The sequence below is a fragment of the Mesorhizobium sp. M0045 genome (assembly GCF_040323385.1).
Lineage (GTDB): Bacteria > Pseudomonadota > Alphaproteobacteria > Rhizobiales > Rhizobiaceae > Mesorhizobium.
This window is the reverse complement of sequence record NZ_JAMYUY010000008.1, coordinates 1-111,250: the sequence shown is the minus strand read 5'-3', so window position 1 is coordinate 111,250 and position 111,250 is coordinate 1. Positions and strand designations below refer to the sequence as shown.

General features: G+C 61.9%; 107 protein-coding genes, 1 tRNA gene and 6 pseudogenes (1 of these 114 cut by a window edge). 55 read left to right on the top strand and 59 right to left on the bottom strand.

All coding sequences use genetic code 11. The annotated features are described in order from the left end of the window. Positions 1–310 carry the 3' end of a transcriptional regulator GcvA gene (gene gcvA, locus NKJ72_RS15250; RefSeq protein WP_352477890.1) on the top strand. 584 nt of this gene lie to the left of the window's left edge, so 310 of the gene's 894 nt are visible here — the last part of the coding sequence; the start codon falls outside the window, past its left edge; its stop codon occupies positions 308–310. A gap of 33 nt (positions 311–343) precedes the next feature. Here the strand turns inward: gcvA and NKJ72_RS15245 are convergent, their stop codons facing one another. The 3 genes and pseudogenes from NKJ72_RS15245 to NKJ72_RS15235 all read right to left on the bottom strand — a co-directional run bounded on the left by NKJ72_RS15245 (position 344) and on the right by NKJ72_RS15235 (position 3,934). Continuing rightward, on the bottom strand, positions 344–1,138 hold the full coding sequence (locus NKJ72_RS15245) for a class I SAM-dependent methyltransferase (RefSeq protein WP_352477888.1): 795 nt from the start codon (positions 1,136–1,138) through the stop codon (positions 344–346). Positions 1,139–1,219: 81 nt separating this feature from the next. Then, on the bottom strand, positions 1,220–1,693 hold the full coding sequence (locus NKJ72_RS15240) for a VOC family protein (protein WP_352478097.1): 474 nt from the start codon (positions 1,691–1,693) through the stop codon (positions 1,220–1,222). A gap of 251 nt (positions 1,694–1,944) precedes the next feature. Beyond that, positions 1,945–3,934: pseudogene (locus NKJ72_RS15235) on the bottom strand (ABC transporter ATP-binding protein/permease). A 310-nt stretch (positions 3,935–4,244) separates the two neighbouring features. Here NKJ72_RS15235 and NKJ72_RS15230 point away from each other — a divergent pair. After that, a complete protein-coding gene (locus tag NKJ72_RS15230; RefSeq protein WP_254819239.1) occupies positions 4,245–4,535 on the top strand; it encodes a hypothetical protein in 291 nt (96 codons plus the stop codon). A 50-nt stretch (positions 4,536–4,585) separates the two neighbouring features. Here NKJ72_RS15230 and NKJ72_RS15225 read toward each other — a convergent pair whose 3' ends face one another. Next, positions 4,586–4,879: a hypothetical protein gene (locus NKJ72_RS15225; protein ID WP_352477886.1), complete on the bottom strand. Its 294-nt coding sequence runs from the start codon at positions 4,877–4,879 to the stop codon at positions 4,586–4,588. A gap of 217 nt (positions 4,880–5,096) precedes the next feature. Between NKJ72_RS15225 and arr the strand changes: the two genes are divergently transcribed. Further along, positions 5,097–5,504, top strand: coding sequence for an NAD(+)--rifampin ADP-ribosyltransferase (gene arr, locus NKJ72_RS15220; RefSeq protein ID WP_352477884.1), 408 nt, complete (start codon positions 5,097–5,099; stop codon positions 5,502–5,504). Positions 5,505–5,656: 152 nt separating this feature from the next. Here arr and NKJ72_RS15215 read toward each other — a convergent pair whose 3' ends face one another. The 3 genes from NKJ72_RS15215 to NKJ72_RS15205 all read right to left on the bottom strand — a co-directional run bounded on the left by NKJ72_RS15215 (position 5,657) and on the right by NKJ72_RS15205 (position 8,784). After that, entirely contained in the window at positions 5,657–6,394 is a 738-nt protein-coding gene (locus NKJ72_RS15215) for a class I SAM-dependent DNA methyltransferase (RefSeq protein WP_352477882.1), read from the bottom strand. Between the two features lie 77 nt (positions 6,395–6,471). Next, complete coding sequence (locus tag NKJ72_RS15210) at positions 6,472–7,782, bottom strand: hemolysin family protein (RefSeq protein ID WP_352477880.1); 1,311 nt, start codon at positions 7,780–7,782, stop codon at positions 6,472–6,474. Between the two features lie 75 nt (positions 7,783–7,857). After that, the gene (locus NKJ72_RS15205) at positions 7,858–8,784 is read right to left on the bottom strand and encodes a LysR family transcriptional regulator (RefSeq protein WP_352477878.1); all 927 of its coding nucleotides are present in this window, start codon (positions 8,782–8,784) and stop codon (positions 7,858–7,860) included. Between the two features lie 126 nt (positions 8,785–8,910). Between NKJ72_RS15205 and NKJ72_RS15200 the strand changes: the two genes are divergently transcribed. Continuing rightward, positions 8,911–9,930, top strand: a complete 1,020-nt coding sequence (locus NKJ72_RS15200) for a zinc-dependent alcohol dehydrogenase family protein (RefSeq protein WP_352477876.1) — start codon at positions 8,911–8,913, stop codon at positions 9,928–9,930. Positions 9,931–9,973: 43 nt separating this feature from the next. Here the strand turns inward: NKJ72_RS15200 and NKJ72_RS15195 are convergent, their stop codons facing one another. The 4 genes from NKJ72_RS15195 to NKJ72_RS15180 form a co-directional block, all read right to left on the bottom strand. After that, on the bottom strand, positions 9,974–10,681 hold the full coding sequence (locus tag NKJ72_RS15195; RefSeq protein WP_352477874.1) for an LssY C-terminal domain-containing protein: 708 nt from the start codon (positions 10,679–10,681) through the stop codon (positions 9,974–9,976). Between the two features lie 66 nt (positions 10,682–10,747). Then, positions 10,748–11,602 carry an extensin-like domain-containing protein gene (locus NKJ72_RS15190; protein WP_352805712.1) on the bottom strand — a complete coding sequence of 285 codons (855 nt, stop codon included), beginning with the start codon at positions 11,600–11,602 and terminating at the stop codon, positions 10,748–10,750. Between the two features lie 116 nt (positions 11,603–11,718). After that, positions 11,719–12,684: an extensin family protein gene (locus tag NKJ72_RS15185; protein WP_352477870.1), complete on the bottom strand. Its 966-nt coding sequence runs from the start codon at positions 12,682–12,684 to the stop codon at positions 11,719–11,721. 76 nt (positions 12,685–12,760) lie between these two features. Continuing rightward, the gene (locus tag NKJ72_RS15180) at positions 12,761–13,186 is read right to left on the bottom strand and encodes a DUF3775 domain-containing protein (protein WP_352477868.1); all 426 of its coding nucleotides are present in this window, start codon (positions 13,184–13,186) and stop codon (positions 12,761–12,763) included. Between the two features lie 236 nt (positions 13,187–13,422). On the opposite strand from NKJ72_RS15180, the gene NKJ72_RS15175 reads away from it, so the two are divergent. Next, positions 13,423–13,980 (top strand): tetratricopeptide repeat protein, encoded by a 558-nt coding sequence (locus NKJ72_RS15175; RefSeq protein ID WP_254819249.1) that lies wholly within the window; start codon positions 13,423–13,425, stop codon positions 13,978–13,980. A gap of 316 nt (positions 13,981–14,296) precedes the next feature. Further along, complete coding sequence (gene greA, locus NKJ72_RS15170; protein ID WP_023719113.1) at positions 14,297–14,770, top strand: transcription elongation factor GreA; 474 nt, start codon at positions 14,297–14,299, stop codon at positions 14,768–14,770. 138 nt (positions 14,771–14,908) lie between these two features. Here greA and waaC read toward each other — a convergent pair whose 3' ends face one another. The 3 genes from waaC to rfaD are packed head-to-tail and all read right to left on the bottom strand — an operon-like array spanning position 14,909 to position 17,810. Beyond that, positions 14,909–15,883, bottom strand: a complete 975-nt coding sequence (waaC, locus tag NKJ72_RS15165; protein ID WP_352477866.1) for a lipopolysaccharide heptosyltransferase I — start codon at positions 15,881–15,883, stop codon at positions 14,909–14,911. Next, positions 15,880–16,887 carry a lipopolysaccharide heptosyltransferase II gene (gene waaF, locus NKJ72_RS15160; protein ID WP_352477864.1) on the bottom strand — a complete coding sequence of 336 codons (1,008 nt, stop codon included), beginning with the start codon at positions 16,885–16,887 and terminating at the stop codon, positions 15,880–15,882. The genes waaC and waaF overlap by 4 nt, the downstream gene beginning before the upstream one ends. After that, complete coding sequence (rfaD, locus tag NKJ72_RS15155; protein ID WP_352477863.1) at positions 16,860–17,810, bottom strand: ADP-glyceromanno-heptose 6-epimerase; 951 nt, start codon at positions 17,808–17,810, stop codon at positions 16,860–16,862. Before rfaD ends, waaF begins: the two co-directional genes overlap by 28 nt. 168 nt (positions 17,811–17,978) lie before the next feature. Here rfaD and NKJ72_RS15150 point away from each other — a divergent pair, with 168 nt between their 5' ends. The 3 genes from NKJ72_RS15150 to NKJ72_RS15140 all read left to right on the top strand — a co-directional run bounded on the left by NKJ72_RS15150 (position 17,979) and on the right by NKJ72_RS15140 (position 20,806). After that, positions 17,979–18,605, top strand: coding sequence for a LysE family translocator (locus tag NKJ72_RS15150; RefSeq protein WP_352477861.1), 627 nt, complete (start codon positions 17,979–17,981; stop codon positions 18,603–18,605). A 139-nt stretch (positions 18,606–18,744) separates the two neighbouring features. Continuing rightward, positions 18,745–20,223 carry a D-glycero-beta-D-manno-heptose-7-phosphate kinase gene (gene rfaE1, locus NKJ72_RS15145; protein ID WP_352477860.1) on the top strand — a complete coding sequence of 493 codons (1,479 nt, stop codon included), beginning with the start codon at positions 18,745–18,747 and terminating at the stop codon, positions 20,221–20,223. Positions 20,224–20,230: 7 nt separating this feature from the next. Then, positions 20,231–20,806 (top strand): D-sedoheptulose-7-phosphate isomerase, encoded by a 576-nt coding sequence (locus NKJ72_RS15140; protein WP_352477858.1) that lies wholly within the window; start codon positions 20,231–20,233, stop codon positions 20,804–20,806. A 271-nt stretch (positions 20,807–21,077) separates the two neighbouring features. On the opposite strand, the gene NKJ72_RS15135 is transcribed toward NKJ72_RS15140, so the two are convergent. Continuing rightward, positions 21,078–21,554 carry an Lrp/AsnC family transcriptional regulator gene (locus tag NKJ72_RS15135; RefSeq protein ID WP_023678347.1) on the bottom strand — a complete coding sequence of 159 codons (477 nt, stop codon included), beginning with the start codon at positions 21,552–21,554 and terminating at the stop codon, positions 21,078–21,080. A gap of 254 nt (positions 21,555–21,808) precedes the next feature. Here NKJ72_RS15135 and trxB point away from each other — a divergent pair, with 254 nt between their 5' ends. Both trxB and NKJ72_RS15125 read left to right on the top strand, forming a co-directional pair. Continuing rightward, positions 21,809–22,783, top strand: a complete 975-nt coding sequence (trxB, locus tag NKJ72_RS15130) for a thioredoxin-disulfide reductase (protein ID WP_352477856.1) — start codon at positions 21,809–21,811, stop codon at positions 22,781–22,783. A gap of 97 nt (positions 22,784–22,880) precedes the next feature. Further along, positions 22,881–23,777 carry a LysR family transcriptional regulator gene (locus NKJ72_RS15125; RefSeq protein WP_023719100.1) on the top strand — a complete coding sequence of 299 codons (897 nt, stop codon included), beginning with the start codon at positions 22,881–22,883 and terminating at the stop codon, positions 23,775–23,777. A 254-nt stretch (positions 23,778–24,031) separates the two neighbouring features. On the opposite strand, the gene NKJ72_RS15120 is transcribed toward NKJ72_RS15125, so the two are convergent. From NKJ72_RS15120 to NKJ72_RS15110, 3 genes are all read right to left on the bottom strand, one after another. After that, positions 24,032–24,529 (bottom strand): methyltransferase family protein, encoded by a 498-nt coding sequence (locus NKJ72_RS15120; protein ID WP_352477855.1) that lies wholly within the window; start codon positions 24,527–24,529, stop codon positions 24,032–24,034. A gap of 837 nt (positions 24,530–25,366) precedes the next feature. Further along, positions 25,367–27,418 carry an elongation factor G gene (locus NKJ72_RS15115; protein ID WP_352477853.1) on the bottom strand — a complete coding sequence of 684 codons (2,052 nt, stop codon included), beginning with the start codon at positions 27,416–27,418 and terminating at the stop codon, positions 25,367–25,369. A gap of 163 nt (positions 27,419–27,581) precedes the next feature. Then, complete coding sequence (locus NKJ72_RS15110) at positions 27,582–28,448, bottom strand: alpha/beta fold hydrolase (RefSeq protein WP_352477851.1); 867 nt, start codon at positions 28,446–28,448, stop codon at positions 27,582–27,584. Positions 28,449–28,591: 143 nt separating this feature from the next. On the opposite strand from NKJ72_RS15110, the gene NKJ72_RS15105 reads away from it, so the two are divergent. Beyond that, the gene (locus tag NKJ72_RS15105; protein WP_352477849.1) at positions 28,592–29,191 is read left to right on the top strand and encodes a methyltransferase family protein; all 600 of its coding nucleotides are present in this window, start codon (positions 28,592–28,594) and stop codon (positions 29,189–29,191) included. A 30-nt stretch (positions 29,192–29,221) separates the two neighbouring features. Continuing rightward, positions 29,222–29,617 carry a (R)-mandelonitrile lyase gene (locus NKJ72_RS15100; protein ID WP_352477847.1) on the top strand — a complete coding sequence of 132 codons (396 nt, stop codon included), beginning with the start codon at positions 29,222–29,224 and terminating at the stop codon, positions 29,615–29,617. Between the two features lie 6 nt (positions 29,618–29,623). Here the strand turns inward: NKJ72_RS15100 and NKJ72_RS15095 are convergent, their stop codons facing one another. Next, positions 29,624–30,826, bottom strand: a complete 1,203-nt coding sequence (locus tag NKJ72_RS15095; protein ID WP_352477845.1) for a pyridoxal phosphate-dependent aminotransferase — start codon at positions 30,824–30,826, stop codon at positions 29,624–29,626. A 204-nt stretch (positions 30,827–31,030) separates the two neighbouring features. On the opposite strand from NKJ72_RS15095, the gene NKJ72_RS15090 reads away from it, so the two are divergent. From NKJ72_RS15090 to NKJ72_RS15080, 3 genes are all read left to right on the top strand, one after another. Next, entirely contained in the window at positions 31,031–31,924 is an 894-nt protein-coding gene (locus NKJ72_RS15090; RefSeq protein ID WP_352477843.1) for an EAL domain-containing protein, read from the top strand. Next, a complete protein-coding gene (locus NKJ72_RS15085) occupies positions 31,921–32,775 on the top strand; it encodes an EAL domain-containing protein (protein WP_352477841.1) in 855 nt (284 codons plus the stop codon). Before NKJ72_RS15090 ends, NKJ72_RS15085 begins: the two co-directional genes overlap by 4 nt. 262 nt (positions 32,776–33,037) lie before the next feature. After that, positions 33,038–33,646: a glutathione S-transferase family protein gene (locus NKJ72_RS15080; protein WP_352477839.1), complete on the top strand. Its 609-nt coding sequence runs from the start codon at positions 33,038–33,040 to the stop codon at positions 33,644–33,646. A 174-nt stretch (positions 33,647–33,820) separates the two neighbouring features. Here the strand turns inward: NKJ72_RS15080 and NKJ72_RS15075 are convergent, their stop codons facing one another. Both NKJ72_RS15075 and NKJ72_RS15070 read right to left on the bottom strand, forming a co-directional pair. After that, positions 33,821–34,021: a hypothetical protein gene (locus NKJ72_RS15075; protein WP_352475039.1), complete on the bottom strand. Its 201-nt coding sequence runs from the start codon at positions 34,019–34,021 to the stop codon at positions 33,821–33,823. 276 nt (positions 34,022–34,297) lie between these two features. Next, a complete protein-coding gene (locus tag NKJ72_RS15070) occupies positions 34,298–34,510 on the bottom strand; it encodes a cold-shock protein (protein WP_023678332.1) in 213 nt (70 codons plus the stop codon). Between the two features lie 299 nt (positions 34,511–34,809). Between NKJ72_RS15070 and NKJ72_RS15065 the strand changes: the two genes are divergently transcribed. Next, positions 34,810–35,136 carry a hypothetical protein gene (locus NKJ72_RS15065; protein WP_352477837.1) on the top strand — a complete coding sequence of 109 codons (327 nt, stop codon included), beginning with the start codon at positions 34,810–34,812 and terminating at the stop codon, positions 35,134–35,136. Positions 35,137–35,188: 52 nt separating this feature from the next. On the opposite strand, the gene NKJ72_RS15060 is transcribed toward NKJ72_RS15065, so the two are convergent. Continuing rightward, the gene (locus tag NKJ72_RS15060) at positions 35,189–35,761 is read right to left on the bottom strand and encodes a methylated-DNA--[protein]-cysteine S-methyltransferase (protein ID WP_254820326.1); all 573 of its coding nucleotides are present in this window, start codon (positions 35,759–35,761) and stop codon (positions 35,189–35,191) included. 207 nt (positions 35,762–35,968) lie between these two features. Between NKJ72_RS15060 and NKJ72_RS15055 the strand changes: the two genes are divergently transcribed. The 7 genes and pseudogenes from NKJ72_RS15055 (at position 35,969) to NKJ72_RS15025 (ending at position 41,337) form a co-directional block, all read left to right on the top strand. Beyond that, positions 35,969–36,745 carry a transglycosylase SLT domain-containing protein gene (locus NKJ72_RS15055; protein WP_352477835.1) on the top strand — a complete coding sequence of 259 codons (777 nt, stop codon included), beginning with the start codon at positions 35,969–35,971 and terminating at the stop codon, positions 36,743–36,745. Beyond that, the gene (locus NKJ72_RS15050) at positions 36,738–37,226 is read left to right on the top strand and encodes a GNAT family N-acetyltransferase (RefSeq protein WP_352477833.1); all 489 of its coding nucleotides are present in this window, start codon (positions 36,738–36,740) and stop codon (positions 37,224–37,226) included. The genes NKJ72_RS15055 and NKJ72_RS15050 overlap by 8 nt, the downstream gene beginning before the upstream one ends. A 160-nt stretch (positions 37,227–37,386) precedes the next feature. Beyond that, on the top strand, positions 37,387–38,133 hold the full coding sequence (locus NKJ72_RS15045) for a DUF899 family protein (protein WP_352477831.1): 747 nt from the start codon (positions 37,387–37,389) through the stop codon (positions 38,131–38,133). A gap of 257 nt (positions 38,134–38,390) precedes the next feature. After that, positions 38,391–38,772: pseudogene (locus tag NKJ72_RS15040) on the top strand (DUF6152 family protein). A 130-nt stretch (positions 38,773–38,902) separates the two neighbouring features. Then, positions 38,903–39,241 (top strand): hypothetical protein, encoded by a 339-nt coding sequence (locus NKJ72_RS15035; RefSeq protein WP_352477829.1) that lies wholly within the window; start codon positions 38,903–38,905, stop codon positions 39,239–39,241. Positions 39,242–39,448: 207 nt separating this feature from the next. After that, entirely contained in the window at positions 39,449–40,387 is a 939-nt protein-coding gene (locus NKJ72_RS15030) for an HD domain-containing protein (protein ID WP_352477827.1), read from the top strand. Then, positions 40,384–41,337 (top strand): hypothetical protein, encoded by a 954-nt coding sequence (locus tag NKJ72_RS15025; protein ID WP_352477825.1) that lies wholly within the window; start codon positions 40,384–40,386, stop codon positions 41,335–41,337. Before NKJ72_RS15030 ends, NKJ72_RS15025 begins: the two co-directional genes overlap by 4 nt. Positions 41,338–41,522: 185 nt before the next feature. Here the strand turns inward: NKJ72_RS15025 and carB are convergent, their stop codons facing one another. Continuing rightward, positions 41,523–45,026, bottom strand: coding sequence for a carbamoyl-phosphate synthase large subunit (carB, locus tag NKJ72_RS15020; protein ID WP_352477823.1), 3,504 nt, complete (start codon positions 45,024–45,026; stop codon positions 41,523–41,525). Between the two features lie 225 nt (positions 45,027–45,251). Then, positions 45,252–46,124, bottom strand: coding sequence for an SH3 domain-containing protein (locus NKJ72_RS15015; RefSeq protein WP_352477822.1), 873 nt, complete (start codon positions 46,122–46,124; stop codon positions 45,252–45,254). Between the two features lie 280 nt (positions 46,125–46,404). Here NKJ72_RS15015 and NKJ72_RS15010 point away from each other — a divergent pair, with 280 nt between their 5' ends. Continuing rightward, a complete protein-coding gene (locus tag NKJ72_RS15010; RefSeq protein ID WP_352477820.1) occupies positions 46,405–48,843 on the top strand; it encodes a DNA/RNA non-specific endonuclease in 2,439 nt (812 codons plus the stop codon). A gap of 87 nt (positions 48,844–48,930) precedes the next feature. Here NKJ72_RS15010 and NKJ72_RS15005 read toward each other — a convergent pair whose 3' ends face one another. Together NKJ72_RS15005 and NKJ72_RS15000 are read right to left on the bottom strand one after the other, a co-directional pair. Beyond that, positions 48,931–49,677, bottom strand: coding sequence for a metallophosphoesterase family protein (locus NKJ72_RS15005; RefSeq protein WP_352477818.1), 747 nt, complete (start codon positions 49,675–49,677; stop codon positions 48,931–48,933). 94 nt (positions 49,678–49,771) lie between these two features. Continuing rightward, positions 49,772–50,128, bottom strand: coding sequence for an ArsR/SmtB family transcription factor (locus NKJ72_RS15000; protein WP_254820338.1), 357 nt, complete (start codon positions 50,126–50,128; stop codon positions 49,772–49,774). Positions 50,129–50,339: 211 nt separating this feature from the next. Here NKJ72_RS15000 and NKJ72_RS14995 point away from each other — a divergent pair, with 211 nt between their 5' ends. Beyond that, complete coding sequence (locus tag NKJ72_RS14995; protein WP_254820339.1) at positions 50,340–51,518, top strand: MFS transporter; 1,179 nt, start codon at positions 50,340–50,342, stop codon at positions 51,516–51,518. 37 nt (positions 51,519–51,555) lie between these two features. On the opposite strand, the gene NKJ72_RS14990 is transcribed toward NKJ72_RS14995, so the two are convergent. Beyond that, positions 51,556–52,014 (bottom strand): MarR family winged helix-turn-helix transcriptional regulator, encoded by a 459-nt coding sequence (locus NKJ72_RS14990; protein ID WP_352477816.1) that lies wholly within the window; start codon positions 52,012–52,014, stop codon positions 51,556–51,558. Positions 52,015–52,207: 193 nt separating this feature from the next. On the opposite strand from NKJ72_RS14990, the gene NKJ72_RS14985 reads away from it, so the two are divergent. Next, entirely contained in the window at positions 52,208–52,999 is a 792-nt protein-coding gene (locus tag NKJ72_RS14985) for an SDR family NAD(P)-dependent oxidoreductase (protein WP_352477814.1), read from the top strand. A gap of 18 nt (positions 53,000–53,017) precedes the next feature. On the opposite strand, the gene NKJ72_RS14980 is transcribed toward NKJ72_RS14985, so the two are convergent. After that, positions 53,018–53,617: a LysE family translocator gene (locus tag NKJ72_RS14980; protein ID WP_352477812.1), complete on the bottom strand. Its 600-nt coding sequence runs from the start codon at positions 53,615–53,617 to the stop codon at positions 53,018–53,020. A 92-nt stretch (positions 53,618–53,709) separates the two neighbouring features. Here NKJ72_RS14980 and NKJ72_RS14975 point away from each other — a divergent pair, with 92 nt between their 5' ends. Then, positions 53,710–54,579 (top strand): LysR family transcriptional regulator, encoded by an 870-nt coding sequence (locus tag NKJ72_RS14975; RefSeq protein WP_352478095.1) that lies wholly within the window; start codon positions 53,710–53,712, stop codon positions 54,577–54,579. Positions 54,580–54,631: 52 nt separating this feature from the next. Here NKJ72_RS14975 and NKJ72_RS14970 read toward each other — a convergent pair whose 3' ends face one another. Continuing rightward, entirely contained in the window at positions 54,632–55,285 is a 654-nt protein-coding gene (locus tag NKJ72_RS14970) for a dihydrofolate reductase family protein (protein ID WP_352477810.1), read from the bottom strand. Positions 55,286–55,435: 150 nt separating this feature from the next. Then, positions 55,436–56,803: an Nramp family divalent metal transporter gene (locus NKJ72_RS14965; protein ID WP_352477808.1), complete on the bottom strand. Its 1,368-nt coding sequence runs from the start codon at positions 56,801–56,803 to the stop codon at positions 55,436–55,438. A 235-nt stretch (positions 56,804–57,038) separates the two neighbouring features. Here NKJ72_RS14965 and mntR point away from each other — a divergent pair, with 235 nt between their 5' ends. The 3 genes from mntR (at position 57,039) to NKJ72_RS14950 (ending at position 60,045) form a co-directional block, all read left to right on the top strand. Further along, positions 57,039–57,494: a manganese-binding transcriptional regulator MntR gene (gene mntR / locus NKJ72_RS14960; RefSeq protein ID WP_254820344.1), complete on the top strand. Its 456-nt coding sequence runs from the start codon at positions 57,039–57,041 to the stop codon at positions 57,492–57,494. A 211-nt stretch (positions 57,495–57,705) separates the two neighbouring features. Continuing rightward, a complete protein-coding gene (gene ypfJ, locus NKJ72_RS14955) occupies positions 57,706–58,626 on the top strand; it encodes a KPN_02809 family neutral zinc metallopeptidase (RefSeq protein ID WP_352478094.1) in 921 nt (306 codons plus the stop codon). Between the two features lie 150 nt (positions 58,627–58,776). Then, positions 58,777–60,045 carry a TCR/Tet family MFS transporter gene (locus tag NKJ72_RS14950; protein ID WP_352477806.1) on the top strand — a complete coding sequence of 423 codons (1,269 nt, stop codon included), beginning with the start codon at positions 58,777–58,779 and terminating at the stop codon, positions 60,043–60,045. A gap of 55 nt (positions 60,046–60,100) precedes the next feature. Here NKJ72_RS14950 and carA read toward each other — a convergent pair whose 3' ends face one another. Further along, on the bottom strand, positions 60,101–61,309 hold the full coding sequence (gene carA, locus NKJ72_RS14945) for a glutamine-hydrolyzing carbamoyl-phosphate synthase small subunit (RefSeq protein ID WP_352478092.1): 1,209 nt from the start codon (positions 61,307–61,309) through the stop codon (positions 60,101–60,103). 327 nt (positions 61,310–61,636) lie between these two features. Here carA and NKJ72_RS14940 point away from each other — a divergent pair, with 327 nt between their 5' ends. Together NKJ72_RS14940 and NKJ72_RS14935 are read left to right on the top strand one after the other, a co-directional pair. Further along, a complete protein-coding gene (locus NKJ72_RS14940) occupies positions 61,637–62,086 on the top strand; it encodes a GatB/YqeY domain-containing protein (RefSeq protein WP_352477804.1) in 450 nt (149 codons plus the stop codon). A 56-nt stretch (positions 62,087–62,142) separates the two neighbouring features. Further along, a complete protein-coding gene (locus NKJ72_RS14935; protein ID WP_352477802.1) occupies positions 62,143–62,700 on the top strand; it encodes a GNAT family N-acetyltransferase in 558 nt (185 codons plus the stop codon). A 2-nt stretch (positions 62,701–62,702) separates the two neighbouring features. Here the strand turns inward: NKJ72_RS14935 and NKJ72_RS14930 are convergent, their stop codons facing one another. The 3 genes from NKJ72_RS14930 to NKJ72_RS14920 all read right to left on the bottom strand — a co-directional run bounded on the left by NKJ72_RS14930 (position 62,703) and on the right by NKJ72_RS14920 (position 66,022). After that, positions 62,703–63,884: an MFS transporter gene (locus NKJ72_RS14930; protein WP_352478090.1), complete on the bottom strand. Its 1,182-nt coding sequence runs from the start codon at positions 63,882–63,884 to the stop codon at positions 62,703–62,705. Positions 63,885–64,012: 128 nt separating this feature from the next. Beyond that, complete coding sequence (locus tag NKJ72_RS14925) at positions 64,013–64,222, bottom strand: DUF2061 domain-containing protein (RefSeq protein WP_023678301.1); 210 nt, start codon at positions 64,220–64,222, stop codon at positions 64,013–64,015. Between the two features lie 135 nt (positions 64,223–64,357). Beyond that, entirely contained in the window at positions 64,358–66,022 is a 1,665-nt protein-coding gene (locus NKJ72_RS14920; RefSeq protein WP_352477800.1) for a Na/Pi cotransporter family protein, read from the bottom strand. 378 nt (positions 66,023–66,400) lie between these two features. Between NKJ72_RS14920 and NKJ72_RS14915 the strand changes: the two genes are divergently transcribed. The 5 genes from NKJ72_RS14915 (at position 66,401) to NKJ72_RS14895 (ending at position 72,288) form a co-directional block, all read left to right on the top strand. After that, positions 66,401–66,784 (top strand): RcnB family protein, encoded by a 384-nt coding sequence (locus tag NKJ72_RS14915; protein ID WP_352477798.1) that lies wholly within the window; start codon positions 66,401–66,403, stop codon positions 66,782–66,784. A 156-nt stretch (positions 66,785–66,940) separates the two neighbouring features. Continuing rightward, entirely contained in the window at positions 66,941–68,902 is a 1,962-nt protein-coding gene (gene dnaG / locus NKJ72_RS14910) for a DNA primase (protein ID WP_352477796.1), read from the top strand. Positions 68,903–69,277: 375 nt separating this feature from the next. Beyond that, positions 69,278–71,299 carry an RNA polymerase sigma factor RpoD gene (rpoD, locus tag NKJ72_RS14905; protein WP_352477794.1) on the top strand — a complete coding sequence of 674 codons (2,022 nt, stop codon included), beginning with the start codon at positions 69,278–69,280 and terminating at the stop codon, positions 71,297–71,299. Between the two features lie 207 nt (positions 71,300–71,506). Continuing rightward, a complete protein-coding gene (locus tag NKJ72_RS14900) occupies positions 71,507–71,800 on the top strand; it encodes a GYD domain-containing protein (protein ID WP_352450720.1) in 294 nt (97 codons plus the stop codon). Between the two features lie 107 nt (positions 71,801–71,907). Beyond that, on the top strand, positions 71,908–72,288 hold the full coding sequence (locus NKJ72_RS14895) for a thiol-disulfide oxidoreductase DCC family protein (protein ID WP_352477792.1): 381 nt from the start codon (positions 71,908–71,910) through the stop codon (positions 72,286–72,288). Positions 72,289–72,333: 45 nt separating this feature from the next. On the opposite strand, the gene NKJ72_RS14890 is transcribed toward NKJ72_RS14895, so the two are convergent. Further along, positions 72,334–72,531: a hypothetical protein gene (locus NKJ72_RS14890; RefSeq protein ID WP_352477790.1), complete on the bottom strand. Its 198-nt coding sequence runs from the start codon at positions 72,529–72,531 to the stop codon at positions 72,334–72,336. 174 nt (positions 72,532–72,705) lie between these two features. On the opposite strand from NKJ72_RS14890, the gene NKJ72_RS14885 reads away from it, so the two are divergent. Next, positions 72,706–73,386 (top strand): PadR family transcriptional regulator, encoded by a 681-nt coding sequence (locus tag NKJ72_RS14885; RefSeq protein WP_352477788.1) that lies wholly within the window; start codon positions 72,706–72,708, stop codon positions 73,384–73,386. A gap of 114 nt (positions 73,387–73,500) precedes the next feature. Then, positions 73,501–73,791, top strand: a complete 291-nt coding sequence (locus tag NKJ72_RS14880; protein ID WP_023678291.1) for an HlyU family transcriptional regulator — start codon at positions 73,501–73,503, stop codon at positions 73,789–73,791. A gap of 5 nt (positions 73,792–73,796) precedes the next feature. Here the strand turns inward: NKJ72_RS14880 and NKJ72_RS14875 are convergent, their stop codons facing one another. The 3 genes and pseudogenes from NKJ72_RS14875 to NKJ72_RS14865 all read right to left on the bottom strand — a co-directional run bounded on the left by NKJ72_RS14875 (position 73,797) and on the right by NKJ72_RS14865 (position 74,828). Further along, complete coding sequence (locus tag NKJ72_RS14875) at positions 73,797–73,991, bottom strand: hypothetical protein (RefSeq protein ID WP_352477786.1); 195 nt, start codon at positions 73,989–73,991, stop codon at positions 73,797–73,799. Positions 73,992–73,995: 4 nt separating this feature from the next. Continuing rightward, positions 73,996–74,124: pseudogene (locus NKJ72_RS14870) on the bottom strand (hypothetical protein); the annotation flags it as partial. A 59-nt stretch (positions 74,125–74,183) separates the two neighbouring features. Then, positions 74,184–74,828, bottom strand: coding sequence for an FMN-dependent NADH-azoreductase (locus NKJ72_RS14865; RefSeq protein ID WP_254820355.1), 645 nt, complete (start codon positions 74,826–74,828; stop codon positions 74,184–74,186). A 110-nt stretch (positions 74,829–74,938) separates the two neighbouring features. On the opposite strand from NKJ72_RS14865, the gene NKJ72_RS14860 reads away from it, so the two are divergent. Next, entirely contained in the window at positions 74,939–75,895 is a 957-nt protein-coding gene (locus NKJ72_RS14860; RefSeq protein WP_352477784.1) for a LysR family transcriptional regulator, read from the top strand. Here the strand turns inward: NKJ72_RS14860 and NKJ72_RS14855 are convergent. Then, positions 75,828–76,454, bottom strand: coding sequence for a TetR/AcrR family transcriptional regulator (locus NKJ72_RS14855; RefSeq protein ID WP_352477782.1), 627 nt, complete (start codon positions 76,452–76,454; stop codon positions 75,828–75,830). The genes NKJ72_RS14860 and NKJ72_RS14855 overlap by 68 nt on opposite strands. A 66-nt stretch (positions 76,455–76,520) precedes the next feature. Between NKJ72_RS14855 and NKJ72_RS14850 the strand changes: the two genes are divergently transcribed. Together NKJ72_RS14850 and NKJ72_RS14845 are read left to right on the top strand one after the other, a co-directional pair. Next, positions 76,521–76,943 carry a VOC family protein gene (locus NKJ72_RS14850; RefSeq protein WP_352477780.1) on the top strand — a complete coding sequence of 141 codons (423 nt, stop codon included), beginning with the start codon at positions 76,521–76,523 and terminating at the stop codon, positions 76,941–76,943. Between the two features lie 118 nt (positions 76,944–77,061). After that, positions 77,062–77,973, top strand: coding sequence for an arginase family protein (locus NKJ72_RS14845; protein WP_352477778.1), 912 nt, complete (start codon positions 77,062–77,064; stop codon positions 77,971–77,973). A 118-nt stretch (positions 77,974–78,091) separates the two neighbouring features. Here the strand turns inward: NKJ72_RS14845 and NKJ72_RS14840 are convergent, their stop codons facing one another. After that, entirely contained in the window at positions 78,092–79,039 is a 948-nt protein-coding gene (locus NKJ72_RS14840) for a S1C family serine protease (protein ID WP_352477777.1), read from the bottom strand. Positions 79,040–79,208: 169 nt separating this feature from the next. On the opposite strand from NKJ72_RS14840, the gene NKJ72_RS14835 reads away from it, so the two are divergent. The 3 genes from NKJ72_RS14835 to NKJ72_RS14825 all read left to right on the top strand — a co-directional run bounded on the left by NKJ72_RS14835 (position 79,209) and on the right by NKJ72_RS14825 (position 81,699). Further along, a complete protein-coding gene (locus tag NKJ72_RS14835; protein ID WP_352477775.1) occupies positions 79,209–80,078 on the top strand; it encodes a S1C family serine protease in 870 nt (289 codons plus the stop codon). A 7-nt stretch (positions 80,079–80,085) separates the two neighbouring features. Beyond that, positions 80,086–80,718 carry a helix-turn-helix transcriptional regulator gene (locus tag NKJ72_RS14830; RefSeq protein ID WP_254820363.1) on the top strand — a complete coding sequence of 211 codons (633 nt, stop codon included), beginning with the start codon at positions 80,086–80,088 and terminating at the stop codon, positions 80,716–80,718. 114 nt (positions 80,719–80,832) lie between these two features. Beyond that, positions 80,833–81,699: an SDR family oxidoreductase gene (locus NKJ72_RS14825; protein WP_352477773.1), complete on the top strand. Its 867-nt coding sequence runs from the start codon at positions 80,833–80,835 to the stop codon at positions 81,697–81,699. A 53-nt stretch (positions 81,700–81,752) separates the two neighbouring features. On the opposite strand, the gene NKJ72_RS14820 is transcribed toward NKJ72_RS14825, so the two are convergent. Both NKJ72_RS14820 and NKJ72_RS30975 read right to left on the bottom strand, forming a co-directional pair. Beyond that, positions 81,753–82,268 (bottom strand): TIGR00645 family protein, encoded by a 516-nt coding sequence (locus NKJ72_RS14820; RefSeq protein WP_254820365.1) that lies wholly within the window; start codon positions 82,266–82,268, stop codon positions 81,753–81,755. Between the two features lie 237 nt (positions 82,269–82,505). Continuing rightward, complete coding sequence (locus NKJ72_RS30975) at positions 82,506–84,731, bottom strand: OmpA family protein (RefSeq protein WP_502895578.1); 2,226 nt, start codon at positions 84,729–84,731, stop codon at positions 82,506–82,508. A gap of 210 nt (positions 84,732–84,941) precedes the next feature. Between NKJ72_RS30975 and NKJ72_RS14805 the strand changes: the two genes are divergently transcribed. Beyond that, entirely contained in the window at positions 84,942–85,388 is a 447-nt protein-coding gene (locus tag NKJ72_RS14805) for a YcgN family cysteine cluster protein (RefSeq protein ID WP_352478088.1), read from the top strand. Between the two features lie 245 nt (positions 85,389–85,633). Continuing rightward, positions 85,634–85,996: a hypothetical protein gene (locus tag NKJ72_RS14800; RefSeq protein WP_352477768.1), complete on the top strand. Its 363-nt coding sequence runs from the start codon at positions 85,634–85,636 to the stop codon at positions 85,994–85,996. A 129-nt stretch (positions 85,997–86,125) separates the two neighbouring features. Here NKJ72_RS14800 and NKJ72_RS14795 read toward each other — a convergent pair whose 3' ends face one another. Beyond that, the gene (locus NKJ72_RS14795) at positions 86,126–86,836 is read right to left on the bottom strand and encodes an SIMPL domain-containing protein (RefSeq protein ID WP_352477767.1); all 711 of its coding nucleotides are present in this window, start codon (positions 86,834–86,836) and stop codon (positions 86,126–86,128) included. 180 nt (positions 86,837–87,016) lie between these two features. On the opposite strand from NKJ72_RS14795, the gene NKJ72_RS14790 reads away from it, so the two are divergent. Further along, positions 87,017–87,092: transfer RNA gene (locus NKJ72_RS14790), tRNA-Ile, on the top strand. A gap of 21 nt (positions 87,093–87,113) precedes the next feature. Here the strand turns inward: NKJ72_RS14790 and NKJ72_RS14785 are convergent. The 3 genes from NKJ72_RS14785 to NKJ72_RS14775 all read right to left on the bottom strand — a co-directional run bounded on the left by NKJ72_RS14785 (position 87,114) and on the right by NKJ72_RS14775 (position 92,066). Then, positions 87,114–88,331 (bottom strand): tyrosine-type recombinase/integrase, encoded by a 1,218-nt coding sequence (locus NKJ72_RS14785; protein ID WP_352457555.1) that lies wholly within the window; start codon positions 88,329–88,331, stop codon positions 87,114–87,116. Between the two features lie 671 nt (positions 88,332–89,002). Next, positions 89,003–90,316, bottom strand: a complete 1,314-nt coding sequence (locus NKJ72_RS14780) for an HlyD family type I secretion periplasmic adaptor subunit (RefSeq protein ID WP_352477765.1) — start codon at positions 90,314–90,316, stop codon at positions 89,003–89,005. Then, positions 90,294–92,066, bottom strand: coding sequence for a type I secretion system permease/ATPase (locus NKJ72_RS14775; RefSeq protein ID WP_352478086.1), 1,773 nt, complete (start codon positions 92,064–92,066; stop codon positions 90,294–90,296). The genes NKJ72_RS14780 and NKJ72_RS14775 overlap by 23 nt, the downstream gene beginning before the upstream one ends. Positions 92,067–92,200: 134 nt before the next feature. Here NKJ72_RS14775 and NKJ72_RS14770 point away from each other — a divergent pair, with 134 nt between their 5' ends. Beyond that, positions 92,201–92,395, top strand: a complete 195-nt coding sequence (locus NKJ72_RS14770) for a hypothetical protein (protein ID WP_352477763.1) — start codon at positions 92,201–92,203, stop codon at positions 92,393–92,395. Between the two features lie 60 nt (positions 92,396–92,455). Here NKJ72_RS14770 and NKJ72_RS14765 read toward each other — a convergent pair whose 3' ends face one another. After that, on the bottom strand, positions 92,456–93,256 hold the full coding sequence (locus NKJ72_RS14765) for a calcium-binding protein (RefSeq protein ID WP_352477761.1): 801 nt from the start codon (positions 93,254–93,256) through the stop codon (positions 92,456–92,458). Between the two features lie 377 nt (positions 93,257–93,633). Here NKJ72_RS14765 and NKJ72_RS14760 point away from each other — a divergent pair. Next, a pseudogene (locus NKJ72_RS14760) lies at positions 93,634–94,125 on the top strand (transposase domain-containing protein); the annotation flags it as partial. Positions 94,126–94,154: 29 nt separating this feature from the next. Here the strand turns inward: NKJ72_RS14760 and NKJ72_RS14755 are convergent. The 9 genes and pseudogenes from NKJ72_RS14755 to NKJ72_RS14715 all read right to left on the bottom strand — a co-directional run. After that, positions 94,155–94,417, bottom strand: a pseudogene (locus NKJ72_RS14755) (hypothetical protein); the annotation flags it as partial. Positions 94,418–94,425: 8 nt separating this feature from the next. Next, on the bottom strand, positions 94,426–95,388 hold the full coding sequence (locus NKJ72_RS14750) for a LysR family transcriptional regulator (protein ID WP_352477759.1): 963 nt from the start codon (positions 95,386–95,388) through the stop codon (positions 94,426–94,428). A gap of 67 nt (positions 95,389–95,455) precedes the next feature. Continuing rightward, positions 95,456–96,244, bottom strand: coding sequence for an ABC transporter permease (locus NKJ72_RS14745; protein ID WP_352450738.1), 789 nt, complete (start codon positions 96,242–96,244; stop codon positions 95,456–95,458). A 3-nt stretch (positions 96,245–96,247) separates the two neighbouring features. Continuing rightward, a complete protein-coding gene (nodI, locus tag NKJ72_RS14740; protein ID WP_352450739.1) occupies positions 96,248–97,159 on the bottom strand; it encodes a nodulation factor ABC transporter ATP-binding protein NodI in 912 nt (303 codons plus the stop codon). A 43-nt stretch (positions 97,160–97,202) separates the two neighbouring features. After that, positions 97,203–97,448, bottom strand: a pseudogene (locus NKJ72_RS14735) (carbamoyltransferase N-terminal domain-containing protein); the annotation flags it as partial. A gap of 35 nt (positions 97,449–97,483) precedes the next feature. Further along, a complete protein-coding gene (gene nodS, locus NKJ72_RS14730) occupies positions 97,484–98,080 on the bottom strand; it encodes a nodulation methyltransferase NodS (protein ID WP_352478084.1) in 597 nt (198 codons plus the stop codon). 80 nt (positions 98,081–98,160) lie between these two features. Then, a complete protein-coding gene (gene nodC, locus NKJ72_RS14725) occupies positions 98,161–99,486 on the bottom strand; it encodes a chitooligosaccharide synthase NodC (protein WP_352477758.1) in 1,326 nt (441 codons plus the stop codon). A 14-nt stretch (positions 99,487–99,500) separates the two neighbouring features. Beyond that, entirely contained in the window at positions 99,501–100,160 is a 660-nt protein-coding gene (gene nodB / locus NKJ72_RS14720; protein WP_352477757.1) for a chitooligosaccharide deacetylase NodB, read from the bottom strand. Continuing rightward, entirely contained in the window at positions 100,157–100,750 is a 594-nt protein-coding gene (locus NKJ72_RS14715; protein ID WP_352477756.1) for a NodA family N-acyltransferase, read from the bottom strand. The genes nodB and NKJ72_RS14715 overlap by 4 nt, the downstream gene beginning before the upstream one ends. Positions 100,751–101,020: 270 nt before the next feature. Between NKJ72_RS14715 and NKJ72_RS14710 the strand changes: the two genes are divergently transcribed. After that, the gene (locus NKJ72_RS14710; RefSeq protein ID WP_023678261.1) at positions 101,021–102,043 is read left to right on the top strand and encodes a LysR family transcriptional regulator; all 1,023 of its coding nucleotides are present in this window, start codon (positions 101,021–101,023) and stop codon (positions 102,041–102,043) included. 752 nt (positions 102,044–102,795) lie between these two features. Here the strand turns inward: NKJ72_RS14710 and NKJ72_RS14705 are convergent. From NKJ72_RS14705 to NKJ72_RS14695, 3 genes are all read right to left on the bottom strand, one after another. After that, the gene (locus tag NKJ72_RS14705) at positions 102,796–103,827 is read right to left on the bottom strand and encodes a LacI family DNA-binding transcriptional regulator (RefSeq protein ID WP_023678260.1); all 1,032 of its coding nucleotides are present in this window, start codon (positions 103,825–103,827) and stop codon (positions 102,796–102,798) included. Between the two features lie 302 nt (positions 103,828–104,129). Continuing rightward, a complete protein-coding gene (locus NKJ72_RS14700; protein WP_023678259.1) occupies positions 104,130–105,458 on the bottom strand; it encodes a dicarboxylate/amino acid:cation symporter in 1,329 nt (442 codons plus the stop codon). Positions 105,459–105,512: 54 nt separating this feature from the next. Continuing rightward, positions 105,513–105,722, bottom strand: a complete 210-nt coding sequence (locus tag NKJ72_RS14695) for a hypothetical protein (protein ID WP_156937379.1) — start codon at positions 105,720–105,722, stop codon at positions 105,513–105,515. A 735-nt stretch (positions 105,723–106,457) separates the two neighbouring features. On the opposite strand from NKJ72_RS14695, the gene nifA reads away from it, so the two are divergent. The 3 genes from nifA (at position 106,458) to NKJ72_RS14680 (ending at position 110,739) form a co-directional block, all read left to right on the top strand. Continuing rightward, positions 106,458–108,230 (top strand): nif-specific transcriptional activator NifA, encoded by a 1,773-nt coding sequence (gene nifA / locus NKJ72_RS14690; protein WP_352478082.1) that lies wholly within the window; start codon positions 106,458–106,460, stop codon positions 108,228–108,230. 237 nt (positions 108,231–108,467) lie between these two features. Next, the gene (gene hisC / locus NKJ72_RS14685; protein WP_352477754.1) at positions 108,468–109,607 is read left to right on the top strand and encodes a histidinol-phosphate transaminase; all 1,140 of its coding nucleotides are present in this window, start codon (positions 108,468–108,470) and stop codon (positions 109,605–109,607) included. A 91-nt stretch (positions 109,608–109,698) separates the two neighbouring features. Next, positions 109,699–110,739, top strand: coding sequence for an LLM class flavin-dependent oxidoreductase (locus NKJ72_RS14680; protein WP_352477753.1), 1,041 nt, complete (start codon positions 109,699–109,701; stop codon positions 110,737–110,739). Positions 110,740–111,250: the final 511 nt, after the last annotated feature.

Genomic DNA, 111,250 nt, shown 5'->3' with positions numbered 1-111,250 from the left:
CTTTCCGATCGACTGGGCGACCTGGCTGGCGAGCGCCGGGGCCGAGGGCGTGGACCCGCAGAGCGGGATTACCTTCGACTCTGCCACCTTTGCCATGGAGTCGGCCGCACAGGGCGAGGGGGTGGTGCTGGGTCGGACCATGCTGGTTGCGGCCGACCTCGCCGCTGGGCGGCTTGTCCGCCCCTTCGGCCACGCCCTGAAATCCCCTTCCAGCTTCTATCTCGTCTACCCGCCGGAGGCGATCCGTCAGCGCAAGGTCAAGGCTTTCAGGGATTGGCTGCTTTCAGAAGTCACGCCGCAAACGGACTGACGGGAAGGCCGAGAGAACAGGATCGTCGACGGGTCAATCGCCCGGTGACTGTCGGCTCGCCCGAACTGCGGTGATGATCCAGGCGCGCGAGTCGAAAAGCACACCGTCCGCGGTCAAGTGCGCGTCGAGCAGATCGCGCAACCGCCGTAGCGCCGCGTCGACATCCACATCCGCGCGGGCGAGCGGATCCTTGACCAGTTGCAGGCCAAGCAAAGCGTCATAGGCCGCATCGACGTCCTGGCCGTAGAAGACCGGCTCACGCACTTCGGCAAAGTCGACCGAAACAAAGCCGGATGCACGCAAGATCTCCGCGGTGATGGCGGGGTCGCCAAGCGAAAACGGGGTGGCGGCGCCCGGCGATATGGCGGTCCCCGGCGCAATCGCCCGCTGAATGGCAGTCGCCCACTCGTTGCGGTCCTGGCCCTGCCATACCATCCACACAAGACGTGCCCCTGGTCGCATCGCCCGGCCGATATTGGCGAACGCCGCCGCCGGATCGGCAAAGAACATCACGCCAAATCGACTGATGCACAGATCGAAGCCGGCAGGCGGAAATACCAGCAATTGCGCATCGCCGCGCTCAAAGGCGACGTTTCGCAATCCTTCTTCGGCGCTACGGCTCCGGGCGATCTCGAGCATCTGCGCCGATACGTCCACGCCGAGCACGCTGCCTTCCACCGCGACACTGGCGGCATCACGAGAGGATTGTCCCGAACCGCAGCCGATATCGAGCACGCGATCGCGCGTTCCCGCCTTGACCGCAGCCCTGAATACCTCGTTGTGCCGCCGCAGTTCGGCGTCGTAAAACTCAGCGCAGTTCAACACCATCGCACGCCTGTCTGGAGGTGGGCCGGCAGCATTTCCGGCCGCTCTGCCCTGATCTTTTCGCGTCGGGCTGACCCCGAACTGTCAGCCGCGCCGCGCCGCCTCGATCGCTGCAACGTCGATTTTCTTCATCTCCATCATCGCCTCGAATGCGCGCTTTGCTTCATCGCCGCCGGCGGCCATCGCTTCGGTCAGCACGCGCGGCGTGATTTGCCAGGAGATGCCCCATTTGTCCCTGCACCAGCCGCACGCACTTTCCTGGCCGCCATTGCCGACTATGGCGTTCCAATAGCGGTCGGTCTCCTGCTGATCGTCGGTGGCGATCTGGAAGGAGAAGGCTTCGTTGTGTTTGAACGCGGGCCCGCCATTGAGGCCGAGACAGGGGATGCCCGCGACCGTGAACTCGACCGTCAGCACGTCGCCCGCCTTGCCGGACGGGTAGTCGCTGGGAGCGCGGTGGACGGATTTCACCGAGCTGTCAGGAAAAGTGTCGGAATAGAAACGGGCCGCAGCCTCGGCGTCCTTGTCGTACCAAAGGCAGATCGTGTTCTTGGCGATTGTCATTGCTGGTCCCTTTGCTTTCGAAATCAATCTGGGCTTTTGAAATCAACCCGGGTTTTTCACAGCTGGCCTCGGCGTTGCACCGGACATGGAAATGCGCTCGTGCCATCGACGTTCCGACAGCAACTGCCCGGAACCAAGGTACCACGGCTGGTGCTTTCAGGACCAGATGCGGGCAGTGACTCGAACCGGAGATCCGCCTGGTCCGACCGGCGGCCTCACTTTTGGGTAGGGCAGCGCCGCTTTGCTCAAGGTCGCGCTGGCTTTCCGTTGGTGCGCCGTTGCCTCAGAAGGCGCATGAGCAAGTTCCGTCTGTCCTTGCGCGGGACGAGTTCGATATCGCTGACGAGTTTTGCGCCGCCCTTGTGCCGCTCCAATGTGATCTTGCGGCTATGGAAAGCTTCCAGCTCGGCGCGATGCGCTACGCTTATGATGGTGACCTTCGGCAATTCGCGAATGATCATCTGCATCATGTTGTCCTGGCTCTTCTCATCGAGTGCCGACGTTGCCTCGTCCAGCACGATGATATCGGGGCGGTGCAGCAGAAGACGCGCGAAGGCGAGGCGCTGCTTTTCGCCACCCGACAAGGTCTGGTCCCATGGGGCGTCCTCCTCAATCCTGTCGTTGAGGTAGTCGAGTCCCACCTTGTCGAGCGCAGCCTTGATCTTATCCAGCGTCCAGCTGTCGGCGGCGCCTGGATAGGCGACAGCGCGGCGAAGGGTCCCGGTCGGGATGTAAGGCCGTTGCGGCAACATGAACAACCGTCTGTCGGCGCGGATGTTGACGCTGCCGCTACCCCATGGCCACAGACCCGCGATGGCCCGCACCAGTGTACTCTTGCCCGAGCCGGATTCGCCGGCGACGAGCACCCGCTCGCCTGGTTCGATCACGACCTCGGTTTCCTTGACCACGGCGGTGCCGTCGTCGAGCGACACGGAGAGATTGTTCAGGCTGAGCATCGCATCGCTGCCGGTCTCGCCGCGCTTTATGCGTCCCAGCGTGTTGCTCTGTTCCGCCCGCTCGAGCCCGTCGAGCGACATCATCAGCGAGGCGATGCGCCGTGCAGAGGCATTCCAATCGGCGAGACGGGGATAGTTGTCGACCAGCCATCCGAACGCGCCCTGCACGATGGCAAAGGCCGAGGCAGCCTGCATGACCTGCCCAAGTGTCATGCTGCCTTCGAGGAACTTCGGAGCGCAAAGCAAGACCGGCACGACTGGCGCAAACAGGCTCGACCCTTGGGACACCAGCGCCGTGCGCATGTGCTGGCCTGCAAGGAGCGCCCATTGCCTGAGCACATGGGCGAATGTCTTGTCCATGCCGCTGCGCTCCTCCTCCTCGCCGCCGAGCAATGCGATACTCTCGCCGTTTTCCCGCACGCGCGTCAGCGAGTAGCGGAACTCGGCTTCCGCCTGATTTTTTTCCCCGGAGAGGTGGACGAAATGGCGGCCGATGACCGCCATCGAGGTGGACGTGATCGCGGCATAGAGCACTGCGGTGATGACCAGGAAGCCGGGAATGGTGACGGTCGAACCTGCAATCGTCAGGGTCAGGGCGCCGCCGATCGTCCACAGCACCACGATGAAGGTCGAGGCCGACAGAAATGCGACGATGACACCGGCAATGAAATCGACCGGCGATTCGGTGGCAATCCGCAAATCCTCGGCGATGCGGGCTTCGGGGTTGCTGTGGTCGCCGCCGACGAGGTTCAGCTGATAGTAGCGGCCGCTTGCCAGCCAACGCGCGATGACCGCGGTGGTGAGCCAGGAACGCCAGCGGCGCTGTATCTTCATGCGAAAGAAGACTTGTGCCACCACAAGGCTGGCGCTTCCGAGCACGAGTGGCAGGAATACGGCGCTCAGCCAATATACGGTGTGGGCATTGCGTTGCTCAATGGCGTCGAAAATTGCGCGATTCCAGACATTGATCCCATACTGGAAGCCGACATTGGCGACGATCAGGACCAACAGCCCGATCGTCAACGGCCAGGCGACCCTGTCGCCACTGCCGCTCCAGTAACCGCGGGCGCTGATCCAGAAGCGCTTAAGCAGATATCTCTTGCGCACCCGCTCGGCCTCTTCAGGTGTCCAGCTTAGGATCGGGTTCGGTGACATCCGGCGGCGGCGCGGGCTTGCCGACGACCTCGGACGCGACCTCGACAGTCGTCTGGCGCGACTTCGCGGCATCGCGCGATTGGGCGCCGTCAACCGATTTCAGCTTGAATTTAGCTTGGGGCATCCGGCGATAACGGCTTAAAAATCAGAAGGTTTCACAGCGTCCGCTCGATACGCCGGCTGCCGACAGCACCAGGGCTTCTCCAGTGTTCCAGTGCTCGTAACACCCTATGGTCGTTCTCGAAAATGACGGCCTGTGATCTGGTGCGGGACAGCTAACCGAACCCACAAGATGGAGATGTGTTCTGTTGTGTTTCGGCACCAGCCGAAAGTGAATGGTGTCGGGCCCGTCCGAGCTTGATAAGTCAGCAGTGCATCGGCGTCGGAACAAGGGTGCGATTTTGCCGTTGAGCGAGAAACTGGAAGCGACCCGCATGTCCGAATTGCCGATTGAGGAGATCGAAGGGCGGCTGAACGCCCAGCGCGAGACTTTGGCGCTGGTCGTCGCGCTGCTTGCCAGCAAGGATACGGCGCCCGAGCGAATATGGGCCGAACTGGAGGACCGTTTTCAGTTTCAGAACAGTCAGGAGGACCCCGGCGTCCTGCCAAGCCGCGCATTCGCCATCGAGGCTGCGAAGATGCGGGAGTTCAAGCTGATCGCCGAAGAGGCGCGGGCGCGCAACGCGGAATGGAACGGCAGGGACAAGCCACAGGGCGCCAGCTGACACCCCGGCGAGTGCTTGCAGGACCGGCTGTTTTGCCGTGACCGAGCATGTCAGCTTTGCTGCAAAAATGTACGCGCCAACTCCTCCCATTCCTCGTCAAGCGTTGAGGTCGACGGCGCGGCATTGCTGCGGCGATACCAATATTCCGCATTCGACTGGTCGCCTTCCTTGCGGTGGAGATAGGCATGTACGTGCATGCCGGCCGTATCGTCGCGCTGCTGCGCGCATTCGTGCGCCTTAGCCCAATCGCCCTTTGCATCCCACCACAGCGCCTGCAGGGCAGGACTCAAGCCGGCTGGCGGCTGTGGTTCGGCAATCGAATCCCTGAAGGCTTGCAGATCCATTTTGTTCACCATAGCGACGGTACAGGGCGTCTATAATAACCACGCCGGCGGCCGACCGATAGCGTGCATCGGGCGGGATGACTGACATAGATATCAGGACTGCCGAGAGCGGAGGTCCGATAACCGCACTGCCAGACGCTTGATTCGATGACCTGCATGAAATAGTGCGCGCCACGAAACCATGATGCCTGAGACAGCGAGGATAAGTAGCGAGCCGATGACAGCCTCCGACAACCCACGCCAATTCTACCACGGCACCCGGGCCGACCTTAAACCGGGAGACCTGATCGAAGCCGGCTACAGCTCCAATTACGGCGCGCGAAAGCAGGCAGCCTGGGTCTATCTGACCGGCACTCTGGATGCGGCTATCTGGGGTGCAGAACTGGCCGCCGGTGACGGACGCGAAAGGATCTACATCGTGGAACCAACCGGCCCGATCACCGACGACCCCAACCTTACGGACAAGAAATTTCCCGGCAATCCGACGCAGTCCTATCGCTCCCGCCAGCCGCTCAGGATCACGAGCGAGGTCACCGAGTGGCAGGGCCACTCGCCCGAGCGGCTGAAAGAGATGAAGGACCATATCGAACGGCTGAGGGCGCAAGGCATCGAGGCGATCGATTGATCGCGAAGTCCTGCGATTGCCAAGCTTGACCTGGCTGACGGTCGGCGGCAGTCTCATTTCTGCGTCGCAGCCGCCGCGAAATACGGCTCCACGTCCGCAATGGGTCCGTGAGTTGTCGTTGCTTGCAGGGGCTGGAGAGCGGATGCTTCCTTTCATCTCGTCGCGAACGTGATGATCTCGGAGCTCGAAGGGCCAACTGGGCTGCCGTCAAAGCCGCCGAATTGCCGTTCGATCCGTAGCCCCGCGTTCCCCAGCAGGCTCGATAGGGCGTCCATGTCGAGGAATCGCAAGGTGCTGCGACTAACTTTCGGAAGGCTCGGATGCTTTCCGCCGAACCTGTGGGTGAATGTCACGGTCTGGCCATCGAACGGCATGATCACCTCTGTTGTGATCTGCACCAGAGACCCGTCAGGCAGCTCAACGACGACAGCATTTTCGGGTGTCCAGTGCTCCCACGCCCGCACCGAAGGGTTCCGCGTTTCGAACGCGAAGCATCCGCCTGGCACAAGGGCGTGTCGCGCAGCCGCCATGAAATCCCCCAGATCTTCGTCGCTGACAAGGGCCTGGAATGCGTGCCCCGTCATCACAATGAGATCAAACTCGGCTGTCCAGCCGGCCGATTGGAGATCGCCGAGGACCCATTCGATATCCGTGCGCGTTCGTGCCCGATTCAACACGCCGGGTGCTGGGTCGATGCCGCAGAGCCGCCCTGAATGTCCGGCCAGGCGTGCCTCGTGAAGGAGGGTGCCCGTTCCACATCCGACATCAAGCACCGCGTTTGCTGTTAGAATGCGGGGCAGGTAGAAATCATAGTCGTCGCGCGCAGATCTCGGGTGCCAGGCATCATAGACGGCAGCGAGATACGGGTCGGCGAAAAACTGGTCGACCATAAGGCGATATCCCCAATCAACTTTGAATGTGCGAGCGGTGTCGCCGAGAGCATATAGCCCATAAGTCGCGTCGCTCGTTACCGCACGACCTCGCGGTGACCGCCGGGCAGGCGGGTGGCGATAAGCTTGTCGATGCGGCGGCCGTCGAGGTCGACGACCTCGAAGCGCCAGCCTTGCGCGTCGACGCATTCGCCGGTCGCCGGCAGATGATGCAAATGCGACAGCACATAGCCGGCGACGGTTTCGTAGTCGCGGTTCTCGGGCAGGTCGATGCCGAGGACCTCCGCCATCTCGTCGGCCTGCATGTAGCCGGCAAGCAGCCATGAGCCGTCCTCGCGCTTGACGGCGTTTTCCTCTTCGCCGGCATCGAGATCCGAACGGAAGACGCCGGTAATCGCTTCCAGTATGTCGGCCGGGGTGACGATGCCTTCGAAATGGCCGTATTCGTCATGCACCAGCGCCATCGGCACGTCGGATTCCTTCAGCGTCGCAAGCACGTCCAGCGCGTCGGCCTGGTCATGCACGATTGGCGCGACCCGCACGTGCCGGCGCGGGTCGAGGGCGCGGCCGCCGAGCATTGTGGCCAGCACGTCGCGGGTCTGGACGACGCCGATCATGGCGTCGACGCCGCCGTCGCCGGCCGGCAGGCGCGAATGCTGGGTCTCCATCAACAGCTTCCTGATGGCCGCCTCGTCGGCTTGCAGATTGATCCAGTCGACCTCGGTGCGCGGCGTCATCACCGCGCGCACGGCACGGTCGCCGAGCCGCATGACGCCGGCGATCATGCGCCGTTCGTCGGATTCGATGGTGCCATGGTGTTCGGCCTCGGCGACCAGCATCTTGATCTCCTCGTCGGTGACCTTGTCCTCGCTCTGGCCGCGCTGGCCAAGCAGCCACAGGAGGGCCCGGCCGGAAAAATCGAGCAGGAAGACCAGCGGCGCCGAGACGCTGGCGAGGATGGTCATTGCCGGGGCGACCCTGACGGCGACCCGTTCGGGGTCGCGCAATGCGATCTGCTTGGGCACCAGTTCGCCGATGATCAGCGAGCCATAGGTGATGAGGGCGACGACGATGCCGACGCCGAGCGGATCGGCGAGGTTTTCGCGGATGCCGGCCGACGCCAGGGAGGTGGCCAGCCGCTCGCCGAGCGTGGCGCCGGAAAAGGCGCCGGACAAGACGCCGACCAAAGTGATGCCGATCTGCACCGAGGACAGGAATTTTCCCGGATTGGCGCCGAGCGCCAGAGCCCGGCCGGCGCCCTTGACGTTGCGGTCGATCATCGTCTTGAGGCGCGCCGGCCGCGACGAGACGATGGCGAGTTCGGACATCGACAGAAGGCCGTTCACGCAGATGAGGACGACCACGATGGCAATTTCAGCATAAAGCATGCCGGGTCCATAGCATTGCCGCGCGGCTTTCGAAAATAGGACGGTCGCGCTTTTTAAATTTAGCGAGCCGGGCAATCAGGCGGCACCCCATGCCGCATCCCAGGGCGGCGCGGAAAAATGCTCGATCAGGGCGTCGACGACGACGCGCACCTTTGGCGCGAGATTGCGAGTTACCGGCCAGATGGCATGCACCACGGTGTTTTCGACAAGACAGTCCGACAGAACCATTTCGAGCTCGCCGCGCCTGATGCTGCCGGCCGTCAGCCATGTCGGCAGATAGACGATGCCGCAGCCGGCCAGTACCGCATCGAGCATCGGTTCGCCGTGGCCGAGCACCAGCCGCGCCTTGGGCGCGAATTTCTCGAGACGGCCGTCGGCATGCCTGACGGTCCAGGGATGGACCGTGCCGTCGCGGCCGTAGCCGATGAGGCTGTGCCTGGCCAGGTCCTCGATCGAGTGCGGCCTGCCATGGGCGTCGAGATAGGCGGGGGCGGCGACGATGGCCGAACGCTGGGCATAGATGCGGCGCGCGGCGAGCGACAAGCTGTCGTCGAGGTCGCCCATGCGCACCGCCAGGTCGATGCCTTCCTCGATCAGGTCGACGCGCCGGTCGTTGAACGAGATTTCCATCGTCAGATCCGGGAATTTTTTGGAAATGTCGAACAGAACCGGGGCGACGCACCGCCGGCCGAAGGCCAAAGGCAGGTCGACACGCAGCCGGCCGGAAGGCACCTGCTTGCGCGAAGCCAGCAGTGACTGCGCGGCTTCGATCTCGGCCAGTGCCCTGACGCAGGCTTCGTAGTAGCTCAGGCCCTCGCTGGTCGGGCTCAGGCTGCGGGTGGTGCGGTTGAGCAGGCGAACGCCCAATCGCTGTTCCAGCTGCGCGATCGACTTGCCGACCGCCGATTTCGTGACATGCAGCCGCGCGCCGGCGCCGGTGAAGCTGCCGGCCTCCACCGCGTGAACGAATGCGACGATGCCTTGCAAATTGGCCGATTCCAATGAAGCGCTCCTATTGTAGAGTTTTGCTCCTTAGTCTGTTGCAGAACGTGCCACGTGGAAGCACTTTTCTCCATATTGAAACGGCATAAATGTCTCGCGCACCATCAACCACGGAGCGCGAACCAAATGAGCACCCAAAACAGATCCTGGCAGATGACCGGTTTCGGCCTGTCCAGTTTGAAGCCGGCCGAGGGAAAGCTGCCCCGACCCGGGCCGCATGATCTTCTGGTACGCGTCACAGCGGTATCGCTGAATTACAAGGACAGGATGATCGTCGATGGCGTGCTGATACCGGACCTCAGCTTGCCGTTCGTGCCGACATCGGACGCGGTTGGCGAAATTGTCGCCACCGGCAGCGAAGTCAGCCGCTTCGGCATCGGGCAGCGCGTGCTCGGCCAGGTGATCGCCGACTGGCCGGACGGCAACGCCCCGCCGGTGCTGCACAAGCATACGCTTGGTTCGTCACTGCCCGGCATGCTGTCCGAGCATGTTCTCTTTCACGAGGATGCCGCCGTGGCGGCGCCGCCGTCGCTCAGCGATGTCGAGGCGTCGACGCTGCCGATCGCGGCGCTGACGGCGTGGTTCGCGCTGGTCGAGGCGGCCAAGCCTATCCCGGGTGAGACCGTTCTCATCCAGGGCACCGGCGGCGTGTCGCTGTTTGCGCTGCAGTTCGCCGCCGCTTTCGGCCTGCGCGCCATCGTCACCTCGAGCAGCGACGAGAAGCTCGAGCGGGCAAAAGCGCTGGGCGCCTGGAAGGTGATCAATTATCGCAGCCATCCGGCATGGGACGAGGTCGCCCGCGAGTTGACAGACGGCGCCGGCGTCAGGCACGTGCTGGAAATGGTCGGCGGCGACAATGCGCGGCGCTCGCTCAATGCGCTGGGCGCCGACGGCAGGCTGTCGCTCATCGGCCTTCTCGGCAGCATGGAGCTCAGTTTCCCGATCATTCCGTTCCTGCGCAACCGGATCGTCGTGCAGGGCATATCGATCGGCCACCGCCGCGCCTTCGAACGAATGAACCAGGCGATCGAGACGCTTGCGATCAAGCCGGTGATCGACAGGGTGTTTGGCTTCGACGAGGTGCCGCAGGCATTCGAGCGTCTGGAGACGGGACCGTTCGGCAAGATCGTGATCACCGTCCCCTGAGCCCGTCGGGACGAAATGGCTGTCAGACGGGCCGATTGCGCGCCTACGGCAGTTGCAGCAGTACGCCGATGATGGCCTTGCCGTCGGTGAAATAGGGATCGCCTTCGCCGTTGCGCCCGGTCTTTGTTGCGCCGACCCCTGGTATCTCGCTGGTCGAGATCAGCATGCCGGCGGAGGAGAGGTCGCGCATCAGCCCGTCGCGCTCGGCGTCGATGTCGGGGCCGATGTGATGAGTGATCGCGCCCGTGTCATGGCTGAGGCCGACGCCGCGGTCAAAGCTTGCCGAGCCAAGCCAAAGCGGCCGGCCGTCGTCTCCGGTCGCAGCGGTCTGCCAGAAGCGGACGTGGTGGCGCCGGTCGGCGCTGTCGCCGACCGGCTTTTCGAAGGCTAGGTCCTGGGCGCGGCCTTCGAACAGCAGCCGGCTGACCGGCGCGTCGGAATAGGGGCGGTCAAACAGCACGCTTTCGCCGATCTCGATCGCCGTCTTCAGCGAGACCGCGTCTGCCGTATCCCAGCCGGCGACGGCAAAAGCATGGACAAGCTCCTTCTTGGTGCCGACAAGGCCGACATTGATCGGATCGCCCGGAATGCCTTGCGGCGTGTGCGTGACCATCTCGAATTGCTGATTGCGAAAATTGCGGTCCCGCAACGTCCAGAACTCAGGCGCGGCGAAATAGGCGAGCGAAAGATAAGCGGCACAGCATGCCACCAACCAGGTCGTTGCACGTCGTCGAAGGCTTCGTTGGCTCAAGAGGCACCACCCAAGCGTCTGCGCACCATCTTAATCGGCGCAGCAGGTCTTGGGCAGGGGCTGCAATCAGCGGCAGGCGCGATAGCCGTTCTTGCGGTTCTTGATGTCGAAATGGAAATGGTTGCGGTGGTCGTAGTTGTAGCCGGGGCCGAGCACGGTGGTGAAATACTGGCAGCCGTCGGCCCGCACATTGTTGAGGAAGCCGCGCGTGCGGAAGGCGAACAGGCCGGGCTTGCGGACGTCGATGTCGTCGCCATTGTTAAGCTCGATGCTCATCACATCGAGCGCATTGCCCTTGCCGTGTTCCGACAAAACACCTTCGCCGGCGATCCTGCGGCAGGAATAGCTCGAGCCCTGGTGGATGGTCTTGACGCCTGAAAAATAGCGCCAGCGGGCCGATGGGACGAGTTCATTCCTGGTCCAGCCGGCAAAGCTGGCGGCCATGTCGCAGGTCAGCGTCGCGGCCGGCTTCATCGCGACGCTGCCGATGGCCGAGACCCTGACCGGATAATCGATGCCGCATTGGCCTTCATGGATCGGCGCGACGTCGGTGTAGACGACGCCGAGGCGTTTCAGCTCCTTGCGGCAATCGATCTCTGCGGCCGGCATCTGTTCGGCCGGCGACATCGGATTTTCCATGCGCGGATAGGCGGCCGTCATATAGGGGTTGGATGGGACGAGGCGCTGCATGCCGGAATATTCTGGGCCGGAATCTTGCTGGCCGGAATATTGTGGGTCGGAATAGGGCGGAACGGCAGCGGTCTGGCTGCCGACGTCGACGGCCGGCTGCAGCGACAGCACGCTGCCGGTGTTGCAGGCGGAGACCGCCGCAATGGCAAGCACGACGGCAAGCCTGCCGGCCATGCGCGCGCGTCCTGTGTGCCGCGCAGCGACAAGCGCAGCGCGAATTAGCCCGGCCATCGGAAGGGTCCCTGTCCCCAGATGGCACAGACTCTAAACCTGAAGAGTAAAGGAAAAATCAGCGGCGCCGTTCACGCCTGCGGCAAAATTGCGGCGCCCGCTATCGGCGGCCGGCGTTATTGGCAAAACGTGCCGCCATTGCGGCGCGGTTCGAGGTCGAAGTGGAGATGCTGCGAATGATCGGCGTCGCTGCCGGGGCCAAGCACGGTCTTGAACGGTCCGCAGGCTGCCTTGCGCACTGTGTCCAGGAATTTCGCGTCCTTTTCCGGCGGCGCCGGGCCGACATCGATCTCCTTCCCGTCCGAAAGCGTGAAGCTGGCGATATCGAGCGCATTGCCGAAGGCGTGCTCCGACAATTTGCCCCCGCCATTGCGCGACCGGCAGACGAAGGCGGAGGCCTGGCCGATCGATTTGATATCCATGCCGAACTCGGCCTTTGCAGCAGGCTGGATGACCGAAGCAGCAAAGCGTGCGGCCGCTTCAGCCATCTGGCAATTGAGCTCGGGCTCCGGGCCGATGGCGATGGATTTGCCGAGCGTCCTCAGCACGATCGGGTAGGGGATCGAGCAACCGACCGCCGTATCATGCTCGGGCTTGCGCTCCTCGAAATCGACGCCCATCGATTTCAGCCGCCTGCGGCAGGCCAATTCCTCGGCCGGCATTTCTTTCTCGGCAATTGCGACCGATCGAGGATCGGGAAGGATTTCTTGCTCCGCCTTTTTGTCTGCCTCGGCCGGATTTTGTGGCGCGACCGATGGGTTTGCCTGCGGCTCGGCCTGCGCCGGCTTTTCAGGCGGCTGTGGTGCGATCGCCGGCGGCTTCGGCTGCTCGGTCCTGGACTGGCCATTTTGGGGCTGATCGTTTTGAGGCTGACCGTTTTTGGGCCGCTCAGCCTCCGGAGCGGGGCGTGGTTCGGGGACCGGGATCTCGGTTGGTGCTGGCGGAGTGACTTGCTGGTTGAGTTGCGGAACCGGTGCGGTTGGCGGCAGCTCGGGCGCCTTGGCTGAAACGGGTCCCGCCAGCGGCGTAGCCGCAACGGCCAGCAGCAATCTGCCCAATCTGAAAAAGCCAAACGCCGCCATTGGATCGCAACGGCCAGAATGCAGGGAAGTTGCCTTGGGCGAGGGGGGCTGGCGATCACAATCGGTAACCGCGCTGTTACGCGCCGATCGCTTCCAGCCCCTCCTCGAGCCAGTCCGCCAGCAGCGGCATGCCGAGTAGATATTTTGCCGTGCGCTTGTTGGCGCGCTCGCGGGCGGCGGTCAGCGCGTCCGTCCATTCCGTCGCGTCATAGTCGCCGCGGCCAACCCAGGCCAACGCAATCAGTTCGGCCGCTTCGTCGACATTGAGATCGTCGATCAGCTCGCGCAGTTCTTCCTCGGTGAGATCTTCGGAGCTTTCCTCGGCAAGGCCGTCATGATGGTGGTTGTCGTGCGCGTTGCCGTCGAGCTCTACCTCGTGCTCGGCGCCGTCGGTATAGTCTTCGTTGACGGCGGCGCTGAGCGCCTTTGCCTTCAGGATGAACAGGCGCACGGTGTCGGGACCGATCGAAAGCTCCCAGTCTCGTTCAACGCGTTGCTGCACCGGCCGTCTCCCTGCTTCGTGCTCGGTCGGCCCGATGATAGCGGATTTGCAGCGCTCGTCACGTTCTCTTGCGCGTGGGCGTTAATCGTGAACCATGATTTATGATGCCCTCTCTTCCCGGAATAAGATGGCCTTGCTGGGAGAGATCGCGGTTTTGAGATAGGATGACATTTTCCGGGACGAAACGGCTTTGGGCCGGCGTTAGTGTTGCATTGTCAGGTTCAAAGGAGAGTGTAATGCGCAGACGATTGCTGATTTACGCCATGGCCATTGCCGCCCTGCCGCTGATTGCGGCTCCGGCGTTTTCGGCTGGTGAAGGCGGGGGAGGTGGTGGCGGCGGCGGCGGTAATGGCGGCGGCGGCCAGAGCCAGTGCAAGAAGGGGGAGGCCTGGGACAAGAAGCAGAAGAAATGTGTCTCGCCGAAGCAAGGTATGCTGGATGACGACAGCATCTATGATGCCGGTCGCGCGCTGGCGATGGATGGACGCTATGACGAGGCGATCGCCGTGCTCAGCCTCGCCGCCAACAAGCAGGACCCGCGCATCCTCAACTATCTCGGCTATTCGCACCGCCATTCCGGCCGCGTCACCGTCGGCCTCGGCTATTACGAGGAAGCGCTGCGCATCGACCCGAACTACACGCTGGTACGCGAATATCTCGGCGAGGCGCACCTGCAGATCGGCGATCTTGCCGGCGCCCAGGAACAGCTCCGCGAAATCGAGAAGCGCACGGGCAAGGGATCTCGCGAATACGGCATGCTGTCGGAGCAGATCGATCATTTCATGAGGAGCTGATCCGACCTCCGGACGCTGCTCATACCGGCTGCGGCGATCGCAGCCGGTTTTTTGCTGTGCTCACATGCTGCTCCGAACCGGAATTTGGCATCACGGTACACGTGATGCGCTCCTTGACGTTAGGTCAGCCGCGCAATCGGTGGATGATTTTTCAAAATCCGACTTTTTGGACGTGAAAAACCCGCGAAGATTGCTATATCTTGCAAAGATTGTGGTGAGACGGTTCCGTTAGCGAGGCTGCCGGACCGTTTTCTTTTTGTACCATCGACAAGGTCGCTCCCGATTGCGGGGGCGGCGGCAGGAAAGGTCAGGCATTATGAACAAGGTCCCGATGACAGGCGAGGGGTTCGCGTCATTGAAGGAAGAACTGCGCTGGCGCCAGCAACAGGAGCGGCCGCGTATCATCGAGGCGATTTCCGAAGCGCGCTCGCATGGCGACCTCTCCGAAAATGCCGAATATCACGCGGCAAAAGAGGCACAGAGCCTCAATGAGGGCCGGGTCAACGAACTCGAGGACCTGATCGCGCGGGCCGAGGTGATCGACGTCACCAAGCTCAGCGGCGACAAGGTCAAGTTCGGTGCCACCGTGGTGCTGGTCGACGAGGATACCGAGGAGAAAAAGACCTACCAGATCGTCGGCGACCAGGAAGCGGACGTGAAGTCCGGCCGCATCTCGATCTCCTCGCCGATCGCGCGCGCCCTGATCGGCAAGGAAGTCGGCGATGCCATCGAGGTCAACGCACCGGGCGGCGCCAGGGGTTATGAGATCGTCCAGGTGCAATTCATTTAGAACCTTTTGATAATTCCACTCTGGCGGCCGACTGGCGCGGTTTTCTGCGCTTCCGGTGCTCACGTACTTTAAGTACGCTCCGCTCCGGTCCTCGAAAACCACGCTATTCGACTCGCCAGAGCGAATTCTGAAAAGGTCCTATGCAGAGCCTGGTAATTTAAGCGCCAGCAATCTCTCTGCTTCCGCCATCACCTCCGGCGGCGTGACGCTGCGGCCAGGCGCGGCCAGTAGCGTCGATGCGAACGGCCCGCGCGGGCCGGTCAGGCCGGGCTCCGTCGCCAGGAATACCGCCACCGTCGGTACGCCGAAGGCGCTGGCGAGATGGGTCAGGCCGGTGTCGGCGCCGATGACCAGCGCCGAGCCGCCGATGACGGCGGCGATCTCGGCAAGCGGCGACCTGGGAACCACCACGGTTTGCGAAACGGCGCGGGTGATCGCTTCGGCAACCGCCTGTTCCCGGTCGTTCGACCAGGTGGTGACCGGGGTCATCTCTCGTGCCACGAGAAGCCTGGCGATTTCGATCCAGTCCGCAACCGGCCATTTCTTGTCCTCGCGGCTGGTGCCGTGCAGCAGGAAGGCAGTTTGGCCGGCGATCGAGGCCGAGCCGTCGGCTGGCGGCACTATGCCGGAATCGAGGTTGGAGAGATCGGGCTGGTAACCTAGCGCCAGCCCGAACAACCGCCGCGTCCGTTCGATGGCGTGCAGGTCGCGCGGCACCGAGTATCGCCGGTCGTAGAACATTGTCGCCGACGGTTCGCGTGCGCTCGAGCGGTCGAAGCCGGCAATTGGTGCTGCCGCCAGCCGCGCCACCAGCGCCGATTTCAGCAAGCCTTGTGCATCGAGGACGAGGTCGTAGCGGGACGCGCGCAAGGCGCTGCGCAGGCCGACCACTTCCCGCCATGTGACGGGCTCGAGCAGCTTCCCGCGCCAGCGCCGGATCGCCACGCTGTGGATGGTTTGGATGGCTGGATGCAGCGCCGCGATGCCGGCAAAGGCCTCTTCCACGCACCAGTGGAAGGAAATATCCGGGCGGGCGCGGCGCGCGTCCTCCACTGCGGGAAAGGTGTGGATGACGTCGCCCATCGACGACGTCTTGACGATCAGCACCTTCATGCGGCGGCCGGCATTTCCAGCAGCCGCTCCGCCGCCGCCACGACGCGTTCGACCTCCAGCGTCTTCAGGCAGTTGAGATGACCGAGCGGGCAGATTTTTTTGTGGCAGGGCGAACAGGACAGGCCGAGCCAGACCAGTTCGCGACGCTCGGCGAGCGGCGGCGTGTTGTCGGGCGAGGTCGAGCCGTAGACGGCGACGACCGGCGTGCCGACGGCGGCGGCGACATGCATCAGTCCGCTGTCGTTGGAGACGGCGAGCCTCGCCGCGGCGATCAGGTCGATGGCATCCTCCAGCCGCGTCTGGCCGGCAAGGTCGGAGGCGCCCGGCGTCAGCGCCGCGATTTCAGCCGTCACCTCAGCGTCGTTCTTCGATCCGAACAGCGCGACGCCAAACCCTTTCGCCATCATCTCCCGGGCAAGGCCGGCATAGTGTTCGCTCGGCCAGCGCTTGGCCGGGCCGAATTCTGCGCCGGGCATGAGTGCCACGAATTTCCCCGCCGTCAGCCCGAAACGGCTGAGCAGTGCCGCCTGGCTGGCTTGATCGACGGCGAGCTTCGGCGGCTGGAAGGCGCCACCACGGGCAAGGCTGAAATAGGCCTGCGCGGTGCGCCGTTTCAGGCGATCGGGCAAGGGCACGATGTCGGTCAGCAGCCCGTAGCGCATTTCCTTGAGATGGCCGACACGGCGCGGAATGCCGGCAAAGAACGGGATCAGCGCCGACTTCCAGCTTCCCGGCAGGACAAAGGCCATGTCGTAGCGGCCGCGCAGCAGGCGGCCGAAGCGCCTTCGGACGCGGAATTCGAACGCGCCGGATTGCAGCGGCAGGTCGATCTGCTGGCGGATTTCGGGCATGCGCTTGACCAGCGGTGCTGCCCACGCCGGCGCCAGCACGTCGATGGCGGCGTTCGGATGAAGCTCCCTCAGCGCCTGGAACAGGCACTGCGCCATCACCATGTCGCCCACCCAGCGTGGGCCGATCACGAGGATCGTTGGGCTTTCAGCCATTCGACATAGTCTCTGACGCCGGTTTCCACTGTGCGGAACTGGCCATTGTAACCGGCTGCGCGCAAGCGGGACATATCAGCTTGCGTAAAGCTCTGGTAGCTGCCCTTGAGGTGGTCGGGAAACTCGATGAATTCGATCTGGCCCTTGCCGAGCGTATCGATCACCGTTTCGGCAATGGCGCGAAACGGCTGGGCGTTGCCGGTGCCGCAGTTGAAGATGCCGCTAGAACCGCGTTTCCACAGCCACAGATTGACGTCGGCGACATCGCCGACATGGATGAAGTCGCGGCTCTGCTCGCCGGGCCCGAAACCGCCATAGGCGCCGAACAGCTTGGGGTTTTCACCGCGTTCGACCTGGTTGAACAAATGGAAGGCGACAGAGGCCATGGCGCCCTTATGCGCCTCGCGCGGACCGTAGACGTTGAAATAACGCAGGCCCGCCACCGGCGAATGGTCGGTATCGAAAACGGTGCGGCGGACATAGTCGTCGAACAGCTTTTTCGAATAGGCATAGACGTTCAGCGGCCGCTCGCATTCCGGCTCCTCGCGAAACTCGGCGCCGCCGCCATAGACCGAAGCGGACGAGGCATAGAGGAAGGGTACGCGCAAGGCCAGGCAGGCGTGCAGCAGGTGCTTCGAATAGGTGTAGTTGACCTCCATCATGAACTTGCCGTTCCATTCGGTGGTGGTCGAGCAGGCACCCTGATGGAAAACCGCCTCGATGCGGCCGAGGTCACCGGCCTCCATCCGCGCCAAAAAGTCGTCCTTGTCGAGATAGTCGGCGATCTCGAGATCGGCGAGATTGGCGATCTTGTGGCCGTCGGTGAGGTCGTCGACGACGAGAATGTCGCTGAAACCGTCGGCGTTGAGCGCGGCGACGATGTTGGAACCGATCATGCCGGCGCCGCCCGTGACGATGATCATTTTAGTACGCCCTGACTTGCCGTTGCTTGCCGATTCCGGCCCTTATAGGGGAGGCCGGCAGGCCTGTCGACAAAGCAGGTGGCGGGGCGGCCGGATGAGCGCCACAGTGCCGCCGCAAACGTCACGTTTCAGTCGGCCTGCCGGCCAACCGGCGACAGGAGCAAGGTAATGCCGTCAACCGAACTGCTTGTCGCCTTTTTCGCCACCACGGCGATCTTCGCCTATATCCCTGGGCCCGCCATGCTCTATGCCGCTGCGCAAACCATGGCGCGCGGCCGCTGGTCCGGCCTGATGGCAGCGCTCGGCATCCATCTTGGCGGCTACGTTCATGTCTTCGCCGCCGCTGTCGGCCTGTCGGTGCTGTTCCATGCCGTGCCGGTGCTTTACATGGCGGTCAAGCTGGTCGGTGCGCTGTATCTGATCTGGCTCGGTGTTTCGTTGTTTCGCGCCAAGGCGCAAAGCGACTTGCCGGGAGTTCAGCCGAAATCCGCCCGCCGCGCCTTTTTCGAGAGCGTTGCCGTCGAGGTGCTCAACCCCAAGACGGCGATTTTCTTCATGGCGTTCCTGCCGCAATTCATCGATGCCTCGGCAGTGTTTCCGGTGTGGCTGCAGTTCGTCGTGCTTGGAACGATCGTCAATTTGATGTTCTCGTCGGCCGACATTGTTTGCGTGGTGCTGGCCGGCGCAGTGATCGCCAGGCTGCGGCAGTCGAGCCGGGCGCAGAGCCTGATGCGGCGCGCCGGCGGTGCGGTGCTTGTCGGACTGGGCGTGCATGTCGCGTTGCAGAAAAGCTGACGCATTGCCTCGCCGCCGCGATCGGTCGAAGGCCTGCCGTTGCGTCGGCTGAAATTGCGGTATATCGGCATCGCCATGAACGGCCGGCCCTGCCAATCGAATTCCCCGTCACTGAAAATCGGCTCTCCCACGCGTTGACATGATCAAGCTGCCCTCTCCCGAACCTCTTCACCGCGCCATTTCGCGCTTCGGCAGCGCCACCGTGCTGGTGGTCGGCGATTTCATCCTGGACCGTTTCGTTAACGGCGTGATCGAGCGCATTTCGCCGGAAGCGCCGATCCCCGTGCTGCACGGGCGCGGCGAAACGCTGGCGATGGGCGGCGCTGGCAATGTCGTCGCCAATATCGTTTCGCTCGGCGCTGCCGTCATACCGGTCTCGGTGATCGGCGCCGACGAGGCCGGCAAGAGCCTCATGCGCATGCTCGGCGAATTTAGCGTCGACACCGGCGGGCTGGCGCAGGATGCCGATCGCATGACGTCGTCCAAAAGCCGCTTCAGCGCGCTCAACCAGCAGGTGCTGCGTTTCGACGAAGAGGAAATCAAGCCGCTGGGCGATGCCGAGCGCGCGACATTGGTCGGGCATTTTCGCGAAGCGCTGGTGCGCGCCGACATCGTCATCCTGTCCGATTACGGCAAGGGCGTGCTGCTCGACGGCGTCGCCGATGAGCTGATCTCGATCTGCCGGCAAGCGGGCAAGCCGGTGCTGGTCGACCCGAAGGGGAGCGATTATGCGCGTTATGCCGGCGCGACGGCAATCACGCCCAACCGCAAGGAACTCGGCGAGGCGGTCGGCCGCGCAGTATTTGCCGATGACGAGATCGAGGCGGCGGCGCGCCAGCTGATTTCGGCGCACGGTTTCGATTTCGTCGTCGCGACGCGCAGCGAAAAGGGCATGAGCGTCGTCGGTGCGGACGACGCCCGTCATATCGCCACGCAGGCGCGCGAAGTGTTCGACGTTTCGGGCGCCGGCGACACGGTAATCGCGACCTTCGCGCTGGCTCTTGCAGCAGGGGCTGATCGTGTCATGGCCGGATCGATCGCCAACGCCGCCGGCGGCATCGTCGTCGGCAAGCGCGGCACCGCGCGGCTGACGATCGAGGAACTCACCGGTGCGCTGTTTCGCTCGCATGGTCCGGTCGCCCACAAGGACGCGATCCTCGATGCCGCGGCCGCGGCGCGGCTGGCGGCTGCGTGGAAGGACGAGGGCTTGAGCGTCGGCTTCACCAATGGCTGTTTCGATATCCTGCATGCCGGCCATGTCAGCCTGTTGCATGCGGCGCGCAGCCAGTGCGACCGGCTGGTGCTCGGCCTCAACAGCGATGCCTCGGTGCGCCGGCTGAAAGGGCCGGGACGCCCGGTCAACGACCAGCATGACCGGGCCTGCGTGCTTGCAGCACTTGCCTCGGTCGACGCCGTCGTCATCTTCGAGGAGGATACGCCGCTTTCACTGATCGAGGCGCTGAGCCCCGACATTCTGGTCAAGGGCGCCGACTATACGGTCGATCAGGTGGTTGGCGCCGATGTCGTGCAGAAGGCCGGCGGGCGCGTCGTGCTGGTCGATCTCGTCGCCGGCAAGAGCACGACCGGCACCATCGGCAAACTACGCGCCGGGAACTGAGGGTTTCATGTCCGAACTGAACGATTACCTGGCCCGCTCGGCGGCCGCGATTTCGGCGATGGTCGAGCGCGACCTGACCAGCGAGATGGAGCGGGCGGTCAGCGCCGTCGTCGCCGCGCTTTCGCAGGGCAAGGCGCTGCTGATAGCCGGCAATGGTGGTTCGGCCAGCGACGCCATCCATATCGCCGGCGAGCTGGTCGGCCGCTTCCTAAGGGAGCGCAAGGCCTACAACGTCATCGCGCTGCCGGCCAACGCGGCGGTGCTGACCGCCTGGGGCAATGATTACGGCTTCGACACGGTGTTTGCGCGCCAGGTCGAGGCGCATGGTTCGGCAGGCGCCGTGCTGCTCGCCATCTCGACCAGCGGCAATTCGCCAAGCATCCTCGCCGCCGCCCAGCAAGCGCGCATGATGGGCATGACGGTGGTCAGCCTGACCGGCGACACCGGCGGCAAACTGAAGCCGCTCTCCGACATCCTGCTCAACGTACCCTCGACCTCGACGCCGATCATCCAGCAGGGGCATTTGTGCCTTTACCACCATCTCTGCGAACTGGTCGAAACGCGCCTCTGCGACGCAGGGTGATTGCGCCAAGCCAGTAGAGGCCGTCAATTGTCAACGGGGAGAAGTAGCCGCAACGCTGGCGACCCCTCCCCGTCCTTCACGGGGAAGGGTAAGGGTGAGGGCAGCGCCAGTCTGTAGCGATTATTATTTGACGCATAGCCACATTTTGTTCTTGCTTTGTGCCGGCAGCTATGCTACTAATTCAACTACGGTGATGATTCTCACCGAGGATCCGCCCGCCGAGGCGGGTTTTTTGTTTCCGGGTTTTGTTTCTCGGGCGCTTTGTCTGGTCTCAAGCCGAAAACGCCACCAGCCCTTCGTCCTTGACCCGGCGGATGGTCAGCGCGGTTCGCACCGTATCGACATTGGGGGCCGAGGCCAGTTCCTCGATGACGAAGGTCTGGAAGGTGCCGAGATCGCTCGCCACGCAGTGCAGCAGGAAATCGGATTCGCCCGACACCATCCAGGCATCGCGCACGATCGGCCAGCCGCGGGTGCGCTCGGCGAAGGTCTTGAGCTCGGCGTCGGCCTGGTGATGCAGGCCGATCAGGCAGAAGGCGACGACGTCGAGGCCGAGTGCCGGAGCGTTGAGCAGGGCACGGTAGCCGCGGATGATGCCGGCTTCTTCCAGCCGCCGGACGCGGCGCAGGCACGGCGGCGCCGAAATGCCGACGCGGCTCGACAGTTCGACATTGGTCATGCGTCCGTCCTGCTGAAGCTCGCGCAGGATCTTCCAGTCGATGGCATCGAGATCGGCCTTGATCGGCATGGCGGCTTCCGTGGTGACGCGAAAGAATCTTTCGCGACTTTGTAGTTAAACGACTTTGCTGTCTATTCCATCCGCTGGATCGAGGATTTTCGCGTCATCTTGCTGCGGTTGCTTGTCGCCGTCGCCGGTGCCGAAGCTTTCCGGGGACGAACGGCAACTTGCCTTGCTGGCGTCGCAGGCAACACTTACATTACGCGCAACAATCGACGAGAGTTCATGCCACAATCCATGGCTGCTCCCCGCAGAGGCTTTTCATGATCACCAAGCACGCGCCTGTTCTCATCATCGGCTCCGGCCCCGCCGGCTATACGGCGGCAATCTATGCCGCCCGCGCCATGCTCAAGCCAATGCTGGTCGCCGGCCTGCAGCAGGGTGGGCAACTGATGATCACCACCGACGTCGAAAACTATCCGGGCTTCGCCGAACCGATCCAGGGTCCATGGCTGATGAGCGAAATGCTCAGGCAGGCCGAGCATGTCGGCACCGACATCGTCAACGACATCATCACCGAGGTTGACCTCAACGTGCGGCCGTTCCGCGCCAAGGGCGATTCCGGCACGATCTATACCGCCGACGCGCTGATCATCGCCACCGGCGCGCAGGCGAAATGGCTGGGCATTCCGAGCGAACAGACCTTCATGGGTTTTGGCGTCTCCGCCTGCGCCACCTGCGACGGTTTCTTCTATCGCGGCAAGGATGTCGCGGTGATCGGCGGCGGCAATTCGGCTGTGGAGGAAGCGCTCTATCTCTCCAACCTGGCCAAGAGCGTCACCGTTATCCACAGGCGCAGCGATTTCCGCGCCGAGCGCATCCTGCGCGAGCGGCTGCTGCAGAAAGACAATGTCCGCATCATCTGGGACACGGTGGTCGACGAGATCACCGGCAGGCCCGGCAAGGCGCCGCTGCCGCCGTCGGTCGAAGGGCTGAAGCTGCGCAACGTGGTGACCGGGCAGAAGATGCATCTGGTGGTCGACGGCGTGTTCGTGGCGATCGGCCACGCGCCGGCGGTCGAGCTGTTTGCCGGCAAGCTGAAGCAGAAGCCGAACGGCTATCTGTGGACGGCGCCGGATTCGACCCGCACCGATATGCCGGGTGTGTTCGCCGCCGGCGACGTGACCGACGACATCTACCGCCAGGCGGTGACGGCGGCCGGTCTCGGCTGCATGGCCGCGCTCGAGGCGGAAAAATATTTGGCGGGGATCGAGGTTCACCGCGAAGCGGCGGAGTGATTGTTGAACAAGCGGCTGAGACAAGCCGCGCAAAAGCCTGATTTTTCATTCAGACGCCAAAACAGGCGGACGCCAGAAAACAGGACGAGGGGAAATCATGGCGTTGGATTGGGACAAGCTACGCGTGTTTCACGCCGCAGCGGAAGCGGGGTCGTTCACCCATGCCGCGGAAACACTGCATTTGTCGCAATCAGCGATCTCGCGGCAGGTCAGCGCGCTCGAGCATGACGTCGGCGTGCCGCTGTTCAATCGCCATGCCCGCGGCCTGGTGCTGACCGAGCAGGGCGAGATGCTGTTCCGCACGGCACACGACGTGCTGATGAAGCTTGAAACCATCAAATCGCGACTGACCGAAACCAAGGACCGGCCCTCCGGCGTGCTCAGGGTGACGACAACGGTCGGCCTCGGCGCCGGCTGGCTGACCGAGCGCGTGCAGGAATTCATCGAGCTCTATCCCGAGGTCAGCCTGCAGCTCATCCTGGCCAATGAGGAGCTCGATCTCACCATGCGCCAGGCCGACTGCGCCATCAGGCTGCGCCAGCCGCAGCAGCCGGACCTCATCCAGCGCCGCCTGTTCACCGTGCATTTCCATCTCTACGCGGCGCCCTCCTATGTGAATAAATACGGCAAGCCGAATTCGATCGCCGAGCTGAAGGCCCATCGCATCGTCACCTTCGGCGTTCCGGTGCCGGCGCATCTGTCGGAACTGAACTGGCTGGAAACGGTCGGCGATTTCGAAGGTGGGCAAAGGGTGCCGACGCTGCAGATCAACGACATCCTGTCGATCAAGCGAGCGGTGCAGGGCGGCGCCGGCATCGCCATGCTGCCGGATTATGTGGTCAGCAAGGATTCCGGGCTGGTGCAGTTGTTGCCCGAAACCGAAGTGCCGTCCTTCGATACCTATTTCGCCTATCCCGACGCGATGAAGAACCAGGCGAAGCTGCATGTCTTCCGCGATTTCATCATAGCCAAGGCGCGCAGCTGGTCGTTTTAGTTACGAGTGCCGCTCGTCGACTTCTGAGCAACGTCGGGCGATTGGCGAAGGCTTCGGCGAAAGCGTCCTTCTTCCCGTCACTATACGGGGAGAAGATGGCGGGCAGCCAGATGAGGGGCAGCGCCAGCCTTTGTCGCACTTGCCCTTCGATGGGCAGTCCTGATGCCCCCTCACCGCCCTGCCATTTCTCCCCTGTATGGTGACGGGGAGAAGGAGCTGTCTCACCGGTTTCGCCAATTGTCGGCGTCCAGAAATTAGCCGCGCCAAGGCGTCAGCCGGGGCAGCCAGCCTGGTACGGCCCGGCGGTAGGCTTCGTATTCGGCGCCGTAGCGGCGGGCAAGCGTTGGTTCCTCATATAGTTTCACGAAGGAGATCATGGCGGCCGCGGCGATGACTAGATAGGCGGCGACCGTCCCGCTCGAAAACAGCAGTGCCTGGCCGAGGACGATCGACAGCACGGCGACGTACATCGGGTTGCGGACATGGCGATAGATGCCGCCGACGACCAGCCTCTCGGTCGGCGCTACCGGGGCTGGCGTACCCAGGCCCTCCAGGGCAAAACGGGCAAATGCGTGCAGCAGCACGATTGTGCCGGCGACAATCAGCAGCCAGCCCACAGGAACGAAACCGGGCAGTCTCGACCAGGGCCGGCGATAGCGATCGGTCAGCAGCCAAGGCAGCAGTCCGGCGACCACGCCGGGCGCTGCCGCAAGGAAGATGACACTGCCGGCGATCGCCGAAGTGGCTCGCATATAGCTCTCCTTACGGGCGCGGCCTTGAACGTCTCCTGCAAAGCGCTTCAGGTCTTGTCCGGCATGTAACCCAAACCGCTACACCCTCAGGTCAAGCTCGATGGCGGGCTTTTTGGGTGGGCATGCATCAGCAAGGTCTGGCTGCCGAAAAAACAAACGCGTGCTGCACGATTCCACGTCATCCTGCGTTTTTCGACTTCCGAGCAGGAATCGCTGTTGATTCGCGGCTGCGGATCGATTTTTGCCTTGCCGCAGGCTGTATTTCAGCGATTCAACTGGTCCTATTGCGCTTCGGGACGGATTAGACCACAGCCGGCGCCTTTTTGCATGTGAGTGTTGCAAAATAGATGCTTGTTTCTTGGGCATGAAGAGCACATATATAGATCATCTCCTGAGCGCGTTCTCCTCCCATTAGCGCTCTCGAGTGTTCCCCTCTGGAGGTTAGCCTTAACAGGCACTTCCAATCAAACTCAGCCGGGTCTTCATTGATCCGGCTTTTTTGTTGCCCGAAACCAACACTTCGCCGGAAAATCGGCCGGAACTGGCGCGTAACAGTGACATGTAACCTCGGGTAACATGCGTTGGCACGCCAAATCGGGTAAGCAGAGCATAGGACGCGGTGTGGCTCGTCCGGGGGATGGGGGCATCACTCGGACGACCCGGGCTCAGGCAGCTACCGCGTCCGAACCATCCTCCGCCGCCAGACACCGGCGGCAAGCATGCGGCGGACCTGCCGTTTCGCCTCCCACGAAGACGGTCCGCAACGAAACGGCGCCCGAATGATCCGGGCGCCGTTTCCTTGTGTGCATCCTTGTGCTCTGGCCGCCGCAAGCTGTTTCAGGCGGCCTTGCCGTTGGCGTTCAGCGCTTCGTCGGCCAACCGCCCGGTGAGTTCGGCCATGTGGTCGAAGACGGCCCGATAGCTGGCGACACCAGCCGTGGCCGAGCGCAGCTCGATGATGAGGTCGCCGATCTCGGCCTGCGGCATGGTCGCCTCAACCACGTCCCATCCCGGCCAGTCGGGCCGCGCGTCGTAGCCGAGGATCTGGCCGCGCCGCTGCGGGATCAGCGCGATGATCTTCGACGTCGCATCCGACGGCGTGACGATCTCGACCTTCATCACCGGTTCGAGCAGCACCGGCGAGCAGGCGGCCATGCCTTCCTTCATCGCCAGCTTCGCCGCCATCTGGAAGGCCATGTCGGAGGAATCCACCGCATGGTAGGAGCCGTCGGAAAGGTTGACGGCAACATCGACGACCGGAAAGCCGAGCGGGCCGGATTTCAGGTAATCGCGCACGCCGGTCTCGACCGACTGGATGTACGTCTTCGGCACGACGCCGCCGGTGATCGTATCGGTGAACTGGAAACCTGACCCGCGCGGCAGCGGCTTGATCTCCAGCACTACGTCGCCGAACTGGCCGTGGCCGCCCGACTGTTTCTTGTGGCGGCCGCGCTGCTGCGTCGCTTTGCGGATCGTCTCGCGATACGGCACGGCCGGCACATGGCCTTCGACCGGGATCTGGTTCTTGCCTTCCAGCCGCTCGCGCACGACGCGCAGATGCATCTCGCCATGACCCGACAGCACGGTTTCGGCTGAATCCTGGTTGTGATGCAGACTGAGCGAGGGATCTTCCTCGGCCAGGCGCTGGATGGCCGCCGACATCTTGACCTCGTCCTTGCGCTCTTTCGGCCGCAGCGCGAAGGCGAAGACCGGTTGCGGCGGGGTCAGCGTGACCAGCGGCTTGATGCCGCCCTTGGTCGAGCTCAGCGTCTGGCCGGTCCTGACGGCGTCCAGCTTGCCGAGCGCCACCGTGTCGCCGGCCTTGGCCGACGTCAGCTTGACCTGGTCCTTGCCGAGCATCTTGTAGATGCCGGAGACCTTTGCCGTCTCGCCGCTGGGAAGGAACAGCTCGGCGGCGTCGGCGACCTGACCGGACAGGATGCGCGAGACCGACAGCTTGCCGCCATGCGCGGTGTGGATGGTCTTCATCACCTGGACCACGGTGGCATTGCTGTCGGGAGCGCCGAGACGCTGGCGCGTCGCCGCGATATCGGGTGCGTCGTGACGGATCGCCTTCAACAGGCGCAGCACACCGTTGCCCTTCTCGGCGGTGCCGATCAGCACCGGCGTCACCGTGCCGTCGCGCAGATCCGCGGCGAGGTCATCGAAGATCGCGTCCTTTGGCGGTTCGATCTCGTCCAGCAATTGCTCCATCAGGCGGTCGTCATGGTCGGCGAGCGTCTCCAGCATGGAAAAGCGCGCCTCGAGCTCGCGCGCCTTGTCGTCGCTCGGGATCTGGGCGACCTCGCTCTCGGCATATTCGCGATAGATGTAGGCACGCTCCAGAGCGAGGTCGATCGAGCCGATGACGACGCCGTCCTTGCGCAGCGGGATCTGGCGCAGCAGCAATGGCACCGTGCTTGCCGGCTGCAGCATCTTCAGCGTGTCGCGCACGCCTGATATCGCCTTGTCGACCTTGTTCAGGAACAGCATACGCGGCACGCCGAGATCGTCGAGCTTGCGCATGATCAGCTGCAGGGCAGGGATCTTCTTCTCGTCAGCCTCGGCGACGACCACGGCGACGTCGCAGGCAGCCAGCACCGGCTCGGCTTCGAAGGAGAATTCGATGGAGCCGGGACAATCGACGAAGGTGAACGGCTCGCCCATGAAATCGGTTGTGGCGAAGGTCGCCTCGACGCTCATGCCGTGAGCGCGCGCTTCCGGCGAATGATCGGAAACGGTATTTCCGGACGAAACGGGATTCTGGCGGGGAATGGCGCCTGTACGGGCGAGTATGGCTTCGAGAAGTGTCGTCTTACCGCTTGCAAAGGGACCGACTATGGCAATGCATTTCGGTCCCGTGCGTCGTCCTCCGGCGCGAGTACCCATGGCTGACCTCCACTCAGGCGTTTCCCTGTGAGCGGCGGCCGGCCTGTCGGCCGTCGCGGGCGAGGCTTTTTTCAATTTGCCACCTACCCAAAGGGCATCGTCCCACGGGCAGGCCGGGAGGGCAAGGGATTTGAGGTTGAAGGGATTTGAAGTTGGGGCCGGTTCAGCCGGTGCCGGTTCGGCGCGACGCCAGTGGCGTTGCGTCGACGCGCTGTACTGCCACCGTCTCGGCAAAGCGCGCGAGCAACGGGTTGAACAGGTCCGCACGCTCCCAAAAAGGCGCATGCCCGGCACCGGGAATGATGTGGCAATGCTCCCACAGCGAGCCGCAGGCGAGCGTTTCAAAATAACCGAGCCGGACGAACGGATCGTTCTCGCCATTGACGATAGCGACCGGAAACGCGGCTTGCTCGACCACCTGTCTCTGGTCGGCGCCCTTGCCGGTGAGCATGCCGCGCGTCACCGCGGCGCGCAGCCGGCCGTCGGTACGCAGGATGGTTTTGCGAAAGGACGGGTCGGCGGTGTCTCCGAAGCAGAGCGTTTCGAAGCGCTCGGCATCGCGTTCGGAATACGTCTTTTTGGACGCCAGCAGCATGTCCCAATGCGCATGGAAGCCGCGCAGCATGCCGAAAGGACCCTTCGATACCGGCGGCGCGCCGGTCAGCATCAGCCCGCCGACGGCGCGGTGAAAACTCGCGAGCTCGATTGCCACGTGCCCGCCAAGAGACCAGCCGAAGACAACGGCGCGACCGATGCCCAAGGCATCGAGGAGCTGAGCCGCCGATTGGGCAAGGCCGGCGATGGTGTAGTCCGTCGCCGGATCGCGGGCGTCCGACGATTCGCCATGGCCGGGCAGGTCGAAAGCAATCAGCCGATGGGCGGCGGCCAACGGGCTGTCGAACTGGCGGGCGAATACGGTGCGCGAACTGCCCGAGCCGTGGATCAGGACAAGCGGGATGCCGGGTCCCGACGACTGGCTGAGGCGCAAATCCGCTTGCGGCGTGCGGATCGTGCGGTGGGAAACGGCCATATCCGGTTGGACCTTCGAATTGTCTCGAGGTCAACATCGCATGCCGAGGTCACCATGTTGTTTAGAACGGTGGTTAAGAAATGATTTCTCGGTTTCTGCCGGCTATGATGGCCGAATCCACCACAGCTAACCCCCGGAGCCTGATGATGGAATCCACGCTCGACCTTCTCCTCTCGATCAGCAGCATCGCGACGCTCGGCCAATATGCCTGGTCGATGCGCGGGCATTTCCAGTCGCCGAGCATGTCTCAAGGCGCCATGATCATTTCGGCCGTCGTGGTCGGCACGGCGCTGTTCTTTCTGGCGCTGCTGTGGATCGAGCGGCAACCGGTTGCAGCGAAGATCGGCGGGTTTGCCGTCGAACTGGCAAGCTCGGCGCTGTTCTGGTGGGCGATCTCGGTTTCGCGCAAGGCGCGGCTGCGTTTCGCGTTTGATCCGGACAATCCCGACAGCCTGGTGACCGAAGGCCCTTATAGCCATGTCCGTCATCCGTTCTACACATCCTACATCGTCTTCTGGATCGGATGGGGTATCGCGACCTGGTCGGTGTGGGCGGTCGTGCCGGTCGCCGGCATCGTTGCGATCTATGTGATCGCGGCCTTGGACGAAGAGCGAAAATTTTCGCGTACAAGGTTGGCCGGTGCCTACCAGGCCTATAGCGGACGTGCCGGCCTGTTCTGGCCGCGTTTTGCCCGCAGCCGGCAGGAGATGCAGCCGGCATCGGACGAAAGTGGTAGTCTCTAAGACACTGGATTGGATCGAGGATTTGCGACGATGAAGATTATTGGCTGCGGCAGCGTGCCGACGATTGTTGCGCCGGAAAAATACTTCACTGGCCGGGTTTTGCAGACGCCGATCATCGAGAAGGAGGCACCGGCCCGGCTACGCGCCACACTGGTCAGTTTCGAGCCCGGCGCCCGGACCCACTGGCATATGCATCCGCTCGGCCAGACGCTCTACGTCACGTCCGGTGCCGGTCTCGCGCAAAGCTGGGGCGGGCCGATCCAGGAGATCAGGGCCGGCGACGTCGTCTCCTTTGCGGCCGGCGAAAAGCACTGGCACGGCGCCGGCCCGAAATCGGCGATGACGCACATCGCCATGCAGGAGGCGCTGGAGGGCGTGCATGCCGACTGGCTGGAGAAGGTCAGCGACGAGCAGTATGGCGGCTGAAACGTCTCAGACCAGCGCGGCGGTGAAGCGCTGGATGCGCGTGCAGGCTTCTTCGAGCAGAGCCTCCGACGTGGCGTAGGAGATGCGGAAGTTCGGGCCGAGGCCAAAGGCCGAGCCGAAAACAACCGCCACGCCCTCGGCCTCGAGCAGTTCCGAGCAAAAGGTTTCGTCACTGTCGATCACCTTGCCGCTCTTGGTCGTCTTGCCGATCAGCTGGGCACAGGAGGGATAGACGTAGAACGCACCCTCCGGCGATGGGCAGGTGATGCCGCGCGCCTGGTTGAGCATCGAGACGACGAGATCGCGCCGGCCCTGGAAGATCGCCTTGTTCTTCGGGATGAAATCCTGCGGCCCGTTCAGCGCCTCAACCGCCGCCCATTGGGCGATGGTGCAGGCGCCGGAGGTCTGCTGGCCCTGGATCATGTCCATCGCCTTGATCAGCGGCACCGGGCCTGCCGCATAGCCGATGCGCCAGCCGGTCATGGCATAGGCTTTGGACACGCCGTTCATGGTCAGCGTGCGCTCATAGAGCTTAGGCTCGACCTCGGCGATCGTCTTGAAGACGAAGTCGCCATAGGTCAGGTGCTCGTACATGTCGTCGGTCAGCACCCAGACATGGGGATGCTTCAACAGTACGTCGGCCAGGCTCTTGAGCTCCGCTTCGGTATAGGCGGCGCCCGAAGGGTTCGACGGCGAGTTCATCAACAGCCATTTGGTGCGCGGCGTGATCGCCTTTTCCAGCACGGCCGCCGTCAGCTTGAAGCCGTTGTCGATCGAGGTGTCGGCAAAGGTCGAGGTGCCGCCGCAGATCGCCACCATTTCGGGGTAGCTCACCCAGTAAGGCCGCGGGATGATCACCTCGTCGCCGGGATTCAGCGTCGCCATGAAGGCGTTGAACAGGATCTGCTTGCCGCCGGTGCCGACGATGGTCTGCTCCGGCCGGTAGTCGAGATTGTTCTCGCGCTTGAATTTTTTCGCGATCGCCTCGCGCAGCGGCACGATGCCGGAGACCGGCGGGTATTTCGTCTCGCCGCGGCGGATGGCCTCGATCGCGGCGTTCTTGATGTTGTCGGGGGTGTCGAAGTCCGGCTCGCCGGCGCCCAGCCCAATCACGTCGCGGCCGGCGTTTTTCAGCTCGCGCGCCTTCTGCGTCACCGCGATGGTCGCGGAAGGCTTTACGCGGGAAAGGGCGTCGGCAAGAAAGGCCATGACAGATATCTCCAGGAAGGACCGGCGCGGCGAAGGCGCCGCGGCGCCTCTCATGTCGCATCATCTGGTCAAGCGCAAGCCCAGCGCAGGCATTGTCGAATGAGCCAGCGCGCAATGCTGGCAACAATAAATTCATCAACGATCGGTAAAAGCTTGAACGGCAGGGACCGTAGCCGGTCCGCCAGTCTCGCATAGCGAGGAACCGTGACGCGCAGCATCGAGCTTGCCCATATCATCCGCCACGATGACGGCACCGCCAGCGGTGTCTGGGGGCTCTATACGCTGCAAAGCGCGTTCCAGCCGATCTTCGCCTTCAACAAGGGCAAGCTGTCCGTCGTCGCGTTCGAAGGGCTGATCCGGCCGTTCCGCGACGGCGAGCCGCAGCCGCCAATGAGTTTCTTCAACAGCTGTCCGGCGGTCGACCGCCTGCATATCGAGGCGCTGACACGAACGCTGCACCTTCTGAACGCCGGCGCCTGCCTGCCGCGAGACGCCTCCATCTTCATCAATTTCGATCCATCGGTGTTCACCGACCGCAGCATCGCCGACAAGGCGCTGCGCGACATGCGGCTGGTGCTGCACGAGGCCGACATCGATCCGCGCCGCGTCGTCTGCGAGGTCACCGAACAGAAATCGGCGTCGCAGGAAACGCTCTACAATTTCGTCGAGGCGCTCAGGGGTAATGGTTTGCGCATTGCGGTCGACGATTACGGCGCCGACGAATCCGACATCAATCGCATCAAGGAACTCAGGCCAGACATCGTCAAGTTCGACGCCGACTGGATCATGACGCTGATGGAGTCCGGTGCCGGCTTCGCCTTGCTGACCGCCATGGTGACAAGCTTCGAAGAGCAAGGCATCCGTACGGTGTTCGAGGGCATCGAGACGGGCTGGCAGCTCGAGCTTGCCGAAAAATCGGGCGCCTCGATGGTGCAAGGCTATGTGCTGGCGCGCCCCGAGCTTGCGCCGACCAGCTTCCACGTCTTCGACAAGAGCGGGCAGGCGGCCGCGGTGTCGGCCGATGCTGAGAAGGTTTCTGCGGCCGTTTCGCCATCGCGGCGGCCGATGCGGGCCTTTGGCCGCAGGGTGACATCGTGACCGGGCGGGCCGACATGCGGCGCAAGGTCGGCGAGGCGATCTTTGCCGACGAGGTCGGCATCGAATATGGCGTCTACGGCGCATTCCGGCTGAGGAGCGCCTACCAGCCGGTCTTCGCGCCGCGCGGCAGGTTTCTCGCCGCCGTCGCGGTCGAGGGACTGATCGAGCCGCATCGTGCAGGCAGGCCGGTGGCGCCGCAAATCTTCTTCGAAGGTGTGCCGGCAGCGGATCGGCTGTTTGTCGAAACCATGTGCCGGGTGCTGCATTTGCGCAACTTCCGCAACATCGGCGTCGACGGGCTCGACCTGTTCTTCAACTACAATCCGCTGATAAACGATGACCCCGCACGGGCGCTGGCCGAAATCAGGCTGATGACCAGGCATCTGGCGGATTTCGGCCTGCATCCCGGCATGCTGGTCTGCGAGATCACCGAGCAGGCTGCCGGCGACAAGGTGCTTGTCAGCCTGGCGCGCGAGATGCGGCGCGACGGCGTCCGCATCGCCATCGACGATTTCGGCACCGGGCATTCTACCGAAGAAAGGGTCGCCCTCGTGCAGCCCGACATCGTCAAGATCGACGGCACCTGGTTCGCCGAATTCTGCCGCCATGCCGCCGCCGAGCGGTTTTTCCGGCCACTGGTTTCGACGCTGCACGATCGCGGCGCCAAGGTGCTGGTCGAAGGCATCGAGAACGCCACGCATCTGCGCGTCGCGCTGGATGGCGGCGTCGACCTGCTGCAGGGCTTTTACCTTGCCCGGCCGGCGCTGGCCGGTACGCTGTTCGACGAGGAGCCGCTGTCGATCGACAGGCTGCTTGGCAGGGATAGCAACGTCATCCCCTTGTTCGGCTAGGATATGCCGATATTCAAGTGATGCCGGCCTGCGAACGGGGGGTCCTGCGCTTCCGGTGCTCACCTACCCAAAAAGTACGCTCCGCTCCGGTTCTCGGAACCCGCCCTTCTCGGCTCGGCCTGACTTGAATCTCGACATATCCTGAAATGCATCAGCGGCGCTGATGGTTACGCCAAAACAAATCACTGGATGACGCCGCCGCTGCCGCGATAGAGGCTGGATCAAGCCCTGAGACGGGTGGTTGCGAGCAAGGGGAGCACCGATGATACTCTATGGAATGATCGACAGCGGCAATTGCTACAAGCCGCGCCTGTTGATGGCCAAGCTCGGCATCCCTTTCACCAATGTCGAGGTCAGCTCGCATACCGGCGAGACGCGCAAGCCCGACTATGTCGCGAAAAACCCGAACGCCATGGTGCCGCTGCTCGAACTCGACGACGGCCGGCGGCTGGCCGAATCCAACGCCATCCTGCTCTACCTCGCCGAAGGCACGCGGTTCCTGCCGGCGGACAGATACGAACGCGCGCTGGCCTATCAGTGGCTGTTCTTCGAGCAATACAGCCACGAGCCTTACATCGCCGTGCGCAGGGCGCTGCTGACCTTCCCTGAAAGAGCCAAGGATGCTACGCCCGAGCGGCTGGCGCTGACGCTGGAGCGCGGCAACAAGGCGCTCGGCGTCATGGACAAGCACCTGGCCGGGAGCAGCTTCTTCGCGGGCAGTGCGCTCAGCGTCGCCGACATCGCGCTCTATGCCTATACGCATACAGCCGAGACGGGCGGGTTTCAGCTCGACGCCTATCCGGCGGTTGCCGCCTGGCTGAAAAGGGTCGAGGCCGATCCGGGGCACGTGCCGCTGGAGTGGCTGCCTTAGTTCTGTCCTCACGCTTGTCGCCGCTTAGCGGCTCGCTCCGGACGGGGCGCGCCACAAGGCGCGACGCCCGGTCGGGCTTGCGGCCTTCGGCCGATGGCGTGAATGCTCGCACGCCTTTGCTCAACGAGGGCAGTTTTGCGTAAGCCTCCCAAAACGAGGGAGTGGCAAAATGATTTACAGAGGCCGGGTCCGGCCGGCGCGATGATCAGCCAAGGCCTGCTCGGCAAGCTTGTCCAGCCTGCCGCCCTTGGCGTCGGCTTCGATCTGCCGGTCCCACATGTCGGCCTGCAGCGCCTCGAACCATGCGGCAAACGCTCTCAGCTCTTCGGGGCTTAGTTCGGCAACGGATTTCTCAATCTGTTCAAGCTTGCTCATGAATTGATAGTACCACATTGGCCCAAAAACACCACGAAGTGGGACTATAGGCCCAAGGCAGCGGTTCACTGGAATCCAGACAGCAAAAAGGCGGGACAAAATCCCGCCTTCCCATGCTTGGTAGCCTGATCGGGAGCGTTTTGGCCGGGCCGGCAGCAATCTGCTGCTTCGGCTTGTCGGGGTCTTTCGCTCCGGCGCGCTTCTCGCGCGACCGCCAGTACATCCGTGACTTGCCGCGCGCCCCGGGCTATCGCCCGGCGCACGCCATTCGCAAAATCAGGCTGCCTTGCTCAGAGATCCAGCGGACGACTTGCCAGTGCGGCGGTCCTGCTCGATCTCGAAGTTGATCTTCTGGCCTTCGACCAGGGTCGACAGTCCAGCACGCTCGACTGCGGAGATGTGAACGAAAACGTCCGCGCCGCCGCTGTCAGGCTGAATGAAGCCGAAACCCTTGGTGGAATTAAACCACTTGACCGTACCTGTTGCCATTTCGATAGTCCTTTACGTTTGCTTTAGTTTGACTGGACCGAAACCCAGCCGGTTTGTATCGAGATTTTGGAGATAGAACGTCAGCAAACGCGAATATCGCGAGGCCCGGATCGATCGGCCGAAATATCAATGGACCGCATATAATATGCCTTCGCGCAAAAAACAAGACGGGGCGGAAAATGGCACGGCGGCAACGCTGCCCAACGGCCGCCCCAATCGCGTGAGAGCGTCGTCGTTGCGCGCCTGACGCGGGAGGATCGCGCCGGCTTCGGGCGCGACTGGGTTTTGGGGAGAGGGACATGAAAATCGTTCTGCTTGCCGCTTGCCTGACGCTGGTGGCCGCCGAGGCGCAGGCGGTCTCGCGCTACGACCCGACCCGCATGAGCTGCGGCAAGGTGCAGGCGACGATCGCGCGCGAGGGGGCGGTCATCCTGCGCTACAGATCGACGCGTGTGCCGGGCCTGGCGCTCTACGACCGCTATGTGCGGAGCCAGCAATTCTGCGACATCGGCGAGGTCAGGGCGCGGGCCTCGGTGCCGAGTGCCGATACGAATTCGTGCACCGTCTACAAGTGCAAGCGGGTGGAGATCGACCGGCGCTTCCGCCGGCGCCTGCTTCCGGATTAGGCTGGTCGAGATGGTGCGCGGGGGTGCCGGCCTCACCTGAATATCAGCACAGCTAAAACCCGAACGACACCTGCGCTGGGGGCGGCGGGCCGACGCGCACGCCTTCCATTGCCAGCATCTTTTCCTTGGTAGCCGAGCCGCCGGGGGCGGAAAAGCCGCCGATCTTGCCGCCGGCCGCAAGGATGCGATGGCAAGGGATGACCAGCGGCACCGGGTTGGCGCCGAGCGCCGCGCCCGTCTCACGCGCCAGCCCGGCGTGGCCGGCGCGTTTGGCCAGTTCGCCATAGGTGGTGGTTTCGCCGAAGGCGAGCTTTCGCGCCGCGTCATAGATCGCCAGGCGGAACTCGTCGACGCCGCTGAGATCGACCGGCACGCCGGAGAAATCGATATCCTCGCCGGCGGCATAGGCCTTGATCGAGGCGATCAGTTCGGCAACCCATTGCGGCTCGGGCTTCACGGCTTGTTCGACGTCGGAGGCATGGCGCAGCAGCCGGCGCTCTACCGCGTCGCGGTTGCGCTGCGGCAGACAGAGCCGGGTTAGCCCGGCTTCGCTCCAGGCGATACCCATGTAGCCGAGCACGGTTTCGAAGACCGCGTGGCCGGCGGTGGCATGAGAGGCGTCCATGGCGTGCTCCTTTCCGGAATCCTTCGAAGTACAAATCCAGAACAATATCGCATTTCCCGGCCCGGATCGCCACCCGAAAACCACCGTCTACCGCGGATTGCCCGGGGAAAGATGCTGGTGTAAGGACTTCTTAACACCCGACGAACCGGACCCGAGCGCCGCTTGCCAGCAAAATTCCTCTTTCCCGTCCTAGCGGCGGTGTTGGCCGTGGCCGCTCTCAGCGGCTGCACCTCGACTTCGCCGGTGACCCCGGCCCCTGCCTTCACGGAAAACTCGGCCAACACCGATGCCGGCTTCACGCTGGCGCTGCCCGACACGGTTTCGGTGCTGCCGGAACCGTCCGGCGTCGCCCAGACAGCAGCACTGCCGGTCGAGCCGGCCGCCGCCTTTGCCGGGCCGACGCCGCTGGCGGCAACGACCCCGGCCGTCATGACCACCAATGCCCAGCCAGCCACCGCGGCGGCTGCCGTCGCCATGCCGGTCACCGGCCAGACTGCCGCCATGCCCGGCGTTCAGCCGGTCGCCTACACGGTGCCGCAAAACCCGGCCGTTCTGGCCGCGACCGACCCGGCGGAGGGCCAGTCGAACGCCGGCGCCCGCAGCGAGATCGAGCGGCTGATCGAGAAATATTCCGCGCTTTATCAGGTGCCGGTCGATCTGGTGCGCAGCGTCGTCAACCGCGAGAGCACCTTCAACCCGAAAGCCTACAATCACGGGCATTGGGGGCTGATGCAGATCAAGCACGCGACGGCGCGCGGCATGGGCTATGACGGACCGGCGAGCGGCCTGTTCGACGCCGAGACCAACCTGAAATATGCAGTGAAATATCTGCGCGGCGCCTGGCTGGTGTCGGGCGGCAATCCCAAGCGCGCCGACCGGCTCTACCAGAGCGGCTACTACTATGACGCCAAACGCAAGGGGATGCTGGGCGAAACCGGCCTCGGCAGCGACCGCCTGCGCCGCCGTATGCAACCCGATGCCTGAGCCGCGCCCACCGGCGCCGAACGATGTAAGACTGCGCAAGATCCTCGACGACACGCTTCTGGCGCCGCGCTGGCCAGAAGGTTTTTTCATGCGCGGCTTCGAAGCCGCCGATGCGCTCGCTTTGCATGCGCTTTTGACCGCGGTGTTCGACGACGGCGCCGATGGGCCGTTCGACCAATGGTGGCCGCGCATTTCGGGCGACGCGGAATTCGATCCCGCTTTGTGTTTCCTGGTCATCGACGGCAAGGGGCGGTTGGCGGGCGCGGCGCTCTGCTGGGCGACGGGGTTCGTCAAGGATCTTGCCGTTCATCCCGAGGCGCGCGGCAAGGGCATAGCCGAGGCGCTGATGCGCCACGCCTTCGCGGTGTTTCAGGCAAGGGGCGCGGCGCATGTTGATCTCAAGACCAACACCGTCGAGAACGCGGCCGCAGTCAGGCTCTATCAGCGGCTGGGGATGATCGAGGTGGATTGGGCGGGGTGAGGAGCGCCGTTCGTCCTTTTTGAAGGCGGCAGCCCGGGTTCTTGCCGCCACGGCGCCTGCGCAAAAATGTCGGAACCGTTTCGCGCGATGCGTCCTTGGGAGGCAAGGCGCGTTGCCACGAACGGCGCGCCGCCAAAAAGCACGGCAGATGGAGATGACGATGATCACCTTTCCCAACGAGTCCCAGGAATACCGCATCGCCCGCGAAAAACTGCTGCAGCAGGAGATCGAGCTGCGCCGCGCCATGGAGGATGTGGCGGTCGCCCGCCGTGCGCTGCCGCCGGGCGGGCTGGTGCCGCTGGATTATGTGTTCGACGGGCTGGGGCCGGACGGCAAGCCCGCCAGGATCAGGCTTTCGGAACTGTTTGCGCCGGGCAAGGACACGCTGATCGTCTATTCGATGATGTTTCCGCGCCATCCGCAGGAGACGCGTGACGTGGCGACGAGCGGCGGCACGGCGAAGCTGCCCAGACCGGACCAGCCTTGCCCGTCCTGCACGGCGCTGCTCGACCAGTTCGACGGCGCCATTGGCCACCTCGAGGCCGCCGGCTACAATTTCGCTGTCGTGGCCAAGACCGCGCTGGAAAGCCTGCTGACGCTCGGCCGCGACCGCGGCTGGAAAAATATGCGGCTGGTCTCGTCGGCCGGCAACAGCTTCAAGCGCGACTATCACGCCGAGGCCGAGGATGGCGCGCAACTCCCCGTGCTGTCGGTGTTCCACCGCGACGGCGACGGCATCCGCCACTTCTGGAGCTCCGAACTCGGCTTCGCGCCGCCCGAACCCGGCCAGGACCCGCGCGCCATAGGCACCTGCGAGATCCTGTGGAACCTCATGGATTTTACCCCGGAGGGCAGGGCGCGGAGCTGGCAGGAGCAACTGCAGTACAGAGAGGCTTGCTGCCACTAGCGTAGCTCGGCGCCGCCTCATCTGCCTGCCGGCATCTTCTCCTCGTAGAGGGACGGGAGAAGGGGGCTGGCGGCAAACTCAGCTCCCTTTCTTCAACTCTGGAGATTGCGAAATCCTTGGCGAAGGCAACCTTTCTCCCCGTCACTATACGGGGAGAAATGGCCGGCAGGGCAATGAGGGGCGGCGCAGACCTCATGTGATTTTGACGCTGCGGCGCGCTGACCTACCCTCTAATGCCGGAACCGAGGAGACGAGCGATGCGGTCACCTTACATCGGGAGCGTCATGCTGGCAGCGGCGGTGATGCTTGCCGCCGGCACCGCGGCCTATGCCCATCACGGCTGGTCGTGGACGCAGGACGGGTTTTTCGAACTCCGGGGCAGGATCACGGCCATCTATATCGGCAACCCGCACGCTACGCTCGATGTCGACGCGAAGGGAGAGGCCTGGCGGGTGGAGATGGCGCCGCCGTCGCGCACGATCGCCGCCGGCTTCACCGAGGAGGTTGCCAAGGTCGGCGACGATGTAACCGCGATCGGCCCGCTCGCGCGACGAGAGCGAAAAGCGCATGAAGGCAGTCCGCATCATCGTCGGCGGCAAGACCTATGACGTCTATCCCGACCGCGTGCCGCCGGCCTGAATGGACGGGTTTTTCGCCGGCATCGAGCAACTCGCGCTTGTGCGGGGACTGAAGGCCTCCTTCGTCGCCTACCCCATCGTCAATGCGCTGCACATCATGTCGATCGGCGCTGCTGACCAGCGTCTGGCTCATGGATCTCAGGATCCTCGGCGCCTTCCGCTCGCTGCCGCAGGCGCCGTTCGTCGCGCTGCTGCGCCGCACGGCGTTGGGCGCGTTCGGCGGTGCGCTGGTCACGGGGTCGCTGCTATTTTCGGTCAGGGCGAGCGCGTATGCGGCGATGCCGATTTTCCTGGCCAAGATGGGGCTGATCCTCCTCGCCGGCGTTAACTTCCTTGTGTTCATAGGCGTCTGCCGCACGGGAGGCAGCAAGGAGCGGGTTGGTGGGGGCGCGACCATGCTGGCGGTGGTTTCGATGATGCTGTGGACGGCCGTGCTGTTCGCTGGGCGGTTTATTGGTTTTCTCGGCTAAGGGCGAGTGATGAGCGGCTGCAGTATGGTATTGCCATCAAAGAAAGGCTGCAGGGCACTCAACGCCTCGCCACACCCTCGTCACCATACTATGTTGGAGAACTCAACTCATTGCCAGCTTGCGAGCGAATAGGTACCTTATGTCCGAGCGGAACCACAGTAGCTGCTATGTCGCACAGGTCCTATTTTTTACAAATGAAGAACAATAATGAATTCAGTATCAGATCGGCAGTCTCGATTTAAAGATTCTGAAAGGGAACTAATAGAAGCCCTTGTCAGCTCGGAGGCGTTTCGACGTTTGCAAGAGGTCTCTTTTTTGGGGGCGATTGACTATTATAATCTTCACAAATCTAAAGATAGCACGTGGTATTTTAGCAGATCAGATCACGTTATGGGGGTTTTATTTCTTGCTCAGAAGCTGATTGAGAAGATAGACTTCACCGAGGAAGACAGACTCTATGTAATAGCATCTTCTATTTGCCATGATCTTGGCCACAGCCCGTTTTCTCATAGCACAGAACGCGCCTTCAAAAAGATAAATCCGAATATCAACCACAGAGTAATCTTAGAATTCGTACTGTCCGCACCAGAAATGGGTGTTGCCGAAGCGCTATCAAGGTTCAACTTAAGCAGAAATAGGGTCCTCGCTATAACTGTCGGAACGGACAACCATCTCGGCTGGATCTTTCATAACCCTATAAACATAGATACCCTTGATGGAATGCTTCGTTTTATGGCGTCTTTCCGGCTTCAGCCGCCTTTCGACATCTTAGAGGCGATCAATTCACTTGCTGTTCTGAATAGGGCTGAAGCTCTCAGTGAAGAAGAAATGTACAATCTTGACAAATTTTGGGAGGTTAAGGCGGCCTTCTACGATCAGTTCTTGAAGCGCGGTGTTTACGCCAGATTCGAGGACGCGTATATTGATTTGGTCATTTCTAAAAAGAAGAATATAGGATACAGAGATTACTTAAAGATTGACCAGGAACTGGCAGACGAGATTGGTCTTTATCCTGATCTGTACGACAGAAAAGTCCAAAATAAGCCGGCGGCCAGAGAGTCGAATTTTAATATTGATAAGTCGGTCCCGTTGGCCTCGATCTCAGACTTGCACCGCAGATATCTAAGAAAAAGGGGGAGCGCGTGAAAATTGGTGAACTTGATGGGCGTTTTAATCATATAAAAGAAGCCCATTTGGAATCGGAAAAAAGATTAGAGAAATTAGGTAAATTAAATGAGTCTTATCAAAACACGGGAGTTTTTCTGGTCGTAAATGGATCGTTAGCGAGAAAAGAGCTTGTCGATGGCTCTGATTTTGATGCTTTTATTGTTCAAAAGAGGATTTCTAGAAGCTTGGCACAGCAATTATGGACAGAGGCCCACGAAGCCGTGGGTTTGAGAAGGCCCGGCTCTACTGGAGTATTCGGTGAAGATAGTGTCGTTCAATATGATGAAATGCTCCTGAACATAGGAGGATCGTCTGATAGCAATGAGAGTATAACTCGGAGAATGCTCCTTATATTGGAGTCCACATCCGTGGGCGATGAGGCCTCTTTTGAAGAGTTAGCGAAGGCAATGCTTAATCGTTATATATCAGATCAAATTACAGATCATCAATTGGCCTTGTTTCTTTTGAACGACATAATTCGATATTATAGGACAATATGTGTGGATTTTGAGTTCAAAACCGAAGAAGATGGAAAACCTTGGGGGATTCGAAACATCAAATTGGTTTTTTCGCGCAAGCTAATATATTTCTCTGGATTGTTAATCTGCGCTGAAACTGCACAAAGGAGCGCGTTGGAGAAGAGAGCGATTTGTGAACGATTGATGCGCTTGACACCCATTGAGAGGGTGTTGAGCGTGTTAGGTGAAGACGCGTTCGAGCCTCTCATGTACTACGACAAATTCTTGGAGAAGATGGACGAGCCTGAGATTCGACTGAATCTGGAGAGCGAAGATAAGGACGCGCTTAGGAAAAGCGAGCTGTTTCGTTCATTGAAAAACGACGGACACCATTTTTCGATGTCGCTACGAAGCGCTTTTGTACGCCACTATGATGGTAGCCATCCCATTCATAGGGCTATCATGTTCTAGAATATTCAAAACCGTCACTACAGCCCTCAACGCCGTAGCGGCTGCGGCGACGTCGCAATGAGCTCGATTTAGTAAGAACATCGATGCCGATTGAGGGAGTTGGCTGGATTGCAACCTCGGCGGGACAGCACCCCCCTCTGGCCTGCCGGCCATCTCCCCCACAAGGAGGGAGATTGGCTAATCGCCTACGCGAAATACTCCTGCAGCGGCCTGACCTCCAGGCTCCCCGCCCGCAGCGCGGCAATCGCCTCCGCCACGGCGGCCGCGCCTGACAGCGTCGTGTAATACGGCACCTTCTGCATCAGCGTCGCCCTGCGCAGCGATTTGGAGTCCGACACCGCCTTCTGGCCGTCCGTGGTGTTGAAGACGATCTGCACCTGGCGGTTGCGGATGGCGTCCTCGATGTGCGGGCGACCTTCCAGTACCTTGTTTATCTTCTCCGCGGCGACGCCGTTCTCGGCGAGGAAGCGGGCGGTGCCTGAGGTGGCGAGCACTTTGAAACCCTGGCCGGCGAGGCGCTTGACCGCCGGCAAGATGCCTTTCTTGTCTTCGTCGCGCACCGAGACGAACAGCGTGCCCGCGCGGGGGAGATCAACACCCGCCCCGAGCTGGCTCTTGGCGAAGGCGAGCGCGAAGTCGCGGTCGAGGCCCATGACTTCGCCAGTAGAGCGCATTTCCGGGCCGAGCAATATGTCGACGCCGGGGAAGCGGGCGAAGGGGAACACCGCTTCCTTGACGGCGATGTGGCCGGGATTGCGCGGGTCGGGCATGGCGCCGTAATGGGCGAAGGCGTCTTCCAGGCTTTCTCCGGCCATGATGCGGGCGGCAATCTTTGCGATAGGCCGCCCGATGGTCTTGGCGACGAAGGGCACGGTGCGCGACGCGCGCGGGTTGACCTCCAGCACATAGACCGTGCCGTCCTTGATCGCATATTGCACGTTCATCAGGCCGCCGACATTGAGCGCGCGGGCGAGCGCCGCCGTCTGGCGCTCCAGCTCGTCCACGAGTTCCGATGGCAGCGAATGCACCGGCAGCGAGCAGGCGCTGTCGCCCGAGTGGATGCCCGCCTCCTCGATGTGTTCCAATATGCCGGAGACGTAGGTCGACTTGCCGTCGCAGAGACAGTCGACGTCGACCTCGATGGCGCCCGACAGATAGGTATCGAACAGCAGCGGATTCTTACCCAAGAGCGTGTTGATCTGGCCGGTCTTGTCGTTGGGGTATTTCTGCTTGATGTCTTCCGGCACCAGGCCGGGCACGGTGTCGAGCAGGTAGGTCTGCAGCATGCTCTCGTCGTGGATGATCTGCATGGCGCGGCCGCCGAGCACATAAGACGGGCGCACGACCAGCGGGAAGCCGAGCTCGCCGGCGACGAGGCGGGCCTGCTCGACCGAATAGGCGATGCCGTTCTTCGGCTGGCTGAGGCCGAGCTTGTGCAGCAGCTTCTGAAAGCGGTCGCGGTCCTCGGCGAGATCGATCATGTCGGGCGAAGTGCCGAGGATCGGGATGCCGGCCTTCTCCAGCGCATCCGCCAGCTTCAGCGGCGTCTGGCCGCCGAACTGGACGATGACGCCGACGAGCTCGCCCGAGGCCTGTTCGGTGCGCAGGATCTCCAGCACGTCCTCCGGCGTCAGCGGCTCGAAATAGAGCCGGTCGGAGGTGTCGTAGTCGGTCGAGACGGTCTCCGGGTTGCAGTTAATCATGATCGCCTCGAAGCCGGCGTCGCGCAGCGCAAACGCCGCATGGCAGCAGCAATAGTCGAACTCGATGCCCTGGCCGATGCGGTTGGGGCCGCCGCCGAGGATGACGACCTTTTTGCGCGACGAGACCTGCGCCTCATTGGCGAGACTGCCGGCGAACGGCACTTCATAGGTCGAATACATGTAGGCGGTGGGCGAGGCGAACTCGGCGGCACAGGTGTCGATGCGCTTGTAGACCGGATGAACGTCGAGCGTACGCCTAATCTTTTCGATTTCTTCGACGTCTTTCCTGACCAGGGAGGCGAGGCGGGCGTCGGAGAAACCCATCGCCTTCAGCATGCGCAGATTGCCGGCGTCCTCAGGAATGCCGTGCTCGCGGATGCGATCCTCCATGGCGAGGATGCCGGCGATCTGGTCGAGGAACCACGGGTCGATCTTGCACATTGCGTGCACGTCTTCCAGCGAAGTACCCATGCGGATTGCCTGCGCCACCATGCGCAGCCGGTCAGGTGTCGGCGTGCCCAATGCCGCGCGAATGGCGTTGCGGTCGTCGACGTGGCTGGCGGGCGCGCTGCCGTGGCCGATGCCCGGGATCTCGATCTCGTCCAGACCGGTCAGGCCGGTTTCGAGCCCGCGCAGCGCCTTCTGCAGCGATTCCTGGAAGGTGCGGCCGATGGCCATGACCTCGCCGACCGATTTCATCGAGGTGGTCAGCACCGGCTCGGCGCCGGGGAATTTCTCGAAAGCAAAGCGCGGGATCTTGGTGACGACATAATCGATGCTCGGCTCGAACGACGCCGGCGTCGCCCCGCCGGTGATGTCGTTCTCGAGCTCGTCCAGCGTGTAGCCGACGGCGAGCTTGGCGGCGATCTTGGCGATCGGGAAGCCTGTCGCCTTGGAGGCCAGCGCGGACGAACGCGAGACGCGCGGGTTCATCTCGATGACCACCAGACGGCCGTCCGCCGGATTGACGGCGAACTGTACGTTGGAGCCGCCGGTCTCGACGCCAATCTCACGCAGCACCGCTATCGAGGCGTTGCGCATCATCTGGTATTCTTTGTCGGTCAAGGTCAGGGCAGGGGCGACGGTGATCGAATCGCCGGTATGCACACCCATGGGGTCGATGTTCTCGATCGAGCAGACGATGATGCAATTGTCCGCCCTGTCGCGGACGACCTCCATCTCGTACTCCTTCCAGCCGAGCACGCTTTCCTCGATCAGCACTTCGGTGGTCGGCGAGGCATCGAGGCCGGACTGCACGATCTCGAAGAATTCAGCCCGGTTGTAGGCAATGCCGCCGCCGGTGCCGCCCATGGTGAAGGAGGGGCGGATAATTGCGGGCAGGCCGACATGGTCGAGCGCCTGTGCTGCAATCGCCATGGCATGGCTGATGTAGCGCTGCTTGCGGTCACCTTCGCCGAGGTTCCAGCGAGTTTCCAGCGCGTCGAGCGCGGCGTCGAGGTTTTCCGGCTTCTCGGCTTTCAGCGCGGCGCGTTCGGCCTCGTGCGTCTTGCGGTCGGCATTCTTGACGTCGGTGGCGTTGGCCAGCATCGACTTCGGCGTTTCCAGGCCGATCTTGCTCATCGCCTCGCGAAACAGTGCACGGTCCTCGGCCTTGTCGATTGCGGTGGCGTCGGCGCCGATCATCTCGACATTGTAACGGTCGAGCACGCCCATGCGGCGCAGCGACAAAGCGGTGTTGAGGGCGGTCTGGCCGCCCATGGTCGGCAGCAGCGCGTCGGGCCGCTCCTTGGCGATGATCTTGGCAACCACTTCCGGCGTGATCGGCTCGATATAGGTGGCATCGGCCAGCTCCGGATCGGTCATGATGGTGGCCGGGTTGGAATTGACCAGGATGACGCGAAAACCCTCTTCCTTCAGCGCCTTGCAGGCCTGGGTGCCGGAATAGTCGAACTCGCAGGCCTGGCCGATGACGATGGGGCCGGCCCCGATGATCAGGATCGACTTGATGTCGGTGCGTCTTGGCATATCGAAGGTCCGTTCGGCAGGCGGCTTGCACGAAAAACCGGACGGGAAGACCCGGCCGGTTGTGCTCGCGATTCTGGTATCAGGCTAGGAGGGCCTTATAGGGAAGAGTTTTGCCGGATGTAACCCCGAAAATGAGGCAGTAGGGCAGTAGGGCAGTAGGGCAGTAGGGCAGTAGGGCAGTAGGGCAGTAGGGCAGAGGTTCGGCCGCCCTTCAAACATATTGCCCTACTGCCCTACTGCCTTATTCCCCTTACGACTATCCCCCAACGCCAGTTGATCCGTAATCTCGAAGCGTTCGGACGCGCCGACGCGGATGATGTTGAGGCTGCCTTCGCGCGTGAAGCGGAAGTCGCCCGGCCCATTCGAACCGGCCGGCTTGCCGGCCTGGAAGCTGATGATGCGCGTGCCGCCATCGGGCCAGGTCACGGTCACGTCGGTTTTGTCGCCGGTGCGCGCGACGCCTGCCTTGCAGTTGGTCATCGGCTGGCCGAGATAGCGCGCGCAAGGAATGACGTTGCCGGCACCTGGGAATGGTGTCCCCGGCGGCTGCAGCCGTGCAACGGTCTGTGCGTCGGCCGGAGGCGCCGCATTGGTCGCGCCGAAATTCTGGACGGGATCCACTGCCGCGGGCGCCGATCCATCAACCTGTCCAGTCGAGGGATTGCCAGCGGCCAGGGCCAGGCGGTAAGCGTCCTCGATAGCGACCCTGCCGATTGCGTCAGCGGAGTTCAGCGACGTTTCGGGAGCAGTTGCGCCGAGGCGCGTTGTCAGATCGGGCAGCGGTTGAGAGGCAGGGCTCTCCGTATCGGCGGCCGCCTGGGGTGTCACTTGCAGGGGATTGATAGGGTCGAGGTAGCGTGCGGGTGCCCATCCGCTCAGCTTCGGGTCGTCAATGTCTTCGACCTTGCACCACTTGTAGCCGCTGACGTCGCCGCAGCCGAGATTTTTCACGCTCGATCCACTCGGCAACCGCGCCTCGATCTTGCCCATGGCCGACGCCGTGGCGCGCACGTTCAGGAGGTCATCGGGAGCGAGACCCGTCACAATCGAGATGATGGGCTCCGGCTCCTGGCCGTTGGCCGGCAACTCCGTCAGCATCAGCGGAGCGGCAACCACCGCAAGCAGCGTCGTCGGGAGTGTTACTGTGCGCCTAATCATCTGCCATGGGCGGTAGGTTCAATTGCCGAAGGGTGGCCAGGCACGAAAGCGCCATCGCACGCCAGCCGGTTTTTATAGGCGACGAGGCGGCGCTGTGTAAGCCCGAAAAGGTGCCGCGTGTTGAATCGCGACCAGGCCACTTCCGTGAACTAACAGCCGGCAAAATATTGCACATTTCAGGTAAGTATGCACTCTCTCAAGTAAGGTTGAGGAGGGCAATATGGTCGACCTTGAAATATTCGCGCAAGTGGAAAACATAGTTCGCCAGCGTATCAAGAAAACGCGCGCCGAAATTGAGGCTTCACTTGGTCACATCGCCAACGGCAATCCGCTGGCCGCCGAACAGACCCTCTCCAGGCGCCTCGACAGGTTGCAGGTAAAGGCGTCGCTCAGCCGCACCGAAGCGGAGATGATATCGGCAGCAATCGACATGAGATCTGCCGGGGAGAGAAAGGCCGCCGCCAAACAGCCAGGACCGGAGGCAATTCTCGGCCCAACGCTCGATTTCATCGGGGTCGCATTTCTGGAGCGTGGGCGCCGTGCTGCCGATGCGGTCGGCCGCGTTGCCTTTCTCAACGGCAATCCGCAAGGATCGGGTTTTCTGGTCGGGCCTAAGCTGTTCCTCACAAACAACCATGTGATTTCGTCGCCGGCGGATTCCCGGCGCTTCCAGGTCCAGTTCGATTATGAGCAGGACGGTGCAAATGCCGTGCGCACGCCGACGACTTTCCTGTTCGATCCTGAATCCTGTTTCGTGACCGATAGCATAGAAGGTCTGGATTACACGCTGATCGGGGTCGGCGAGCGGCGTTCCGGCCCAAAGGAACTGGGGGAGTTCGGTTTTATCGCGCTGTCGGACGCGCGCGACAAGCATATGCTCGGCGAAATCGCCAACATCGTCCAGCATCCCGATGGCCGCTTCAAGGAACTGGTGCTGCGTGAAAACCGGCTGGTGGCCCGCGACGAGACGGTTCAAGTGCTGCACTATGTTGCCGATACCGAACAGGGTTCGTCCGGTTCACCGGTCTTCAACAACGAATGGGAGCCTATTGCCCTGCACCATTGGGCCGGCCCGTTCCACGAGGTGACGGGCATAGCTGGCTACGCGCTTGCGCGCGAGATCAACGAAGGCATACGGATCAGCGCCATCGTTGACGATCTGGGCGCTAGAAAGTCCAGGCTGCCGGGCTCATCGGCATCGGCGGTTTCGGAAGCTCTGGCGATTTGGTCCGGCACGCCGCGCATGATGGATGAGACAGTTCGGCTGAACGCCGACATTCGCGGAGACGTGCCGGACAAGCCGGTGCAGCGGCCTGAACCGGATCGCGGCCCGCCGGCGACGAGACATAATGCCGATGGCTCGGTCACGTGGACTTTTCCCGTCGAGATAAATGTCCGGGCGCCGTTGATCGACCGCGACGGAGGCGATGCGAGACGAAACGACGGTCCAGCAAGCGAACCCGCCAAGGTCGTGGCCATCGCCGAGGCCGCGGGTTGGAAAACAGAGGATTTCGACGATCGTGGAGGGTATGAGCCCGGCTTCATACCGGGCTTTGTCCTGCCAATGCCGACGGTCGCCAATTCACCCTACCGGTTGGCCAAAAACCTTCTTGCCAAACCCGGCGAGGACCCACACGAATTGCGCTACCATCATTTTTCCATCTTGATGAACGCCGATCGCAGGCTTGCCTTCGTCACCGCCTGCAATATCGATGGATCCCGTACCAAGGCGGTCAATCGTGAGGACAAGACGGTCATCGACAACCCGTCGCTTGTCGACTTGGGGGTGGAGTCGATTTCCGGGTCGGAAGCCAGCGATGCTTTCCGGCCCGATCGCCGCATCGACCTTGGCGAGCAGATGACCCGGGAATTCTATTCGAGCCAGAATGTGCCCGGATTTCCCGTCGCCAAATCCAAGGAACGAATCGCTCGAATGTTCCAGAAGGGCCATATTACACTTCGCGGCGACCCCGCATGGGGCGTCGATCAGGAGGCGGTCGCGGCAGAACGCGACACGTTCTTTTATACCAATGCTGCGCCGCAAGTCGGCTTCTTCAATCAGGGAAGCTCGCTTGACCATCCCGGCTCCAAGGGGAAGCTGAGATGGCGCGCGGTGGAAACCTATGTGCTGCGCAACGCCTATACGACGCGAGGCCGGGTCACGGTGTTTGCCGGGCCAGCGTTCCGCGAGGACGATCCTCCCTACCGCTTCGACAGCCATGTTCCGCTGAAGTTCTGGAAGATCGCGCTGTGGTCCGATCAAGCTGGCCTGCGCGCCATCGCGCTGCTGGCGGACCAGAAGCCGGTTTTGGAAGTGATGCCCGAAGCGTTCGGCGAGCGTGCCGAGGCATTCGATGACCCGCTTGAAATTGCCAGGGTATCGGAGTTTCTTTCGACGGTGGCCGAGATCGAAGAGCTGACCGGCCTGAACTTTGGCCAGCAGGTGCGCGACGCCGACATTCGGGCCGGTTCCGAATCGGCTCCAGCACAGACTTTCAACCCAAGGCATCTAACGCCCAGTACGTCACGGCCAAAGGCTTCACCGCCCAAGGCTTCGGAGACCAAGACTTCGACGCCCAAGACTTCGGCGGCCAAGACTTCGGCGGCCGGCGCCCGACGTCCTGCCAACCGATCGAAGCGATCCGCGTCCGACAACTGAAGATTGCGGCTTCTGCCGCTCGAAGGCGGTCATCGGTTCAGCCCGGCATGACCAAGCTCAGTCCGGCGGCATGAACGCGTTCCGCGTTCAGCTGGACATAAATCCGGTGCGCAGCGCGTGAGCCCATTCGGGCCGCCCCGCCTGCTCGGCCTGACGCGCCGCCGCCTCATGGTCATAGTCGACGGCGATGGATTCGAAGCGATCGCGGTGCAAGTCGACGATACCATAGCGGGCGTGCGGTGAGCCTTGCTCGGAGACATGCGCCGGTGGGGTCGAATCGTCATAGGCCGGGCAGCCGATGCTGCCTGGATTGAAAATGACCGGACCGCCGGGAATGCGGATCAAATCGCTGCGATGGCTATGGCCGCAAAGCATGATGCGGCAGGTGGGATCGACCGCGCCGAGGCGCCGCTCGATTGCGGCCAGCGGCGCGCGCACCAGCCGGCCCTCGACGATCGCGTCAGTCAGGTATTTTTCGTCGTGGTCGGGCCGGGCATGGAAGGCGATCACGCCTGGCGCCACCTCCAGCGTGACGGGCAGCGCGAACAGCGCCTCGCGCTGGCCTGCCGTCAGCCGTTCCTGAGCGTAGCGGTCGGACGGCCACATGGTCTCGTCGGCAGTGTCGCGGGCAACGCGGCGGTCGTGATTGCCGCGTACCGTCGGCAGGTCGAGCGCCTCGAGCCGCTCCATGGTCTCGCGCGGCCACAGCGGGCCGGAAACGCAATCGCCGAGATTGACGATGAGGTCGGCGCCGCCGCGCTGCCGCAGATCGTCGAGCACGGCGTCGAGCGCGAGGACATTGCCGTGGATGTCGGCGACGACGGCAATGCGCATGGCAGGCTCCGTTAATTGGAATGGCTGGAGGGCAGGTGAAGCTACTTTGCTCGTCTCGCGAAGCGGGCGAGAGCGGAACCCAGCTTCGCGCCGGTCAGGCGCGGACTTCGATCTCGTGGCCGCCGACCGCCGGCAACGATGCGTCGTCGCCGGCCGCGGCAATAACGCTGTCGAGCAGGCCCGGGAAGCGGCGGTCGAGATCGTCACGGCGCAGCGTGATCAGCCGGCTGGTGCCAACCGCCTCGGTGCGGGTGACGCCGGCCTCACGAAGCTTGGCCAAATGGTAACTCAGATTGGTCTTCGAGGCGAAGTCGAGGAACCGGCTGCAATTCAGCGGCACGCCCTCTTTGCTGGCGAGATAGCGCACTATGGCCAGTCGCGTCGGGTCGCCGAGCACGGCAAGCACGTTCGCCAGGCTGATCTGGTCGGCGGTGGGATGGGGCAAGGTCATGCCCAGGAATTAAGCACATTTGGAGCCGATTTCAACGCATCTCCTCTCGTGGCCAATGGACACATAGTTTCGTCCCGCCGCCCCGTCCTGACACCGGGCTGTCAGGATGGTTCGGCTATTTTGCACCGGCTTTATTGACATCATGCCCTATTATGTCCAATTGTTCAATAACCTTTGAACTAAGGAAATTGCTTGAACTAAGGAAATTGCTATGGATAAGCGCCTCATCTGGCTTGCGCTCGGATCGTTCACGATTTCGACCGAAGGTTTCGTTATCTCCAGCCTTTTGCCCGATATTGCAAAGGATGCCGCCATCTCCGTCCCGCTCGCCGGCACGCTGATCACCGCGTTTGCGCTCGCCTATGCGATCGGCACGCCGATCCTGGCAACGCTGACCGGCGAATGGGACCGTCGCCGCGTCATCCTGTGGACGCTGGTGTTCTTCGTGTTGGGCAACGTCGCCGCGGCGCTGAGCTCCTCCTTCGAATTGCTGTTGATCGCGCGCATCGTCATGGCGCTGTCGTCAGGCCTGTTTGCGGCGACCGCACAGGGAACGGCCGTTGCGCTTGTCGACGATCATCACCGCGCCCGCGCCATCGCCGTGGTCGTCGGCGGCACTACGGTTGCGGTCGCGGTCGGCGCACCGCTCGGCGCGCTCGTTGCGACGGTTGCCGGCTGGCGCGGCACCTTCTTTGCCATTGCCGGCCTTGGCGCGCTCGCCGGCGCGATTCTGTGGTATCGGCTGCCGCGCGGCATCGTCGGCACTAGGCTGCCGCTCCGGATGCGGTTGGCCGCGGCACTTCGCCCCGGCGTCATGCCTATCCTGGTAACGACCATCCTGGCGCTGATCGGCGCCTTCACCGTCTTTGCCTTTGTCGCGCCGCTCGCCATCGAAGGCGGCGGACTGAACCCGATCGCGCTTCCCGGAATGCTGCTTGCTTTCGGAGTTGGCGCGGTCATCGGCAATATCGGCGGCGGTCAAGCCGCCGATCGTTTCGGCGCGACGCGCACCGTCTGCTGGTCGCTGGCGCTGAGTGCCGCCATGCTGGTCACGTTTTCGCTGATCCCCATGTTCCTGCCGCGCGAGATCGCCGGGCCGGCATTGATGGCCATGATGGTGCCGTGGGGCATCGTCGGCTGGGCATTCCCGCCGGCGCAGGCGAGCCGCATCATCAAGCTGGCGCCCGATGCCGCGCCCATCGTGCTGTCGCTGAACGCTTCGGCACTTTATCTCGGCGTCGCACTGGGTGCCGTGGTCGGCGCCGCGGTGCTGCGCTATGGCGCACCGGCCGACCTCGGCGTGGTCGCGGCGGCATTCCCGATCATCGGTCTGGGCGTAGTGCTGGCGGGCCACCTGGCGGCGCGACCGGTGGCGATGCCGGCCGAATAGGGCTGTTAGCGGAGCTTGGCTGCCGGCCGCCGATAATTCAACTCGCGGCCGGCGGTACGTCGAAATCAAGCGCGGCGATTTCGTCCAGCGCCGCTCGCAGGCTTGCCGCCTGTTCTTTTCCAAACATCTCCTCGAAGCGCTGCTGAGCGACTTGCCACAGCTTCAGAGCTTCTTCGAGCTTGATCCGGCCCTGCGATGTCAGCCTGACGCGCCTGATGCGGCGGTCGGCAGGGTCGGCGAAGGTCTCGATGTAACCATCCCTGATCAGCGGCTTCAGCGTATGACCGAGGGCCGACAGGTCCATGACGAGAGCCGCGGCAATGGCACCCATCGTCGGTTCGTCGCCGATGTGGATCTGGTAGAGCAGGCCCTGCTGCGTGGCCTTCAGACCCGATGGGGCCAGCACATCGTCATAGAACTGGCCCAGTTTCCGCGTCGCGCGGCGCAGCATGGCGTTGTTGCAAAGCGCCAGGCCGGGCAGGGTGGTTTGGGACATTGGCGGATTTCCAATGAGGGACCGGAAGGCCCTCGATGCAAACCAGAAATAGTCCTTGCTCCCCGGATTGACAAGATGGTGGCATATGCCTACGTTCCAATAGTGGCATATGCCAATAATTCGTGTGCCAGTCGAAGCAGGGATGTTGCCCTGCGGCACCGGCATTTGGAATCGAACCAGAAGGAACAAGACAATGAGCAATCAGGATAAGGGTACAGCGGTCGTCACCGGCGCCTCGTCCGGCATCGGTGCGATCTATGCCGACCGGCTCGCCGGCCAAGGTTACGATCTGGTGCTGGTGGCGCGGCGCGCCGATCGGTTGGAGGAATTGGCGGAGAGGCTCCGCTTCGCGTATGGCATAAAGGTCAGCGTCATCGGCGCCGACTTGTCCGACGACGGCGATCTGCGACGGGTCGAGCAGGCGATATCAACCGACGACAGCGTGACGCTGCTGGTCAACAATGCCGGCCTTGGCGGCGCGCAGGTGGTGGCAACGGCTGAAGCCGATGTCGCCGAGCGCATGATCAAGGTCAATGTCGTGGCGCTGACTCGGCTGACGCGCGCGGTGCTGCCGGGGCTGCTGTCGCGCAACCGCGGCGCCATCGTCAACATCGCCTCGGTCCTTGCCTTCGATACCTCGTTCGGCGGCATCTACAGCGGCACCAAAGCCTACGTCGTCAACTTCACCGAGGCCTTGCAGCGGGAAGTCGCCGGCACGAAGGTCGCCGTGCAGGTGGTCTTGCCGGGGGCCACGCGGACAGAATTCTGGGAAGTTGCGGGAAGCGATATTGCCAATGTGCCGCAAGAGATCGTGATGACGGCCGACGATCTGGTCGATGCAGCGCTGGTTGGCCTGGCAAAGGGTGAAGCGTTCACGGCACCGGCTCTTGCCGATGTTGCCGGGGTGGATGCCTTTCTTGGCGTTCGGCAAGGCTTCTTCGGCAGTCTTCTGGCCGGCAAGCCGGCGGCGCGTTACACTGCCTGACATAGCTAAAGACTAACCTTACGCTGTCCGCCACATCGGAATGATCGAGGCGGCCAGCAGCAGGCCAAGCACGGCGTTGAGCATGCGCCACTGCCGCTCGGTTCGCAGCAACCGGGCGAGCAGCGTGCCCGCCACGCACCATGCCGCCAGGGATAGAGCCGCTGCAAGGCCGAAGACGGCGCCGAGCAGCAAGGCGAGCTGCAGCGGCCCTTTGGCAAGCGCGGCAAAAGATGCCGCCGCTCCCAGCCCCATGGCCCAGCCCTTTGGGTTCATCCATTGCAGGCCGGCGCCGCCCAAAAAGCTGTTCGGCTTTGCCATGGCCACGTCCAGATTGGGCGGACCGCTGCGGCCGATCTTGAGGGCAAGCCATACCAGATAGAGGGTACCGGCCATTTTCATCGCCAGTTGCAGCGAAGGAGCGGCGGCCAGCAGACCAGCGAGCCCGGCAGCACCTGCCGCAGCCACTGTGGCCAGGCCGGCCGCACTTCCGGCCATCAGCGGGATAGAGCGGCGAAACCCGAACCGCGCGCCGGACGCCGTCGACAGCGTCGTGGCCATACCGGGCGTTGAGGTAGAGACCAGCGCGAACAGGACGAGGGGAAGGACGGTTTCAAACATGCTGCTTCCTTTGAAGCCCGCACGGTAGGCTGTTTGGCTCATCAGTAAATGCAATGTTTGCTATGACATGCATTAGCAAATATAATGGCTTGATGCTCCGCAACCTCGACACCGCCCTGATCCGAACCTTTGTCACCGTTGCCGACAGGGCCAGCATGACGGCGGCCGCCAACGCGCTGCATTTGACGCAAGGTGCCGTCAGCCAGCAGGTCAAGCGTTTGGAAGAGGTTCTCGGCTGCAGGCTGTTCGAGCGCGATCGGAGCGGATTGCGGCTGACCCGCTCCGGCGAGCGGCTGTTCGGCAAGGGCAAGCGCCTGCTTTCGCTCAATGACGAGATCCTGGCGGAGATGGCGGGCGATGCAGTTGCCGGTCAGGTGCGGCTTGGCGTGCCGTACGACCTTGTCGGCACCTTGCTTGCACCGGTGCTCAAGGCCTATGCCGAGGCGTATCCGCAGGTCGAGATCTCGCTTGTCTGCGCCTCGTCGCCGGAGCTGGCTGCGGCCTTGGCGGCCGGCACGATAGAGCTCGCGGTGATCGAGGAGCCGGTCGGTCGGTCGGCCGGCGAATGCCTTGTTGTCGACCGGCTGGTCTGGGTCGGCGCCAAAGGCGGCGGCGCCCGCAGCAAACGCCCCTTGCCGGTTTCGATGGTCGCCGAGACCTGCGCGTTCCGTCCGGTTGTACTGGAGGCGCTTAACGAGCACGGGCTGGCATGGCGCACCGTATTCGAAAACGGCAGCATCGACGCGACGACGGCGACAGTGCGTTCGGACTTGGCCGTCACCACCTGGTTGGCGTCGACCGTACCTGCGGACCTCGATATTTTGGCCAACGATCCGGATTTGCCGTCATTGCCGAATTTTGCAATCAATCTGCATTTGCCGAAGCACAGCGTTGCGCCTGCCGTACTGGCATTCGCGGGCCACCTCCGCGATGGATTGGCACGGCGACGAGAGGCGGCTTAAAACAGCAAAAAGGACGGCCAGTGTTCAGCCGTCCTTGATCGCCCTGCGGCATCTACTTCCAGTTCTTGCGCCGCTCGATCTCGGCTTCGGAAGGCTGTTCCGGGGCAAAGGACCCGGTCTTGATCTCGCCGGAGCGCTCATAGCTCGCCATGAGGACGCCGGTGGTCGATGCCTGCGAACGGGTTAGCTTGAAGGCGGCAGGCATCGCGCCGCTGCCGAACAGTTTTTTGCCCTTGCCCAGCACCAGCGGGAAAATCAGCAGGCTGATCTCGTCGATCAGGTCATTGGCGAGCAAGGTCTGGATCAGCTCGCTCGATCCCTGAATGAGCAGGTCGGGGCCGTCCTCCTGCTTCATCCGGCGCAACGTCGCCACGACATCGCTGCCGAGCGGCTGGCTGTTTTGCCAGGACAGCGTATCTGGCCTGTGCGTCGCCACATATTTGGTGACGGCGTTGAAGCTGTCGGCGATCGGGTCATTCTTCTGGTAGGGCCAATGGGCGGCGAAGATGTCGTAGGTCTTGCGGCCGAGAAGCAGCGCGAACGGTTTTGAAAACGTCTCGCCCATGGCGGCGCCCATCACATCGTCCCAGTAGTGGAACGTCCAGCCGCCGAATTTGAAGCCGCCGACAGGGTCCTCTTGCGGGCCGCCGGGCGCCTGCATGACGCCGTCGAGGCTGACGAATGTTGCGGCGATGATCTTCCTCATTGGAGCTCCCTTTCCCTGATCCGTGCCGTGATGGCCGGACTTCGAGCCAAGGACGGGCAGACAGACATTTGTCCGACAGCGGCCGGCAAATTTCCAGGGCTGGAAGGACGGATGATTGCCGACGTTGTTGGGTCAGTTTGGAGCAGACGCTCAGCCTAAACCGACGACCGTATCGTAGAGCAGCTTGAAGTTGAGCACCAGGATGAGGGCGGCAACCACCCAGGCCAGCACGGCGACGGCGCGGGAAATGGCGAAATTGCCCATTTTGCGCTTGTCCGAGACGAACTGCACCAGCGGGACGACCGCGAAGGGAAGCTGCATCGACAGGATCACCTGGCTGAAGACCAGCAACTGGCCGGTGCCCTTCTCGCCATAGAGCGCGGTGACGACCACCACCGGGATGATGGCGATGCCGCGCGTCAGCAGGCGGCGCGCCCATTGCGGGATGCGCAGCCGCAAGAAGCCTTCCATCACGATCTGGCCGGCCAGCGTCGCGGTGACCGTCGAGTTCAGGCCGGAGGCAAGCAGCGCCACCGCAAACAGGATGGAAGCGATGCCGAGGCCAAGCAGCGGCGACAGAAGCTCGAAGGCCTGGCCGATCTCGGCAACGTCGTGATGACCGGTGCCGTGGAACGCCACCGCCGACACGATCAGGATGGAAGCATTGACGAACAGCGCCAGTATCAGCGCGATGGTCGAGTCGGTCGTCGCCCATTTGATGGCGTCGCGCTTGCCGCGATCGGTGCGCTCGTAGGCGCGGGTCTGCACGATCGAGGAGTGCAGATAGAGATTGTGCGGCATCACCGTGGCGCCGATGATGCCGATGGCAATGTAAAGCATCGCCGGATTGGTGACGATCTCGGACGACGGTACGAACATGGCGTGCAGGATGGAGCCGACCGGCGGCGCGGCGGCAAAGATCTGAATGGCGAAGCAGCCGAAGATGACAATCAAAAGTGCTATGATGAAGGCCTCGAGGAAACGGAAGCCCTTGTTCATCAGCAGCAGCAGCAGGAAGGCATCGAGCGCGGTGATAATGGCGCCGCCGATCAGCGGAATCCCGAACAGCAGTTGCAAGGCGATTGCCGTGCCAATGACCTCGGCCAGGTCGCAGGCGATGATGGCCAGTTCGCAAGCGACCCACAGCATGAAATTGACCGGTCGCGGATAATAGGCGCGGCACGCCTGCGCAAGGTCGCGGCCGGTGGCGATGCCGAGCCGGGCGGCGAGCGCCTGCAGCAGGATCGCCATCAGGTTCGACAACATGATGATGAAAAGCAGCGTGTAGCCGAATTGGGCTCCGCCGGCGAGGTCGGTCGCCCAATTGCCCGGATCCATATAGCCGACCGAAACCATGTAGCCCGGCCCCATGAAGGCGAACAGCCGGCGAAGCCAGATCCCCGAGTGCGGCACCGCGATCGTTGCGTTGACTTCGCGCAGGCTGAGCTGCTCGTCGTCCTCCGGGCGGGCAAATCGCCACATGGACCGGGGGGCTGAGGTGGCTTCGGCTTCCGACATGAAATGGCTTTCCACTGGAACGATCGATGTTCTCTCCTTATCTATGCCACGGCTGAACATTATGCAATATGCTATATTTCATTGTCGGAGCTTTTTCGTGTAGCCGCTTGGCCGTGCGGCCGGACCGCAGTGACCGCCGGTTGCGCCGGCCACCGAATGGAAATAAACGGCCAGAACAAATAGGGTTCCGTGTTATGACTGCAATGTCGATTCAAACTGCCGGGAGGAGCGCGTATTGGCGCTGAAGAAAAGACCGGTTCCTCGCGAAAAGCCGCTGCCTGATGCAGAAATCCACTCGGAAGGCTTCAGGCAGACGCGTGAAGCGCGCCGCAGCGCGCTGGTCGAGGATTATGTCGAGCTCATCGCCGACCTGATCGAGGATGGCAACGAGGCGCGCCAGGTCGATATCGCGGCACGGCTCGGCGTCGCTCAGCCGACGGTGGCGAAAATGCTGACGCGGCTGTGCGCCGACGGGCTGGTCTCCCGGAAGCCTTATCGCGGCGTGTTCCTGACCGAGGCCGGCCGCAAGGTTGCGGAAGAGAGCCGCATTCGCCACCAGACGGTCGAGGCCTTCCTGCGCTCGCTCGGCGTCAGTGCCGAGACGGCGCGCATCGACGCCGAAGGCATCGAGCATCATGTCAGCGCCGAGACGCTCGAAGCCTTTCGCAAGGCAATAATCGCCGCCCGCTGAAAAGCACGTGGCGCGACTCGCTTCCCACGAGCAGGGCGAACGCCACAGACCCTGCGATGTTTCGGCCAGAGCAAACAAGCGTCAGCAAGCATTGCTTGTTCGCACGAAAAATACTGTGACTTGGCGTAACCGTTGAGATAATTGTGGTCGTGTCCGATCGAACCGGGACACGGCCCGATCGGCCGGAAGAAATTGCGTCATGGGGGTTGCCATGCTCTGGAAGGGCCGTCGTCAGAGTGACAATGTCGAGGACGAGCGCGGCCAGAGCGGCGGGTTTGGCGGTGGGCCGGGGCAGTTTCGCATCCCGATCGGCGGTCGCGCCGGCGGCGGCGGCATGTCGGGCATCATTATCGTAGGGTTGATTTTCCTGGCAGGGTGGTATTTCGGCTTCGACCCGAGCCAGATCCTCGATGACAGCGGCTTGCAGCCCGGTGGCGGCGGCCAGATCACCGACAATAGCGGCGGCCAGGGCGGCGGCACCGGTGCGCCCGCGTCCGACGAAATGAAGCAGTTCGTGTCGACCGTGCTGGCCGAGACCGAGGATACCTGGACCGGTATTTTCCAGTCCGAGGGCCTGACCTATCAGGATCCAAAGCTGGTCCTGTTCAGCGGCCGGATCGGCTCTGCTTGCGGTTCTGCCTCATCGGCGGCCGGACCATTCTACTGTCCCAATGATCGCAAGGTCTATCTCGACACCACCTTCTTCCAGCAGCTCGATCAGCAGTTCGGTGCCTCCGGCGATTTCGCACAGGCCTATGTGATCGCGCATGAGGTCGGCCACCACGTGCAGAACCTCGTCGGCATCCTGCCCAAATTCAACCAGATGCGGCAGAATATGAGCGAAGCCGACGCCAACCACATGTCGGTGCAGGTCGAGCTGCAGGCCGACTGCTTTGCCGGCATCTGGGCGCATTTCACCGGTCAGAAGGGCATCTTGGAACAGGGCGACATGGCGGAGGCACTGAACGCCGCCAAACAGATCGGCGACGACACGCTGCAGAAGAAGATGCAGGGCTACGTCGTGCCGGAAAGCTTCAACCACGGCACGTCGCAGCAGCGGCAGACCTGGCTGGCGCGAGGTTTCCAGAACGGCAAGCTTTCGGACTGCGACACGTTCAACAACCCGATCTGAGCCGACGGTTTTCTCGTAATCCGAGAGACTGGACCGCAGTCAGGGGATGTCAGGATGAAAGCACTCTGCCCGTTCCCTCATTGTTCCCAGCGATGTGCTCGCCTATAAGGTGTGTTCCCGTTCGCTCGGGCGGCCCGAGGAGATACCATCATGATAGACCGAAAAACCGCCAGGCGGGGCCTTGCGCTTGTTTTCACCACCCTGCTGCTCGACGTCATCGGCTTCGGCATCATTATGCCGGTGCTGCCGGCCTATCTCAGGGAATTGACCGGCGTCGGCATCAGCGAGGCGGCTATCGAGGGCGGCTGGCTGTTCTTCGTCTATGCGGCGATGCAGTTCGTTTTCGCACCGGTGATGGGTGGGTTGAGCGACCGGTTCGGGCGGCGGCCTATCCTGCTCGCCTCGGTGCTGACGTTCGCTATCGACAATCTGATCTGCGCAATCGCCTGGTCCTATCCGATGCTGTTCATCGGCCGCGTGCTGGCCGGCATTTCCGGCGCCAGTTATTCCACGACATCGGCATTCATCGCCGATATCTCGACCGACGAAAATCGTGCGAAGAATTTTGGGCTGCTCGGCATTGCTTTCGGTGTCGGCTTCGTCATCGGGCCGGTTCTGGGCGGGTTGCTCGGCACGTTCGGGCCGCGTGTGCCGTTCTATTTCGCTGCCGGGCTTGCCTTCGCAAACTTTCTGATCGCGCTGTTTCTGTTGCCGGAAACACTTGATAACAAGCACCGTCGCCGCTTCGAGTGGAAACGCGCCAACCCGGTCGGCACGCTCGTCCAGATGCGCAACTACGAAGGTATCGGCTGGATCGGACTTGTCTTCTTTCTGATGACGCTGGGGCACATGATGTATCCTGCGGTCTGGTCGTTCGTCTCCAGTTATCGCTATGGCTGGAGCGAACAACAGATCGGCTTCTCGCTCGGCGCTTTCGGCCTGTGCGGGGCGATCGTCATGGCGACTGTCCTGCCGCGCGTGATCCCCAAGCTTGGCGAGTGGAAGACGGCGGTAATCGGTCTGGCATTTACCGCACTCAGCGCCTTCGGCTACGCCTTCGCGTCACAAGGCTGGATGATCTATGCAGTGATCGTCGTCGGGTGTCTCGAGGCGTTGGCCGACCCGCCGCTCAGAAGCCTTGCGGCCGCCAAGGTGCCACCTTCCGCCCAGGGCGAACTCCAGGGCGCAATGACCTCGATCTTCTCGATCACCTCGATCATCACACCGCTGCTTTATACGGCGATCTTTTCCTGGTTCACGGGGCCGAACGCGCCCGTAGCTTTCGGCGGTGCCCCGTATCTGCTCGGCGCGATTTTCCTCACGCTGGCGCTCGTCGTCTTCGTCACCAGGGTGGCCAAGCCGACGCCGAAGGAAGTCAAACGCATGCACGCGCAGGAAGCGGTGACGGACGGGGCTTGATCGGCGCCGGGAGCCCGGCCGGCGCCGTCAGTCAAATCCGTTTTTACGCAATGCGCTAAACACGCTCGGCCAGTGCCGGCTCGCCGCGCTTTTCGCGGATCAGGTTGACGAAGCGGCGAAACAGATAGTGCGAATCCTGCGGCCCGGGCGAGGCTTCGGGATGATGCTGGACCGAGAAGACCGGTCTGCCGGTGAGCGCAATGCCGCAATTCGAACCGTCGAACAGCGAGACATGGGTTTCCTCGACGCCGCTCGGCAACGAGTCGGCGTCGACGGCAAAGCCATGGTTCATCGAGACGATCTCGACCTTGCCGGTGGTGTGGTCCTTGACCGGATGATTTGCGCCGTGGTGGCCCTGATGCATTTTTGCAGTCTTGCCGCCCAGCGCCAGCGCCAGCATCTGGTGGCCGAGGCAGATGCCGAAGAGTGGGATATCGGTCTTCAAAAGATCCTGAATGACCGGCACGGCGTAGTCGCCGGTTGCTTCCGGATCGCCAGGGCCGTTGGATAGAAAAATGCCGTCGGGCCGCATCGCCAGGATCTCCTCGGCGCCGGTTTTTGCCGGCACCACGGTGACCTTGGCGCCGAGGCCGGCCAGCAGGCGCAATATGTTGCGCTTGACCCCGTAGTCGATGGCAACGACGTGCATCGACGGATCAGCCTGTTCGCCAAAGCCCTCGTTCCAGACCCAGGGCGTCTCGCGCCAGACCGAGGATTGACCGGAGGTGACTTCCTTGGCCAGATCAAGCCCGATAAGCCCCGACCATGCGGCGGCGCGGCGCTTGAGATCATCGACGTCGAAGATACCGTCGGGCGCGTGCGCGATGACGGCATTTGGCATGCCCTTTTCGCGGATCAACGCGGTCAGCGCCCGCGTGTCGATGCCTGAAAGTGCGACGATGCCGCGCTTCTTCAGCCACTGGTCGAGACCGGTTCCGGCGCGATAATTCGACGGGTTGGTGACGTCGGCCTTGAACACGGCGCCGACGGCACCGGCGCGGGCCAGCGGGTTGAGGTCCTCGATATCTTCGTCGTTTGTGCCGATATTGCCGATATGCGGAAAGGTGAAAGTGACGATCTGGCCGGCATAGGATGGGTCGGTGAGGATCTCCTGATAGCCGGTCAGCGCAGTGTTGAAGCAGACTTCGGCGACGACGGAGCCGGCGGCGCCCAGACCGCGACCCTCGATGACGGTGCCGTCGGCCAGCACCAGCAGAGCAGTCGGCTTGTCGGTGGCCCAAGGGGGGGGCGATGCGGCGGTCATCGTTGCCACGGCGGCACTCCTAAAGGTGCGCCCTCAGTCGGCGCAACAAAAAGCGCGAAGCGGCGATCTCACAGCCTCGGCGCGCTAAGTTTTCACTTGTGCATGTCGTTGCCCCAAAACAGCTACGCACTTTTGGGCGACGTGCACTAGAATTCAGTTCATGCAAGGCCCAGTACATAGGGGAAGGCGCCAAGGCGGTCAATGATGCCAGGAAGTGCGAGCCCGGATTTATTTCGTCGAACAATATCAGGGATTTGCCGGTAGTGTCGCATTTGCGTTGGGCTTTCGGCACGGCTATTGTCCGCCGCATTCGAAGGAGAAAGCACTATGCGAGGCAAAATCGCCGAATCCCTGAAGAGCGCGATGAAGGCGCAGGACAAGCGCCGGCTGCCGACATTGCGGCTGATCCAGGCGGCCATTCACGACCGCGACATCGCCAATCGCGGCGCCGGCAAGGAGCCGGCCAGCGACGACGAGATCCTGCAGATCCTGGCCAAGATGGTGAAGCAGCGCGAGGAATCGGCCAAGGCGTTCGATGACGGCAAGCGGCCGGAGCTTGCGGCGCAGGAGCGCGACGAGATGGCCATCATCCGCGACTTCCTGCCGACGCAACTGGGCCAGGTTGAGACGGAAAGCGCCGTCCGTTCCGCGATTGCCGAGACCGGCGCCAGCGGCGTCAAGGACATGGGCAAGGTGATGGCGGCGCTCAAGGAGAGATACGCCGGTCAGATGGATTTCTCCAAGGCGAGCGGCATCGTCAAGAGTCTGCTTCAGTAAGCTGCCGAAGGCCCTTGCCGTCGCGCCCGCAATCCGGCAGCCAAAAGCTCGCGCCCGTGATCGAACTCGTCAAACCGGCGCTTGAACACCTGCCGTCCTACAAGGCGGCTCTCGAGCGCGGCTGGTCGCCGGACAACGTGCGGCTGCTCGACGCGACGCGCGAGCAGCTTGCGGCTATCGAAAAGGATCCAGCGACTTTCCTTGGCGATCTCGACGATTCCGATGGCAAGGGACCGCCGATCACCTTGCCCGACGGTTCGACGGTGCCGCGGCTGCCCGGATTCCGGCGCTGGATCTGGGACGGGGAAGTCGCAGGCTCAATCGGCTTGCGCTGGCAGCACGGCACCGCGGCGCTGCCGTCGCATGTGCTCGGCCACGTCGGCTATGCGGTGGTGCCGTGGAAACGGGGACGCGGCTATGCGACCGAGGCGCTGCGGCTGATGCTGGTGGAGGCGAGGGCTGTTGGCCTGCCCTTCGTCGAAATCACCTGCAAGCCTCACAATGTGCCCTCGCAGAAGGTCGCTCTGGCCAATGGCGGCCGGCTCGTCGGGCGTTTCTTCGAGGACGCCGCCTATGGCGGCGCGGAAAGCCTGCGCTACCGGATCGATCTGTAGCCCTATTCGGCGGCAGCCGGCAGCGGCGGCGCAGCCCGGCTTCGCCATTCCCAGACATGCGAGGCAAGCGCAACCGCGACCGCGATCAGCATGGCGACCGCGCCAACCACCGGCAGGCTGCGATAGCCATAGCCGGCATTGAGCATGGCCGCGCCGAGCGATGCGGCGAGCGCGATGCCGACATTGAAGCCCGACGGAATGAGCGACGAGGCAAGATTGGAGGCGTCCGCGGTCCAGGTCAGTATGCGGGTCTGGATCGGCGTGCCGATAGCGAAGTTGAGGCCGCCCCAGACGAAGATCGCTATCACCATCGGCAGTGGGTAAGAACTGACGGCATGGATCAAGGCGAGCATCACCGCCTGCAGGAAAAGCATGGCGATGAGCGACGGCATCAGCTTCCAGTCGGCGAGCCGCCCGCCGACGAAGACGCCGATCGTTGCGCCGACCCCGTTGAGCAAGAGCACCCATGGTATCCATTTCTCGTCGAGGCCTGTGACCTCAAGCAGCGTAGGCGTGATGTAGGTGAACAGGCCGAACTGGCCGATCATCAGCATCAGCATGATAATGAGCGAGGTCCAGACCTGCTGGCGTGCGAGCACGCGGACCTCGCTTCCAAGGCTCACTGACGGGCTCGACGATCCCGTCTTGCGCGGCAGCAGGGCGCCGATTGCCGCGAAGGCCACCACACCGAGCGCGCACATCACCCAGAATGTCGCACGCCATCCCCAGATGTTGCCGATTGCCGTGCCGGCCGGAACGCCGATGACGTTCGATACGGTGAGGCCGGACAGGATCAGCGCCACCGCCATGCCGCGCTGATCTTCGCGCACGAGGCCGACGGCCACCACCATGGCAACGCCGAAATAGGCGCCATGCGCCACGGCCACCGCTATCCGCAACAGCAGCATCGAGGCGAAGTCGGGCGCCAGCGCGCAGGCGGCCTGGCCGATGGTGAAGGCTGCAGTCAGTCCAAGCAGCAGGGCCTTGCGGGAGAACCTTTTGGTGGCGAGCGCCAGCAGCGGGCCGCCGACTGCAATGCCGCCGGCATAGCCGGAAACGAGATAGCCGGCGGTCGGAATCGCGACGCCAAGGCCATCCGCCACCTGCGGCAGCACGCCGGCGATGACGAATTCGGTGGTGCCGAAGGCGAAGGCAGCTATGAACAGGGCAACGAGGGGCAGCATGGCGCGAAGGAGATCCTCGGACAAGCTGGCCTCAAACCACGGATGAGGGCAGCGGGCAATCCAGAAATTGTCGACGCCGCTTTAGCTTTTCTTGATCGCCGGTCTGGCGCCCGCCGCGGAGGCAAGAGCTAGGCGGCTGCCTTCCTCCCGTAAGGAATTTTCAGCCACGCCCGTTCGTGAAGATAATAGAGCAGCGACTTGGTGACGACCTCGGTCAGGCCGATGGCCGCGGCGAGCTTGATGCTTCCGGTCACGACGAGCGAGATGATCATCGTGTCGATGGTGCCGGTGACGCGCCAGGAAAGCGCCTTGGCGAAACTGCGAGAATGGGTGTCCATCGACTTTCCTCCCGGTAGATATGGGACGATCCTTTAGCCGACAGACGGGAAAACGCGCAAAGATAATTTTTGCGCATTAGCCCACAGCAATTTTCATAGGCGATGTTCTTAAGCTACCTGGCCTGTGGACGCAATCTATCCAGCCTTCAGCCGCGAACCGGTGAGCAGACCGCGCTCCTCAAGCACGGGATAGGCCATCGAGGCGAGCAGCGAGTTGATCTGCTTGAGGTCCCGAATGGTGTCGAGATGGATGGAACTGGTCTCGACACTCTTGGCGGTGCCGTCGCGCAGCCGCACGAAATGGCTCTGGCTGGTTTCCTTCTCGCGGTCGCGCAGCCGGTCCTTTTCCAGCACCAACTGGCGAGCGGTCTCCGGATCGCGAGATACCAGCACGTTGAAGGCAAGCCTGGCATTGGCAAGCACCGAGGCATGGAAGGCGCAAAGCTCACGCCATCCTTCCGGCGTAAACTCCAGCCCGCGCTCGAATTTCTTCTTCACGTGGACCAGCATGTTGCGCACAATGATGTCGCCGACCTGCTCCAGCTTGACGCAGGCGCCGATCAGCTCCTGGCAACGCAGGGCCTCGTCCTCGCTCAGCGGGTTCTTGGTGACCCTGGCCAGATAGAGCTTGATTGCCGCGTGCTTTCTGTCGACACGGTCGTCGAGTGCGGCCAGCGCGCCAATCTTGTCGGCATCGGCGCTCTCATAGAGCTCGATGATCCGTTTCAGCATGATCTCGACCGTTTCGCAGACCCGCACCACCTCGCGGGTGGCGTTGGCTAATGCCTGGCTCGGCACGTCGAGCGCACTTTCGTTGAGCGCGGAAAGCTCAACGACGTCGAGCGCGTTGGCGGGCTGCGGCTTGGTGCCCAGCGCCACGATCTTTTCCGAGGCGCGATAGACCAGGCGCGCCAGCGGCACGCCGGCGATCAGGATCAAGATGTTGAAGGCGATGTGGGCATTGACGATCTGCTCGGGCACGGTGCTGCCCAAGAAAGCGACTGGCGGCTTGAACGTCAGGAACAGGATCAGCATGATCAGCGAACCCATGCCGCGCATCAGGAGATTCCCGATCGGCACGATGCGAACGCCGGGCTCTGCGTTGCGGGTTAGAAGCGGCGCGATGATCGAAGAGCCGAGATTGACGCCGAGCACCAGCACGATGCCGAGTTCGGGCGGGATGAAACCGCGGCCGGCGAGCGTCACCATCAGCAGCACCGCGGCAATCGAGGAATGGAACAGCCAGGTGACCAACGCTGCCAGAAGATAGGCGGTGACCGGATCGCCGGAGAAGTAATTGACGATGAGGGGCATCAGCGTGCTCTGGCGCAGCGGCTCCGACGCCTGGCCGATCATCTCCAGCGACAAAAGCAGCAGGCCGATGCCGACCAGGATGCGGCCGAACTGGCGCCAGTCGCGCCGCTCGGTGGCCATGAACATGACGGTGCCGGCGACCAGGCAGACCGGCACCAGCAGCGACAGATCAAAGGTAAGCAGCTTGACCACCAGCGCCGAGCCGATCTCGGCACCGCGCACCGCAAGCTGGCCCGACATGCCGCTGACAATACCGGAGCCGGCGAATGAGCCGACCAGCAAGGTGACGGCGGTCGAGCTTTGCAGTGCGACAGCCAGGCCGCAGCCGGCCAGAACCGCCATGAAGGGATTGCGCATGGTAGCGCGCAGTTTGTGGCGCAGCACGTCGCCATAGGCGCGCTCGACGCCGGTCTTCACCAAACGGGTGGCAAACAGCATCAGTGCCACCGCACCGGCAAGGTGCAGCAAAACGACGGAGCCACTCATGCCAGGCCCCGCAACGCCACAGGCGCCGGCGACGCGGGCGCGGTGAAGTCGAAGGGGCAAACGCGGGCGCGAATCGTGGACATTGCAGAGGTTGATACTACTCCGATTTATTTTAGCCGAATAATAAATTTTGCCCGGTTCGGACGCGTGTTGGCACGCGACGGGGCGTGTCGGAAATGGATGGCTGACAAAATGGTTGCATAGCCTGCGAGGTTGCGGAGGGTCATGCGTCCATTCTCGGGCGGTCGCTTTAAAGGTATCGCTGAATTAGTCGTGCTAAATATAAGAAATCATTGCGAAAACGTAATCTATGCATTCAGTCTCGGTTCATCCTTCCGGCTCTATTCCGGAGGCATCGACAACCAAGGACTACCCGCCATGAAACGTATCGTTCTTTCCGCCATTGCCTTCTCGATGCTGGCTGCAACCGCCTTGCAGGGCCAGGCTGCACCACTGAACACACCAAACGCGCCGCAGTCGAACTACAACCAGGTCGACTGGCAGAAGCCCGGCAGGCATGTGAACAAGCATGTCGACGTGACCAAGCGCGTCATAGTGAAGAAGAAGATCGTCGTGAGACGCAGCCATTGGCGCAACGGCCAGAGATATTCGAGCTGGAAGCGTCACCAGCCGATCCGCCACTATCGCCACTATGGCCTGCGCCGTCCGGGTCCCGGTCAGGAATGGATCCGGGTCGGTAACGACTATCTGCTGGTCAGCGTTCTCTCCGGCCTGATCTTCGGTGCCATCGCCGCGCAGTGAGCGCGGAACGGCTGACCGGCGCTGCGCCGGTTTAGATCAAGAAGGCGGTCCGCGGGCCGCCTTCTCTTTTTGACCTGTGAAAACCGGGTATGGTCGCCATTACGAGTCGTCGGGCTTCGCCCGTGTGATTATATGAAGGCCAAACGAGCTGTCCCCATGCGCTTTCCGCCTGCTTTCCTCGACGAGATACGCGACCGCGTACCGATTTCTTCGGTGATCGGCCAGCGCGTCGCGTGGGACAGGAAGAAGACCAACGCGCCGCGTGGCGATTATTGGGCGTGCTGTCCGTTCCATGGCGAGAAGAGCCCGTCCTTCCATTGCGAGGACAAGAAGGGCCGTTATCACTGTTTCGGCTGCTCGGTTTCGGGCGACCATTTCAAGTTTTTGACCGAACTCGATGGGATAAGCTTTCCCGAGGCCGTCGAGAAGATCGCCGACATGGCCGGCGTGCCGATGCCGGTTCGCGATGCCGATGAGGAACGGCGCGAAAAGGAACGCGCCAGCCTGACCGATGTCATGGAGATGGCGACGGTGTTCTTCCAGGAACGGCTGCAGGGACCGGAAGGGGCAAAGGCCCGCGCCTACCTGCGCGACCGGGGGCTGACACCGGCGACGCAGCAGTCTTTCCGCCTCGGCTATGCCCCCGACAGCCGCAACGCGCTGAAGGAGCACCTTGCCGCCAAGGGTGTCCCCAAGGCCGACATCGAGGCGTGCGGGCTGGTGCGACATGGCGACGACGTGCCGGTTTCCTATGATTGGTTTCGCGACCGCATCATGTTCCCGATCCCGGATTCCAGGGGCAAGATCATCGCCTTCGGCGGGCGGGCACTGGCGCCGGATGCGCTGGCCAAATACATGAACTCGCCCGATACGGAGCTCTTCCACAAGGGCAACGTGCTCTACAATTTCGCCCGTGCGCGCCAAGCGCTCGGAAAGGGAGCGCTGGCCAAGGGCGGCACGGTCATTGCCGTAGAGGGCTACATGGATGTGATCGCGCTGGCGCAGGCCGGCTTCGAGAACGTGGTGGCGCCGCTCGGCACCGCATTGACTGAAAACCAGCTCGAACTTCTGTGGCGCATGGCCGGCGAGCCGGTGCTGTGCTTCGACGGCGACCAGGCCGGGCTGAAGGCAGCATGGCGCGCCGCCGACATGGCGCTGCCGGCGGTCCAGGCGGGCCGCTCCGTGCGCTTCGCCCTGCTGCCGGAGGGCAAGGATCCCGACGATCTGGTCAAGGGTGACGGACCGGATGCGTTCCGCGCCGTGCTTTCCGAGGCGCGGCCGCTGGCCGACCTCTTGTGGATGCGCGAGACCGCCGGCGGCATCTTCGATACGCCGGAACGGCGGGCGGAGCTCGAAAAGACGCTGCGCGAACTGACCAGCCGCATCCGCGACGAGAGCCTTCGCTATCACTACCAACAGGAAATGCGCGAGCGCGTGCAGAGCTTCTTCGGTGCCCAGCGCGGACGCCGGGGACGTCAGGACGGACGGCCCGGTGAGCGCTTCCCGGGCAGGGTCTCAGCACCCGGCGGACAGTTTGCACGTGGCGGCGGTGCCGGTGGGCGCACCGCGATCACCGAAAGCCTCGGCCGCTCGGCGCTGGTCAAACGCGGCGGCGAGGGCATGTCGGTGCGCGAGGCGACGATCATTACGGCCCTCGTCAACCATCCCGTGCTGATCGACGAGAATTTCGCCCATGTCGAGTTCCTCGATCTCGCCAATTCCGATCTGAAGCGGCTGCACGCGGCCATCCTCGACGCCATGGCGCACGATATGGCCAACAACCGCGAGGCTGTAATCGCGACGATCGAGCGGGCCGGCTGTGGTGAGATCTGGCAGCGCGCGGTGGCGCTGATCAAACGTGCGCGGCAATGGCCGGCGCTGGAAACGGCAGCACTCGACGATGCTCGTGATGCGTTCAGCCAAGCTCTCCACTTGCAGCGCAGCGCGCGCACCTTACATAAGGAGCTGAAGCAGGCGGAAGCAGCGCTCGCCAGCGATCCCACGGACGAAAATTACCGGCACCTGGTCGAAATCCAGGCGCAATTTCGTGATGTGCAGGCAACGGAAGCGCTGATCGAAGGGTTTGGCGTATCGTCGGGCAGAGCTGGGCGCGTTTAGATCGAAGCCTCCAGAAGACTGAAATGTAAGGACGTGCTTGCGCGTTGGAATCAAGCGTGCGGTGCTCTAAGTCGGGTAATTGATTCGCTTTTTTCATGCGAATCATGCGAGAGGCGCTTGACCTTCCGGCAGAATGGCGGAATCAGGTCGATTCGAAACGTTAACCCGCCCCGGCATCGACGGGAATGCAGCGATGTAAGGTACTGATCACTGGACAGGCAGTCTGCTTGCCACAGATATCAGGGTTAATCTGGACTTAACGAGAGATGCAGTTACTGGCCCGGTAAAGCGCGTTCTGGAAAGAGCGCATCCATTTTGACCGGACCGGCAGCTTACGCGGCTTTGATACTCAGCCGCTTGGAGAAAATAAAGACTATGGCGACAAAGGAAAAGGAAGAAGTCGAGACCGAACGCGAGGCCGCGACCGATGGCCCTCTGCTCGACCTTTCCGACGATGCTGTCAAGAAGATGATCAAGGCCGCCAAGAAGCGCGGCTATGTCACCATGGACGAGCTGAATTCGGTGCTGCCCTCGGAGGAAGTGACCTCCGAGCAGATCGAGGACACGATGGCCATGCTTTCCGACATGGGCATCAACGTGGTCGAGGACGACGAGCAGGGCGAGGAGCCCGAAGCCGCCGATACTGCCGCTGACGCCGAGGAAGACGCGAACGAACTCGCCGAGCAGACCGGCACCGCCGTCGCCGCCACCACGACCAAGAAAGAGCCGACCGACCGCACCGACGATCCGGTCCGCATGTATCTGCGCGAGATGGGCTCAGTCGAGCTTCTGTCGCGCGAGGGCGAAATCGCGATCGCCAAGCGCATCGAGGCCGGCCGCGAGACGATGATCGCGGGCCTGTGCGAAAGCCCGCTGACCTTCCAGGCCATCATCATCTGGCGTGACGAGCTCAACGAATCGAAGATCCTGCTGCGCGAGATCATCGACCTCGAGGCGACCTATGCCGGGCCGGAGGCCAAGCAGGCGCCGGTTGTCGAGCGTATCGAGGAAGCCAAGACCGAGGAAAAGTCGCGCCGTTCGCGCGAGGACGAGGACGACGTCACCAACGTCGGCGGCGACACCCGTGGCCTGGTGGACGATGACGAGGAAGACGATGACGAGGCGAGCCTGTCGCTTGCGGCGATGGAAGCCGAACTGCGCCCGCAGGTGATGGAGACGCTCGACGTCATTGCCGACACCTACAAGAAACTGCGCAAGCTGCAGGACCAGCAGGTCGAGAACCGGCTGGCTGCCGCCGGCACGCTGTCGCCCAGTCAGGACCGCCGGCTGAAGGAATTGAAGGACCAACTGATCAAGGCGGTGAAGTCGCTGTCCTTGAACACGGCGCGCATCGAGGCGCTGGTCGAGCAGCTCTACGACATCAACAAGCGCTTGGTGCAGAACGAAGGCAAGCTGCTCAGGCTGGCCGAAAGCTATGGTGTGCGCCGCGAGGAATTCCTCAAAGAATATCAGGGCTCGGAGCTCGATCCCAACTGGACTCGCTCGATCGGCAATTTGACTTCACGCGGCTGGAAGGAATTCACCAAGAACGAGAAGGACGCCATCCGCGACCTGCGCGCCGAGATCCAGAACCTCGCCACCGAGACGGCGATTTCGATCCAGGAATTCCGCAAGATCGTCAACCAGGTGCAGAAGGGCGAGCGCGAAGCCGCGATCGCCAAGAAGGAAATGGTCGAGGCCAATCTGCGCCTCGTCATTTCCATCGCCAAGAAATACACCAATCGCGGCCTGCAGTTCCTCGATCTGATCCAGGAGGGCAATATCGGCCTGATGAAGGCGGTCGACAAATTCGAATACCGCCGCGGCTACAAGTTCTCGACCTACGCGACGTGGTGGATCCGGCAGGCGATCACCCGTTCTATCGCCGACCAGGCGCGCACCATCCGCATTCCGGTGCACATGATCGAAACGATCAACAAAATCGTGCGCACCTCGCGCCAGATGCTGCATGAGATCGGCCGTGAGCCGACGCCGGAAGAGCTGGCGGAAAAGCTCGCCATGCCGCTGGAAAAAGTGCGCAAGGTGCTGAAGATCGCCAAGGAGCCGATCTCGCTCGAAACGCCGGTCGGCGACGAGGAGGATTCGCATCTCGGCGACTTCATCGAGGACAAGATGGCGATCCTGCCGATTGACGCGGCGATCCAGGCCAATTTGCGCGAGACGACGACGCGTGTATTGGCCTCGCTGACGCCGCGCGAAGAGCGCGTGCTCAGAATGCGCTTCGGCATCGGCATGAACACCGACCACACGCTTGAAGAGGTCGGCCAGCAATTCTCGGTCACCCGCGAGCGCATCCGCCAGATCGAAGCCAAGGCGCTGCGCAAGCTCAAACACCCGAGCCGGTCGCGCAAGCTGCGGAGCTTCCTCGACAGCTGAGGCCGGGTGACGGAGAAGCAGTTTCAAGGGCGCCGGTGGCGCCCTTTTCCGTTTGGGCACAGGCGATCACGATTGAACGCGCCGCTCTTGCGGGTCGTGCACTACGAGAGGATAATTCCGCGACGGACGCATTCTCTGGGCGACAAACCCGGATGCCCGCCCCGGCGGTTGGACGCCGCGCTCCGTGGCACCGGAGGGAGGTGTGCCATGACAACTTACATCGTGCTGATCAACTGGACGGAGCAAGGCGCCAAAAACGTGCGCGAATCGCCGAAGCGGCTCGATGCCGCCAAGAAGCTGCTGGGCGACATGGGCGGGTCCTTCAAGGCATTTTATCTCACCATGGGGGATTGCGACATGGTGGCCGTGCTCGAAGCGCCCGACGATGCCGTCCTGGCTCGTTTCTCGCTGATGCTGGCGACGGCCGGAAACGTCAGGACGCGGACACTCAAGGCTTTCCCGGAGGATGCCTATCGCGAGATCATCACCTCGCTCGGGTAAGTTGCGCTCCAGGCCTAGCCGGCCATTTCGCGGCTGTCGTGTTGCGTTGCGGCGCAATGGCGTTTGCCGGATAGTCGGTGCGCGCCCCTCTGGTGCCGTTTCGAAACATGAGCAAGCCTCTGCTGACCGTCTGGTATAATACGCGCTGTCCGGTCTGTGATGCCGGCATCAGCCGGCAGAAACGGCGGCTGATCGAGGCGGTCAAGGCCGGTCGGATCGAATTTCGCGACATCAATACCGAACCGACGGCGTTGGCCCGCTACGGCATAGGGCTGGAGGATATCCGGCGTCGGCTGCATGCGACCGACGCCGGTGGCAAATTGCTGGTCGGCGCCGATGTTGCAGTTGCGGTGTGGCTGATAACGCCGGGCGAGGGCTGGTTGGCGACGCTGTTCGGCAATCCCGCCGCACTGCCGTTGACGCGCTATGCCTATGATCGTTTCGCCGATCTGCTCTATGCCTGGAACCGGCGCAAAGGCCGCTGGTAACAGGTATCCATTCCTCCCGCACCGAGCGTTTCGCATGCCCCGCTATCAAGCCGCGGGGTCGCGAAGCCAGCCGACGATGCGGCGCACCGCAGGCAGCACCAGCAGCAGCGTCGGAGGCAGCTTTCTGCGCGAGGTTTTCACATTCGTCTGGGATTTCGCCGAAGCATCCGGTTCGTCACCTTTGCATCCATTCGCCGGTCTTCGGCGTAACTGCCCGGAACGGGGGTGGATGCGTTGCTTCACGTTAGACGCCTGGGGAGTGGCCTTCGGCCCCTCGCGCGCTTCCTAACCGCCCTTGCCGGCGAAAACCAATCCTGCTGGCGCTTATCTTCAGATACATCGTAAGATATATCTTGACTCCGCCGCTGTGAATACGTAGTTGAGATATATCTTAAGACATAACTCAAGGAGCAAACAATGCACAAAGACAGTCATTTCGGGGGTGATCGTTTTGGCGAACACGCCGAGCGCGTTTTCATGCATATGGCCGGCAAGTTCGGCGGACGCGGCGGCGGCTTCGGCCCGTTCGGGCATGGCACGAGAGGCGGACGCGGCGGGCCGGGCGACATGTTCCGCGCCGGGCGCATGCTGGCCGACGGCGACCTCAAGCTGATCACGCTGTCGCTTCTGGCCGAGGCGCCGCGGCACGGCTACGACATCATCAAGGCGCTGGAGGAGCGCACCAGCGGCTTCTACAGCCCGAGCCCCGGCGTGGTCTACCCGACGCTGACCTTCCTGGAAGAGGCCGGCTACGCCGTTTCTGCGGCGGACGGCAACAAGAAGGTGTTTTCAATCACCGAGGCTGGGCAGGCGCACCTCAACGAAAATCGCGAGATGATCGACCACGTGCTCGAACATCTCGAGCGCTTCGGCCGCAAGATGGCAAAGGCGCGCGACTGGTTCGGCTGGAACGATGACGGCGACGGTGGCCGGCGCGGCCGCGGCCGCTCGGAAAAGCGCGACAAGTTTCGCGCCGTGCGCCACCGGCTGCGCGCCGCGCTCGGCGAAATCGTCGATGCGCCTGAAGCAAAGCAGGCCGAGGCAATCAGCATATTGGAAGCTGCCGCAGAGGCCTTGGAAGCGTTGTCGCGCGACTGACCTCTGAGTGCCAAGCCAGTTGCGGCCCTTGCCCGCTCGGCCAAGGACCGGTACTGAAAATCATCCTGCACCGCGCTATGTGGTGCAGGATGATTGCCGTTGGAGGATACCCCCATGTCTTTTCTGAAGCGTCTTTTCGGCGGAGGCAACGAAGCCGCCGAGCCAAAGACAGCGGCGCCGGCAAAGCAGATCGAGCACAAGGGCTTTTTGATCAGCGCCACGCCCTACAAGGCGGAGGGCCAGTACCAGACCTGCGGCGTGGTTTCGAAGGAGATCGACGGCGTGATGAAGGAGCACAAATTCATCCGCGCCGACCGCTTTGCCGGGCTTGACGACGCTGTCGACATCTCGATCAAAAAGGGCATCCAACTGGTCGACGAGCAAGGCGAAAAGATCTTCGGGTAGATCGGCTACGACAGCCTTGGGTCGATTGGCCCGCTTTCCAACGCCAGCACGGCGAAGACACACTCGTGAACCCGTAGCGGCTGCTTGGCGACAAATCGCGTTAGCGCTTCGTGGCCAAGCGCGAACTCTCTGAGCGCCAAGGCTGCGCTTGCCGGCCAGGCCGCGTTCTCGGAGGCGCACGAGATTGTTGGGCGCGTCATATTCGGGACCATAGATGATGCGCAAATATTCCGGGCCGCGGACCTTCAGCGCCGGCTGGATGAGCCCCTTCTTGCCACGGCTGACGAATAACCAATGGCAGTTGTGTGGCCCACCACAATAGGTTGTCGCCAACGACAACAAGGGCAGGCGCCGGGCGCCTGCTCTTGTACAATTCAGACGATGCTGACGCTTTACGCCGCGGTGGCGACGCGCTCGGCATTACCGGTCGCGGCCACAATGGCGTCGACCTTGGCCGAGGCCTTGGCCAGCGCTGCTGCCACCGCATCGGCGCCCATCCCGACTCCTTCGATGCGGATGACCTCGACATCGTTCATGCCGAGAAAGCCGAGTACGCTGCGCAGGTAGGGAATGGCGTGATCGAACTGCACGGCCGCACCTTCGGAATAGATGCCGCCCGAAGCCAGCACGATATAGACCTTCTTGCCGGTGACGAGGCCCTTGGGGCCGTTCTCGCCATAGGCAAAGCTCTTGCCGGAACGGGCAATGTGATCGACCCAGGACTTCAGCGTCGAGGAGATGTTGAAGTTGATGAAGCCGGTGGCGAGAATGACGGTGTCGGCCGCAAACAGCTCGTCCAGCACCGTGTCGGAAACGCCGACGACCTCAGCCTGGCGCTGGCTGCGTGCTTCGACCGGCATATATATGCCGGTCGAATAGTCGGGGTCGATATGCGGCAGCGGGTTGGCTACGAGGTCGCGGGCGACAAGCCTGGCCGAGGGATTGGCGGCAAGCAGCTTCTCGGCGAGTTCGGTGGCGATGCGGGTCGAGTGCGAGGCGGCGCCGCGTGGGCTGGATGTGACAAGAAGGATCGACATGATGGGTCTCCGGGGTTGGACTTAAAATCTCCCGGCAAATATGTGTGCGCAGACCCATTTGAAAAACTGGTATATTTTGTATATGATCCATCTAAATTGTGGATTGAACGATGCAACCGAACCCGACGCTTGACCAACTGCAGATACTGGTTGCGGTGGCCGAGACCGGCAGCTTCTCGGCCGCCGGGCGCAAATTGAATCGCGCGCAATCGGTGATCAGCTACGCTATCGCCAACCTCGAAGCGCAGCTCGGGCTGAAGCTGTTCGAGCGCGAGGGCACGCGTGAACCGCAACTGACCGATGTCGGCAAGGCGACGCTGGAAGATGCGCGACGCATGGTCGGCGTGCTGCAACGCATCCGCTCGCGTGTCGACGGATACCGGCAGGGATTGGAGGCTGAAGTTACGCTGTCGGTCGACGTGACACTACCGTCGCCGGTGCTGGTTCGGGTGCTAAAGGCATTCGAGGCGCAGTTCCCGGCAGTGACGCTGCGTCTGCATATCGGCTCGCTTGGCCTGATCCTCGATCATGTTGTCGGCGGACAGGCCGATCTCGGCATCGGGGGGCTTCTGGGTGAGACGGACGTGAATCTGCTTCGCATCGGCTTCATCTCCCTGGTGCCAGCTGCAGCGCCTGAACACCCGCTGGCGCTGCTGCCGAGACCAGTGGCGCTAGAGGATGTCCGCGAACACATCCAACTGGTCGTCTCGGACCAATCCGAGCGTACGCGCGGGCGTGACTATGGCGTCTTCGCCTACCGCACGTGGCGGCTGACGGATGTGCGCACCAAGCACGTGCTGATGCGCGAGGGGCTGGGCTGGGGCGGGCTGCCGCGATGGCTGATTGCCGATGATCTGGCGAACGGCCGGCTCGTCGAACTCGATCTCGAGCCTTACAGCGAAGTCCGCTCGCCGCTCTATGCCATGCATCGCGCCGATCGCAGCCCGAAACCGGCGGCCGCCTGGCTGATCGACCAGTTCAAGCGCCAGCTCGGCTGTTTCAACGAGTTCGAGCCGGGTGAGATGCCTGCGAAGGAGCCGGAGACAGGCCGTCGATCAGCGCCATGAGAACGGCGCGATAGTCCTCGATCGAGGCTCCAGCTTCAATGGCGAGCGCTGCGCGGTCGAAGGCAGCGGCGAGCAAAGCGGTCAGTGCTTCCACAGGCAATCTCTTCATGGAGTGCGACCGCATCGCGGCGATAAGGCCCTCGCGCAGCGAACGGTTGCCATGGCGATTGTCGATCGCATCCATGGCGGCGCGGCCGAGCACGGCCGGGCCATCAAGCAGCAAGAGTCGAGTTCGGCCGGGGGCACGCATGGCAGCCAGATAGGCATCCGAGCCGGCAATCAGTGCATCGCGGGCAAATAGCGAAGGCGGCGACGCCCGTTCGATCTCTTCCGAGACGGCTTGCGCCTCCTGTTCGACCACAGCGGCAAACAGCGCCTGCTTGTCGGTAAAGTGATGATAGAGCGCGCCGCGCGTGACCCCGGCAGCGGCGACGATCTCGGGTGTGCTGGTCTCGGCATACGATTTTTCGGTGAACAGTTTTCGCGCCGCGGCGATGAGCTCGGCGCGTGTCGCCTCGGTGCGATCGCGGTTGGAGCGGCGAGCGGATCCCTGTTGCATACATGCAGCCTGTATGTTAGTTCAATTTAGATGCAGACTGTATGTTATTCGCCGGGAGAAGGAAAGATGAGGACGACGAGCTATTATCCGGTGCTGATGACGAGCGACGTTGCCGGCACGGCAGCCTTCTATGTTGCGCATTTCGGCTTCAAGCCGCTGTTTGAGGCCGACTGGTACGTGCATCTGCGCTCAGCCGAAGACCGCCGCGTCAACCTCGGCATCGTCCAGGGCGATCATGAGACGATCCCGGAGGAAGGGCGGGGCCGCACGTCTGGCCTGCTGATCAACTTCGAGGTCAGGGATCCGGATGCCGTCTATGAGCGGATCACCGCCGCCGGGCTACCGATCCTGCGAACGCTGTGCGACGAACCCTTCGGCCAGCGCCACTTTATCACCAGGGATCCCAACGGCGTGCTGATCGACGTCATCAAGCCGATCCCGCCGAGCCCGGAATTCCTAGCGCAATATGCCGATGGCGCGGCGGGCTGAGCGAGACAGCGGCCGCTGGCAGGAACTGTCCGCAGACGCGAGGTGAGGGCTTTAGCCGCGTGGCCGGTCACGCCTTTGCGGTTTATGCTTAGGGGTTAATCAACCCTGGGCCTTCTCCATGCGTGAAATCTGCCTTGTCCGCGCACCCTCCAACCTTGGCCTCCGCCCGCTCCGGCCGGGGCATATTCCGGGGACCTGGCGCGCGCCGCAGGCGCTTACCGAAGCCGGCTTGGTCGAGATGCTTTCGCCCGCCAAAGTGGTTGATCTTGATCGGCCCGCCTATAGCACCGAGCCACAGCCGGGCACCCGGCTGCGCAACGGCAACGCCATACGCAGCTTCAATCTCGCACTCGCCGAAATCGTTGCCGGCGCGCTGGGACGAGGCGAGTTCCCGCTGGTCGTGGGCGGCGACTGCGCTGTCCTGCTTGGCGCGCTGGCCGCAGCACGGCGATCTGGTCCGGTTGCGCTGGTCCATGTTGATGGCCACAGCGATTTCCGCCATCCGGGCAATTACGACGTCAACGCCTCACTCGGCTCGGCCGCCGGCATGGACCTTGCGCTCGCAACCGGACGTGGTGAGCCGTTGCTGACCGACTGGCCCGGCATCGCAAGACCGCTTGTCGCGGACGAACAGGTGATACAGATCGGCGAACGCGAGAACCGCAACGCCAACTTCGCCTGGCCGGACATCCATTCGACCGCGATGACGTTGATCGACGTCTTTGCCGTGCGCGAGCTTGGCGCGGCGAAGGTCCTGGACAAGACCTGGAGCACGTTGGCGCGAACCGGCTGGCCCCACTGGGTGCATTTTGACGTCGATGCGCTCGATCAGACAGTAATGCCGGCAGTGGATTCACCGGGCAGCCCCGGCATCGATCCTGACGATCTCGTCGACATTCTCACGGCGCTGGTGGCGGATCCGCGCTGCACCGGAATGGATATGACCATTTTCGATCCGGATCTCGATCCGACCGGCGAACTGGCCGCGCTGCTGGTTTCGCTGCTTGGCCGGATCTATGCGCCGCGATAGAGCCTGCCCATCCCGATAGGTTCGGGATGGGCTCTATCTTGTTTGACCATGATGTTGTCCGAAAAACCGGTTCCCACTTTGCTGCGCTGACCTTCGGTTCGGGATCAAGGTCGAGCACTCAGCTTCGCGCCACTGGCATTACCGTGACCTGAGTAATGCCGGAGCGGCGCACCACCGTGCACAGCGTCTCGTGGCCGATGCGCTCGGCGTCGAGCATGCGCACCAGATCGTCGACACCGGTGACCGGGCGGCCGTCGATGGCGGCAATGATGTCGCCTTCCCTGAGGCCGGCCTTGTCCGCCGGGCTGTTCTTTTCGACGGTGCGCAGGCGCACCGCCGTGCGGCTCGATACTTGCGACAAAAGAGCTGCGCGGCGCGGCAGGTTGGTGGTGTCGGCTGAAACGCCAATGAAGGCACGGCGCACGCGGCCGAAGCGGATGATTTCCGAGATGACGAAATTGGCCGTGTTGGAGGCAACCGCGAAGGCGATGCCTTGCGCACCATGGATCATCGCGGTGTTAACGCCGATCACCTCGCCGGCCGACGACACCAGTGGTCCGCCGGAATTGCCGGGATTGAGCGCGGCGTCGGTCTGGATGACGTCGTCGATCAGCCGGCCGGTGGAGGCACGCATCGAACGGCCGAGTGCCGAGACGACGCCAGTGGTGACGGTCCATTCGAAGCCGAGCGGGTTGCCGATGGCAATTGCAATCTGGCCGCGCCTCAAACGCTTGGAATCGCCAAGCGGCGCAACGTCGGCAAAGTCACCGTCGGCGCGCACCAGCGCAATGTCAGTGTCGGGATCGCGGCCGAGCACGCGGCCTTCCCTGGAGGCGCCGTCCGGCATAGATACGCGCACGCTGCGCGCATCGCCGACGACGTGGAAGTTGGTGACGACCAGCCCGTCCGGCGCGATGACGAAGCCGGAGCCATGGCCGCCCGGGCCACCGATGCGTTCGATGCGGCAGACGGCGGGCCCGATGCGGTCGACGGCATCGGCGACCGTCGCCGAATAAGCATCGAGAAGGGCATCGTCATATTCCAATTGCTGAGCAGGCAGGGCCACCTGAGAACTCCGTTTGGAACAAGATGAACAATGCCTATATGTGCGGAGCGGCCGGACCGGCCGCGACCTGACCAGATGGCCAGTCAAATGCTCAACTAGCCGTCAGGCGAGTATCCGCCAACACCCTGCCGGGCGATATCTGGGTCACGAAGAACCCAGGAGACAAATCATGAGCGATTTCAATCTGAGCACGTTATCCGACGCCATTGCCGACATCGCGGCAGCTGCGGCACCCGCGACGGCCAGCTTCGCGACGCACCACCGGACGTCAACTGCTTTCCACTGGCGGGACGGCTATTTCGTCACTGCCGAGGAGGCGGTCGAGGCCGGCGAGGAGATCGAGCTGACGTTTTCTTCGGGCCAAGCCGTCAAGGCCGAACTGGTCGGCCGCGACCCGTCCACCGGCACGGCCGTTTTGAAACCGGCCGGCGCGCCGAGCGCCCCGTCACTGGTAAAGGCGGAGGCGGTGCGGCCGGGCAATCTGGCAATCATCGCGGGCAATAGTGACGGTACGTCACTCGCCACCTTCGGCACGGTCGGCGAGGTCGGTCCGGCCTGGCGCTCGATGCGGGGCGGCACGATCGACCGGCGCATCAACCTTGCCGTCAATGCCGGCGGCCGTTTCGAGGGCGGCCCTGTGCTCGACGCCAAGGGCGGACTGATCGGCATGCTGCTGTTCGGGCCACGCCGGCGGGCACTGGTCATGCCTTACGAAACGATCGAACGGGCAGTCACGACGCTGCGCGAGAAGGGTCATGTGGCGCGCGGCTATCTTGGCGCCGGCCTGCATCCGGTCCGCAATGGTGATACGCAGGGCGCCATGGTGATGAGCCTGGACGATAACGGCCCGGCGAAAGCAGCCGGTCTCAGCCTCGGCGACATTATCGTGTCGTGGAACGCAGAGGCGGTGCATGGCCCGCGCGAGCTGATCCACAAGCTCGGGCCAGACAGTGCCGGTGCCTTGGTGACACTCGGCGTGGTGCGCGGCGGCGAGAATCGTGAGGTTTCCCTGACCATCGGTGAAAAGCCACTGAGCTGAGGGATAGATGGTAAGCGGTGAGGTCGCTGGCAGACGGCTGACGGTGCTGATCGCGCTCGCTGACGCCGAGCGCGCACGAAGTCTGTCCGCGGCTCTCGCCGCGACCGATGATCTGCGGCCGGTTCTGGCGGGCGACGTCGACGGGCGCGGGGCGGCGGATGTCGCCATCGTCGATGACCATGGAGTACAAGGCGGTCTCTTCGACGCGGCTATGCCTCGCGTGCTGCTATTATCGCGAGCGGCCCGTGAACGGCCGGCCGATACAGTGTTTGCCGTGCTGCCGGTGCAAGCGGACGAGCTGCTGATCGCCGCCGCCGCGCGGCTGGCGGCGGCGGGCTACCGGATTTCGCGCGACAGCCATGCTCTATCCGATCGGCACGATTTTACCTTCCATGACAGCGACCGGTTCGATGAGGAACCGACTGATGGGCACATCGCCCGGCCAACACTTTCGCCGCGCGAAAGCGAGGTGCTGGCGCTGCTGGCCGAGGGCGCGCCCAACAAGGTTATCGCGCGACGGCTGGACATCTCCGTGCACACGGCGAAGTTCCACGTCGCGGCTATCCTGACCAAGCTCGGTGCCGCCAACCGCACCGATGCGATCGCCATCGCCATGCGGCAGGGCTTAGTGCTGGTCTAGCTCGAATTGTCTCAAGGCCTACGCAGCGTAACCCGCATGCGGTGGCTTGGGCCTTGCGCGGCGGTTCTCAGCCGCGCAAGGATCGTGTCTTTCATGTTGCAAGGAGACGCAACGATGTCGCTCAAGGGAAAGACACTATTTATCTCCGGCGGGTCGCGCGGCATCGGGCTGGCGATTGCGTTGCGCGCGGCGCGCGACGGCGCCAACGTGACGATCGCGGCCAAGACCGCCGAGCCGCATCCGAAGCTGCCGGGGACGATCTACACGGCGGCGCGAGAGATCGAGCGGGCCGGCGGCAAGGGGCTGCCAGCGCTGTGCGACATCCGTGAGGAAGCGCAGGTCGCCGAAGCCGTCGCCAAAACCGTGGAGAGGTTCGGCGGCATCGATATTTGTATCAACAACGCCAGCGCCATCCAACTCACCGGCACGCTGGAGACCGACATGAAACGTTACGACCTGATGCACCAGATCAATACGCGCGGCACTTTTCTCGTCTCCAAAATGTGCATTCCATACTTAAGGTTGGCGGAAAATCCTCACATTTTGAACCTGGCACCGCCGCTCGACATGAAGGCCAAATGGTTCAAGAACCATGTCGCCTATACGATGGCGAAGTTCGGCATGTCGATGTGCACGCTGGGCATGAGCGCCGAGTTCGCCAGGGACGGCATCGCGGTCAATTCGCTATGGCCGATCTCTACCATCGACACGGCGGCGGTGCGCAACCTGCTGGGCGGAGCGACGGTGGCAGCGATGAGCCGTTCGCCCGACATCATGGCCGATGCGGCATACGCCATCCTGGTCAGGCCGTCGCGTGAGGCGACCGGCAATTTCTACATCGACGAAGAAGTGCTGCGCGCCGAGGGCGTCAGCGATTTCTCGGCCTATGCGCCGGGCGCGACAGGCCCGCTCGCCGGCGACTTTTTTGTGCCGGACGAGGTGTTCGGCCGGACTGATACCAAAATCAAAGCTATCTACTGACGGAAGCATCTACCTACAGAAGTATCCCTCAAAAGACCGGCACAGACGCGTGCTCACTCCCCGGCTTTCTTGGCTTTGCCCAGGCCCATCAGCCGGTCGATATAAGCAAGCATGAATGCCGAGGCGACGAAGGCCAGATGAATGATGGTCAGCCACATCAGCTGGTCGGTCGTGTAGGAGACCGAGTTCAGGAACACCTGCAAGAGGTGGATCGAGGAGATCGCTACGATTGTCGAGGCGACCTTGACCTTCAGCGAGCCGACATCGATCGTGCCCAGCCAATGCACCTTGCCGTCATTTTCATCGAAGCGGCTGACGAAGTTTTCGTAGCCCGAGATGATCACCATCACCACCAGTGAGGCGACCAGCGCGGCATCGATGAGGCCGAGCATTTTCAGGATGGTGTCGGTGTCATCGAGCGTGAAGGCGACGGGAACGAACTCGAACAGCTTCTTGCCGAAGGACACGGCATAGATGGCAAGTGCCGCGCCCAGTCCGAGATAGAAGGCGACCAGCAGCCAGCGCGAGGCGAGAATAATCGATTCGATGGCAAGTTCGATGCGCTTCATGTGACGGTTCCGGGCTTCTTTGCGGAGCGCCGTATTTCGGGCAGGCTGCGGCGGTTTGCAAGGTCCTAAAAAAACGAAACCCCGCCGGGAGGGGACCGGCGGGGCTCGCGTGTCCCGCTGGAGTCGGGACAGGGCAGGGAACGCCCTGTCCAGAATTTGGGATTGGTAGCCGCGCGTTTCAAGATTGATGACCGCGCGACTCAATGGTTGATCAAATCGCGCGGTTCACATTGCGGTTTATTGGGCGCTGGCCACCGGCGCCACTAGGGGGGTAATCCGGCGGATGGCGACGCGCCGGTTCTCGCGATTGGGTCCCGACGTGTTTACCTTGAGATACTCCTCGCCATAACCCTGCGTCGTCAGGTTCTCCGGCGGGATGCCAAAGGCGTTGGTCAAGGCTTCGGCGACCGCCTCGGCGCGGCGGTCGGACAGAGCGAGGTTCGCTTCCGGCGTGCCGACTGCATCGGTATGGCCTTCGATCAGGAAGGTCTCGGCCGGGTTTTTCTTCAGCAGCTTCTCCATGGCGTTGGCAACACCCTCCAGCTTCTGGACCTCGGTGTCGGAAATCGAAGCCGAACCGAACTCGAAGTTGAGCGTATCGAGGTCGATCCGGCGGGCGATGTCACGCACGCGGGCCGAGCGCTTGACCTCGTCGACCGAATAGAGGCGCTGGACCCTCTCCACCGGCGGCCGTTCGAGGAAGGTGTAATAGTCGTCCGGATCCTCGACCTCTTCGGAATCCAGAATGTACTCCTCTTGCGGAATGGCAAGGCGCATCGGCGGCAGGTCGTCGCCCGGGTCGCGCCAGTCTGCATCATCGTCATAGTAGCGCTCGTCGACATAGCTCAGCACATATTCGCGCCCGTCAGGCGCGATGCGTGAACGCTGGATGACGTCGCCGTAGCGGTTGCGGATAGTGACGATCCGGACACCATTGTCACGCTCGACGATTTCCCGGGTGCGATCGCCCGACAGGTCCTCATAATAGACATTCCTGGCGCCGCGGTGCATGCGCGGGGCATCGCTGCTTTCCACGAAGGTCTGGTTGTTGAACTGCAGGATGACGCGGTCGCCGAATTCCCTGACGACGTTGGCGCCCTGCGGGCGCGGACGGCGGCGAACATCCTCGATGTCGGGCGCACGCTCGACGCGCTTGCCTTTTTCCTCGGTCACCGGAACGATCTTTTCAGGCTTGATCTCCTGCTGGGCTGCCTTGTCGTCGGTAGGTGGCGGTCCCTCCTCGATCGGAGCAGGCTTCGGGGCTTCCACCTGGTTCTCGCCCTGCTGGGCTGGCTGGTTGCCCTGCTGCTTACCGGCATTTTGGCCGCGCTCCTTGCCGGCCTTGCGCTTGCGCAAGACATCCTTCTGGCTGTCCAGTATGGGCGCCTCGTTCGGGTTGGCGGCGGCTTCGCCCTGAGCAGGGAGCCCACCCTCGGCGGGTGCTGCCTGTTCGCCCGTCGTCGTGGGCTGCTCACCGGTTGCGGGCTGCTGTTCGCCGGTCACCGGCTCTTCCACAACGGGCTTCTTGCCACGCTTTTTCGCCTGGTTCTCGGGCTGTTCGCCTTGAGCAGGAGCCGCTTGCTTCTCGGTTGGAAGTGGCTCGGCCTGTGGGAGAGGCTCACCGGCGGGGCGTTCCTTCTTGCGCGGCGCCTGTTCGGCCGGTGCCGCCTCGATCTGCTGGTCTTGCTTGTTCTTCCTCTTGCGCGGATTGACTTGCTCGTTGTTGTCGTTCGCGGGTGCAGCCTGCTCGGCCGGCTGTTCGGCAGGCGCGGCCTCCTGCTGTTGCTGGTCGCGCTTCTTTCCCCGCGGCTTGAGCTGCTGCTGATCGTCGTTCGCGGGCGCAACCTGCCTGGCGGGTTGTTCAGCAGGTGCAGCTTCCTGCTGCTGGTCGCGCTTCTTCCTGCGCGGTTTGAGTTGCTGCTGATCGTCGTTCGCAGGCGCGGCCTGCTGGTCAGCCGGAGCGGCTTCGATCTGCTGCTGGTCGCGCTTCTTCCTGCGCGGTTTGAGTTGCTGCTGATCGTCGTTCGCAGGTGCGGCCTGCTGGTCAGCCGGAGCGGCTTCGATCTGCTGCTGCCTCTTCTTCCTTCGTTGATTTCCTTGCTGCTCTTCGCCGGAAGGCGCGAGCTGTTCGGCAGGCGCGGATTCACTCTGTTTTTGCTGCTCGCGCTTGTTCCTGCGCGGCTTCTGCTCGGGCTCGCCCGATTGTTCGGCGGGCGCCGCTTCGGATTGTTTTTGCCGGTCGCGCCTCTTGCCGGGCTTCTGTTCCGGCTCCGACTTTCCGCCTTGAGCGCAAGCTTCGGCCGATTCGCCCTCGGCACAATTCGACTGCGCCGGGATAAACATTGCGCTGTTCCGGGCGGGGCCGAATGCAGCATTGCCTTGCAGCGGGAACGCGCCTAACGGCGCGGACGCCATCAACAGGCCAAGCGCCGTGCCTGCCAGAATCCGTGGTTGGCGTTTCATCATAAACACTCCTTGTGGCGTCCCATCCGTGCCCAAACTTTCAGCAATCATGTTTGGTTCCTGTTTGTAGGTCTTAGCGGTGGTACAGGGCGATTGACCGGCGTTTTGAAGGCGACTTCGTGTCATTCGTATGTTCCTGGCGTATCGTTCGGACGAGGCGCAAGGGTTGCCGTGCTTGACCTTGAGGCGTCCGAGGGCCACATGCCGACAATGGACAAGCCGTTCTGGAAGACCAAGACGCTCGAGGCGATGACCCCGGCCGAGTGGGAATCACTCTGCGACGGCTGCGGCAAATGCTGCCTGTCCAAACTCGAAGACGAGGACACCGGAGAAATCTACTGGACCAGCGTCGGCTGCCGGCTGTTCGACGCTGGAAGCTGCCGCTGTTCCGACTATGCCAACCGGCTGGCGCGTGTTCCGGATTGTGTCGGGCTGACGCCGCAGAATGTGCGCACCATCAGCTGGCTGCCCAAGACTTGCGCTTACCGGCTGGTCGCCGAGGGCCGCGATCTCTATTGGTGGCACAGGCTGGTGTCTGGAAGCGACGAGACCGTGCACGAGGCGGGCATCTCGATGCGCGGCCGAGTCAGCGCCAGCGAGACCGACCTTGCCGAGCCGGACGACTATTTCGACCATATTCTCGCAAAGGAGCCATAGGATTTTATCGCAAAATCGAGAATCCGGAACCGACGGCAAAATGGACGTTGTCCATCCACCATGCTATCCACCCTATGTAGCACCGCCGTCTATAGCACCGCCTTCAGAAGCGAGAGACTATTCCGGTTCTGCCTCATGAACTGGAGATGAACGGCCGGTTCGCAAAAAATTCAGACAGACGGGTGCATTCTCCTCCCATCGGTTCGACGAAAACGAGTTGAAACCCTCAACAAGGAGAGAAGACAATGTTCAATACCATCAAGACGGTTGCTCTTTCGGCTCTTGTCGGCCTTGGCACGCTTGCTGCCATCCCCGCTCATGCAGACAGCATCTATCTCGGCTTCGGCAACAACCAGGATCCGCGCGTCGGCGTCTATACCGGCGACGAAGATGATGGTTATTACTATCGCGAACACCGCCGTCATGGCGGCTGGCGCCGGTCCTGTTCGCCGGAGCGTGCCATCGACAAGGCCGAACGCATGGGCCTGCACCGCGCCCGCATCATCGACATCAACCGCCGCACGGTCAAGGTCGCCGGCCGCCAGTATGGCGACCGTGTCGTGATCGTATTCGCCAACGAGCGCGGCTGTCCGATTATCTATCGCTAAGGTCTTCGGGCCTGCGGCCGGTTGACTTGCAGCCGGTAGCGTAGCGGAGCCCTTTCCGCCAGGACGGAAAGCGCGGCTCAAAAACCCCGGAGGATCGATCCTCCGGGGTTTTCACGCTGCAAGCGATGATCATTTCAATTCGAAAGTCACCGTCACCTGTGCGGTATAGGAATTCTCGCCGGCTTGCACCGGGACCGACGCGCCAGCGGCATCGAATGCCTTGGCGTTGATCGGCATCGGCGGTGGTGCGAAATTCTGGTCGGTGATTTCCAGGACCCGGCCGATGCCGGCGCCGGCTGCTTCGGCCAGCGTCTTGGCCTTGGCCATGGCATTGGCGACCGCCTTCTTGCGTGCCTCGGTGACGGCTGCCGCCGGATCGTCGTTGGAGAAGGAGATGCCGCCGCCCTGGTTGACGCCGAGCGACACCGCCTTGTCGAGAATGTCGCCGGTCTTGTCGATGTCGCGGATGCGCACCGACAGCGTGTTGGTCACCTGATAGGCGACAAGCTCGGCCTCCTGGCTGCCGTCGGGCTTGTTGGTGTAGTTATAGCGCGGGTTGATCTGGATGCCCGCGGTCTGCAGGTCGCGCTCCTTGATGCCGGATGATTTCATTGCAGCGATCACCGCGGCCATGGCGTCGTTATTGGCATCGAGCGCTGCACGTGCCGTCTTGGCTTCGCGCATGACGCTGAGCGTCAGCAGAGCCAGATCGGGTGCTATCGCCGCCTCGCCTTCACCGGTGACGACGATACGCGGCGGCGGTGGTGAATCGGCGGCGGCCGCGATCGCCGGAAATGCGACTGCGGCGGCGATCGCCAGGGGCAAAATACGTCTGGTCATAAAATCTCCTCGATCTGGGATCCCAAGGCCGCCGAGTAGGCCGCGTCCAATGGGCGACGTGCAATAGGTTATCAATATGGGCTGATTTGGGCGATCTCTGCCAGCCCCTTGGAACGCCTGCTCGGAAAGCCGTTGGAAAGCCTTGTGCGGTTCAGGGAAAAACACTAATCCAGCGCCGTGGGGCCTGTAGCTCAATGGTTAGAGCCGGCGGCTCATAACCGCTTGGTTGGGGGTTCGAGTCCCTCCGGGCCCACCATTGGCTTTTGTGGCCGTTGATTTAATTGGATTTTTTGGCCATTTTTGTCCCACCTCTTTCAACCCCCTCAGAAAGTGGGACAATTTTGTTCTCTTTTCGATCGATAACCAGCAGGTATTTCGCCGCTCTCGCTACCTTCCGGCGACGCGCTTTCTTGATGTAGTGGTCGGGCTGCTGGTACGTAGTCCACCCATATATCGCCTTCAGCTGCTCGTGCGTCGCGCCGTTCTCAGCGGCGATCGTCGCGCCGGCCTTGCGAATTCCATGAGCACTGCAGTGCGGCAGCTCAGCTTGATCACACCACTGGCGCATCTTGTTGCCCAGACCGTTCTCCGAGAACGGGCGACCATACTCATTGACCAGGAAGGTCATCTGGTCGGAGGGCGTGTGCTCAAGTTCCGCCTCTAGTTCGGGCAGAAGCGGGAGCTCCACCAACACCGCATCCTTGTTACGACTGGTCTTCCCAGGCTTAATTCTGATCCACTTCTCCCACTGCTCGGTCTCCTCGTTGTAGACGAGCGTGATGTGCTGTCGACCGAAGATCGCGACGTCGGACAACCGCAGGCCAGTAAACATGAAGATCGAGAGCGCACGTCTGGCTGCGGTACCCAGCGGATGCCGCTTCTCATATTGAACGATCTCCGACACGTCCCATGGGTGCCAGCCGTCGCCGCTCTTTAGCCGTCTGATGCCGCGGGCGGGATTGGAGTCGACGCCCGGAATCTCTGTGTCCTTTGCCCACTCAAACATCGCGCTGATGGCTTTTACGATATTGTTTGCCGCGCCAAGGGCGTCGAGCCTGGTGTCCCTGATCTCCTTAACATGAGACCGTTTCATACCGGCGAATGGCAGAGATCCCTTGGTGGGATACTGAGGATCCGGGTCACCTTCGAGGGGATGAGGTAATTCGCATACGCGCTCCAGAATTGCTCGTCGGCGCGCCATAGTGTCTTGGGTGATTTCCGTGCCGCCCCGACGGTAATACTCCTGGCAAAGCCACAGCAACGTGCCTTTCTTCGCTGGCTCGGAAGGCTTGGGGAGGCGCCGGCAAATCTCGGGAAGAGTGCCGGGCCGAACATAAGTGACCTCGGCGCGCGCGCACCGCAGTTCCTCGAGGAACTCGTCGCTGCCGGTCGGTTCACGGAGCCGGACCTTCTTCCGACCCGGTGCGCGAAAATAGTACCGATCATTGCCGTGGCGATCAGTGTCCTTCACTACGCCCTTAAGATCGATTTTCACGGGCTCATCCGTCATGTTCGTGGTTTTCGATCCCAAGGATTGTCTAGTGGCGGCGAATCTTCGTCAAGCTTTGGTGCTCCTCCGATTTGGCGGTGAGGGAGCTTTCGAAAGGCCAATACAAGTTCCTCGACGTCCCAAACAATGCGCCCCTTGCTCGGCATTCGTGGCTGGGGCATCCGGCCGTCCTGGACCATTTCATCAAAGGTCGTTGAGCTTACGCCGATGAACGTCGCAGCCTGCTCGCGATTGATTCCTACCGGCGGGAGCGAGGGCGGCAAGACGCTCGGGGTGCGTAGCATCGGTTTAGCGCGTTGAAAGCGCGTTTTTGACGCCTGCCTGTCTTCCTATGTACCTGTCCGAATATTGCAGACGCTCAATCATGTCCTAGCCCTGTGCTTGCAGGCTCACCCTAGGTCTCCAAACCTCAGGATCGCTCAAGACACCGGACTCTTTTCCAGCCTTTGTGTACGATGATGGGTATCTTAATGCGCTCGAGGCCAAGAACTGAATGGTCGGCGACTTGGAAGGGCAAAATGACCGTGGAACCACGAATCTGAGTCAGAGGCGGAATCCAAGTGAGGAAAGTATGGCTGTGTTTTCAGACGGTTATGACTCTCATGCATGCGTAACAACCAACAAGAATACAAACAAAATATTTCTGTGGATTACTTTCATTCCTCATGGAATGCGCGACTGATTTGGTCCGACAGCGGCTTCACAAAATAAGAAAGCGCCGTACGCTCGCCCGTCTGGATCATCGCTTCGGCCGGCATGCCGGGCACGAGCGTCAGGTCCTTGAGCTTCGTCAGTTCCGCATGCGGAACCGACAGACGCACCAGGTAATACGAAACGCCGTTTTTTTCGTCCGTCGCCAGATCGGCTGCGATCCGGCTGACATATCCGTTCAATACCGGCGTGGTCCTCAGATTGAAGGCTGACATCCGCAGCACGGCCTTGTGACCAAGCTGGATTTGGTCGATGTCCTTCGGGGTGATTCGTGCTTCAAGCGCAAGATCGTCGCCTTCCGGCACGATTAGCATAATCGGATCGGCGGGCGTGATCACTCCTCCGACCGTATGAACTGCGAGTTGTTGAATGGCGCCTGACTGCGGCGCGACAATATCGATCCGTCGCAGTTCCTGTTCAGCCGCCACCTTGCGCTCAACATACTCCCCAACCTGCGCCTGAACCTCTCTGAGCTCCTGGCCGACTTCCGTCTTGAAATCCGGATCGATCTGCAGGATCTGCAGGCGCGTTTCGGCTATGCGGGCTGCCGTCTGTGCCTGATGTGCAATCTTCTCACCGCGTTCGCCGCCGAAAGTGGCAACCTGCGTCTTCAGGCTGTTCAAGCGTTGGTCCGAGACAATGCCTTGGTCGCGCAGCCCACTCAGGGCAGCAATTTCCTTTTGGAGAATCTCGGTGCTTTTCTCACAAGCGATTTCCTGCGCCTTGAGCCCCTCGATCTCGTGCTCATATTGAGTGATGCGTTCCGCTAGCTGCGCCTGCCTTCCGTCGCGGGATTGTCTGCGGAATTCGAACAGCCGCGTCTCGCCATGTACTGCCGAAGCTACGTCCGGAACATCTCTGCGGGCGAGCAGCCAGTCCGGGAAGGCGATCTCCGCCAGATCGTCACGCTCAGCTTCGAGTCGTGCCAGGTTGGCGGCCAGCTCATCGAGCCGCTTGGTGACTACAGCGAGAGTGGCGCGCGTCTGGGTGGCGTCGAGCCGCATGAGGATGTCGCCGGCTTTTACTTTATCACCTTCGCTCACCAGGATTTCTCCCACCACCCCGCCGGTCGGGTGCTGCACCTTCTTCACATAGGAATCGACGACAAAGTGTCCGGACGCGACAACCGCACCGGAGAGATTCGTGAAGGCCGCCCAGGCTCCGGCTCCTCCAACCAAGATCACGCTCGCCAGAAGGCCCGCCACCAGGTGCCGGCGAATGGAGCTGGAAACGTCATTATTCTGATGAATGCCGGCCACCGGGATCCTCCATGTCAGCGCGCTCTCCCACGTTATCCTGTGTAGACTCGATGGCCTTGACGCCAGCGCCTGGTGCCATCGCTGCCCTCTTCAAGACTTTGGAAAGCGCTTCATCACGCGCACCGAATGCTCGCTGCCGTCCACCTTCCATGACCAACACAAAATCCACGGCGCGGATGGCGCTCGGCCGATGGGCGACGACAACCGCAATGCCCTTGCGCCCGCGCACGGAGGCGATCGCCTTGACGACCGCAGCCTCGCCTTCCGCATCGAGATTGGCATTGGGTTCATCCAGCACAACAAGGAAAGGGTCTCGATAAAGAGCACGGGCAAGACCGATACGCTGGCGCTGCCCGGCGGAAAGTGCCGATCCGGCCTCACCAATCGGAGTTTCGTAGCCGTGCTCAAATCGGAGGATCAGTTCGTGCGTGCCCGCTGCTTTCGCCGCGGTGATAATAGCCTCAGGGTCAGGATTATCTTCAAAACGAGCGATGTTTTCGGCAATGGTGCCGTCGAACAGTTCAACACCTTGCGGCAAATAGCCGATATGACGGCCTAGCGCTTCCCGGTCCCATTGATCGAGGCTTGCGCTGTCGATGCGAACCTTTCCGGCGACCGGCGTCCATGCGCCGACGATGGCGCGCGAGAGTGTCGACTTGCCCGAACCCGATGCACCGATGATCCCGAGTGCGCTTCCCGCCTGAACGGCAAACGCAAGGCCGGTCACGGTCGGCTTCCTTTCGCCGGGCGGAACGATTGTCACGCCTTCGAGGCGGAGTTCGCGTTCAGGTGCAGGCATTGGCATAACAGGAGCGGTTTCAGGAACCTTTCCCAGGAGGTCCTCCAGCCGCGCCCAACCCTGGCGCGCCATGAGGAAGGGTTTCCAGCTTGAAATGGCCAGATCGACCGGAGCCAGCGCACGCCCCATCATGATCGAACTGGCAATCATGACCCCGGCCGTAGCCTCCTGCCTGATCACAAGGTACGCGCCGACGGCAAGAATGGCCGATTGCAGCAGCACGCGCAGCGACTTTGAAATGGCACCCAGCCCACCTGCCACGTCCCCGGCTTTCCGGCTGGCGGCCAGATATTTGGCATTGGCCTTGTGCCATCGGGCAGCGATCCGCTTTCCGAGACCGAGAGCTTGCACGACCTCGGCATTGCAACGCGCTGCTTGCAGTAGACCATTGCGTGCCATGTTGTGGGCAATGGTATCGCGTATCGGTCGTTGCGAGAGAGTGTTGGCAAGAAGTGTCAGAGATGTGAGACCGATCGCCCCGACAAGTGCCGTCATGCCGATCCAGAAATGAAAGAGGAAGCAAATGCCAAGATAAAGCAGCATCCATGGCAGATCGAAGAACGCTGTCGGGCCGTTTCCACCTAAGAATCCGCGAACATTGTCGAGATCGCGTAGCGGCTGCAAGCCGTCGCCCGGCATGCGCGTTGAAAGCGGAAGGCGAACGATCGCATCGTGAACGCGTCCGGAAAACTGTTCATCGAAACGCTCGCCAATCCGCAGCAGCACGCGCGCGCGCAAAATGTCGAGCAGGCACTGGAACGCATAAAGCCCTGTAGCAAGCACGACGAGCCCCACTAGCGTCGATACGCTGCCACTTGCCAGAACGCGGTCGTAGACCTGAAGCATGAACAGCGGCGAGATCAGCGCAAGCACGTTCACCACGCCGCTGATCAACAGAATTCCCCAAATAGCGGAAGTCAGAGGGAAAGGTCTCAAAGCTGAATCCTTCAAGGAATGGTTACTCACGTAGGTCTCCGTGAGGATCTGGCACCCAGCTCCCTATATTGCTTCCCGAACGGCGATCGACTGCATCCGCTCGCTGAGTCAGGATCAGTGCTCCCGCCAGATATGTTTGGTCCCGGCGTTTGATAGAGCGGGTCAACAACACCGTCCGGCTGAAGGTTTGGAAGGGCAACGTCATCGTGGCCGGCCGCAAGGGCCCGAACAGGCTTACCCACGCCTTCAGGGAGATTTCGGTATACGACCAGCGCGACGTGCAGCGCTTCGTCAAGCTGTACACGCTGCGACTGCTCCCGGGCGCCCCGGCCCATCGCAAGTAGCGGAAACGGAAAGCGCCCGCCCCGGGGGGGCGGGGCGCTGTTCCGTATGGGTTTTCTGGATCAAACGAAGGTGAAGTCCGACGCGGTCAGGCCTAGGTCGGCCACGGTGACCACACCGCCCAGGTGGGCGAACTCATGCGCGCTGTCGTCGGCGGTGACATAGGCCAGAGTTGCGACTCTGTCGGTGTAGCTGCTTTGGTAGACAATGATGTCGCCGGCGTGCTCGCCGGAGATCGCACTCGCGGCTTCAGAAGCAGAGTTGAAAGATTCGCCAGTGATTACCACGACGTGTTCGCCGTTCGCACCCGAGGCCGCACCACTGTAGAAGCTGCTCACCGGGTAGCCGGACTGTATGCTGGCGTTGTTGACGAAGTTCGCGCCAAAACCGTCGTTGTAGAGGCCCACCGCATCGAAGGCGAACTTGTCCTCCGCCGGGTTGAAATCGGTGATAGTGGTAATGTCCGGCTTCGACCCGACACTCGGGACGACCCCAGGCACCGGATTGTGGAACTGGAACACGAACGTGTCATTGTCGGTGCCCCCGGTCAACGTATCCTGGCCGTCACCCACGTAGAGGACATCCTGGCCGGGACCGCCGCTGAGCCTGTCATTGTCCTCACCGGAGACGCGCGCGTTGAAGCGGCCGTTGTCGCCGGAGAGATCGTCCCAGCCATCTCCGCCGAAGATGCGGTCGTTACCCACGCCGCCAATGGCTCGGTCACTGCCCTGGCCAGCCGAGATCTCGTCGTTGCCGGCACGACCGTCAATCCAGTCACCGCCCTGGAAACCCTCCATCCAATCTTCACGCTCGGTGCCGAGGAGTGTTTCGGCACCCGGGCCACCCTCGATAATGTTTGCCATCGAAAATACTCCTAATGATGCACCCTGCCTGACGCGTTCATATTGCTCATCGGATAATTAGAGAAATCGATTGCTTGGATAGACACACATTTACGAAATGGATGCACTCACGTTCACTTCCTTCTGCTGAGCAGTTGCGGGCTCGCTGGAGGCGGGGACGCTGGTCGCCCAAGCAATCGATCTGAAGATTCGACACTCAAACCACCAGGACAACACTTCGTAACGGGGCCGACCTGGTTCGGCCCCAAACTTCTCTCTGTTTGCTCGACGCCGGCATACCCGCACCGTAAGCGCTGGACGAGGACAAGTTCCGCTGGCCGGGGGTGGAGAACGGCGTGATCCGGCTTGCCGCGCCGAACTGATGGCGCTCGGAAGTCATGGACTGGACGCGCGTTCGAGCCGAACGGAGACGGCGCCCGACATCGGCCCGAGGCCGTGGCGAAGTGACTCAGGCGCAAAAGGCGGGCTTCAGGCCGTGCACAATAAGCTTCTGTCGGCGTCATGACGAGAAGCGCTTCGGCCCGTCCCCACGAAATCGATACGCTCAAGGCGATGTTCGTCGCCATGGCGGCGGAGAAGGCCGAACTGCAACAACTCCGGAGCGAAACACTCAAGGCCGAGATCGTCCGGATGGCGACACTCAACGAGCGTGCCCAGGAGAGGATCGCCGACCTTCATGGGATCGTCAAGCAGCTGGAGCGCGCCGCTTCGGTCGCAGCTCCGAGAAGCTCGAACGTGCCCAGCAGGCCTTCGCCTTCGAAATCCAGACCGGGCTCGGCGCGATTGAGTCCGAGCTCGAGGCTGCAAGACCGACAGGCGAGCCGCGACGTGCTGCGCGACCGCGCAAGGCGTTCCCGGCGCATCTGGAGCGGGTCGAGATCGTCATCCAGCCCGAGCCATGGGGGAAGAAGCGCTCCCGCAGCCAATCGTCCAGTCCGTCAAACGCGGTCGGCCGCACAGGCTTGCGAAACGGAACAGTCCCGCCCTCGCTTAGATACCGAGGCACCGTGTTGCGAGCGCACCCGAATTCGTTCGCCCGTCGGTTCCCCAGCCAAGCTCATGCAGCGGCAGCATCGCTGCCACCTCTTCAGGCTGAAGGATCTGCTCTCCTTGCATCGTTCTCGACAATGCAGGAATCGCCCAATCCCAATCGCCATCCATGCCTCCTCTCATAACCGAGGGGTCGTCGGCCGACAACTGAGACGTCCGGTGCTCTTAGGCGGGGTAATCATACGAGATGCCTCCTGCAACATCATTTCCCGCATCCATAGGCTTGCCGGATCATTATTGTGAAGCGCAGGCCATTGGACGGCCTCCGTGAATGCGGCAGGAAGTGGCGGCGGAAGTTCGACAATCCGCAGGGGTGTTAATTTTGCGAAATGCTGCGCCAGCCGTAAGGGCATTGTCCCAATGCGGTTGGTGCCTGATAGAAGGGGCGGGATCATGCTAAAGCCCTGTACGACGATCTCGATACGTCTCTCGAAACCGTTCTCGAGCAAATACCATTCCTCGATGGAGGGCTGCCGGGTGTCCCCGAATTTAAGCACAACCTGCCCCATCGACAAGTATCGGTCGAATGTAAGTGGCTCTGACAGCTGCTTGTTCGTGCCGCAGCCTACGCATACGAGCATATCTTCGAACAGGGCTGCGCGAGGATGTTTCGACATGAACACTTCCGGCATAATCAGAAAATCAACGTCGCCGCGCCGGAGAAGCTCCTCGGGGTCGTCGGAAATAAGCAGACATTCGAAGCGGACGGCGGGAGCTTCCCGCGCAGCACGCTTTACGATCTTCTTAAAAAATACGAGCGTGAGGTAATCGGAAAGGATGATGCGGAAGCGACGATCCGATCGGGCCGGGTTAAAGGCGTCCCAGGAAATAATCGACAGCTGGATGTGCAGCAATGCCTCCCGGACTGCTGTGGCGAGCCCCTCCGCGCGCGGTGTCAAAATGAGTTCGCGGCCGTTCATCGTAAATAGCTCATCGCTGAAATAGGCGCGTAACCGACCGACGGCGGCGCTCATGGCCGGCTGACTCAGGTTAATACTGCGGGCCGCGGCGGTGACTTTACGCTCCCTGATCAAAGCGTCCAGCACAACCAGGAGATTTAGATCGAGTCCCTTAAAACGCATGTATTGACCTATCCGACGCGTGGATGGGTATCGCCCAAAGAATCAATTTTACGAATGGTGAGTAGCGTCAACGCATCAGCCGACGACGAAATAGAGCAACCGATAGGAAGAACGGCAAAACCGTGTATATGCAAAGCGCGCCGATATGCAGGCCCATGCTGCCGGCCGGACGGCCAAGCATCGCCGGACGAATGAGGTCAATTGCATGTGCGAGCGGCAACAAGGAGGCGACGTCCTGAAAAGCGCCGGGCAATTGGTTGACCGGAAACATCGCGCCGCAAAGGAACAGCATGGGTGTTATAACAAGCGTATTATAAAATATGAAATATTCATAACTGGGCGCAAGCGCCGTGACGACCATCGCTAGACTCGCGAAGGCGAGGCCACTGAGAGCGATGACTGGCAGCAAGCAGAGGATGGATGGCCACGATGTGTAGCCGAGCGTGGTGGCAACAATAGTGATTGCTGTGCCCGCCATCAGGGCCTTGGTGGCTGCCCACGCCAATTCGCCGAGTAAGATATCGCCGAGCGTCAGCTGAGTGCATAGCATTCCTTCCCAGGTGCGCTGGTTGTCCATGCGGCCGAAACTCCCGTAAACCGTTTCAGCAGTCGCCGATGCCATCGCGCTTGTGGCAACCATGCCCGCCGCGAGAAACGCAATGTACGAAGTGCCCTCAACAGGACCTATCATTGTTCCGATGCCAAAGCCGAGACCGAACAGATAGATCATCGGATCGGCAAGGTTGCCGAGAACCGATGCAAGCCCGATTTTCTTCCATCCAAGATAGTTGCGGCGCCAAACCGCGACCCAATTCCACGCATTGGCGGGCATGGCCGCCGCATAACGTTCGCCCATTGTTCAGTCCTCCATCTCGCGCCCGGTTAGCCGCAAGAACACATCCTCGAGATTGGGGGGACGCTGCAGAAGGCGCAGACCCGCGCGCCCGCGTAGCTGCACCAGCACCTGCTCCGGATCGGGTGCATAGCAAAAAAGCGTCTCACCGCTCACCTCGATGCGCTGTGCGTACGGCCGGATCAGCGCACCCAGTTCATGCGGATTGCCGCCGTAGACCTCGACCACGTCACAGCCGATCTGCTCGTCAATGAGTGCGGACGGGCGGCCTTCGGCGATCTTGCGCCCCTCCTCCATAACGCACAGCCGATCGCACAGCCGCTCGGCCTCTTCCATGAAATGGGTAGTCAAAAGAATAGTCTTGCCCCGCGCCAGCAGCGATCGCAGCCGTTCCCAGATCAGGTGGCGGGCCTGCGGATCGAGGCCGGTGGTCGGCTCGTCCATCACCAGCAAGTGCGGGTCATTGACCAGCGCACGCGCGAGCGTCAGGCGCCGCTTCATGCCGCCGGACAGTTCGGCGACGCGCGCATCCGCTTTGTTCTCGAGGCGGGCGAACTCAAGCAGCGACGGTATGACCGCTTCGATCTGGCGTCTGCTCATCCGGAAGTAGCGCCCGAACACCAACAGGTTCTCGCGTACAGTGAACGCGGTATCAAGATTGTCGAACTGCGGGACCACGCCGATGCGCATACGTGCCAAACGCGCGCGCGCCGGCACTGGAGCGCCGAGCACAGTAATTTTCCCCGCATCAGGCGATGTCATGCCGAGGACCATACGCGCAATCGTGCTTTTGCCCGCACCGTTCGGTCCCAAGAGCCCGAAGCATTCCCCCGCCGCAACGCGGAACGACAGTCTGTCGACAACGAGCTTGTCATAAGTTTTGCTTACGTCAGTAAGATCGATCGCTACCATGGACATGGGTTCATTTTACCGAGAGGGACGCCAAGACTGGCGGTTGCTTGGTTGCCTGCCGGACCTGAAACTGTGACTCGTCTTCGCCATCCCAGCCGTCGATAACGAACTGATCGACATCACAAGGATTTAGCCCCTGTTCCGCCAAAGCGGCGACAATTGCGTCGAGATTATCGATGGTTTGATAACGCGGATTGTTGTGCCGCTTTTCCTGCTCAACGCAGAAGACGAGCCGTCCATCCTCGACAAGGGCGATCGCCCCATCATGGGTCAGCTTGGTACCACAGATGCGCATAGTGTCTCCACGTTAACGGCGGTAGATTCGATTGATCAGGAAGCGGAAAGCGGGTTCCGGAAACGGACGAGCAAGCAGTCTTCGTTGACCGACTCGCCCCGACACTCAAGACGCTCTACCTCGATCAACGTTTCGTTCAGCATGGCGATGACCGGCTCAGCACCAGCGGCGTGACCCCAGCGACGGCAATTAGCATCCCTTGCCGATCCGAAGATCAGATGCCCGCCTGGCGCAAGCACCCGCACCAGGTTTTTGACGGCCGCGCGCATCTCGGCTATGTCTTCGAGGTAGTATAGGACCTCCGCCACAACGATCAGGTCAAAGAACTCGTCGGTCGAAAACTGTTGAACATCGGAGACTATCCAGTTGATGCGCGACGGCTCCTTTATCCGTTGACGTGCTCGAGCAATCGCTTGCGCCACGACATCGATGACGGTGAGCCCTTGGCAGTAGGGAGCTAGTTTTTCCGTGAATGCGCCGGCAGCGCACCCGACTTCGAGGGCATTTGTAATGGAGCCTTGGGCAAGCGCCAGCTGGAGCATTTGCGTGTGGCGCTCCCGCTCGAACGGATTGCCGTCGAGGCGCCACGGATCGTCTGCGGCCAATTCCCGATCGAGCAACTGATGATTCATGTTCTGGGTCAAACTCGTCCACCTCTCGTCCACCTAGGTAATTAGCGATCACTCGTCGCCGCAGATGTTGCTCGACAGCGCTAATCCCGAAGAATCCGCGCAAGATTGAGCCTGCGAAGCGGAGCCGCATGCGGTGAGAATTCTGCCCTGCTTGATCCAGTGATCGGAGTTTGGGTGGGGGCCTGTTTTCCCCAAGTGTTCGATGTAGCGACAGCAGAGCTTCGCGACAGCCAATCGCTATTGCTCAATGTACACAGCGCGTAGGCCTTCAAGGGAAGTAAGAGAAAGATGTTGATGAACGTGTGCAGGGAAAAGCCCAGAAATCGAAACTGTCGAGCACGAAATGCTACCACGCTGCATCGGAGCATGGTCATGGACACAATCATCAGTCCTGTCCACCAAGGCACAGTGCCTGTCAGTGCGAAATGTGCGAGGCCCGTTAGTACCGATAGGGCGAGGAGTAGCGGCCCGAGATTCTGTCCGACCACGTCCAACGTGAGATAGCTATTGAGGCCGGGCAGCAAGCGCAGCCCAAGCAGCGTGTCCCGGAATGTGCTTCGTGCCCAACGGAGTTGTTGGCGCAGATACGGTCCGAGTCTGTTCGGAACGACTGTGGCCGCGATGGCGCCCGGAACGTACTCGGTTCGAAAGCCTGCTTTCAGCATGAGGATAGTGAGATGGCGATCCTCCCCGAAGTCGCTTGGCTTGCCCCGAAAAAATTGCGACTCGTACTGGTCCAGTAACAAAAGGAGCGCAGACCGGCGGTACATGGCACATGGGCCGCAACAGCACATAACGGCACCGAAGCGAGCCTGTGCCGCGCGCTCCTCGTTGCAAGCCAGCCAGTACTCCATGTCTATCAGCCTTGTCAGCCAGCTCTCGCTCCGGTTACTGGCAATCAACTGACCCATGACTGCGCCGACCGCTGGATCTCGCATCTTCGGTACAAGCTTGGTGATGACGTCGGACGCGAGTATCGTGTCTGAATCAACGTTAAGCACCAAATCCCCGGATGAGCGGCGTATCGCGGCGATCTGCGCCTTGCGCTTTCCAACATTCTCGGGAAGCAAAATGATGTCGAACCTAGGGTCGCGCGCGTAGGTTTCGTGGACAGTTCCTACGGCTTCGCGATTTCCAGAACCGTCATCAACCACATAGACCCGAAGTCTTCCGGCGTATTCTTGGTCTGCAATGGAAGCCAGGCACTCTGAAAGCGTGCGCGGATCCTCGTTGAAGCAGGGGACGATGACATCCACGCTGGGCAGTTGATCGGAGCCGACGACATCCTCCAACGCCGATGAGTCGTTTGTCGGCAGAGCATAAATCCCCTGCATGCTCTTATAAGCAGTCGAGAGCAGTGCATAAAGCGAAATGGCCACAGTGCTGGTTGTACCAAGAAGAGTCATGGGATCTCGTTTGTTCAGTGATGTTGAGGAAGTGAGCGGATTACAAATCCGCGCTCATGAAGTGCTGGAATCAGACGGGACAGCGCCGTGACCGTCTGGTCGCGCAGACCGGCGTGAGCGCCCTGGCTCAACTCGCCGGGAGGGCATCCGTCGTGCAAGAGTACGATTGCGCCCGGCCGGACAGAGGCGAGCACGGTATCGATAATCGCGTCGACCCCAGGGCGAGACCAATCTCGAGGGTCGACGGACCAATGGAGGGCCGTCAGCCCGGCGATCTGTGACGCTGTGAAGACTTCTTCGCTCCAGGCGCCGTAGGGCGCGCGAATATAGCGCACCGAGGCCTGAGGGCACGCCCTCATGATGGCGCCGTTCGCTTCAAAGATCTCACGTTGCACTTCGCCGAAGCCGCATTTGTACAGATCCGGATGAGTCATCGTGTGGTTGCCTAGCTCGTGCCCTTCTGCAAACATTCGTTGGACGAGATCCGGGTGCTCTAAGGCGTAGGCGCCGATGACGAAGAAAGTCGCCGGTACCCGCTGCTCTGCCAGCAGATCCAGAATCTCCGGTGTGAAAAGTGGATTGGGACCGTCGTCAAACGTCAGATAAACGCTGCGACGGCCGGTGCCGTCAGAGCACTCACGGCGCACTTCGTACAAGCAATCGGGACGGCTCATAGCTCTGGTCCGTTCCGATCGATCATCGTGCCCGTGGGCCATTCGCTGATCGGCCGTCCAACTGGCAGAACAATGGTGAGTGCGTCATCGATGCGTGTGGGCGGCAGGTCGAGGCGCGCCTCTGGTCGGGTGGAGCGCACGCGAATTCCCGACAAAACGGCCAAAGGGCTGTATCGCCGCCCGAACCTCTCAACATGATTCCGCAGCGCGTCCCGGACGGTTCCGAAAGCGAATGGAACGCCAAGCTCCTGCAGTATTGGAAGCATGACATGGATTGAATGGGCGATTCCGAGACCCTCAAGATCCGGACGTACCCCGTACAGGCCCAGCTCAGCCACCAACAGATCGACCGCGTCAACCTTGATGAAACGGCGCAGTATGCCCATGTGAGCCGCTACACCGCTCGAATCATAGGCGATTACGCGGAGTTCAGGCCTGGCTCCGGCCCAGCTTCGACTACCTTCGAACGGTTCTGCGTTGGACGCCCCAGTCGGCCCGTAGGTATTACGAAAGAACTGGGCGAGCTCGACGTGGTCCGAGAGCTGCAACTCGTTTTCCCAGCACAACTTCCACTGCACCTGCGAGCGCATTCAGGATCTCTCTTTCTTATTGGTTTCTTGCGGGCCGCATTACCCGGCCAAAGCGGCGGCGTTGTTTGACTGCACTCAACCGTTGTCGTTAGCGAAGGTGAGCCAGCCGGTCGGGCTCGCAAATGAGCTCTCTCGATGTTCCCGCCCGTGTTGCGGCGCCGTCGATTTGAGCTTGACGTCGGTCATTTACGTTCCTCTAATGCATGGTTCGTAAATTCGTAAAATTGATTGTTTAGATGATACCCATCCACACGCTGGATAGATCAGGACATGCGTTTTAAGGGGCTGGATCTAAATCTCCTCGTTGTGCTGGACGCTCTGATCAGGGAACGTAAAGTCACCGCGGCGGCCCGGAGTATTAACCTGAGCCAGCCGGCCATGAGCGCCGCCGTCGCTCGGTTACGCGCCTATTTCAGCGATGAGCTATTTGCGATGAACGGCCGCGAGCTCATTTTGACACCGCGCGCGGAGGGGCTCGCCCCAGCAGTCCGGGACGCATTGCTGCACATCCAGCTATCGATCATTTCCTGGGACGCCTTTAACCCAGCCCAATCGGATCGTCTCTTCCGAATCATGCTTTCCGATTACCTCACGCTCGTATTTTTTAAGAAGATCGTAGAGCGTGCTGCGCGGGAAGCTCCCGCCGTCCGCTTCGAATGTCTGCCTATTTCCGACGACCCCGAGGAGCTTCTCCGGCGCGGCGACGTTCATTTTCTGATTATGCCGGAAGTGTTCATGTCGAAACATCCTCGCGCAGCCCTGTTCGAAGATATGCTCGTATGCGTAGGCTGCGGCACGAACAAGCAGCTGTCAGAGCCACTTACATTCGAGCGATACTTGTCCATGGGGCATGTTGTGCTCAGATTCAGGCACACCCGGCAGCCCACCATGGAGGAATGGTATTTGCTCGAGCACGGTTTCGAGAGACGTATCGAGGTCGTCGTACAGGGCTTTAGCATGATCCCGCCCGTTGTATCAGGCACCAACCGCATCGGGACCATGCCCTTACGGCTGGCGCAGCATTTCGCAAAAACAACACCCCTGCGGATTGTCGGACTTCCGCCGCCACTTCCTCATCCCGCATTCACGGAGGCCGTCCAATGGCCTGCGCTTCACAATACTGATCCGGCAAGCCTGTGGATGCGGGAAATGATGTTGCAGGAGGCATCTCGCCTGGCGCCTTTGCTTGAAACTATTGAGCGTCTCGGGCACGCCGGATCCGACCTTGCCGTTGTTGGTACCGAATTGAATGCCGCCTCCGATTTCGCGTGCGAAGTCCCAGAAGAGATTTAGCCCCACTTAAACACCGGCTGTAAGAATAATGTCATTAATCAGCATGTTAGGCGCGCGCCGGCGCGTGTTACCACTACCTTTTTGGGGGTGATCTCAGGCGAGTTGTTTGTCGAGCTGTGTCGCAGAGCGATGCCAGCTGCCTTCAAGACGTTGCCCACTTTTGCCGTGACGTGGTGGTGACGACGCGACCATCCTTTTCGATGGTGGCTCCTGGAGGCGGTCGCGGAGGAGCGGTTGCCATTCGGGGCAGAGCGGCGCAGTTACTTGCTGAGTACGAGGGCCAGGAACGAGCAGAACACATGCCCGGTTGGTGCTGAGTTGACTGCCGCCTCCGATTTCGCGTGCGAAGTCCCAGAAGATGTTTAGCCCCACTCAAATGCCAACTTTGCCGGCCTTGCCGCGGCTTTTCACGCGCGGCCAGGCGAGGAGATGGCGGTCGACGAGGTCGATCCCAATGGACTGTGCCGGCCTCGCTCGGCTACTGGCGTGAGGCATCCTTGACGACACCGCCCTGCACCGACAACGTCGAGATGTTGGCAATGAAGCCGGTCGAGGTCGACGCTGCGGATGTAGGGAATTTACGTCGCGCTTCCGCCTGAACGCGCGGCCGATCCGTTCACTCAATCGGCGCTTTCATCCTGGGCCGCGGCTGAGGCCTGTGGGGTGCGGCTACCCCGCGTGGATCGGATCATCAATCAACTTTCTCTCATTTATGAAAGGAAACTCCCCGCTTACGATAGAATCCATCAGCTTCATATATTTTCCGGCAGATGGATGTCGAACGGCAGAAATGTCTGTCCTGGTGTTTCAGCAGTGCCGGTCTCGATAGCCCGCGTCATCAGCGTTATCAGCTCCTGGGAAAGCCGGCGCATTGGCGTGGCGACCGCCATCGTGATGATGTTATCTGCGAGTGCCGCCCGAGATTCCGGCGTGATTTCATTCACGATCGCGACGAGATCGCGACTTTTACCCTCTTCCCGGACCGCGGAGATGGCGCCCTCCATGCCGCCGCCGGCGACATAGAAGCCGACGAGCTCGGGTTCCCGCTGCATGAGATCAAGCGTTGCCTCGTAGGTGACCTGCCGTTTCTCCAGGTTCACAAGCGGATCGAGTACCTCGAACGTCGGCGCGTTCTCACGGCAATAGGAGCGAAAGCCGACGTCACGGAGCTCGTGCCCCTGGAAACGATGGCTGCCGACAAACACCGCCACCTTGCCGGGCCGTTTTGCGACCTTGGACACCATCCAAGCGGCCGTGCGCCCCACCTTGCGGTTGTTGAGGCCGATATAGCCCTGTCGCACGCCGGCGGCGAAGTCGGAAAGCAGCGAGAAAACCGGAATGCCTTTGGCCTTGAGGTCCTCAACCGCTGCTGTAATTTTCGGGTGGTCCGGTGCCACCATCGCGATCGCATGGCAGCGTGCGCCCAAATCCTTGAGCGGTGCGATTAGGTCGCTCGGCATATGTGACGGGGCGAATTGGATGAGCGGAATGCCGTGGAAGGACTGGGCCAAATTGACCGACGCTTCGACCTCGCGCGCAAAGTCTTGGTAGAAATGCTGGGCCGGTTTTCTCAAGATGAAGCCCAGACGGTAGCACGGTAGGTCTCGCCGCAAGCGCTGCTTGATGAGCCCGGCAGCATGATAGCCGATCGCGTGGGCGGCGTCGTGGACCCGCCGCGCGGTCTCCTCGCGCACCGGATGGCGGGCGTTCAGAACCCGATCGACCGTTGCTACGCTGACTCGGGCTTCGCGGGCGAGATCGGCAATTGTGGGGCGCTTGGTCATGGGTCCTATTCTGATTGGTTTTTGACGCAGGCTGGCTCTCTGTCACCTAGCGCGATTCGACAATGGTTTCGGGTGGGCAAAGTGGAGACGCCCGCATACTGAATGATCGACAGCGTATTGGACTACTCCAGATGTAGACCGGCCGGGTATAACGGAAGGTTCATTCGCTTAGGGCGGCGATGATTTGCACTCACACATATTGCGCTTCTGATACATGGTCCGTGAGGCGCCGTTTAGAGCCTGCGAGTCGATCGTTCAGGTCATGTGACCAGCTTGGCGAAACCGGTCGCGGTGCGTCGACCTTACTCGGCGGAGGATAGCCGGTTTGATGCCTCGGCAAGCTGATGACCGCAGAAGGCGGCTTTCATCTGCGCTCGGTCCAATTCTCCTTCCCAGCGGGCAACGACGAGGGATGCCACTGCGTTGCCGACGCAATTCGTCAGCGCCCGGCATTCGGACATGAAGCGGTCGATGCCGAGTATCAGTGCCATCCCAGCAACGGGAACACTCGGAACTACGGCGAGCGTAGCAGCCAGGGTGATGAAGCCCGCACCTGTCACACCTGCAGCGCCCTTGGAGGAAAGCATCGCAACGAGCAGCAGCAGCACCTGATCGCCGATTGACAGATCCGTGTTCGTCGCCTGCGCGATGAAGAGGGCCGCCAGGGTCATGTAGATATTCGTGCCGTCCAGATTGAACGAATATCCGGCCGGGATGACGAGACCCACAACCGAACGCCTGGCGCCCGCCTTCTCCATCTTCTGCATGAGCGAGGGGAGCGCGGCCTCCGAGGAGGACGTTGCGAGGACAAGCAGCAGCTCTTCCTTGATGTAGCGAATAAGAGAACAGATCGAAAAGCCGTTGTAGCGGCAGACCGCGCCGAGAACCCCGAACACGAAGAGGAAGGCGGTGAAATAAAACGTCGCGACCAGCATCGCGAGGTTGACGACCGAACCGATGCCATATCTACCGATGGTGAAGGCCATTGCGCCGAAAGCGCCGATCGGCGCGGCTTTCATCAGAATGCCGACGAGCTTGAAGACAGGCGCGATGAGCGCCTGAAGGAAGGAAACGACAGGCTTGCCCGTCTCTCCGGCCATCGCGAGCGCCATGCCGAACAGAACCGAGAAGAACAGCACCTGCAGGATGTCGCCTTCCGCGAAGGCACCGACAATCGTTGGCGGGATGATGTTCATCAGGAAGCCGGTGACCGACTGCTCGTGGGCCTTTGCGGCATAGGTATTCACGGCCTGGACATCGAGCGAGGCCGGATCGATGTTGAGGCCGGCGCCAGGCTGGACGACATTGGCGACGATGAGGCCGACGATCAGCGCCAGCGTCGAGAAGGTGAGGAAATAGACCATTGCCTTGCCGGCGACCCGGCCGACCTTGTGAAGATCGTTCATGCCGGCAATGCCGGTCGCAATTGTCAGGAAGATGACAGGCGCGATGATCATCTTGACCAGCTTGATGAAGGCATCGCCCAGCGGCTTCAGGCTCTCGCCGGTCCCTGGATAGAAATAGCCAATTGCGACGCCGAGGGCGATGGCGGCAAGCACCTGCGCGTAAAGCTTGGCATAGAAGGGTTTGCGGGGCGCGGGACTCGCGCCGCGGACTTGTGCAGCTGACACTGTTTCTCTCTCCCTGACCGGATCGAGGTGGCGTGACTTCTCCCGGGCTTCTCCCTATCGCGGCGCTCCGGTCGAACGCTGCACCAACGCCGCCGCAATACCCATGCCAAATGGATCCGCATGACCTGAACTGACGTTGGGCTCGCCAATGATGGGATGAATGCGGTGGCACAAGACGGGAATGACAAGGCCGCCGTCCAGCACGCGCTTGATGTTCTCCGGCAGATTGCCGGTCGATCTCTCTGGCTTGCGGTTTTGCTGCACATCGTGGCGGGCTCCTCGGTTTGCCGACTTTGGGAAGGGCCGCATCGCTGGCACCAGGGCGCAGAATTGCCGTGTTCTTTGCCGCGCTCCCGCTGCAGCGACAGCTTGAAAGCGACGTCGAGACGTAGGGATTGACGCCGCTGGTGCTGACCGCGACGATGCGGTTCAGAAGTTCCAAGCACCGCCGAGAAAGCCGCGCTCGACCGCCACCTTCGCGCCTTCACACGCGACGCCGCCGCCTTATCTGCGTCATCAATATCGAGGAAATGGCGGTTGCCGCGACCGACCAGTGTCGTCGGCAGTGATTATCGCTCCCGCCCCTGGTTCGCAGGCGCTGGTGACTGGCACGGCCCGGCAACTCGGCGCGGTCAGCCGCTCGGGCACCGCATCGCCGGCGCCGTATTTCTGTCGTTCAACATCGCCGACAAAAATTAGAACTGATGAATTCTATCATAGGCCGCGAGGTTTCCTTTCACGAATGAAAGAAAGCTCGATTGACTATCCGGCCTCACTCCAGTCTTTTGAAAATCAACGTGTGGTTGCCCCCGTGCAAGCCGAGAACGTGGCCAAGCTTCGTGGAGGGAGAGCCAAGCGATGCGTCAGGGATCGACCCGCTTTGCACTCGACCACACGGCGGTGGCACGAGTTCACGTCAGAGCATTTTCGCGCTTGCCCGCGACGTCGCGGGCGCACATGCCGCCGGCATGCATTTCATGGCGCGAGATCGAGGATCACATGCACCACAACATTCCCAAATCAGAACAAAATGCCAGCGAGTGCCGCATTTCGCTTCCGGATGCGAAAAGGGGCTACCCAAAGTCCGAGACGAACACCGCGGTCCCTTTTGTGCCATCGCACGAGCACGCGCTTACCGGCATCTTCGAAATATCGAAAGTACTCACCGACCCCGCCCGGCTCGAAGTCACGTTGGCCAAGGTCGTCGATCTCCTGCCCTCGTTTGTGCAGATGCGGCACGGCATCATCGCTCTCTTCGACGCTGAGGGCGTACTGGACATCACCGTAGTCACCGGCTGCGACGAGAACAGCGATGAGCGCTCCCGGATGCGTCTGCCGCGCAAGCCAATCGATCTGATTGTGACGACGGACACGCCGCTCGTCGCCGAGAACATAGCGGTGCATCCGGCCTTCACTGCCGCTGACATAGAGGTGCTTGGGGCCTCCGACCCCGTGTCGTTCATCGGCGTTCCCATTCGTGTTGATGGGAACGCCGTAGGCACGCTGACTATCGACCGCGCCGTGGACAGCAGGTCAACGTATCGGCTCGATTATGATGTCCGGCTGCTCACCATGATAGCCAACATGGTGGGACAGACAGTCAAGTTGCACCGCTTCTCCGCGGGCGACCGCGAACGACCGACGGAGGTGGAAGATCGGCTGCAAACGCAATTGTCTGATGTCAAGCACCCTGCACCGCAGCGCAAGAAGGTTCACGTCAAGGGAATGATTGGCGATAGTCCGGCGCTAAGCGCGCTGCTCGAGAAGATCGCGGTGGTAGCTAAGGCAAAGACCACGGTTCTGTTGCGAGGCGAATCCGGTACCGGGAAGGAGCTGGTCGCCAAGGCAATTCACGAGTTGTCGCCGCGCGCCAAGCGGCCCTTCATCAAACTCAATTGTGCAGCGCTGCCAGAGACAGTCCTGGAATCCGAATTGTTCGGTCATGAGAAGGGTGCCTTCACAAGCGCGTTCAATTCCCGCAAGGGTCGCTTTGAGCTCGCCGACAAGGGAACGTTGTTTCTGGATGAGATCGGCGAGATCTCGGCCTCCTTCCAGGCAAAGCTACTGCGCGTGCTGCAGGAGCAGGAGTTTGAGCGCGTCGGCAGCAACCAGACCATCAAGGTCGACGTTCGCGTGATTGCCGCCACGAACAGGAACCTTGAAGAGGCGGTTGCAAGGAATGAGTTCCGCGCCGACCTATATTATCGCATCAACGTGGTTCCCTTGCTGGTGCCGGCGTTACGCCAAAGGCGCAGCGATATTCCGCTCCTCGCAGCTGAGTTTCTCAAGAATTTCAACGATGAGAACGGCCGTACGCTGACCTTCGATCCGCGTGCGATTGAAGTACTGATGAAATGTGAATTTCCCGGCAACATTCGCGAGCTTGAAAATTGCGTGCACCGGACAGCGATCCTGGCGGAGGGACGATCAATCGGGAGAAACGACTTTGCGTGCTCCCACGACCAATGCTTTGCCGAGGCGCTGCGGAAGAGCAGATCGGGCAAGGCCGCGCTGCAACCAGCGCCAATCCTCCCAGAGGCAGTGAATCCGGCCACGCCGCCGGATGCGGCCGCTCGTTCGGCCGCCACCACAGTCCCGCCTGCCGGAGCAACCCACTCATTGGGCGCGAGGACCACCGACGCCGAGCGCGTCATTGCTGCCATGGAAAGATGTGGCTGGGTGCAGGCAAAGGCGGCGCGCCTGCTTGGACTGACCCCGCGCCAGATTGGCTACGTGCTGAGGAAATACGGCATCGAGGTCAAGCGTCTGTGAAAGCATGACTCAGGCGGATTAGCTGAGACCGCTTAGCGGCTTGGCCCGCGCAGGGATGCAGATCCGCGTCCGCGTCAAGTCGATCCGACCGAGGACAGCCTAGCCGAATTCCCGTCGTGGCAGCCGGCGTTGCGACCATCTTGTGAAAGGCGACGCTGCCATCGTCAATCCGTCCGCCATGTTGCTCTCGTTGCGAGCTCATACGGATGCCCTGTGCGACTGAAACGGAGATAAAATATGTCCGATGCAAAACTGCAAGCTGTGCTTTCGTCTCTTCCGCAAGGGACGCGACAGTTAGATGCTCTGCCGTCCAACGGACCAGCGCCGGACAGAAGTTTTGTCAAGCTGAATACGAATGAGAACCCGTTTCCGTTGCCGCCAATCATAATGCAAAGTGCAGTGGCGGCCCTCAATCGCCAGTATCTGTATCCGGACGACGATAACATCAGCTTGAGGGAAGCAGCGTCCAATACCTATGGCGTATCCACGGATCAGGTCATCGCAGGCAACGGGTCGTCTGAACTGCTCGGACTCATCTACAGAGCTTTCCTCGCCCCTGGCGACAAGGTGGCGATGATATCGCCAGGGTTTTCGTTCAACCGCAAACTTGCCATGTTGCATGGTGCTGAGTTTCTCGAGATCGGATGTCAAACTCATTCGCTGCCAATGGAGCAATTGCTTTCCGGTCCGGCAAAAGACGCCAAGTTCATTCTGGTGGCCAATCCAAACAATCCGACCGGAACATTCCTCTCGATAAGCAATATCGAACGCCTCGTGGCACAATCGGATCGCCTGGTCGTCCTTGATGAGGCCTACGTCGACTTTGCACCCGATCACGGGCTGCGCCTCATCAACCGTTATTCGAACCTTCTGATCTTGAGAACATTTTCGAAGAGCTATGCCGCCGCCGGCATTCGCGTCGGTTTCGGTTTCGGTCACCCTGAGGTTATTGGCAGGCTGCGCAACATCCAGAACGTCTTCAACATGAACGTGATCGGGCATGCGGTTGGTATCAGCGTGCTTGCGCATCGCGGCGCCTACGCAGAGAACCACAAGCACATCAGACATGAACGACAGCGAGTGACAGCCGCACTGTCGCAACTTGGATTTTCCGTGACGCCCTCCCACGCAAATTTCTTGCTAGCCCGTGTGCCAGCGGGACAGGACGGCTCATGGTGGCAAGCAGCCTTGGAAAGGCAAAAGATACTCGTTGCCTACTTTCCGGACAATGGTTTGGAACATTGCATCCGCGTCAGCATCGGCACAAAAGAGCAATTGGATGCATTTCTTGCTGCCGCTCGCGATATAGTTGGAAGCTTAAACATACCAAGCACCACGGGCAGGGGAGCGTCAGGCTCTGCTTGTTCGGTACGCTGACGCTAATCCGAGATCACACACTGCTATCTTTCGGCTTGCTTGGTCATCCCAGCAAGAGAACAGCCTGCTTTAAAATCGGGGACAATATCGAGTGACAAACGTCTTTCCTTCAAACCTAGCCTTCGGCATCTTCGATCATCTGGACGAGGACGGCCGCGATATCGCCCGGCAGTACGAAGATCGCCTGATATTAGCAGAGGCGTGCGATCAGCTAGGGTTCTATGCCTATCATCTCGCAGAGCACCACTGTACCCCCCATGGGAGAGGTCCATCGCCGAATCTGTTCTTATCGAGCGTCGCCCAGCGCACCCGGCGCCTGCGTCTCGGACCCTTGGTGATGCTGCTTGCGCTTTATCATCCGCTGCGTGCGTTCGAAGAGATCTGTATGCTGGACCAGTTGAGCGGTGGCAGGCTCGAACTGGGCATAGGGCGCGGTGCTCTCCCGATCGAATTGGGTTACTTCGGGATTGGTGCGGACGCGGTGCCGGGCCGCTATGCGGAAGCCAGCGAAATTCTTGTTGAAATACTTGTTAATGCCATGAAGGTTGGCACGCTGTGCTATCAAGGTCGCCATTTTGAGCTCAATGACGTTCCTTTGACGCTAAGACCTCATCAGCGTCCACATCCGCCGACATGGGTCGCCGCCAATCGACCCGAGTCCGCAGCCTGGGCCGCTGCGAATGGAGCAAACATCGCTTGTGTAGGGCCTTCCTCTTCTGTTCGCAAAACTACAGATGCCTTCCGCGCCTATCGAGAGGACAACACTGACACGGGCGATCGAGCGCTATTTATTGGATTGCTCCGAATGGTGGTGATTGGGCGTTCTGAAACAGACGCGTATTCGATCGCGGCACCTGCTTACGATCGATGGCTCAAGAGCTTCCAATTCCTTTACGACCTTAATGCCATCCCGACTCCACCAAACCTGCCGCTGACCTTCGATGCGGCAATAGAGCGTGAATTGTGTGTGGTAGGATCAGCAGAATCTGTGCGAAAAGCTCTGTTAGATCAGTTGGAAGAGGCAGGTGCCAACTACCTGCTTTGTCAACTGGCATTTGGAAATCTGCCGCTAGATGCTTCCCTGTACACCGCGACGACCATTCAATCCGAAATCATGGCTCGACTTGTCTGACCGTGAAATTCGCGGTCTGATCTGAAGGTTAAATCGTTGTAACAGCGCTCCCTCACATCCACGTGCTCGAGCGTGCACGTGGTGGGGCGGGCAATCGGGAGGGAGGCCAAACTGACCACGAGCCGGCGGCACAGATTACCAGGGGTTTGTGCGTTGGCTGGCGTCTGGGCCATCGTGTGAACCTGCACGATCCTAAGGAGATGATGGCCGAGCGCGTCACGTTGCCGGCACGCGTCTGCTCGTCGCGCTCGCGCTAGTCGTTGGCACATAGCCCGCCGCAGAGGTTCTTCTCGCCCGGGGCGGCGCCGGTGCGGCGCCCAGATCCAGCTTCATCAGCGGCTCGGCGGTAGCAAAGCCGTCACTCGCTACGGCGCTGTTGAGGGCGCGCTCGCGAGCGGCTTTGCTACGCCGAGCGACACCACCTGGGTAAGCGCTACGCCGCTCCCCTCGTGCGGGGCATGAGGTGAATGTGCGAAGAATCCTCCCGATCGCGAGAGACGGAGGGCCTACG

Bases quoted from the DNA above. Each gene is read 5' to 3' on its own strand.
- rfaD (WP_352477863.1), bottom strand. From the start codon at position 17,810: ATGATCATCGTCACGGGCGGCGCCGGCATGATCGGTTCCAACATCGTC.
- NKJ72_RS15200 (WP_352477876.1), top strand. From the start codon at position 8,911: ATGAGCACCCAAAACAGATCCTGGCAGATGACCGGTTTCGGCCTGTCC.
- NKJ72_RS14900 (WP_352450720.1), top strand. From the start codon at position 71,507: ATGACAACTTACATCGTGCTGATCAACTGGACGGAGCAAGGCGCCAAA.
- NKJ72_RS14990 (WP_352477816.1), bottom strand. From the start codon at position 52,014: ATGTCCCAAACCACCCTGCCCGGCCTGGCGCTTTGCAACAACGCCATG.
- greA (WP_023719113.1), top strand. From the start codon at position 14,297: ATGAACAAGGTCCCGATGACAGGCGAGGGGTTCGCGTCATTGAAGGAA.
- NKJ72_RS15065 (WP_352477837.1), top strand. From the start codon at position 34,810: ATGAAAATCGTTCTGCTTGCCGCTTGCCTGACGCTGGTGGCCGCCGAG.
- nodC (WP_352477758.1), bottom strand. From the start codon at position 99,486: ATGACTCTTCTTGGTACAACCAGCACTGTGGCCATTTCGCTTTATGCA.
- NKJ72_RS14895 (WP_352477792.1), top strand. From the start codon at position 71,908: ATGAGCAAGCCTCTGCTGACCGTCTGGTATAATACGCGCTGTCCGGTC.
- NKJ72_RS14800 (WP_352477768.1), top strand. From the start codon at position 85,634: ATGTTCAATACCATCAAGACGGTTGCTCTTTCGGCTCTTGTCGGCCTT.
- NKJ72_RS14825 (WP_352477773.1), top strand. From the start codon at position 80,833: ATGTCGCTCAAGGGAAAGACACTATTTATCTCCGGCGGGTCGCGCGGC.
- NKJ72_RS15245 (WP_352477888.1), bottom strand. From the start codon at position 1,138: ATGGTGTTGAACTGCGCTGAGTTTTACGACGCCGAACTGCGGCGGCAC.
- NKJ72_RS15140 (WP_352477858.1), top strand. From the start codon at position 20,231: ATGTCCGAACTGAACGATTACCTGGCCCGCTCGGCGGCCGCGATTTCG.
- carA (WP_352478092.1), bottom strand. From the start codon at position 61,309: ATGACCGCCGCATCGCCCCCCCCTTGGGCCACCGACAAGCCGACTGCT.
- NKJ72_RS15110 (WP_352477851.1), bottom strand. From the start codon at position 28,448: ATGGCCGTTTCCCACCGCACGATCCGCACGCCGCAAGCGGATTTGCGC.
- NKJ72_RS14885 (WP_352477788.1), top strand. From the start codon at position 72,706: ATGCACAAAGACAGTCATTTCGGGGGTGATCGTTTTGGCGAACACGCC.
- NKJ72_RS14995 (WP_254820339.1), top strand. From the start codon at position 50,340: ATGGATAAGCGCCTCATCTGGCTTGCGCTCGGATCGTTCACGATTTCG.
- NKJ72_RS15175 (WP_254819249.1), top strand. From the start codon at position 13,423: ATGCGCAGACGATTGCTGATTTACGCCATGGCCATTGCCGCCCTGCCG.
- NKJ72_RS14855 (WP_352477782.1), bottom strand. From the start codon at position 76,454: ATGCAACAGGGATCCGCTCGCCGCTCCAACCGCGATCGCACCGAGGCG.
- NKJ72_RS15075 (WP_352475039.1), bottom strand. From the start codon at position 34,021: ATGAGCAAGCTTGAACAGATTGAGAAATCCGTTGCCGAACTAAGCCCC.
- arr (WP_352477884.1), top strand. From the start codon at position 5,097: ATGACAGCCTCCGACAACCCACGCCAATTCTACCACGGCACCCGGGCC.
- NKJ72_RS14860 (WP_352477784.1), top strand. From the start codon at position 74,939: ATGCAACCGAACCCGACGCTTGACCAACTGCAGATACTGGTTGCGGTG.
- NKJ72_RS15185 (WP_352477870.1), bottom strand. From the start codon at position 12,684: ATGGCGGCGTTTGGCTTTTTCAGATTGGGCAGATTGCTGCTGGCCGTT.
- NKJ72_RS15095 (WP_352477845.1), bottom strand. From the start codon at position 30,826: ATGGCCTTTCTTGCCGACGCCCTTTCCCGCGTAAAGCCTTCCGCGACC.
- NKJ72_RS14765 (WP_352477761.1), bottom strand. From the start codon at position 93,256: ATGGCAAACATTATCGAGGGTGGCCCGGGTGCCGAAACACTCCTCGGC.
- NKJ72_RS14985 (WP_352477814.1), top strand. From the start codon at position 52,208: ATGAGCAATCAGGATAAGGGTACAGCGGTCGTCACCGGCGCCTCGTCC.
- waaF (WP_352477864.1), bottom strand. From the start codon at position 16,887: ATGGCTGAAAGCCCAACGATCCTCGTGATCGGCCCACGCTGGGTGGGC.
- NKJ72_RS14830 (WP_254820363.1), top strand. From the start codon at position 80,086: ATGGTAAGCGGTGAGGTCGCTGGCAGACGGCTGACGGTGCTGATCGCG.
- NKJ72_RS15005 (WP_352477818.1), bottom strand. From the start codon at position 49,677: ATGCGCATTGCCGTCGTCGCCGACATCCACGGCAATGTCCTCGCGCTC.
- NKJ72_RS14915 (WP_352477798.1), top strand. From the start codon at position 66,401: ATGAAACGTATCGTTCTTTCCGCCATTGCCTTCTCGATGCTGGCTGCA.
- NKJ72_RS15045 (WP_352477831.1), top strand. From the start codon at position 37,387: ATGATCACCTTTCCCAACGAGTCCCAGGAATACCGCATCGCCCGCGAA.
- NKJ72_RS14745 (WP_352450738.1), bottom strand. From the start codon at position 96,244: ATGGGCGAACGTTATGCGGCGGCCATGCCCGCCAATGCGTGGAATTGG.
- NKJ72_RS14980 (WP_352477812.1), bottom strand. From the start codon at position 53,617: ATGTTTGAAACCGTCCTTCCCCTCGTCCTGTTCGCGCTGGTCTCTACC.
- NKJ72_RS15035 (WP_352477829.1), top strand. From the start codon at position 38,903: ATGGATCTCAGGATCCTCGGCGCCTTCCGCTCGCTGCCGCAGGCGCCG.
- carB (WP_352477823.1), bottom strand. From the start codon at position 45,026: ATGCCAAGACGCACCGACATCAAGTCGATCCTGATCATCGGGGCCGGC.
- NKJ72_RS15015 (WP_352477822.1), bottom strand. From the start codon at position 46,124: ATGCTGACGGAGTTGCCGGCCAACGGCCAGGAGCCGGAGCCCATCATC.
- rfaE1 (WP_352477860.1), top strand. From the start codon at position 18,745: ATGATCAAGCTGCCCTCTCCCGAACCTCTTCACCGCGCCATTTCGCGC.
- NKJ72_RS15000 (WP_254820338.1), bottom strand. From the start codon at position 50,128: ATGACCTTGCCCCATCCCACCGCCGACCAGATCAGCCTGGCGAACGTG.
- ypfJ (WP_352478094.1), top strand. From the start codon at position 57,706: ATGCTCTGGAAGGGCCGTCGTCAGAGTGACAATGTCGAGGACGAGCGC.
- NKJ72_RS15125 (WP_023719100.1), top strand. From the start codon at position 22,881: ATGGCGTTGGATTGGGACAAGCTACGCGTGTTTCACGCCGCAGCGGAA.
- nodS (WP_352478084.1), bottom strand. From the start codon at position 98,080: ATGAATCATCAGTTGCTCGATCGGGAATTGGCCGCAGACGATCCGTGG.
- NKJ72_RS14795 (WP_352477767.1), bottom strand. From the start codon at position 86,836: ATGACCAGACGTATTTTGCCCCTGGCGATCGCCGCCGCAGTCGCATTT.
- NKJ72_RS14930 (WP_352478090.1), bottom strand. From the start codon at position 63,884: ATGCTGCCCCTCGTTGCCCTGTTCATAGCTGCCTTCGCCTTCGGCACC.
- NKJ72_RS15105 (WP_352477849.1), top strand. From the start codon at position 28,592: ATGATGGAATCCACGCTCGACCTTCTCCTCTCGATCAGCAGCATCGCG.
- trxB (WP_352477856.1), top strand. From the start codon at position 21,809: ATGATCACCAAGCACGCGCCTGTTCTCATCATCGGCTCCGGCCCCGCC.
- NKJ72_RS14940 (WP_352477804.1), top strand. From the start codon at position 61,637: ATGCGAGGCAAAATCGCCGAATCCCTGAAGAGCGCGATGAAGGCGCAG.
- NKJ72_RS14920 (WP_352477800.1), bottom strand. From the start codon at position 66,022: ATGAGTGGCTCCGTCGTTTTGCTGCACCTTGCCGGTGCGGTGGCACTG.
- NKJ72_RS14845 (WP_352477778.1), top strand. From the start codon at position 77,062: ATGCGTGAAATCTGCCTTGTCCGCGCACCCTCCAACCTTGGCCTCCGC.
- NKJ72_RS15215 (WP_352477882.1), bottom strand. From the start codon at position 6,394: ATGGTCGACCAGTTTTTCGCCGACCCGTATCTCGCTGCCGTCTATGAT.
- NKJ72_RS14820 (WP_254820365.1), bottom strand. From the start codon at position 82,268: ATGAAGCGCATCGAACTTGCCATCGAATCGATTATTCTCGCCTCGCGC.
- NKJ72_RS14875 (WP_352477786.1), bottom strand. From the start codon at position 73,991: ATGACGCGCCCAACAATCTCGTGCGCCTCCGAGAACGCGGCCTGGCCG.
- NKJ72_RS14805 (WP_352478088.1), top strand. From the start codon at position 84,942: ATGGACAAGCCGTTCTGGAAGACCAAGACGCTCGAGGCGATGACCCCG.
- NKJ72_RS15080 (WP_352477839.1), top strand. From the start codon at position 33,038: ATGATACTCTATGGAATGATCGACAGCGGCAATTGCTACAAGCCGCGC.
- NKJ72_RS15100 (WP_352477847.1), top strand. From the start codon at position 29,222: ATGAAGATTATTGGCTGCGGCAGCGTGCCGACGATTGTTGCGCCGGAA.
- nodB (WP_352477757.1), bottom strand. From the start codon at position 100,160: ATGAGCCGTCCCGATTGCTTGTACGAAGTGCGCCGTGAGTGCTCTGAC.
- NKJ72_RS14925 (WP_023678301.1), bottom strand. From the start codon at position 64,222: ATGGACACCCATTCTCGCAGTTTCGCCAAGGCGCTTTCCTGGCGCGTC.
- NKJ72_RS14705 (WP_023678260.1), bottom strand. From the start codon at position 103,827: ATGACCAAGCGCCCCACAATTGCCGATCTCGCCCGCGAAGCCCGAGTC.
- NKJ72_RS14835 (WP_352477775.1), top strand. From the start codon at position 79,209: ATGAGCGATTTCAATCTGAGCACGTTATCCGACGCCATTGCCGACATC.
- NKJ72_RS15060 (WP_254820326.1), bottom strand. From the start codon at position 35,761: ATGGACGCCTCTCATGCCACCGCCGGCCACGCGGTCTTCGAAACCGTG.
- NKJ72_RS15210 (WP_352477880.1), bottom strand. From the start codon at position 7,782: ATGCTTTATGCTGAAATTGCCATCGTGGTCGTCCTCATCTGCGTGAAC.
- NKJ72_RS14715 (WP_352477756.1), bottom strand. From the start codon at position 100,750: ATGCGCTCGCAGGTGCAGTGGAAGTTGTGCTGGGAAAACGAGTTGCAG.
- NKJ72_RS15120 (WP_352477855.1), bottom strand. From the start codon at position 24,529: ATGCGAGCCACTTCGGCGATCGCCGGCAGTGTCATCTTCCTTGCGGCA.
- NKJ72_RS15030 (WP_352477827.1), top strand. From the start codon at position 39,449: ATGAATTCAGTATCAGATCGGCAGTCTCGATTTAAAGATTCTGAAAGG.
- hisC (WP_352477754.1), top strand. From the start codon at position 108,468: ATGTCCGATGCAAAACTGCAAGCTGTGCTTTCGTCTCTTCCGCAAGGG.
- waaC (WP_352477866.1), bottom strand. From the start codon at position 15,883: ATGAAGGTGCTGATCGTCAAGACGTCGTCGATGGGCGACGTCATCCAC.
- NKJ72_RS15190 (WP_352805712.1), bottom strand. From the start codon at position 11,602: ATGGCCGGGCTAATTCGCGCTGCGCTTGTCGCTGCGCGGCACACAGGA.
- NKJ72_RS14950 (WP_352477806.1), top strand. From the start codon at position 58,777: ATGATAGACCGAAAAACCGCCAGGCGGGGCCTTGCGCTTGTTTTCACC.
- dnaG (WP_352477796.1), top strand. From the start codon at position 66,941: ATGCGCTTTCCGCCTGCTTTCCTCGACGAGATACGCGACCGCGTACCG.
- NKJ72_RS14710 (WP_023678261.1), top strand. From the start codon at position 101,021: ATGCGTTTTAAGGGGCTGGATCTAAATCTCCTCGTTGTGCTGGACGCT.
- NKJ72_RS15010 (WP_352477820.1), top strand. From the start codon at position 46,405: ATGGTCGACCTTGAAATATTCGCGCAAGTGGAAAACATAGTTCGCCAG.
- nodI (WP_352450739.1), bottom strand. From the start codon at position 97,159: ATGTCCATGGTAGCGATCGATCTTACTGACGTAAGCAAAACTTATGAC.
- NKJ72_RS15050 (WP_352477833.1), top strand. From the start codon at position 36,738: ATGCCTGAGCCGCGCCCACCGGCGCCGAACGATGTAAGACTGCGCAAG.
- NKJ72_RS14970 (WP_352477810.1), bottom strand. From the start codon at position 55,285: ATGAGGAAGATCATCGCCGCAACATTCGTCAGCCTCGACGGCGTCATG.
- NKJ72_RS15115 (WP_352477853.1), bottom strand. From the start codon at position 27,418: ATGGGTACTCGCGCCGGAGGACGACGCACGGGACCGAAATGCATTGCC.
- NKJ72_RS30975 (WP_502895578.1), bottom strand. From the start codon at position 84,731: ATGAAACGCCAACCACGGATTCTGGCAGGCACGGCGCTTGGCCTGTTG.
- NKJ72_RS15070 (WP_023678332.1), bottom strand. From the start codon at position 34,510: ATGGCAACAGGTACGGTCAAGTGGTTTAATTCCACCAAGGGTTTCGGC.
- NKJ72_RS14865 (WP_254820355.1), bottom strand. From the start codon at position 74,828: ATGTCGATCCTTCTTGTCACATCCAGCCCACGCGGCGCCGCCTCGCAC.
- rpoD (WP_352477794.1), top strand. From the start codon at position 69,278: ATGGCGACAAAGGAAAAGGAAGAAGTCGAGACCGAACGCGAGGCCGCG.
- NKJ72_RS14880 (WP_023678291.1), top strand. From the start codon at position 73,501: ATGTCTTTTCTGAAGCGTCTTTTCGGCGGAGGCAACGAAGCCGCCGAG.
- NKJ72_RS15150 (WP_352477861.1), top strand. From the start codon at position 17,979: ATGCCGTCAACCGAACTGCTTGTCGCCTTTTTCGCCACCACGGCGATC.
- NKJ72_RS14850 (WP_352477780.1), top strand. From the start codon at position 76,521: ATGAGGACGACGAGCTATTATCCGGTGCTGATGACGAGCGACGTTGCC.
- NKJ72_RS14965 (WP_352477808.1), bottom strand. From the start codon at position 56,803: ATGTCGGAAGCCGAAGCCACCTCAGCCCCCCGGTCCATGTGGCGATTT.
- NKJ72_RS14975 (WP_352478095.1), top strand. From the start codon at position 53,710: ATGCTCCGCAACCTCGACACCGCCCTGATCCGAACCTTTGTCACCGTT.
- NKJ72_RS15230 (WP_254819239.1), top strand. From the start codon at position 4,245: ATGTCCGAATTGCCGATTGAGGAGATCGAAGGGCGGCTGAACGCCCAG.
- NKJ72_RS15135 (WP_023678347.1), bottom strand. From the start codon at position 21,554: ATGCCGATCAAGGCCGATCTCGATGCCATCGACTGGAAGATCCTGCGC.
- NKJ72_RS14750 (WP_352477759.1), bottom strand. From the start codon at position 95,388: ATGCGTTTTAAGGGACTCGATCTAAATCTCCTGGTTGTGCTGGACGCT.
- nifA (WP_352478082.1), top strand. From the start codon at position 106,458: ATGCACCACAACATTCCCAAATCAGAACAAAATGCCAGCGAGTGCCGC.
- NKJ72_RS15225 (WP_352477886.1), bottom strand. From the start codon at position 4,879: ATGGATCTGCAAGCCTTCAGGGATTCGATTGCCGAACCACAGCCGCCA.